Genomic DNA, 81,397 nt, shown 5'->3' on the forward strand with positions numbered 1-81,397 from the left:
TATGGGTCAGTCGGCAGCCGCAGCTTCGGCTTTGGCATTTCCATTGGTGGGCGGCGCGCAGCCCAAGACCGTGAAAGTGGGTGTGTTGCACCCCGTCACCGGCGCGCTGGCGTACTCGGGTCAGCAATGCCGCGAAGGCGTGATGATGGCCATTGAAGACATCAACAAAGCCGGTGGCATCAAGTCGCTGGGCGGTGCCAAGATCGAAGCCCTGTTGGGTGACGCACAGTCCACCCCACAAGCGGGTGCGGCGGAAGTTGAAAAAATGAACGAAGCGGGTGTGAGCGCCATCGTCGGTGCGTTTGCCTCGGCCATTTGCTTGGCCACCACCCAAGCCGCCGCCAAGTACAACCTGCCCCACGTGGTGGACGTCGGTGTGGCCGATCAAATCGTCGAGCGTGGTTTGAAAAACACCTTCCGCTTTGGCCCTGGCTACAAGAAGTGCGCCGAAGTGGCCGTGGCCAACTTGCACGTGCTCAACACCGCAGCGGGCAAGCCTGCACGCACCGTGATGATCATCCACGAAGAGTCCTTGTTTGGCACCGGCACCGCCAACTTGCTGGCACGCGAGCTGCCCGGTTATGGCTACGAGGTCAAAGAAATCGTCAAGCACGCCAACCCCACGCGCGACTTCAACAACATTGTGTTGCGCATGAAGCAGGTCAACCCTGACATCGTGATTCCCGCCAACTACTACAACGAGTACGCCTTGTTGGTGCGCACCATGCAACAGCAAAAAGTCACGCCCAAAGCGATTTACTCGGTCTTGGGTGGCGCGGCATCGAGCTACAAATTCGTCAAAGAATTCCCCGATGCGGCCAACGGCATCATCGACTGCAACCATTGGTTCAACCCACGCGACAAGCGTTCGTTGGAACTCAAAAAGCGCGTCGAAGCCAAGGGTCTGTTCTTCAGCTACGAAGTGTTCATGGCCTACACGGCGATGCGCTTGTTGGCCGATGCGATTGAGCACGCCAAGTCCACCGACCGCGCCGCCATCATCGATGCCTTGAACAAGAGCACCTTCTCTGACCACATCATGCCCTACGGCACCACCCAGTTTGTCAACGGCCAAAACATGGGTGCTCAGCCTTTGATGACCCAAGTGGTCAAGGGCGACATCAAGGTGATCATTCCTCGCGAGTACCGCGAAGTGGAACCCATCTTCCCCTTGAAAGCCTAAAACGCACTGCCAGAGCCACACGCCATGTTTGATCTGTCCATTTTGTTTGCCTCGGTGCTCAACGGCATCACCACGGGTGCTGTCTACGCGTTGATCGCGCTCGGTCTGACCCTGATCTATGGCGTGCTGCACATCATCAACTTCGCCCATGGGGCGTCGTTGATGGTGGCTTTGTACGGTGTGTATTTTTTAAAAGAACAACTCGGCATTGACCCTTACCTGGCTTTGCCCATCATGGTGCCCGCCATGTTTGCCTTGGGCTATGTGTTGCAGCGGGGTGTCATCAACCGTGCCAGCCATGGCAAAGACGAAAACATCTTGCTGGTCACCCTGGGCCTGTCCATCATTTTGGAAAACCTGGCTCTGCTGTTTTTCAAGTCCGACACCCGCAACATTGAAACTGCGTACACCCTGACCACGGTCACCATTGGCCCGGCCATGATTGCCTTGCCAAAGTTGGTGTCGTTTGTCGGTGCCCTGGTGGTGTCGGCGGTGTTGCTGGCGGTGATGCGCTACACCGACTTGGGTCGCGCTATCCGCGCCGTGGCCAAAGAAAAACACGGTGCCCGTTTGATGGGCATCGATGTGGACCACGTGTACGCCATGTGCTTTGGCATTGGCTTGGCCTGCTTGGGGGCGGCGGCTTGTTTCTTGTTGCCCGCCTATTACGTCAACCCCTTGGTGGGCAGCGGCTTTGTGCTGGTGGCGTTCACCATCGTGGTGTTGGGCGGCATGGGCAGTTTTGTCGGTGCCTTGGTGGGTGGCTTGCTGATTGGTGTGGTTGAGTCCATCGGTGGTTTGTACCTGGGCGAGTCGCTCGGGCAGGTCGGCATTTTTGCCATCTTCATTGCGGTGCTGTTGTTCCGTCCGCAAGGTTTGTTTGGAGCGCGCGCATGAAAGATGTCCGTGCCATTGCGCTGTTTGTGTTGCTGGTGGGCAGCATTCCTTTTGTCACCGATTCAGGGGTGGTGCTCAACTTTGTGATGATGGCCTTGTACGCCTGCTTGCTTGCGCAAGCCTGGAACGTGCTGGGTGGTTTTGGCGGCCAGTTCTCGTTTGGCCATGCGCTGTTTTTTGGCACCGGGGCGTATGTGCAAGTCATGGCCCAAGTGCATGGGGCTTGGAACCCTTGGCTCAGCTTGGCGCTGGCCATGGGCACCAGCGCTGCGGTGGGCTTATTTGTGGGCGCTTTGTCGTTTCGCTATGGCCTCAAGGGTTCGTACTTTGCGCTGGTCACCCTGGCGTTTGCCGAGGTGTTTCGCATCGTCGCGCTGTCGGTGCCATTCACCGGTGCAGGCGTGGGCTTGATGCTGCCCCTGCGTGAGTCGGTGGGCAATATGCAGTTTGCCTCGCGCGCTGGTTATGTGTGGCTGATTCTGGGCTTGGTGACGGTGGCCTTGTGCGTGACGGCGTGGTTGCGCCACTCACGCTTTGGCGCTTACCTGCAAGCCGTGCGCGACAACGAAGACGCCGCACGCGCCATTGGCGTCAACCCCTTCTTGGTCAAGCTCTGGGCCACCGTGTTGTCGGGGGCGTTGATGGGCGCAGGCGGCGCGTTTTATGTGCAGGTGTTTCAGTACATAGACCCCGGCTTGGCCTTTGGTCCGCACACCTCGGTGGAGGCCCTGGTGGGTGCCATCGTGGGCGGCATGGGCACGCTGTGGGGCCCGGTGGTGGGCGCCTTGGCCTTGCATGTGTTGGCCGATGTGACGCGCAATTTGTTTGGTCAGTTGCCCGGCATCAACATGGTGGTCTACGGCTGCGTGCTGGTGTTGATCGTGATGTTCTTGCCACGCGGTGTAGGCGGCATTGGCCAGCGTTGGTTCAAGCGCCAAGACAGCGCGTCACAGACGAAGGAGGGCGCATGAGCTTGTTGGAAGTCAGCCACGTGTCGCGCGCCTTTGGGGGTTTGCGCGCTGTGCAAGATGTGAGCCTGCAAGTGCCTGTAGGCAGTTTGACCGCCTTGATTGGTCCCAACGGCGCGGGCAAGACCACGCTGTTCGCGTTGATGTCTGGCTTTTTGGTGCCCGACACGGGGCGCGTCACCTTTGACGGTGTGGACATCACCGGCCGTGCGCCGCACCTCAATGCGGCCTTGGGGTTGACGCGCACGTTTCAAATCGTGCAGCCCTTTGCCTCGCAAACCGTGCGTGAAAACATCGCCGTGGGCGCCCACCTGCAACACGCCAAGCGCAGCGATGCCTTGCATGCCGCCGAAGCCGTGGCCGAACGCGTGGGCTTGTACGCCCAACTCGACAAACCTGCCGGTGACCTGACCGTGGCGGGGCGCAAACGCTTGGAGTTGGCCCGTGCCTTGGCCACCCAACCCAAGCTCTTGTTGCTCGACGAGGTGCTGGCCGGTTTGAACCCGCAAGAAATTCAAGACATGTTGCCCGTGGTGCGCGGCCTGGTGGCCGGTGGTGTGACGGTGCTCATGATTGAGCACGTCATGCAAGCCGTGATGAACTTGGCCGAGCATGTGTGGGTGTTGGCCCAGGGCCAACTCATTGCCCAAGGCGCACCCACCGAGGTGACGCAAAACCCGCAGGTGATCGAGGCCTATCTGGGCCACGGCACGGCGGCGCGTTTGCGCAAAACACAGCAGGAGGCCGTATGAGCGATTTGCTCACCATTGAAGGCCTGCGCGCAGGCTATGGCGCGGTGGAGGTGTTGCGTGGGGTGGACCTGCACATGGCCCCGGGCGAACTGGTGGCTTTGCTCGGCAGCAATGGCGCAGGCAAAACCACCCTCAACTCGGTGGTCTCGGGCCTGGTGCCCACCTGGGCCGGTCGGGTGGTGTTTGACGGCCAAGACCTCACCGGTGCGCATTACCGCCGTGTGGTGCAAGCCGGCTTGATTCAGGTGCCCGAAGGCCGCAAGGTGTTCCCCAACCTCAGCGTGTTGGAAAACCTGGAGCTGGGGGCCTTCACCCGCGCCCGTGCGCGGCGTGCCGAAAACTTGCTGCGTGTGTTTGACACCTTCCCACGCCTGCGCGAACGCCAGTCGCAACTCGCGGGCACCATGAGCGGTGGCGAGCAACAAATGTTGGCCATCGGACGCGGCCTGATGGCCGAGCCCAAGTTGCTGATCTTGGACGAACCGTCGCTCGGCCTGTCGCCGCTGTTGGTGGAAGAAATGTTCGCCCTCATCGCGCAGCTGCGTGCGGGCGGTTTGGCCGTGCTGTTGGTGGAACAAAACGTGGGCCAGTCGCTGGAGATTGCCGACCGCGCCTATGTGATGGAGAACGGCAGCATCCGTTTCTCCGGCACCTCGGCAGAGCTGTTGGCCAGCGACACCCTGCGTCAAGCCTATTTGGGCGTGTGAGTTTGCCCATGTCTTGCCTTCGCTACTTACGTGTGGGGTGTCTGCTGGCTGGCTTGGCCGCCACTTGCGCGTGGGCGCAAAGTGTCAGCCCCACCGCCCCCGTGCGCATTTTGGTGGGCGCGCCTGCGGGTGGCAGCACCGACACCATGGCCCGTGCCGTGGCGCATGCCATGGGTCAGCAACTGGGCCGCACCGTGGTGGTGGAAAACCGTCCCGGTGCCGGTGGCAACTTGGCTGCCGAAGCCGTGGCCCGTGCCGCGCCCGATGGTCAAACCTTGCTGATGAGCTTCACCAGCCACGCCATCAATGCCTCGCTGTACCCGCGCTTGCCGTTCGACCCGGTGAAAGACTTCACACCGCTCACCATGGTGTCCACCTCGCCGTCGGTGTTGGTAGCGCACCCGTCTTTGCCTGCCAACAACGTGGCCGAGTTGGTGGCCTTGGCCAAAGCCAAGCCGGGCCAACTCAACTTCGCCATTGGGGCTTTGGGCTCGTCGCTGCATTTGGCGGGCGAGGCCTTCAAGCTCAAAGCCGGTGTCTTCATCGTCAACATCCCTTACCGTGGCACCGCACCTGCGGTGCAAGACGTGTTGGCCGGTCAGGTGGAGTTGATGTTTGCCGCGGTGGGCAATGTGCAACAACACCTGCGCGCGGGCAAGCTCAAAGCCTTGGGCGTGACCAGCCCACACCGCTTGGCCGCGCTGCCCGATGTGCCCGCCATTGCCGACACCTTGCCGGGCTTTGAGTCCAGCGCCTGGTTTGGTTTGTTCGGACCCGCCAAGATGCCGCCCGATCTGTTGCGCACCTGGAGCGACGCGGCACGTGCGGCGGTGCAAAGCCCGGACGTGCGCCGTCGCATCGAAGCCGAAGGTGCCACCGCCGTGGGCAACAGCCCGCAAGACTTTGCCCGCTTTGTGGTGGCCGACATCGCGCGCTGGCGCGAGGTGGTGAAGTTTTCTGGAGCCAAACCCGAATGACGCGCGTTTCTTCTTCTGCCCAGGCGCCCCAAACGCTGGCGCAAAAACTCATCGCCCGTGCCGCAGGCCGCGCGCAGGTGGCCGTGGGCGAGGTGGTGACTTGCCAGGTCGACCTGGCCATGTTCCACGACTCCTCAGGCCCACGTCGCTTGAAGCCCATGCTCGACGACTTGGGCGCCAAGATTTGGGACCCTGCCAAAGTGGTGCTGGTGATGGACCACTACGTGCCTGCGCAAGACGCCGATGCCCAACGCATTGTGCAAATCGCGCGCGACACCGCCCGCGAGTGGCGCTTGCCGAACGTGATTGACTCGGAGGGCATTTGCCACGTGGTGTTGCCCGAGCGCGGCCACTTGCGCCCCGGCATGTTGTGCGTGGGCGGCGATTCGCATTCGCCCACCGGCGGCGCCTTTGGCACCTACATGTTTGGCATTGGCGCGACCGAAATGCTGGGCGTGGTGGTGACCGGTGAAATTTGGGTGCAAGTGCCTCGCACCTTGCGCATGCTGTGGCGCGGCCAACTGGCGGCGGGCGTGTGCGCCAAAGACATGATGCTGCACATGATTGCGCGCTTTGGCATGAACGGCGGCCAATACCAAGCGGTGGAGTTTGCTGGCGAAGCCGTGATGCGCTTGGGCATGCAAGAGCGCATGACCCTCTCCAACATGAGCGCCGAGATGGGTGCGCAAGCCGGCCTGATTGCGGCGGACGACACCACTTGCGATTACCTGCGCAGCGTGGGTGTGCCTGAAGACGCGTTGCAACACGCGCACCAGTGGCACACCGATGCCGGTGCCGACTGCGAAGACTTTGCCTTTGACGCCAACAGCTTGAGCCCGCAAGTGGCGGCCCCCCACAGCCCAGCCAACACGCGCGCCGTGGGCGACTACGCCGATGTGGCGCTGGACGTGGCCTACATCGGGGCTTGCACCGGGGCCAAGCTTGAAGACTTGCGTGCCGCCGCCCAGGTGCTGCGCGGCCACCAAGTGGCGCAAGGCGTGCGTTTGCTGGTGGCGCCTGCCAGCGCCCGCGACCAAGCCCAGGCCGAGCGCGAAGGCGTCATGCAAGTGCTGCGCGATGCGGGTGCCCAGGTGCTGCCCAACAGCTGTGGTGCGTGTGCGGGCTATGGCGCGACCTTTGAAGAAGGGGCCACTGTCATTTCCAGCACGGCACGCAATTTCAAAGGACGCATGGGCCCAGCCAGCGTGCAGGTGTACCTGGCGTCGCCCTGGACGGTGGCGGCTTCGGCCTTGCGTGGGCGCATCAGCGATGTGCGGGAGCTGCTATGACGACGACATCACGTGTGTGGAAGCTCGGTGCCGATGTGGACACCGATGTGCTGGCCCCCGGCATCTACATGAAAAACGGCATCGAGGTGATTGCCCAGCACTGCCTCGAATCCCTGCGCCCCGACTTTGCCGCGGGCGTGCGCCCTGGCGATGTGCTGGTGGCCGGCCCCAACTTTGGCATTGGCTCCTCGCGTGAGCAAGCTGCGGGTGCGCTGGTGCACCTGGGCGTACGTGCGGTGGTGGCCCCGTCGTTCAGTGGTTTGTTTTTTCGCAACGCGTTCAACCTCGGGCTGCTCTTGCTGACCTGCGCCGAGGCCGAGCAGTTGCAAGAGGGCGATGCGGTCACGCTGGTGAGCGCAGGCGTGCAACGTGCCGATGGCAGCGTGTTGCCCTGCCAGCCAATTCCTGATTTTTTAATGGACATGGTCCATGCCGGAGGTTTGATGAATGTCTTGAAACAACGCAGCCAAGGAATACACCATGCGTGAACACACCGCTGCAACCACCCTCGACCCCGTCACGCTCGCCGTGCTCAAGGGGCGTTTGGAACAAATCGCCGATGAGATGGACGCCACGCTGTACCGCAGCGCGTTCAACCCCATCATTGCCGAGGCGCACGACGCCTGCCACGGCCTGTACGACGCCCAAAGTGGCGACACCTTGGTGCAAGGCAAATCGGGCTTGCCCGTGTTTGTGGGCGCCATGGCGTTTGCTGTGCGTGCGGCCGCACGGGTGGCGCAAGAGCGCGGCGGCATGGTCGACGGTGACACCTGGTTGTTCAACGACCCCTACGAAGGCGGCACCCATGCCAACGACTTCAAGCTGGTGCGCCCCTTCTTTCGCAACGGCCAGCTGTTTTGCTACTTGGCCTCTGCCGCGCACTGGCATGACGTGGGCGGTGCCGTGCCCGGCAACTACAACCCGGCGGCCACCGAGTGCTGGCAAGAGGCGGTGCAAATTCCGCCCGTGCGCATCGTGCGCCAAGGCCAGCTCGACGGCGATGTGCTGGCCATCTTGCGCGCCAACACGCGCTTGCCCGACAGCTTGTGGGGCGACTTGAACGGCCAACTCTCGGCGCTGGAGCTGGGTGTCAAACGCCTGGACGGACTGCTCGACGAATACGGCGACGCCGTGGTGCTGCAAGCCATGGGCGAGTTGCGCAAACGTGCCCTGGTGCTGATGCGCGCGCACATTCAAAACCTGCCCGATGGGCGCTACAGCTTTGAAGACGTGCTCGACAACGACGGCGTGAAAGACGAATTACTCACCATCGCCTTGGACATGACGGTCCAGGGCGACCGCATGACGCTGGATTTTTCGCGCACCTCGCCCCAGTGCGCAGGCCCGGTGAACATCTCGCGCGCTACTGCGGTGGCGGCTTGCTATGTGGCGCTCAAGCACGTGTTCCCGGATGTGCCGGCCAACGCCGGTGTGCTGGATGCGGTGGACTTTGTGTTGCCCGACGGCTTGGTGATCACCGCCGAGCGCCCACGCCCGGTGGGGGGCTACACCGAAACCATTTTGCGCATGATCGATGTGATCTTCAGCGCCACCGCCTTGGCCGACCCCAACCGTGCCGTGGCCCATGCCTACGGCACCATCAACGCCTTGTCCATTGCCGGGCACCGCACCGATGCCGCACGCAAAGGCCAGCGCTGGGTGATGTTCAGCTTCTTTGGCGGGGGCCATGGTGGCCACAGCACGGGGGACGGCCTGAGCCACAGCAACGCGCCCATCTCGACCGCCACCATTCCGCCACTGGAAATTTTGGAGGCCGCGTATCCGGTGCGTTTCACCGAATGGTCGCTGCGCGCCAACTCAGGCGGCGACGGCACACACCGCGGTGGCTTGGGCGCGGTGTACGAAATTGAGCTGCTCGAAGAAAGCGCCGAGGCCTTCATCTTCGGTGAGCGTGGCAAAGCGCCACCCAAGGGCATTGCAGGCGGCGGCAACGCTTTGCCCAACGTGTTTTCGTACCAGCACAACGGCCAGTGGTGCAAGCCACCCATGGTCTCCAAGATGCTTGGCATCCAACTCAAAAAAGGCGAGCGTGTGCGTCTGGAAACCCCTGGCGGCGGCGGCTGGGGCCCCGCTGCTGGGCGTGACGCTGCGGCGCGTGCACACGACTTAGCGCTGGGTTACGTCAGCGATTCGAACACCACTTCTTCAAAGGTCAAACCATGAGTACGCAACAGTCTGTCACCCCACACCTGGTGGTGGGTGTCGATGTGGGCGGTACGTTCACCGACTTGTTTGTGCTCGACGAGCGCGATGGCTCGGCCCGCATTGTCAAAGTGCCCTCGACCCGTGGCGAAGAAGCCCGTGGCTTCATGAACGGCGTGGTGCGCGTGAGCGAGGGCAATGCGCCCACCGCCACCGCCACCGCCAGTGGTTCAGCAGCCGGTGTGGCCTCGACCTTGGCCACCATCGTGCACGGCACCACCGTGGGCACCAACGCGCTGTTGGAGCGCAAGGTGGCCCGCACCGGCATCATCACCACACGCGGCTTTCGCGATGTGTTGGAAATGCGCCGCCGCGACCGACCCCAAACCTGGGGACTGCGCGGCAGCTTCACCCCCGTGGTGCCGCGTGACCTGCGCCTGGAAGTGGACGAACGCGTGTTGGCCGACGGCAGCTTGCACACGGCGGTGGACTTGGCCCAAGTGCGAGCCCAAACCCAAGCGCTGTTGGATGCGGGCTGCGAAGCGGTGTGCGTGTTTTTCATCAACGCCTATGCCAACCCCGTCAACGAACAACAGGCCGTGGCCGCTGTGCGTGCCATGTGGCCCAACCCCTATGTGACCTCGGCCAGCGAAGTGCTGCCCGAAATTCGCGAGTTCGAGCGCTGCTCCACCGCCACCTTGAACGCGGCCTTGCAGCCCGTGGTGGGCAGTTACTTGGCCAAGCTGGAAGACGACTTGCGCACCCAGGGCTTCAGCGGTGAGCTGTTGATTGTGCAAAGCAACGGCGGCGTGATGTCGCGCGAGACCGCGTGCGATGTGCCGGTGCGCACGGCCCTCTCGGGCCCCGCCGCAGGCGTGATTGCCTGTGCGGCGGTGGCGCGTGCCTCGGGCTATCCCAACGTGATCACGGGTGACATGGGTGGCACCTCGTTTGACGTGTCGCTGGTGGCCGAGGGCGAAGCCTCGTTGGCGGCGCAAACCTCGATTGAGTTTGGGCTGGTGGTGCGCTCGCCCATGATTCAAATTGAAACCATCGGTGCCGGTGGCGGCTCGATCGCGTCGGTCGACGCCAGTGGCATGTTGCAAGTGGGCCCCGAGTCGGCAGGCAGCATTCCGGGGCCGGTGTGCTACGGACGTGGCAACACGCGACCCACCGTGACCGACGCCAACGTGGTGTTGGGGCGCATTGCCGCAGACCGTCCTTTGGGCGGTGGCTTGTTGCAAGCGCTCGACGCCAAGGCCGCTGAGCTGGCCATTCAAACCCATGTGGCCACGCCCTTGGGGTTGGAGGTGTTGGCCGCTGCCGAAGCCATGCTCACGGTCGCCAACGCCAAGATGGCCGGTGCCATTCGCGTGGTGTCGATCGAGCGTGGCCACGACCCACGCCAGTTTGCCTACATGCCGTTTGGTGGCGGCGGTGCCTTGCATGTGTGCGCCATGATGCGCGAGGTGGGCGTGACCACCGGCATCGTGCCGCGTTACCCCGGCGTCACCTCGGCCTTGGGCTGCGTGATGGCCGACATGCGCCACGACGCTGTGCAGACCCTCAACAAGTCGCTGCTCGACTTGGACTTGGCGCAACTGAAATCGCGCTTGGCCGACTTGGCCGAGGCTTGCCAAAAACGCCTGGACTCCGCGGGCGTGCGCTTTGAGCGTGTGCAAGAAGTGGTGGCCTTGGACATGCTCTACATGGGCCAGACCCACACCTTGCAAGTCCCCTTGAACCCGGCCGACATCAGCCGCGAGAGCATTCAAGCTGCGTTTGAAAAAGCCTATGCGGCGTCGTTTGGCCGTGTGCTCACCGGCATGGCCATTCGTGTGATGAACCTGCGCTACGCCCGCATTGGCGTGCGTCCCAAGTTCGACCTGGCCGTGCTGGCCCCCAAGGGCGCGGGCAGCACCGCGTCGCTGGGCGTGCAGCGCGTGTACCACGCCGGCCAATGGTGGGACGCCCAGCGCTATGCGCGTTTGGACTTGCCCGTGGGCGCCCAAGTGGCCGGCCCGGCCATTCTGGAACAGACCGACACCACGGTGTGGCTGGAGCCCGGCTTCAGCGCCCGTGTGGACACGCTGGGCAACTTGTTGGTGGAAAGGAACGCCGCATGAGCCTGAGCCACAGCCCCGCCACAACACGCCGCATCGCGTTGGTGGTGGTGGATTTGCAAAACGACTTTCTGGCGCCCGAGGGCGCCTACGCACGCGGCAACACCGTGAGCCCCGAGGCCTTGTTGCTGCCCCAGCGTTTGGCGCCCGTGGCCGAGGCGGTCAAGCACCACCACGGTATGGTGGCCGCCAGCTTGTTCACCTTGTGGCCCGATGCCGAGGGGCAGCCCATGATCTCGCCACACCTGCTGGAGCGCCGCCCGTTTTTGCGTGCGGGTGACTTTGCGCCCGGCAGCTGGGGCCAAGCCAATGTGGCGGCCATTGCACCGTGGGTGGATGTGTCGGTGTGCAAGGTGGCGTATTCGGCCTTCTTCAACACCCAGCTCGACTGGGTGCTGCGCCGCGCGGGCGTGGACACGGTGGTGGTGTGCGGCATTGTCACCAACGGTGGCGTGGCCAGCACGGTGCGCGACGCCCACATGCGCGACTACCGCACCGTGGTGCTGAGTGACGGCTGTGCGACTTTTTCTGAGGCTGCGCACCAAGCCGCGCTGACCGACATGGCGTCGGTGGCCGAGGTGATGACCTGCGCCCAATTCTTGACCACGCTATGAGCCCCACGGTTGAACGTGTTGCCAGTTTTTCTGCGCCAGTGCACACGGCGGTGGCCATTGTGGGCGGCGGGGCCTGTGGCCTCACCGCTGCGCTGACCCTGAGCCAACTGGGCGTGGACTGTGTGGTGCTGGAGCGCGATGCTTTGCCCACCGGGTCGACCGCGTTGTCGTCGGGCTTTGTGCCCGCAGCGGCCACCCAGGCGCAGCAGGCGCAAGGCATCAGCGATTCGCCGGCGCTGTTTGCGCAAGACATTCAAGCCAAGGCCCATGGCCGTGCGTCACCGGTGCTGGTGGACGCCTACAGCCGCGCCATTGGCCCAGCCATGGACGCGCTGGCACACCACCACGGTGTGCCGTGGCAGGTGCTCGACACGTTTTTGTACCCCGGCCACAGCGTGCACCGCATGCATGCCGTGCCCGAAAAAACCGGCGCCGGTTTGATGATGCGTTTGCACAATGCCGCCGAAGCGGCAGGCGTGGTGGTGCTGACCGAAGCACAGGTGAGCACGCTGTATGTGAACCACGCCGACCAAGTGCTGGGCCTGGGCTTTGTGCGCCCTGACGGGCAACTGGAGCAACTCAGCTGCGACAGCGTGCTGCTGGCCTGCAACGGCTTTGGTGGCAACGCCGAGCTGGTGAGTACTTTGCTGCCCGAGATGCGCGATGCGCTGTATGCCGGCCACACGGGCAACGATGGCAGCGCCATCGCCTGGGGCCAACAAATGGGCGCGCAACTGGCCGACCTGGGTGGCTACCAAGGCCACGGCTCGTGGGCCGTGCCGCAAGGCGCTTTGATTTCGTGGGCGTTGATGATGGAAGGTGGGGTGCAAATCAACGCCTTGGGCGCGCGCTTTCATGACGAAACCCAGGGCTACTCTGAAGCGGCGGTGCATGTGCTGGCGCAACCGGGTGGCACCGCGTGGAATGTGTTCGACGACCGCTTGCTCGCTTTTGCCCAAGACTTCCCTGATTTTCGTGACGCACAAGCGGCGGGTGCGGTGCACACCTTGCCCGATGTGGCGGCGCTGGCGCAACACATCGGTTGCCCGGTAGACACCTTGCGCCACACCTTGGACGCCGTGCACGAGGGCCAAGACCCGGTCACAGGCCGCCACTTCAAGCGCAGCTTGGAGGCCCCCTTTCATGCCATCCGTGTGACCGGCGCTTTGTTCCATACGCAAGGTGGGCTCGACATCAATGCCCAATGCCAAGTGCTGCGCCCCGACGGCAGCGCCTTGCCCAACCTGCTGGCCGCAGGGGGCGCGGCGCGCGGTGTGTCGGGCGATGCGGTGTGGGGCTATTTGTCGGGCAATGGGTTGCTCAGCGCCATTGCGGGCGGCTTTATTGCGGCACAGACCGCTGCACATCAGGTGGCGCAGGCCACCGCACAAGATTGAGGGAGACACGCCGTGAATTTGAAACAACGTTTGAACCAGCCCGATGTGTTGCTGGCCCCCGGTGTGTACGACGCTTTCAGTGCCTTGATTGCTGAGCAAGCGGGCTTTGAGGCGCTGTACTTGTCGGGTGCCTCGGTGGCCTACACCTTGCTCGGTCGCTCTGACATTGGCTTGACCACGGCCAGCGAGGTGGCGCACACCTTGGCGCACATCACCGACCGCGTGCGCGTGCCCGTGATCGTGGATGCCGACACCGGCTTTGGCAACGCCTTGAACACGCAGCGCACCGTGCGCGAGTTTGAGCGTGCAGGCGCGGCCATGATTCAACTGGAAGACCAAACCTTCCCCAAGCGCTGCGGCCATTTGGATGGCAAAGGCGTGGTGCCCGTGGCCGAGATGGAAGGCAAGCTGCGCGCTGCGCTGGATGCACGGCATTCGTCAGACACCTTGATCTTGGCGCGCACCGATGCGGTGGCGGTGGAAGGCTTTGACGCTGCGCTGGAACGCGCCGAGCGCTACCTGGCGTGCGGCGTGGACGCCTTGTTCATCGAAGCCGTGCGCAGCCCCGAGCAAATGAACACCGCTTGCCAACAGTTTGCGCACCGCGTGCCCATGCTGGCCAACATGGTGGAGGGTGGCAAAACCCCGGTGCAAAGCGCCGATGTGTTGGGACAACGCGGCTACAAGATTGTGATTTTTCCGGGCGGCACCGCACGCGCGGTGGCACATACCCTGCAAGGCTATTACGCCAGCTTGCACCAACACCAAACCACCCTGCCGTGGCAACACCAGATGCTCGACTTTGACGGCCTGAACGCGGTGATTGGCACGCCTGAGTTGCTGGCGCAGGGCAAGCGTTACGAGTGAGTGGGGCTGATGCAATCGCCAGATTGCATGCCCGACTCAGTGGGTCAACAGGTCATCGTCTTGCAGGCTGGGTCGCCATTGTCCGCGCGACTCTCGCACCACAATTTTCTGTTTCACTAGACGCTCGACGGTCTTGATACGTTCAACAGCTTTGGCGATGGGCTCATGGCCTTGAGCTTGCGCGGTGTACAGAAGCCGAACCAGCTTGTCTGCCCACAGCGGCACTTTGCTGGTTTTCTCCCAACGCGCCACGGATTGCCCGTCAATGCCCATTAACTTGCCCAAGGCAGGTTGCGATAGCAACATACCAGCGCTTCGGATGTAGCGAAACTCCGCGCCAGTGACGGGTGACGCTTTGCGGGTCAAGGCCATGCAGATGGAACGGGTCAGGCCATCCAAGTTGTGAAAAGACACGCCTTCACCGTAAGCGGTCTTCTTGATTTCATAGCCGTTGGCCAGCCACACGTTGCGCAGCCCGCCGTCTGTGTAGTGGTACATATCAGTCCTTTTTGACGTCCATCACGGTCACGATGACCAAATCTGTTGCTGGGTACTCCACGTACACAACAACTGCTACTTGCATACCTGCAACAAACCGTTGTATTCGGCACAGCAGCCCCGGATGCTTTATGTCTGGCTCAGGTGGTAGCGCAAAGCTACCCATTCGCAGCACTTCAAGAACCATCGGATCATTGATATACCGCTCACGCATGCGTTTACGCGCATGCGTGGTGAAGATCACATGGGTTGAGTCTTTGGCAGACTGCCGAATGTGGCGTTCAAGTTGACGATCAGAGGGAGTTCCCAAGATTTCGACCTATCATTTTGATAGGTCATATTTTGCCACATGAGGCAAGTGTTGCCAGTAAGTCAGTTGGTTAGTTCACGAACAAAAGAACTAGCGCCTACCTTGCGACAGGCAAATGGAGAGGTGGTCAAAAATGCGATGCCGTCTTTGATGGCTTGCACCGCTTTGTCCGCAATGTTGAGGTCGCCCGTTGCACTGTTCAATTCACGTTGCAGCGCGAAGTCAAACAGTTGCTCCAAATCTTCTGCTACCGCTTTGCTGAACAAAACTCGGTAAGTTATCCGCCGCGCCGCGCCTTGATTTTTTTGGCATTTACCAGCTTGGCTTCGAGTTCGAGCCGAAAGTCAGGGGCAACACGGATGGGTGGAAGTGTGGCTGTTTTCATGCGTTGATTGTGTTGCAAATGCTATGCAAGTTCAGCCATTCAAAACACGCTGTGGGCATCACGCTGCGCTGAAGCCGCAACTCACCTGCCCCAGCACACCAAAATCCATCGACACCGTGTCTTGCGGTTCGAACTCAAGCGGAACCAGGCATGTGCCGGTGGTCACGGTTTGGCCTGCTGCCAAGGTGATACCCAATGTGGACAGTTCGTTGGCGAGCCAGGTGAGTGCGATGCGCTGGTCGCCCAGCACGTTGGCACCGATGCCCTCGCGCTCAAGCCGTTGCCCCACCTTGCCGACGACGCGGTGCGACGCCAAGTCGAGTTGTCGCCACAGGTCTGGCGCTTGAGGGCCGAGCACAAATTGGTGGCCGCAGGCGTTGTCGGCAATCAGCTGCGCAGCGCCCACCGTGGCGAAGTCGGTATAGCGGGAGTCGGGCACCTCGATGGCCAGGTACAGCGCTGACACCGCATCGAGCACTTCGCCAAGTGCATAGGGCGTTGCACGCGGCGGCAGATCGTGCCCCATGCGAAAAGCAAACTCGGCTTCTGCCACGCGCATGCGGTTGGCGCCGAAGGGCAGTGTGTCGCCATTTGCGTAAACCATCTCGGCCAGCAGGCGGCCTGCAATGGGCCCGTCGATGCCAATGTGTTGTTGACCGGCTGTGCTGGTGGCGGCGATCTTCCAGCCAAACAAGGGTTGCGGGCTGAGCGCTTCGAGTTGCGCTTGTATGGCATAGCCTTGCGCGCGTTCGGTGGGGCGCAGGGCCGGTGGCAAGGCTGCCAAGGTGGTGCCTTCTTGCCAGTGTTGTACGAGCAGTTTGTTGGCCGCTTTTGTTGAGGTGGTGTTCACGGGGGCTCCTGGTTTTGTTGGCGGGGAGTTTATGTGTGGGGGAGGGAATGCTGGGTAACGGTTTGTATTGTGAGGGGGTGTTACCTACCCAATTAGGTTGGTGAGTCGACTATGGTTGAAGAATAGTGTGCAGCGGTTGTGGTCTTCGACTTATGCTGTTTGAGCGACAGCTATCGGCCAGGAGCGGTCGTAGATCAGCGTCTGCTTTGTTGTGGGTAACCCTGTTCCGCTTTGCAATGATGTCCGTTGTATTCAAACGCTCGGTGCTGCAAGAGTTGGAGGAGGTCGGTGTTCGCGTAGGTTATGAACAAGCGTAGAACGCAACAATAAACTAGGGGAGAACATGCAAGATTGCGAATATGTCGATGCAGCTTTGCCTGTGCGGCAAGGCGACGTATTAAAGCGAGTACGTGGGGACGGGCACATAACATTGGCTATCGTCGTTACCGCCGACTGTGACATCGCCAACGAAAAGTTTGGTGACGCAGGTCTGGCGTGTGTCCAGCTAGGCCCTCTGGCCGATTACGTCCTCGGCGAGCACGCGCGGAACTTGGCGCGGGTGCAGATGAAGAAGCGTTTTGAGAAGGCTGCCCAATGGGTTAACGAGCGCTGGTGTCTGAAGGACCCAGGAAACGTCGCCCTATCCGAGGAACGCGTGCAAGCATGGATCTTGGCATCTAAGCCCGAAGAGATTGAGGCTGAGCTGAACTTGTCTGTCGATGGTGAGAAGAGTTTCATCAAGCGAGAAAGTGCGGCGCTACAGGCGGCACAAAGCTTCATTGACGCCCCGACAGATCGCTACTCAGCAATCGACGCCTTGTGCGTCCTGCAGGCACAATCAACCACCAGAAGCACACAATTTAAAACGGTGCTTGGAGCGCTAAGTCCCAAAAAACTCCCGTTTGACCTCTTCTATGTCTCCTGCGTCCCAGGTGAGCCAGGTTTAGGATTCGTTGCGAAACTGCAAGCGTTAACTTTCATTCCATTCAATCGCAGCTTCACATCAATGGATGACGCGAAAGATTTTGAAAACAGTTTCGTACGTGTTGGCCGCCTCGGCCCAACCTTTCGCCACGCTCTGGCCCAACAGTTCGGCATGCTCTTCGCAAGGATAGGAATGCCCAAGGCATACGAACAAGATCGTGACGCTGCTTTCGAAATAATCGCCGATCAGATCAAAGCAGAAATGGGAGAACAGAAATGACAAACGCGATTGCTATTGACTCGTCGGCACTGGACCGGCTTCAGGCCGGTTTTGACTTTGATCTCGACTGGTTTACAACGTGGTCAGAAGATTCGCTTCCGGAGGGAGTGGCTCGTGTAGAGGTCGGCGATACCATCTATTTTCTTGGTCCAAAGGCAGACGCCGACTCGAATCTACTGGTCATCGAGATCAAGAAGAAAGGCCTATTTGACGCGCTTGCACCAAAGCACAGGCCAGAGGCGTTCCTCCGTCTGGTTCGATTTGGTCGATCCGAGTCGAAATCCGGGCGGCATCCACTGCCAATTTCCTGGTCACCGTATCACGCAGAGAGCTTGGTCTCGTTTCGCTCCAATAGCGGCGCATCCGGAGAGCATGCGCGCATAGAGGCTGATTTGAATCCACATGGCACTAAGCACGCGTTTGCTTATGACATCAGCCGCGAGAAGCGCGACTTGTATCGCGCGGAGATCGATTACAACGCATTCGACGCTGCGGTCGCCGGGCTGGACGACGCGGTAATTGCGATGCTGTCGAGACTACCAACGCCAGTACGTGGCGACGACACCAGGGTCGAGCTTCCCGAACTGGCAAATCGAGTGACGCTTGGACGCAGCCTTGATGCTTGGCTGGATGGCCTGCTGACGCAGCGGCAGCTTGATTTCGTGAAGGTGTCGTTGACAAAGAGCTTGCGATTGGTGGGAGCGGCTGGTACCGGCAAGACGCTCTCGCTTGTAGTGAAATGTGTAAGCGAGCTTAGGAAGCACATGAATGGCACGGAAGGTTATCGCTCGTTGTTCCTAACGCACAGCCAGGCGACGGTTGAGTTGATTACTCAGGCAATCGCATCTATGGATCACGAGGGCATCATGGCCAGATCCAAAGCATCGTACTTGAAGATTTGCACGCTGCAGGAACTCGCCAACGAGGCGATGAAGTACGACCTTGACGGCCTTGAACCGCTGTCCTCTGATGGCCTGGAGGGACGTGCCCTGCAGTTGGAGGCGATCGAAGCAGAGATCGAGCACGTCCAGCGCAGCGACTGGGTTACTGCCAAGTCGAGATGCAGCGAAGGGTTCTGCAAAGGGATGTCGAGCATCCGCGGCACGCCAGCATTCCGAACGTTCGCGAGGGAGGTTGCGAACGAGATCGCGTGCGTTCTCGAGGCGGATGGCGTGCGCCAGTCTGCGCAGCGGCGAGAGCGCTATCTCAACGAGCCCAGGAAGGCATGGATGATGTACTTGCCAGACATCGAGGATCGGCGGGTTATCCTCATGATCTACGACCGCTTCCGTACCTTCTTGAAGGGGGTGGGGGTTCTTGGCGCTGATCAAATGATTGCCGACTACCTAGGGTTCCTCGATAGCAATCGGTGGGACAACATCAGGCACCGAGAGGGATTCGACACAGTCTTTGTCGATGAACTTCACCTGTTCAATCGACAGGAGCGGATGACGCTGCATCACCTAATGCGCGACGACTCTAAGGCACCTGTTGTGATCATGGCCTACGATAGCAAGCAGAGCGTTCGCGACACGTTCAATGGCTTGAACGACGTCTCCGGCGGGGTGGCCGGGCTGTCGCGCGACATGCGACTCGGCGAGACCGAGAGATTCGAACTGACCGAGGGCTTCCGGTATACGCCGGAGATCGCACGGGTTTTAGAATGGATTGATCAAGGTTTTCCAGCAGCGGGCATCTCAGAAGAGCTCGGATTTGACTGGCGACCGATTGGCCTGGGAAGCATGAAGCAAAGCGGTGAGAGGCCCATCTTGGTTCGGGCGAAGAGCACCTTGGACATTTGGAACTGTGTCTTCCCTCGTGCTCGCGACAGGGCTAAATCGCTACAGAAGGGAAAGCGCGTGGCGGTGCTGTGCGCCAGTGAAGCGCTCTTCAAAAGATATTCAGAGGCTGGCGAATACCGCGACTGGTTCCTGCCGATTTCCGACAGGGAGCAGTTGTCAGGGCTTCGCCACGCTGGAAAGCGCTTCGTCTTCAGCATGCCAGACTTCGTTGCGGGTGTTCAATTCGATACGGTCTACCTCATCGAGGTGAACGACGGCGAGGTTGAGGAGGGTCCCTACTCGACAGGCAGCCTGCGCCGATTCGTTTCAACGGTCTACTTAGGAGCAAGCCGAGCAGAGCAGGTCTTGGAGATCTACTCATCTGAGGAGCGGGGCGGTGCGTCGCGTGTTCTCCGACATGCTATCAATAACGGCGCATTGGACGTGATCGATATTGGCGATCTGCAGTGAGCGATCCACGATGGCCACAGACATCCAGGTCTAGTTCTGCGATCCGCAAAGCCCTTGGCAACGCGGCAGCAACGAGAACACGAATGGACTGCTTAGACAGTACCTGCCCAAGGGCGTGAATCTGTCCGGCTACTCGCAACTTCAGCTCAATGCGATTGCACGATAATTAAATAAGAGACTAGGCAAAACACTCGGCTTCCATACACCAGCTGAGATGTTCAGCGAATGTGTTGCACTGACCGGTTGAATCCGCCGCCTAAAACCGTCACGAGATGTGCAAACCTAAAGCTCAGTGATCAGCCAATGACTTTTCAATCGGTGTATGCACTCACAGAGCAACCGTGACAAATGAGAAAACTTACTTCCGTTGCGACGCCTTGATGTAAACATCATGATGGTCTCGTCGCCCGACAGAGATCACGATCACCACCAAGCGTTGGTCAATCACTTCGTAGACCAAGCGGTAGCCCACATCATGCAGTTTGATTTTGTAGGTGTTGTGCAGTTCACCACGCAATTGGGCAGAGGGCACATGGGGGCTGGCAAGCCGTTTGGCCAATTGTTTTTGAAACAGCGTGCGAATTGAGCCATCCAGTTTGCGCCACTCTTTCCAGGCACTGACATGAAACTCAAGGCTATAGGTCTTCAAGTTTCACCTTGACCGTTTTACCGCCAGAGCGGGCTTTGACAATTTTGGTCAACTCTGCGTCTTCAAGCCGCTCCATCATGTCTTCATAAGCCACAGCAGAAATCAAATAAGCCGTGGGCTTGTTGTGATTGAGAACAGCCACAGGTGACTGTTCAGCCACGTCAATGACCCCGCTTGGGTTACGACGTAAGTCGGTCATGCTGACGGTGTTACGAGCGAAGATGGCTTGAGTGATAGACATGGTATTAAGTGCTTTATTTAGTGTATTTTTACGTGCTTTTCTACAAAAGTCAATCAAACCGTTTTATGCGCCAACGCCTGCGCCGCAATAGCCTCCCGCTGCTCGGGTGTCAGGCGCTTGAGGTTGTTGACTTGCATCACCATGCGTGGGTTTTTGGCCAAGGTGTCGGCGTGGCGCATCAAGAAGTCCCAGTACAGGGTGGTGATGGGGCAGGCCCGTGCGCCGGTGGACTGTGCGGGGTCGTAGCGGCAACCCTGGCAGTGGTTGCTCATGCGTTGAATGTATTTGCCGCTGGCGGCGTAGGGTTTGCTGGCCATGAGGCCCCCGTCGGCAAACTGGCTCATGCCCAAGGTGTTGGGCAGTTCTACCCACTCCACGGCGTCCACGTACACACCCAAGTACCAGGCGTGCACGGCTTGCGGTTTCACGCCCAGCAGCAAGGCGTACAAGCCGGTCACCATGAGGCGTTGGATGTGGTGGGCGTAGCCATGCTGCAAGGTCTGGCCAATGGCGTCGCGCAGGCACGCCATGTCGGTGTCGCCCGTCCAATAAAACGCGGGCAGCTCGGCCTGTGCGTTGAGCGTGTTGCGCTCTAAGTACTCGGGCATGTGCGTCCAGTAAATGCCGCGCACATATTCGCGCCACCCCAAGATTTGGCGAACAAACCCTTCTACCGCTGGCAGAGGTGCCAGGCCTTGTGTGTAGGCGTCTACAGCCGCTTGCACCACTTCGCGTGGGTTGAGCAGCTTGAGGTTGAGTGCGCACGACAGATGCGAGTGGTAAAGCCACACTTCGCCCTCCCACATGGCGTCTTGGTATTGCCCAAAGAGCGGCAGGCGTTGCGTGATGAAGCCTTGCAGGGCCAGCAGCGCATCGTCGCGGGTGACGGGCCAGCCAAAGCTGCTCAGGTGGCCGGGGTGGTGTGCGAGTTGGGAGTTGACCAAGGCCATCACGTCTTGGGTGATGGTGTCTGGTGCAAAGCGCTGGGGGGCGGGGATGGGCGGTGGACCTTGTTTGCCAAATGAGGCGCGGTTGTCGGCATCGAAGTTCCACTGCCCGCCCACGGGTTTGCCGTCGACCATCAAGATGCCGGTTTTTTGGCGCAGGGCGCGGTACCAGTATTCAAGCCGCAGTTGTTTGCGGCCTTTGGCGTGTTCGGCAAATTCGCGCACGGTGCTGAAGAAGTGCAGGTCGTCACGCAGTTGCAAGGGCAGCGCGTGCGCGCGTGCCACGGCGCGCAAGTCTTGCAGCACACGCCAGTCGCCGGGGGCGGTGAGCACCAGGGCTTGGGGGCGCAGTTGTTCAATGGCGCGGTTCAAAGCATCGGCCAAGGTGCTGGGTGCGTCAGGCGTATCGAGCGCGGTGTAGTGCAGTGGCCAGCCTTGCGCACGCAGGGTCTGCGCGAAGTGGCGCATGGCGCTCAAGAAGACGGTGGTGCGTTGCTTGGACGAGGGGATGTGGGTGGACTCTTGCATCGCCTCGGCCATCCACACTGCGTCGCAGCTCGGGTCGAAGTCGTGCAGGGCGGTGGCGTCGAGGTTGAGCTGGTCGCCCAGCACGATCACCAAATGGCGCAGCGCAGTGTGGCTCATGGGGCGGTCTTCTTTTGGGCGCGACAGGCGTCAGAGCAGTACAGCACGTGTTCCCAGTTTTTGGCCCAGGCCTTGCGCCAGGTCATGGGCCGTTGACACACCGCGCACAGCTTGCTGGGCAGGGATTGTTTGTTGCCTTTGAAGCTGTGTGGCGCAGACATTCACTCGCCCGGGATGTGGTTTTGATGCAGGCGCACCACGCTGGAGGCGCGTTTGCGAAAGCGGATGTTGAGCATCTCCACCATCAGCGAGAACGCCATGGCGAAGTAGATGTAGCCCTTGGGCACGTGGTGACCAAAGCCTTCGGCCACCAGCACCACACCGACGACGACCAAGAAGGTGAGGGCGAGCATTTTGATGGATGGGTGGCGCGACACAAACTGGCCGATGGCGCTGGCGAACAGCATCATCAAACCGACCGACGCCACAACTGCGGCAATCATGATGGCCACTTCATCGACCATGCCCACGGCGGTGATGATGGAGTCGAGCGAAAACACCAAGTCGATCACCATGATTTGCAGCACCACGCTGGTCAGGGTGGCTTTGACGTTACTGTTCATGTGGTCTTCTTCGCCCTCTAAGGACTGATGAATTTCGCCGGTGCTTTTCCAGATCAAGAACAAGCCACCGAGGATCAAGATGATGTCGCGCCCGGAGATGGGGTGACCGAAGATGTTGAACAGGGGTTCGACCAAGCCGACGATCCAGGCCAGCACCAGCAGCAAACCAATGCGCATGAACATGGCCATGAACAGGCCAATGCGTCGCGCCACTTCTTGTTTGGCGCGTGGCAGTTTGTCGACCAGGATGGAAATGAAGATGATGTTGTCTATGCCCAGCACCAGCTCTAACAGGGTGAGGGTGGCGAATGCGATCCACGCTTGTGGGTCGGTTAAAAGTTCCATGTGTGTCTCCTTTGCGTCAGGATAACCAAGGCGGAAAGAACTTGAACACTGTGCGGGAAACACCATGCAAACAGCCCCTGACCTTGCGGTGCAGGGGCTGGCTTGTCGCGGGGTTGCGCAGGGGCGCTCAAGCGCGTGGCGTGCCTGCTGATGCGGCGGCCAGCGCCGTCATGTTGACAATGCGCCGCACGGTGGACGACGGGGTGAGGATGTGGGCCGATTTGGCTGCCCCCAGCAAAATAGGCCCGACGGTAACGCCTTGTCCGCCTGTGATTTTGAGCACGTTGAACAAGATGTTGGCCGCGTCGAGGTTGGGGCAAATCAGCAGGTTGGCTTCGCCTTGCAGCGAGGTTTCTATCAGGCTGCTGCGTCGCACGCTGTCAGACAACGCGGCATCGCCTTGCAGTTCGCCATCGCACTCCACATCAGGGGCCATGCGTGCAAACAGGTCGCGGGCCACGCGCATTTTGTGCGCGGAGGCTTTGGCCGATGAGCCGTAGTTGCTATGCGATAAGAAGGCCACTTTGGGCGGCAAGCCAAAGCGGCGCACTTCTTCAGCGGCCATGACGGCGATGTTGGCCAGCAGCTCGGCATCGGGGTCTTCGTTGACGTAGGTGTCGGCAATGAACAGGGTGCGGTCCGCCAGCATCAAGGCGTTCAAGGTGGCAAAGCCGGGTGCGCCACGTTGGGTGCCAATGATGTCATTCACATGCTTGAGGTGCGCATCAAACTGCCCCACCAAGCCGCACAGCATGGCATCGGCGTCGCCCAAGTGCATGGCCAAGGCACCAATCAAGGTGTTGGAGCGGCGCACCGCTGCTTTGGCGGTGTCGGGGGTGATGCCTCGGCGGCCCATGAGGCGGTGGTAGGTCTCCCAATATTGACGGAAGCGGGCGTCGCTCTCGGGGTTGATGACTTCCACGTCGTGTCCCACTTTGAGGCGCAAGCCTGCTTTGGCAATGCGTGCCTCAATCACGGCGGGGCGGCCAATCAGAATGGGGTGGGCCAGCTTGTCTTCGATGGCCAACTGGGCGGCGCGCAACACACGCTCGTCTTCACCTTCGGCGTAGATGACGCGCTTGGCGTTGGAGGCCTGGGCCGCGTTGAAGACGGGGCGCATGATCATGCCGGTTTGGTAAACAAAGCGTGACAGGCTTTGTTTGTAGGCTTCGTAGTCGGCGATGGGGCGCGCTGCCACGCCTGATGCTTCTGCGGCTCTGGCCACGGCGGGTGCAATGCGCAAGATCAGGCGTGAGTCGAACGGGGTGGGGATCAAATAGTCGGGGCCAAACACAAGCTCTTTGCCTGCATAGGCGCTGGCCACTTCTTCGCTGATGTCGGCCTTGGCCAAGTCGGCGATTTCGCGCACGCAGGCCAGCTTCATGGCTTCGGTGATCTTGGTCGCGCCGCAGTCGAGCGCACCCCGAAAGATGTAGGGGAAGCACAAGACGTTGTTGACCTGGTTGGGGTAGTCGGAGCGCCCGGTGGCGATGATGCAATCAGGCCGCACAGCCTTGGCCAGCTCGGGGCGAATTTCAGGCTCGGGGTTAGCCAGCGCCAAGATGATGGGTTGGCTGCCCATGGTTTTGACCATGTCTTGCGTCAACACCCCCGCCGCCGAGCAGCCCAAGAACACGTCGGCACCGTTGACCACGTCGGCCAGAGTGCGCAATGGGGAGGTTTGGGCAAAGCGGGCTTTGCTGTCGTCGTAACCACCGGGGCGTCCTTGGTAAATCAGCCCCTTGGAGTCGCACACAAAGATGTTGTGGCGCTGCACGCCCAAGCCCACCATCACGTCCAAACAGGCCAGTGCCGCGGCACCGGCACCCGAGACCGCAATGCGCACGTCTTCAATTTTTTTGTTGACCAATTCCAAGCCGTTGAGCAGGGCCGCTGCCGAGATGATGGCGGTGCCGTGCTGGTCGTCGTGGAAGACGGGAATGCTCATGCGTTCGCGCAGTTTTTGCTCGATGTAGAAGCACTCGGGGGCTTTGATGTCTTCGAGGTTGATGCCGCCCAGCGTGGGTTCGAGCGCGGCAATGATGTCGACCAATTTGTCGGGGTCGCGTTCGGCCAGTTCAATGTCGAACACGTCAATACCGGCGAATTTTTTGAAGAGGCAGCCTTTGCCCTCCATCACGGGCTTGCTGGCCAGGGGGCCAATGTCGCCCAGACCCAGCACAGCGGTGCCGTTGGTGATGACGCCCACCAGGTTGCCACGGGCGGTGAATTCTGAGGCCAGCGAAGGGTCGGCTTCAATGTCCAAACACGGGTAAGCCACACCGGGCGAATAGGCCAGTGACAGATCGCGCTGGTTGGACAGCGGCTTGGTGGGGGTGACGGAGATTTTTCCGCGAGTGGGGAGGCGGTGGTATTCGCGTGCGGCGTCGCGCAGGGCCAGTTCAGCGGGAGAGATGGATTTGGACAAGTGTGTCTCCTTGGATGTTGTGCATCAGAGATTACCTTCTTTCTCAAGCTGAAAACAAAAACGGCCCCCATTTCTGGGAGCCGTTTTGTGTTTTTTGGTGGCGCTTCACGGATTCGAACCGCGGACCTGTGGATTATGATTCCATCGCTCTAACCGACTGAGCTAAAGCGCCGAAGCCCGAAATTATAACGTGTTTTTGGTGCCTTACAGGCGCCTGTTGGGCGGCCTTCAGGTGGCCTTGAGTGCTTCGCCCAAGACCTTGCCCAGTTTGTCAAAGTAAGCATCCGCAGCCTGGGTCGGCACCAAGTATTTGGTGCGGCGGTTTTGGCCTTCAAACACTTGTCCAATCAAGCCCGCATCACGCAGGTCGTTGAGTTTGCGGTGGATGGTGGCTGGGCTGGCAAGCGTCGCTGTGTTCATGGCTTCAGACACGGTCAATGGACGGCCTTGAAGGTGCCGCAAGGCAATGGTCTCGAGCAGTCGCTTGGCGGTTTCATCCATTTCAGACAGCTGTTTGGTCGTGCCGGTCAGGGTGTTGGCCAGTGCCAAAAAACGTAAATAAACTTGTTTCATCGCTACCTCCTCATGATGAATTAGTACATGGTAATAAATTTCATCAAAACAAGATGCATTTTTCGTAAAGAACTGAAAAGCTGCGGGTTGTACCTGTCTCAAGCTTCTTTGAGCGCTTGCTGTATCAGCTGTCCCAGCTTGTGAAAGTACTGATCTGCTACCTGGGTTGGCACCAGGTATTTGGTGCGCCGATTGGCGCCTTCAAACATCGGAGCGATCAAACCAGACTCACGCAAGGCATCGAGTTTGCGGTGAATGGTGGCAGGGCTGGCAATAAATGCTGCCTCCATGGCTTCACTCACAGTGATGGCGTTGCCGCTAGCGTGGCGTATGGCGATCAGCTCTAGCAAGCGCCTTTGGGTTTCATCCATGGCACCTGGTGCCGCTGAACTGTCTAAAGCTTGAGTCAGGGCCAAGTACCGAAGGTAGACTTTTTTCACGCCTAGGTTGCTTATTAAATGGTTAGCCTTCTAAGTTAACAGTTTTACTCAAGCGTGACAAGAGAGCTGGAGAAAAATTCACAACCATCGGCTGTGCGGAGTACACGAATGGTTGCTGTAGAACTTCAACTGTAGTCAAAGGTATTGATTGAAGTTCTACGTTGCTTCAGTCCACCCGAGCTCCGGAGGTGCGAACCATGTGAGCCCACTGAGCCACTTCATTGCGCATGAAGAGACCAAATTCTTCAGGGGTGTCACCCACGGCTTCAGCCCCTTGGCCGGCCAACTGCTCGCGGATAGCTGGCAATTTCAAGAGCTTCACCACTTCGTTGTTCAAGCGCGTCACCACCTCGCGTGGCGTGCCTGCGGGCGCAAATAAGCCAGACCAGGCATAGGTGACAAAGCCTTTCACACCGGCTTCTTCTACGGTGGGTACGTCGGGCAGTTGCGCCACACGTTTTTTGCTCGACACCGCCAAGATCTTCACCTTGCCTGAGCGCACATGCGCAATGCCTGTGGGCATGTTGATGAACATCATGTTGACCTGTCCACCCAGCAAGTCGGCAATGGCAGGTGGACCACCTTTGTAGGGTACATGCACGGCTTCCATGCCGGTCATGTTTTTAAACAGCTCGGTCGACAAGTGGGTAGATGTGCCTTGACCGGTAGATGCGTATGACAGGTTGGCCGATTTGTTTTTGCCCAATGCGATCAACTCTTTGACGTTGTTGGCGGGCACGGAGGGGTTGACGATCAAGATGTTGGGCACAGTGCCCACCAGCACGATGGGTGCGAGGTCTTTGAGCGGGTCGTAGTTGAGCTTGCTGTAGAGCGAGGTGTTGATGGCTACGATTTCAGAGCCCATCAACAAGGTGTAGCCATCGGGTGTGGCTTTAGCTACAGCCTCGGTGGCGATGTTGCCGCCAGCGCCGGGACGGTTTTCAACCAGCACGGCTTGGCCCAGGGCTTCGGACAGCTTGGGTGCCAAGGTGCGCGCAAAGAAGTCGACCGTGCCACCCGCAGGGAAGGGCACCAACACTTTGATGGGTTTGTTCGGAAAACTTTGCGCCATGACAAGGCATGGGCAACACAAAACCAACGCCGCGATGCGGCGTAACCAGAGAGAACGCATGGAATTTCCTTAAATGGGTCAGGTGTTGGTGAAGTTGGCTTTGCGTTTGTTGACAAACGCATCCATGCCTTCTTTTTGGTCTTGGGTGGCAAACAGGGCGTGGAACAAGCGACGCTCGAACATCACACCATCAGCCAAGCCACTCTCAAACGCACGGTTGACCGACTCTTTGGCGGCCATGACGGCGAGTTGTGAGTAGTCGCAAATCATCAAGGCTGCGCCCAAGGTTTCTTCCATCAATTTTTCCAACGGCACGATGCGGCTGATCAAGCCCGCTTTTTCGGCTTCGTGCACGTCCATCATGCGGCCGGTCAACGCCAAGTCCATGGCCTTGGCTTTGCCAATGGCGCGTGGCAAGCGCTGTGTGCCGCCTGCACCGGGGATGATGCCCAGTTTGATTTCGGGCTGGCCAAACTTGGCGTTGTCGGCGGCGATGATGAAGTCGCACATCATGGCCAGCTCACAACCGCCGCCCAAGGCGAAGCCACTCACTGCGGCGATGACGGGCTTGCGGATGCTGCGGATGGTTTCCCAGTCGCGGGTGATGTAGTCGTCTTTGTACACATCGGCAAAGGTGTAGGTGGCCATGGCACCAATGTCTGCCCCTGCGGCAAACGCTTTTTCGCTGCCGGTGATGACCATGCAGCCAATGGCGGGGTCGGCATCAAAGGCTTTGAGGGCTTGGCCCAACTCCACCATCAACCCAGCGTTCAAGGCGTTGAGTTGTTTGGGACGGTTGAGGGTGATGACCCCCACTTTGTCGGCCTCTGTGTGGACGTTGATGAATTCGTAAGCCATGTGGGCGCTCCAAAAAAACAAAGAAGAAGAAAACCTGCTGTCCTAACTATAGCCAAGCCCACCAAGGGTAAACATTAACCAACCGATCGGTCGGTGAATGCTAAATTTCTTGCAGGAGACAACGCATGACAGCATCCACAGAGACATCGACCGTCTTGTATGAAGAACGCGGGCTAGTGGCCTTGGTCACACTCAACCGCCCGCAAGCCCTCAACAGTTTCACCCGCCAAATGCACCACGACTTGTGGGCTGCGTGTGACCGTGCCGAAGCCAACCCAACCATGCGTGCCATGGTGATCACAGGCGCTGGCAGGGGCTTTTGTGCAGGGGCTGATTTGTCGGAATTTGACTTTGCGCCCGGGCCTGACCTGATGGCACGCGCCAACCCCGGCCCGGTGATTGAGCAAGCCTTCAACCCCACCGCACGCAAGTTGCAAAACTTGCGCATGCCCACGGTGGCCGCCATCAACGGTGTGGCTGCGGGGGCTGGCGCATCGCTGGCGCTGTGTTGCGACATCGTGATTGCTGCACCCAATGCCAGCTTCATCCAGGCCTTCAGCAAGATTGGTTTGATTCCCGATGCGGGTGGCAGCTGGTGGTTGGTCGAGCGACTGGGCATGGCACGCGCCATGGCCTTGGCCATGACAGGCGACAAATTGGGCGCCGAGCAAGCCAAGGCCTGGGGCTTGATTTGGGACGTGGCCGAAGACAGCGTGGCCGCTGCCTGCGCCATGGCCGATAAGCTGGCTGTCATGCCGACCAAAGCCTTGGTGGCGACACGCCATTTGTTGCGTGATGCGGGCACGCGCACTTTCAGCGAACACCTGGATGCTGAGCGCGACGCACAAGCTGCGCTGGGCTGCACCCACGACTACATCGAAGGCGTGAGCGCCTTCTTAGAAAAACGCCCTGCGGTGTTCAAAGGCGAATGATGAGCACCGACGCGCACACCCTGGCCCAGCAAGTGGCCACCGCCATGTTTGCCGTGGACACCGCCACCAAAGACACCATGGGCATGGAAATTTTGACCTGTGAACCAGGCCGCGCCGTGTTGCGCATGCCGGTGCGCGAACTGCATTTGAACGGCCACCAAATTTGCCACGGTGGCTTCATCTTCACCCTGGCCGACTCCACCTTTGCCTTTGCTTGCAACAGCTATAACAAGGTGGCAGTGGCCGCAGGCTGCAGCATTGAATTTTTAAAGCCTGCCAAGTTGGGCGATGTGTTGACCTGCGAAGGCGTGGAGCAAACGCTGTCGGGTCGCCATGGCATTTACGACATGCGCGTGACCAACCAGCACGGCGAGACCATTGCCATGTTCCGTGGCAAAAGTGCCCAAATTCAAGGAACGGTGATCCCGCAATGAAATCTTCTGCATCTCTTGCCAAGCAGTTTCCGCTCGAGCCCATTGAAAAGGCCAGCACTGACGAACTGCGTGCTTTACAGCTCAAGCGTTTGCAAGCCACGCTGCATCAGGCGTATGCCAACTCACCTGCCTACCGCGCTAAGTTTGACGCGTCGGGCGTGCACCCGAGCGACTGCAAAAGCTTGGCCGACTTGGCCAAGTTTCCGTTCACCACCAAAGCAGACCTGCGCGACAACTACCCCTTTGGCATGCTGGCCGTGCCACGCGAGCAGTGTGTGCGCATTCATGCATCGAGCGGCACCACGGGCAAGCCCACAGTGGTGGCCTACACGCACAACGACATCGATGTGTGGTCCAACGTGGTGGCGCGCAGCATCCGTGCGGCGGGGGCGCGACCCGGTGACATGGTGCATGTGAGCTATGGCTACGGCTTGTTCACGGGGGGGCTCGGGGCGCACTATGGTGCCGAGCGTTTGGGGCTGACCGTGGTGCCGTTTGGTGGCGGTCAAACCGAGCGACAAGTGCAATTGATTCGCGACTTCAAACCCGACCTGATCATGGTGACACCGAGCTACATGCTGGCGATTGCCGATGAGTTTGAACGGCAGGGCTTGTCGGCTGCCGAGTCGAGTTTGCGCTTGGGTATTTTTGGTGCCGAACCGTGGACCAACGACATGCGTCGCGCCATTGAGCAACGCATGGGCATTGACGCGGTGGACATTTATGGACTCTCCGAAGTGATGGGCCCCGGCGTGGCCAGTGAGTGTGTGGAAACCAAAGACGGCCCCACCATTTGGGAAGACCATTTCTACCCCGAGATCATCCACCCTGAAACCGGTGAGCCTGTGGCCGATGGTGAGATGGGCGAGTTGGTGTTCACCAGCCTTACCAAAGAGGCGCTGCCCATCATCCGTTACCGCACGCGGGACCTGACGCGTTTGTTGCCTGGCACCGCGCGCAGCATGCGGCGCATGGAAAAAATCACGGGCCGCAGCGACGACATGATGATCGTGCGCGGTGTGAATGTGTTCCCCTCACAAATTGAAGAGTTCATTTTGAAGCGCACCGAGTTGGCCCCGCATTACCAGTGCGTGTTGACCCGCGAAGGCCCGATGGACAGCCTGAAAGTGGTGGTGGAAACACGCCCCGGCATAGACCCGCAAGGCCAGGCTGCACGCGCTGCGGCACAGCAGTTGCAGCACGATGTGAAGACCTTTGTGGGCACCAGCATTGCGGTGGACCTCAAGCCCGAAGGCGGCGTGGAACGCAGCCAGGGCAAGGCCAAGCGGGTGGTGGATTTGCGTGTGGTGACCTGAGACTGAAGGCTGTGTGCGTCAGTCCAGCCAGGCCTTGACCTTGGCTGCATCGAGCACGGCCAATCGCCAACTGCGTTGTGCTTTGACGGGTGGCAGAGTCAATGACAAACGCAACAGCTGGCGATCACGACTCACCAAGGCGGTGAGCTTTTTGGCACGGCCCGCATACAGCGGTAACTCGTCGAGCTTTTTTAAGCGCCAGGCGCTGGCAGTTTTGCCGCCGATTTCCACGCCCAACCACTCATCGCCTGGCGCAAAGCCTGCGGCGTGTGCGGCGCTGCCGCTGAGCACTTGCTTGATCTGGATGCTGTGGTCTTCGCTCACCCGCAACCCCAAGCGCTGCGCCAATTGCGCCGGGTCGTGGTGGACGGCCACACCGTGTGCGGTGAGCGCGTCTTCGAGCGGCAAGTCGCGTGTGCCATGCACCCAGGCTTTGATGTCACGGGCCCACGAACGGCCCGTGAGTTCATGCAGCACGGCCAACAGATCAGCCTCTTGCATGGGGCCACCTTGGCAACGCGCCCACAGGCCGCGCATCACATCGTCTAACGACACGCTGTGGTTTCTCACGCCGTGCTGGCGCAGGGCCAAGTCCAGGCACAGGGCAATCAACGCGCCCTTGGTGTAGTAGCTCACCGTCAGGTTGGGCGTGTTGGCGTCGGCGCGGTAGTACTTGGTCCACGCTTCAAAGCTCGACTGCGCCACGCTGTGCACCATGCGTCCCGGTGTTTGCAGCACTTGGTTGATGGTTTTGTTGAGCAGGCGCAGGTAGTGCGCGTCGTCAATCAGGCCAGCACGGCGCAGCAGTTTGTCGTCGTAGTAGCTGGTGAAGCCTTCAAAAAACCACAGCAGCTCGGTGTAGTTTTCTTGGGTGTAGTCGTAGCGCGCAAACTCTGCCGGGCGCAAGCGCTTGACGTTCCAGGTGTGAAAGTACTCGTGGCTGATCAGCCCCAACAAAGTGGTGTAACCGTCATTGGGTTTGTCGACTTTGGCTTTGAGTGCTTCGGTGAGCACAGGGGTGTCGCTCAGGCGTGGCAGATCGGCGCGTTGGCAAATCAAGGCGGTGGAGTTGCGGTGCTCCAAGCCTCCGTAGCCTTCGCCCACTGCGTTGAGCATGAACACATAGTGCGTGTATGGAATGTTGGCGCGCTGGTTGCCGTGCCAAAAGCGAATCGCAGCTTCGCAAATTTTTTGCGCATCGCGCAGCAAACGCTCGCCATCGAACGCAGGGGTGGCACCCGCCACCACAAAGCGGTGCGGCACACCGCAGGCCGTGAACTGGCCAGACCAGAATGCGCCCATCTCCACGGGACAGTCGGCCAGTTCGTCGTAGTCGGCAGCCACATAGCTGCCAAAGCCGCGCGGATTGACTGTCAAGGGCGTGAGACCCGTGGCCACTGCCCATGTGGGCAAGTCGGTGTGTGGCACCAGGGCCAACACATGGGGCTGGTCTTCACAACCTGCCACGCGCAAGCACAGGCTGGTGGCGTTGAAGAAGCCGCGTTGTGTGTCCAGCCACGCGGTGCGCACCGAGTTGTCGTGCGCGTGAACTTGGTAGTGCAGGGTGAGAGGCGTGTCTGCTGCGCAGTCGATTTGCCAACTGCATTTGTCCAATTGCTGCACCGCCACCGAGCGGTTGCCTTGGCGTGCCGTCAACGAGATGAGTTGTTTGGAAAACTCGCGCACCATGTAGCTGCCTGCAATCCACACCGGTAAGGCCACGCGCTGGTCGGCTGTGGGTTGCTCGATGTTGAGGGTCACGCCATACAGATGGGCATGCAGATCGGCCAACTCAATGCGGTAATGCACTTGCGGTGTGGTGATAGGCGCGGTGGTGTGGGTCGCACGTGTGGTCGCAGTGGTGCGAAGCGCCTTGTGTGTGGTGGTGCGCGTCATAGCGGTAGCAGCGGGCTCAGGTGGCCGCAGCGCCCAGCAGGCAGGCCAGCGTAGACACCACGGTCAAACGAAAACGCAAGGTCATCCAGTCGCGCAGGCCGGCCTCGGCCCAGGTTTTGCGGTCGACCAAATAACAGGCGATCAGCAACACGGCCAGCAGTGGCAGCCCGGCGTAGGCGGGCATCATCACGCCCACCCAAGCCACCAGCGAGGGCACCACGCCCCACACCATGTGCAGCTTGCGTGAGGGCGCGTTGTGACGCAGACCAATGCCCCAGTGGATGCCACCCAAGAAGGCGCAGATGACGGCGGCATACGACGTCAAGGCCATCGCCACCAAGGGGTGTGCTTCGGGTGTGACGATCCACATCAGCAGGGCCAGCGTGGCAAACGGAATCAAACCCGCATAGCCCAAGCGTTGGATCAACACGCCAGCGGCGCTGTCAGGGGTGATGGGTGTGTGTGCCATGGGTGCTTAGTTACTTGCTGGCGTCGGCCAAGAGTTTTTCAATTTGTTGGGTGTTGATGGCACCAGGCACGCGTGCGCCGTCTTGCGCCACCAGCGTGGGTGTGCCGGTGATCTTGAACTTGCGGCCAAACTCGACGTTGCGTGCAATGGCCGAAGTGTCGCAAGCCGCAGCATTGGCGATGCGGCCTTCGCCCATGACCTGAGCCCAAGCAGCGGCGGGGTCTTTGGCACACCAGACGTTGCGTGACTTGTCAGACGAGTCCTGACCCAGGATGGGGTAGAGGAACAGGTAGATGGTGACGTTGTCTACCTTGGCCAGGTCACGCTCGAAGCGTTTGCAAAAGCCACAGTTCGGGTCTTCAAACACCGCCAGCTTGCGCTTGCCATTGCCGCGCACGATCTGGATCGCGTCTTTGACAGGCAAGCTGGCAAAGTCGATGGCACCCAATTTGGCCTCGCGCTCTTCGGTCAAGTTGCGCCGACTCTTGGTGTCGATCAGGTTGCCCTGGATGAGGAAGTTGCCGTCGGCGTCGCTGTAGTAAATCTCGTTGCCGTTCAAGCGCACCTCGTACAAACCGGTCATGGGGGTGCGGCTGATTTCTTCGATCTTGGGTAACTGCGGAATGCGCTCGCTCAGGTTTTTGCGGATGGTGGCTTCATGCCCTTGGGCCCAGGCGGAGCTCGCCAAGACCCACAGGGCAGCTGCGAGGGTAAGGAAAGAGCGTGTACGTGTCATGGGGTGTCCAAGGTGAGGTGTCATTGCATGGCTTGCTGCATGGCCCAGCGCTTCAAGGGTGCCAGGCTGTCAAAGCCAGACATGCCCCAATTGCGCAAAGCCTGCACGCTGGCGTGTGGGTGGGCGAACAAGCGTTGCAAGCTGTCGCAAGCCACCCAGGTGGGCAGCATGTCGGCTTTGCGGGCACGCTCGTAGCGACGCAGCAAGTGACGGTCGCCCACGCTGCGCCAGTAGTCGGCACTCTCGCGGCTTTTGAGCACGTGGGCCAACGCAGCGGCATCGGCCAGTCCCAGGTTGAGCCCAAGGCCAGCCAGCGGGTGGATGTTGTGTGCGGCGTCTCCGGCCAAGACCCAAGCGCTGCCATCGGCAAAAGTGCCAATCCAACGCTCGGCACGCGCCAGTTGCAGCGGCCACATGGCGCGTTCGCTGGTGAGTTCGAGCTGTCCCAACACGCCGTGGCTGGCGTCTTGCAGGGCACTGGCAAAAGCGGGGGCGTCTAACGCCAGCATGGCGCTGGCACGTTCAGGTGGGAGCGACCACACCAGCGCCGCGCTGTCGCCTTGCGCGCCGCCCAGTGGCAGCAGGGCCAAAATTTCTAAACCGTGGCTGCCTTGGTGAAACCACTGCAAGGCCTGTTGGCGGTGGGGCACGCTGCCACGCACGCGTGCGGCTACGGCGTGTTGCTGGTAGGGTAGGGTTTCAAAGTTCACGCCCAGCTCATCGCGGGTGCTGCTGTGGCGGCCTTCGCACACCACGGTGAGTGCGGCAGGCGCAGGCGCCGTCAAACAGGCAATGTCGGACTGGTAGCGCACAGCCTCGGCCAATTGGGCCTCTAGGACGGGCACGTCCACAATCCAGCTCAAGCCTTCGGGCGTGGGGCTGGCAAAGTGCACAAAGCCTCCGTTGTCACCCCACACGCGCATGTCTTGCACGGCGGTGGCGTGTTGGGCATCTGGCCAGCAGCGCAGTTCGGTGAGCAAGTCGCGTGAAGCCTTGTTGAGTGAGTAGGCCCTCACGTCATCATTCGTTTTGGGGGCCGAGGTGACCAGGCCAACACGCAAGCGTTGGCGTGCCAACAGCAGCGCCAGGGTGCGCCCGACCATGCCGTCGCCACGAATACACACATCCAATTTTTGAGCCATGGGCGAATTGTAGGAGGGCGGCACAATGGCGCATGACCTTCACAGCAGCAACCCCACACAGCGACCAGCGCTGGGCTTTGATAGACCAACTCTGGGTCTTCCCTGTCAAATCGTGTGCCGGTATTTCGGTGCAGCAAGCCACCTTGACCGATACCGGACTCGACCTTGACCGTGCCTGGATGGTGGTCGATGCCCAAGGCCAGATGCTGACCCAACGCAGTGTGCCTCGCATGGCCTTGATCCAGCCCGAGTTGCGCCACGCCGAGCTGGTGTTGCGCGCCCCGGGCATGCTGGCCTTGCACTTGTCCATTGAGCGGGCCGAAGCACCCACCCAAGTGCAGGTTTGGAAAGACACCGTGCCTGCGTTTGAAATGGGCGCGTTGGCGGCGCAATGGTTCACCGATTTCTTGAACGTGGGGCCCTTGCGCCTGGTGCGCTTTGACCCAGAGCACTTTCGCTTAGCCAGCCGCGAGTGGACGAAAGATGTGGATGCGTTCAACCAATTCAGCGATGGTTTTCCGATCTTGGTGACCAGCACCGCGTCGTTGGATGAACTCAACGCGCGCTTGGGCCAACAAGGGCAGGCACCCGTGGACATGCGACGCTTTCGCGCCAACGTGGTGTTGCGGGGTGAGACCCCCGATGCCTGGCAAGCCCATGACGAAGACTGTGTGGGTGTGATGACCGTGACCACCGGCGGTGAAGCGGTACAACTCAAACCCGTCAAGCCCTGCCCGCGCTGCCCCATGCCCAATGTCAACCCTGACACGGCTGAGGTCAGCCCTGCTGTGAGCGACACCTTGCGGACTTACCGCCAAGACCCCCGTGTCAAGGGCGCGGTGACCTTTGGCATGAACGCCATTCCCCTGAGTGGTTTGGGCGAGGTGCTGCGTGTGGGGCAGCGGGTGTCAGCCGAATTTGCGTGACCTGTTGTTGAGGTCACGCTCAGCGCGCGCCCAAATCTTCAATCGCATCCATCACCATGCTGGTACCAACGGCAATCAACAAAATGTCACTGGCTGCACGCACGTATTTGTAGCCTGCAGGGGGTGTGCCCAAACGCACCTGCAATGCGGGGGGCACCGGATACAGCACCACGTCCGGGGGCAAAGACTGGCCAATCACCCAGCGTTTGGCTTGACCGGGCGGTAAACAGCCATTTCCCTTTTTGGCCAAACCGGGTGGGCATCGACCTTGCGTGATGGCGGGTCCGTACACGTCACGCACTGCTTGATGATGGCTGGGTTCGAAGTACGCGCCCAGCCGTGCTTGTCGAACCTCGCCTGCTTCGTCTGAGCCATGACCCTGTCTGGAGGTTTCTTGCTCGCGGCGATGCTTGCCTTGTCCTGCACCCTCCGGTCGATCGGCCCATGCGTCAGAGGCCAGCAGTGCGACACACAAGCCAGCAACAGTCCATGAGCGTTGCATGACGCCCATCGGGATGGCAAATAGGTGCGATGGGTGTGTTTGTTGCGTCATGCTGTGCTCTCGGTGGTAGAGGAAATTTAGGCGTCTGAACTGATTTCTGTCGCCACCCACGCACCTGATGAGCGGGTGGCTTTGACTTCAATGCTGACACCGTTGGCCAGTGTGATTCCTTGCATGCTGGTGCTGTTGTTGTACTGGAATGTGAGTCCATGCAAAACAAACGTCTGTGCGGTGGCGTCCAAAGCGCTGAGGGTTCCGTGAAACTCAAATGTGCGCGAAGCTTCCTCTGAGTTGCTTGGTGTTTCGACTTTGGTTGCGACCAAAATGCTGTTGTTGAGACTGCCTTTAATCTCAACCCTGACACCCAGCGCCAGACTACCACCTGCGATGCGAGCGTTGCTGGCATCGACCTGTATGCCATTGACGGTGAAGTTGGCATTGGATTGGTAAGCAGAAATGAACCCATGGATTTCAACGTCCTGTTCGTTGTCTGCATCCAGCAATGCCAGCGGCGATGTGAGCAAGCGAATGTGGGTGGCCAGCAGCCCTGGCGTCATCGTGACGCGCACAAACACGCCATCGGACCAACTGCTCGGAACCGATGTGTTGCTGTCCCAGCTGATTTGGCTTGATGGCTGTGCGGTGGTGCCGAGCTTGAAGGTTCGATTGACGGCACTGAAGTTGTTGACCACACCACTGAGTTTGTATTGCGTGGGCTGTGTGTTGGACACTTCCACATGCGTTGCTTGAAGGTGGCCCGTGGTTTGATCGACATAACCATGGACTTCCACAAAGTGCGAGGTGCTCAGTCCCGCCAGTTGTGTGGCGACGCCTTCAAATACCGTGCTGGTCAAGACATCGACTGTCAACCCAAGCATGTTGAAACTGCTGGCACTGACGCTGGAAACGGGACCTTGCCACTCACTGCCACAGCTGATTTTGGTGGCGGTGGCTGTTGCTGTGCCGTTGCTGGTCGTGGCCGCTGTGACGGCAGAGCCTTGAATTGAAACCACCATGCCTACTTTGAGTGACTGGCCAAAGCTGGTGCCATCGTCGCGTGAAATGACGGTGGCGTTGTCATCGTTGTAGCGAATACCGTTGACGATGATGGAGCCAAGGCCCGAAATTGTGCCGCTGGTGAAGGAGCCGGTGCCACCGCTGGACAGTCCAGCCACATCGGATCCACCGCCGCCGCAGCCCGTCAGATGAGCGACCGATCCGATCATGCCCAAGAGCAATGTTCGACGTGTGAATGTGGGGTTGGTTTGAATTGATTGCATTTGGAACGCTCCGTTCACTTGGAGGAATCTTCAGTGGATGGCATGGGTTTGGAGAGGGAATACAGACCAATCCGAATCGTTTGGTCTTGTGGACGTTGGGCTGCTTGGTCGGCATCCATCAAGGCTTGCAGTTGTGGACCCAGCGTGGTCATCAAGCTGCGCCACTGGGCACTGATCAGTGCCTTGGCTTCGTTCACTGACTCTGACGACAGTTCATCTGCCAACAGCGCTTGTTCGAAATGCTGATGACCATCGCCCAACACATTGGTCACGGCGGCCTCCAAGTGATCGCCCACATTGGTTCCCAGGAAACCAATCATTTGCGGCCAGTTGTCGTTGGGCACAAAAATATCTTCCAGCAACTCCACCATGTCTGTGGCCTTGTGATGGATCACCAAATTGAGCCGCACCATTTCAGCCAGCAAGGAGCGCGCGTGAACATCTTTGGTGACACTGGCGGCCAGCGCTTCAAAGCTAGGTGTCGGGCCTTGTCTAGGAATGCCCAGTGGCTTTTTAGCCTTGTCCACATATGCGGCTTGTGATGTCCAGTGCGTCAGCAAGTCGGTGGCGACGGACCGCGTGGCAGGCAGTTGCGGTGTGGGTATCTGCTGAATGCGCCCCACTTCGCGTCGCGTCAAACCAGTCATGGTGCTGATGCGGCTGGTCAAACGCTCTGGGTTGTCTCCTTCGCATGCTTGCTTGGCAGCTTCCACATAGGCGTGTCGTACCAGCTCTTCAATGGCTTGTATGGGCACACCTTTGGCTAAACACAGCGTTGCGAAGGGCTTCAACAAATGCCCTATCGCCGCAAGCAAGGCTTGTTGCTCTGTCTGTAAGGCGTCTGAGGTGGTCTTGTTCATGGCGTTGGTTCAGAAATTTGCGCCAGTATAAATGTGTAAAACACACATTTAATAAAAGTTGACTAAAAAACAGGTGATTGTTTGCTGCCTGGGTCAGGGTGTCGAACTGCGACAGGCGCTGTTTGAGGTCTTCCACCGAGCTCGATTGGCTGATTAGTACAATTCGCAGCAGTTTCCCCAAGCCAACACAACACAAAACCCTGTCTCCAACGGGTTTTGTCGGCTCGATACCTACCTGACACTGTTCTCTGTTTCATCGCTGGGTCAGGCACTCACACCATGCCTCTATGGGGGCCGATGGTGCCACTGGGGTCTTGATTTCTAAGGATATTTTTATGAGTTTGAAATGCGGCATCGTGGGCTTGCCCAACGTTGGCAAATCCACCCTGTTCAACGCCCTGACCAAAGCGGGCATTGCGGCTGAGAACTATCCGTTTTGCACCATCGAGCCCAATGTGGGCGTGGTGGAAGTGCCCGACCCACGCTTGCAGCAGTTGGCCCACATCATCACGCCTGAGCGCATCGTGCCGGCCATCGTGGAGTTTGTGGACATCGCAGGTTTGGTGGCCGGTGCCAGCACGGGCGAAGGCCTGGGCAACAAGTTCTTGGCGCACATCCGCGAGACCGATGCCACCATCAATGTGGTGCGTTGCTTTGAAGACGACAACGTGATTCACGTGGCGGGCAAGGTGGATCCGATTTCAGACATCGAGGTCATTCAGACCGAACTGTGTTTGGCCGATTTGTCTGCGGTGGAAAAAGCCCTGCACCGCGTGACCAAAACCGCCCGCTCGGGCGACAAAGAGTCGATCAAGCTGGTGGCGATTTTGGAGAAGTGCCAAGCCGCACTCAACGAGACCAAGCCTGTGCGCACCATTGACTTCAGCAAAGAAGAATTGCCCTTGCTGAAACAGTTTTTCTTGATCACTGCCAAGCCCGCCATGTTTGTGGCCAACGTGTCAGAAGATGGCTTTGAGAACAACCCTTTGCTCGACCGTTTGAAAGACTACGCCGCTGCACAAAACGCCCCAGTGGTGGCGATTTGCGCCAAGCTCGAAGCCGAGATGAGCGAGATGAGTGACGAAGACCGTCAGATGTTTTTGGAAGAACTGGGCCAAGACGAGCCCGGCTTGAACCGCTTGATTCGATCGGCCTACACCTTGTTGGGCTTGCAAACCTACTTCACGGCGGGTGTGAAAGAAGTGCGTGCTTGGACCATCCATGTGGGCGACACCGGCCCGCAAGCGGCGGGCGTGATTCACACCGACTTTGAGAAGGGCTATATCCGTGCCCAAACCATCGCGTTTGATGACTTCATTGCCTTCAAAGGCGAGCAAGGCGCCAAAGACGCGGGCAAGATGCGCGCCGAAGGCAAGGAATACGTGGTCAAAGATGGCGACGTGATGAACTTCTTGTTCAGTTCTTAAGCCGTCGCTGGATGGTGGCCCGCTAATCTTGAAAGACTTGGCTGAAAAAAATCAACCAAAGAAGCAACCGTACTGATCCGCTTCAATGATGGCTAGACACTTTTCGAGGTTCGGTGCTGAAGGGGCTGGCTGGTATGACTCCCATTTACGAGTCTGTCTGAACCAAAAAATTTTCCAAGAGTTACTTGACTTAAAGAACCGGAACTTTGCCACATGCGAGCGGGTTTTTTCTCCAGGTTGTCCCCTCCAACTGGGTCGGACCTCATAGATTGATACAGCCTGTCCGTCGACTTCGTAGTCGTAGTCGATTTCTCTTTTGAGGTGCGGGGGAACTTTACTTAGGCACCATTGGCCTACGACAGCGTCAATCTGACCCAGAGCATTTATATCGAGTGCCATAGTTATCGTTGCTGAAAAAGCTAAATGAATCGAATCGCAAGTTTATGCCGTCAGCCTACTGGTCATCACCGTAGGCATCCAACTTTTGGAATGCAGTTCAAAACACTACGCACCCATGTGGTGGAAGACAAGCCAGCGCCTGAGGCAACAGAGGATGAGTTGCAGGTATTGCGCGAATGTCTACGTTTTTCACGCGCTGTGTTTGCACGTTACTTGCGCATCAAGCCGCGCATGCTGGAGAACTGGGAGCAGCGGCGGGTTAAACCTAATACGCATACGGCTTTGCTCATTCGGCATGTCGAGAAATATCCAGATACGGTTGAGCGCTTGGCGGCGGTTTAGCAACCTATTGAGTTAGCCCCCTGAAAAACAGTCCCGTTGGTATTCCTTAAACTAACAACTAGGAATACGACTATGGATATGACTATGTCTTCAGCAAGGCCCAATCGGGTTGAGGTGGTCACAAGCGTTCAACGGCGAAGACGTTGGACACCAGAGCAAAAGCTTGCAATCGTCAAACAAACCAATGAGCCAGGCAGTTCTGTGTCACTGGTAGCTAGAGAACATGGACTGACTGCTGCACAGCTGTTTCAATGGCGCAAGGCCTACTTTGAAGGTTCACTAGTAGCCGTTGGTGCAAACGAAACCGTGGTACCGGCCTCTGAACTTCAAGAAGCCATGAAACGCATTAAACAACTTGAAGGTGCCTTGGGCCGCAAGACTTTGGAGAACGAGATTCTCAAGGAGGCTGTGGACTTCGCCAAAGCAAAAAAGTGGATTGCGCGATCGCCAGTATTGTCCGGGGACGAGCAGTGAGAGCTGCGTGTCAAGCCCTTGGCGTATCGCGCAGTCATGTGTTGGCAAAGAAAGATCGTGCACCTGATTGGGCAGACCACAGAAGGTCACCGCCAAAATCAGATGACGCCCAAGTTAAGCAAGCCATTGCTGATGTTGTGCAAAAGCGCGCCACGTATGGTTACCGAAGGGTTTGGGCGAGGCTCAGACTCGATGGTCATATTGGCATCAACCACAAGCGGGTGTATCGCGTGATGCGAGATGCTGGCTGGTTGTTGTTTAGACAGGGTCAAAAGCCGTTGGACACCAGGAAGCATGAAGGCAAAGTGGCCGTCAAGGAAAGCAACACACGTTGGTGTTCAGACGGTTTGGAACTATCTTGTGACAACGGTGAGCGCGTCAGAGTGGCGTTTGCGCTGGACTGCTGCGATCGCGAAGTCATGAGTTGGGTGGCCACAACCAAGGGCATTGATGCGGGATTGGTTGGTGACTTGATGATGCAAGCAGTGGAGCGTCGATTTGGCACAAGCGAGACGCCGATCAAGCCAATCGAATGGCTGACAGACAACGGCAGTTGTTACACGGCGGTTGAGACAAAGAGTTTTGCAAAGCTGCTGGGGCTAAAGCCGATCACGACACCTGTGACAAGTCCGCAAAGTAACGGCATGGCAGAGAGTTTTGTGAAGACGCTGAAAAGGGACTATGCCAAGTTGGCAAACAGACCTGACTCAAAGGCGGTAATGGCCCAATTGCAAGGTTGGTTCGATGACTACAATTCTTATCACCCGCACAGTGCGTTGGGCTATTTGCCACCGACCGTGTTCAGGGAAAAACGATCGGTAACTTGAATATACCGACGGTACTGGATTACAGGGTCAAGACCACTTATTGAATGACAGGTATTAAATTTCTTTGATGCCAAGATCTGCCAGATACGAATAAATAGGATCGTAATAAGAAGGATTACGGGTTGAATCGTCTAGATCCCCATGAGGGACGACGATCACCATTCCCTGTCGTGCACGCGTAAGCAATACGCGGTAGGCATTCTTTAAATACATCTGTCTGTGTGCGAGGTGAATCTTTTGCCATTTGCTTCCGACGAATGAGCGGTACTCCCAGTCCTCTTCACCATAGCGCAAGTCAGCATCCCAAACAACACAAGCCCAGTCAAGTTCTAGTCCTTGAACGTGAAATTCGGTAGCAACATCTTCAAGGTAGTAGGACGAGCGGATATCGTCTTTGTCGTCCAAGAACCAATGAATGGGGTCCATCGGAGACCTGACATCAATGGCATGTGGTTTCAAACGTTGCGCTTGTGAAGACACCACCATGCCAAACCGCTCTGTACCACGCGCTTTCTCTCGTAGCCAACGTTTAGCTTTGTTCAAGTCTCGTGTGATAACGATAGGGTAACGCGCTTGCACTTGTTGGAAAACAGCGCGTGCATTTTCATTCTGACGATCTAGGAGATGCTTCACAAAGGTTGAAACATGCTCAGCGCGAAATGAGCGCATGGAAACAGCAAGGTGCAGATCTTCATTGAAGTGGATGTTCTGCCTGTCTTTCAATATCTCAAGTGTGTCCTCGGCGCCATATTCAGAGTCTTGCAGATGTGGAGAAATATGAACTTCCCAGTCGGGATAATGATCATTGATCGCGCGCAGCCATTCACCAATGCCGGCCTCCCCCGTGTTGATTTCTTGACCGCCGCCCACAAGGCACACCACGACTGACCAGTCTGGGTGACGATCTAAGCATGAAATCAAAAAATCAGGCTCAGAACGGTTGAAGTCCGGTCGTCCCTTTTTCCTAGCCATGAATTGTGTGGTTTGTTCCAAGGTCCATGCGCGTTGTGCTTCGTCAAAAATAACCACATGGTCTACTGGCGGTTGTTCATCGGAGAGATAGGCATCGCGAAAATGATGCACGTTTTGGATAAATGCATCTACTGCTTTGCGCGCTTCACCTTTGCGAAGCTTTTGACCAATCACTTTCTTGCGAGCCACCTCGTCCCGGGTCAAAGCTTCTCTCAAAATAGAAACCAGAGGCCCATTGCCGGACAGGTAAACACTGTGCAAATCACTTCCAGCGTCCATATGCTTGGTAGCGACATCTAACCCAACCAATGTTTTTCCCGCGCCGGGAACGCCTGTTACAAAACAAATAGCTTTTTTACGATTGGCTTGAGCTTCAGTAATGAGATGACCAATTGCCACGGACGTTTTGGCCAAATTCTTTTCCCCAGCTTCGCTGCGCGACAGCTCGGCCACCGAATGGTTGCCGTAGAGCGCTGAAGCGGCTTCGATGATCGTGGGCGTAGGGCGGTAGCGTCCACTCTCCCATACCGATGCGTCAATTCCAACTCCTGTGCTAAGTTGTAAAACTGTGTTGATCGTGTCTTTTAAAAACTCAGGCGATGTGTTGATTGGCTCAAGAACGCCATCGTTGTGGTGGCTTACAGACACAACGCCATTCACGTTCCTGGTATTTGTCGCAACCAACAGCGGCGCGATCATGCAGTGGTGACTCGTTTCATGAAAGTTCTTCAGATCGAGTGCATAGTCCCACACTTGATCAATTGCAGAACGATTGAAAATACTTTCTCCGACTTTGAACTCGATCACAAAAATGACGTGATCGATCAAAGCTAAAACGTCAATGCGTTTGCCAAGTCGGGGAACAGAAAACTCAAAGAACACCCAACCTCTGCCAGTAAATGACAAAAGCTCGTGTTGAAGAATGGTGATTTGCGAGCGCCACGCATCTCGTTGCGTTGTTTCGATGGAGAAGCCACTATTTTCAGTAATGCGACCAAGCACTAAGTTGTGTTCCGAATGAACGAAGTCAGCAATGCTTGCCCCATAAAAGGCACGCGATAGTTTGGCTGGTGACGTGGTCAAGAAGATTACCTGATGGGTGCAAATGATCGTAAATGGGCGAATAAGGGAAAGGTTAGTTGTGACTTGTCCAGTCTTCCACCAATAGATCAGTGGCTTGAGCAAAAGCGCTGTCATTGCTAACCAATATTGCATTCAGATGCAACGCATGCGCCGCAATCTGCATATCCAGTGCAGCCAGGGGCGTGCCTTGGCTTTGCAGATGCGCGCGCAGTGTGCCGTAGGTTTGTGCCACGGCTTCGTCCCATGGCATTACTTCCACTCGACGCAAAAACTCGTCCACGGCCGCCTTCAGTGCCACAGCTTCAGGACGTTTTGCCAGACCAAACGCCAGCTCACCTGCCGTGATCGCTGATATGCACACCTGATGCATCGGAACAGCCAACAAGCGTTGCGTGACTTGCGGGTGGCGTTTGATGAGGTGACTGACCGTGTTGGTGTCTAACAAATAAAGCGCTGTCATACGTTGGCTCAATGCCCTAAGTTTTCTGGCACAGATGCAAATGGATCGCGCTCTGGTTTGTCGCTGTGGCCTTGTGTCAGCCGCTCAGCGGTGCTCAGGAAATCCTTTGGCACTTGGACGTTCTCTGTTGCTGCCAAAAAGCCGCTCCAATCCTTGGGTCGGCGCGAGAGGATGACATCCCCAGTCACTGGGTCTTTGCGAATGAAGACTTCGGGGGTGTCAAACCTGTAGGCGGCTGGCAGCCTTACCGCTTGACTGCGGCCATTGACGAAAAGTTTGGCGGTTTGGGACATGGTGGACCTCCATTGGAAATGGTAGATACCAAAGTATATGCTGGAAGCGTGTTTTTAGCCTACCGCCCAATGCTGTGGAAACACCCACAGCAGGCCAGCGGTCATCACCAGATAGCGAAAAAATTTGCCGACGGCCATGTAGCCCACGCACGGCCAAAACGGCAGTCGCAACCAGCCTGCTACCGCACACAGCGGGTCGCCCACACCGGGCACCCAACTCAGCAAGCAGGCTTTAGGACCCAGCTTTTGTAGCCAACGCAAGGCGCGTGCATCGTGACTGGATGCGCCGTCGTGCTTGAGCTTGTCGCGCACCTGGTGTGCGCCGTGCCCCATCCACCAACTGATGCAGCCGCCCACAGTGTTGCCTGCGGTGGCCACCAACACAGCCGGCCAAAACAAATCTGGATTGAGTTTGACCAGCCCAAACACCACGGGCTCTGAACCCATGGGCAACAAAGTGGCCGAGATCAAGCAGACCACAAACACCGTGCTCAAGCCGAATTCGGGCAAGGCCAAGGCGGCCAGCAAAGAGTGCATCCAAACTTCCATCGCACCAAGTGTATAGAGCCCTGCAAGCGGCAAAAACCCTGACAAAAATTGACGCCAAACTTTCAGTTGCTGAAATTTCAGGCAGATACAATCATGCCTCCTTTTTCGGCAAGTCCTCCCTTCCCCTCTCCCCCCCCCACATGCACATTGGCCCTTATCCATTGGCAAACAATCTGTTTGTCGCGCCGATGGCTGGCGTCACCGACCGGCCATTTCGCATGCTGTGCAAGCAGTTGGGTGCGGGCTATGCGGTGAGCGAGATGGTGACGTCTCGCAAAGATCTTTGGAAGACGCTCAAGACCTCACGTCGTGCCGACCACACGGGCGAGAGCGGGCCCATTGCCGTGCAAATTGCAGGCACCGACGCCGCCATGATGGCCGAGGCTGCCACCTACAACATCGAGCGCGGGGCGCAAATCATTGACATCAACATGGGCTGCCCGGCCAAGAAGGTGTGCAACAAATGGGCGGGTTCTGCGCTGATGCAAGACGAGCGGTTGGCGCTCTCGATCGTCGAGGCCGTGGTGGCGGCTGCCCAGCCCCATGGCGTGCCTGTGACTTTGAAGATGCGCACCGGTTGGTGCCAGCAACACAAGAACGCCGTCAACCTGGCACGTGCGGCCGAGGGCGCAGGTGTGCAAATGCTCACGGTGCACGGGCGCACCCGCGAGCAAGGCTACAAAGGCTTTGCAGAGTACGACACCATTGCCGCAGTCAAGCAAGCGGTACATATTCCGGTGGTCGCCAATGGCGACATTGACTCGCCCGAGAAGGCGCAAGAAGTTTTGAAACTCACCGGCGCGGATGCCTTGATGGTGGGGCGTGCCGCCCAAGGGCGTCCTTGGATATTTCGTGAAATCGCGCACTACCTGGCCACGGGCGAGTACTTGGCCCCGCCCTTGGTGGCCGAGGTGCGTCGGCTGCTGCTGGCGCATCTGGATGAGCATTACGCCCTGTACGGTGAATACACCGGCGTGCGCACAGCACGTAAACACATTGCCTGGTACCTGCGCAGTCTGCCGGGTGGTGAGGCGTTTCGCCAGCGCATGAACAGCTTGGAAGACAGTGCTTCCCAGCAACATGCTGTGGCCGATTTTTTGGACGATTTGGCCGAGCGTCATGAACGTTTGCCGCAAGCGATGACCGACTCTTTGCCCCTGTTAGAAAGCGTTGCATGAGCAAAAAACACATTGAAGAGGTGGTACGTGCCAGCCTCGAAACTTATTTCACAGACTTGCGTGGCACTGAGCCCGACAACCTGCACGACATGGTGGTGCGGGTGGTGGAAAAACCTTTGCTTGAAGTGGTGATGCACCACGCCGAGCACAACCAATCGCGTGCCGCTGAATGGCTGGGCCTGAACCGCAACACGCTGCGTAAAAAACTTCTCGATCACAAACTTCTCAAATAAGCCTTCTCATGCAAGCACTCATTTCCGTCTCAGACAAAACCGGCATCGTCGACCTCGCGCGTGCCTTGCACGATTTGGGCATTGGCCTGATCTCTACCGGTGGCACCGCCAAGTTGTTGGCCGAACAAGGCTTGCCTGTGACCGAGGTGGCAGAAGTCACCGGGTTCCCCGAAATGCTGGATGGCCGTGTCAAAACCCTGCACCCCAAAGTGCACGGCGGTTTGCTGGCACGCCGTGACACGCCCGAGCACATGGCGGCTTTGAAGGCACACCACATCGACACCATCGACTTGTTGGTGGTCAACCTGTACCCGTTTGAAGCCACCGTGGCCAAGCCCGGTTGCACGCTGGAAGATGCGATTGAAAACATCGACATCGGCGGGCCTGCCATGGTGCGCAGTGCCGCCAAGAACTGGAAAGATGTGGCCGTGTTGACCGACGCGTCGCAATACCCTGCGGTGCTGGCCGAGTTGAAAGCTTCGAAAAAGTTGTCAGACGCCACGCGCTTTGCCTTGTCTGTTGCTGCGTTCAACCGCATCAGCAACTACGACGGGGCCATTAGCAACTACCTCTCGAGCATCCAGTTCCAAGAAGGGGCCAGCGTGCCTGAGCGCAACGCATACCCCGCCCAAAGCAACAGCCAGTTCGTCAAGCTGCAAGACTTGCGCTACGGTGAGAACCCGCACCAAACCGCAGCCTTTTACCGTGACCTGCACCCTGCGGCGGGCTCTTTGGTCACGGCCAAACAACTGCAAGGCAAAGAGCTGAGCTACAACAACATCGCCGATGCCGATGCGGCGTGGGAATGCGTCAAGAGCTTTGACACGGGCACCAACGGCGACCCTTCACAGCTCGCGGCTTGCGTGATCGTCAAGCACGCCAACCCCTGCGGCGTGGCTGTTGGCAAAGATGCGCTAGAGGCCTATAGCAAGGCCTTCCAAACCGACCCCACCTCCGCGTTTGGCGGCATCATTGCCTTCAACCGTCCGTTGGACAAAGCAGCGGCTGAAGCCGTGAGCAAACAGTTTGTCGAAGTGCTCATGGCACCCGGCTACAGCGCCGAGGCCTTGGAGATTTTCAAAGCCAAGGCCAATGTGCGCGTGTTGGAAATCGCCTTGACAGGTACCGATGCAGGCCGCAACACGCAAGACATCAAACGCATTGGTTCAGGCTTGCTGATCCAAAGTGCCGATAACCACGAGCTGACCTTGAGTGACTTGAAGGTGGTGACAAAACTTCAGCCCACACCGCAGCAACTGCAAGACTTGCTGTTTGCCTGGAAGGTGGGCAAATACGTCAAGAGCAATGCCATCGTGTTCTGCGCCAACGGCATGACCATGGGCGTGGGCGCAGGCCAAATGAGCCGCCTTGACTCAGCCCGCATTGCCAGCATCAAAGCAGAGCACGCAGGCTTGTCGCTCAAGGGCACGGCCGTGGCGAGTGACGCTTTCTTCCCGTTCCGCGATGGCCTCGACGTGGTGGTGGATGCAGGAGCCACCTGCGTCATCCAGCCCGGTGGCTCCATGCGCGACCAAGAGGTGATTGACGCGGCCAACGAACGTGGCGTGGCCATGGTGTTCAGCGGCGTGCGCCACTTCCGCCATTGATCGCCGCCAGTGAGTTTTGAACCCCTCGGTCTGAACGCTACGCTGTGCCAAGCCACAGCGACACAGGGCTTTGACCAGCCCACACCCATCCAGGCCGAGGCCATCCCATGCGTGCTGCAAGGCCGCGATGTGTTGGCCCAAGCCCAAACAGGCTCTGGCAAAACATTGGCCTATGTGTTGCCCGTGTTGCAACTCCTCATGACCACCGCCGCGTCGCGTGATGAAGCGCCCCAAAAACGCATCACCCAAGTGTTGGTGCTGGTGCCCACACGCGAACTTGCCACGCAAGTCAGCGAGGTGCTGCGCGACATAGCGCGACCCCTCACACAGTCCATCAAAGTAGGCACGGTGTTTGGTGGGGTGTCCATCAACCCGCAAATGATGAGTTTGCGCAGCGGTGCTGATGTGGTGGTGGCCACCCCCGGACGTTTGCTTGATCTGGTGGACCACAACGCATTGCACTTGGGTCAAGTCAAGCATCTGGTGCTCGACGAAGCCGACCGCTTGCTCGATCTGGGCTTTGCAGACGAACTCCAACGCGTGTTGGCACTGCTGCCCTCCAAGCGACAAAACCTGTTGTTCTCTGCCACGTTTGCGCCCGACGTGCAAAGCTTGGCCGAGGCTTTGTTGCATCAGCCTGCGCGCATCACCATCGCCACTACCGAAGAACACGCGCCCGACATTGCGCAACGTGCCGTTGCCGTGGACGAGAAAAAACGCACGCCCTTGCTGCGTCACCTGATCAAAGAGCACAGCTGGAAACGCGTGCTGGTGTTTGTGGCCACCCGCTATGCCTGTGAGCATGTGGCCAACAAGCTCTACCAAGCGGGTGTGTTTGCCAGCGCGCTGCATGGCGAGATGAGCCAAGGCGCACGCCAAGAGGTGTTGGCTGAGTTCAAAGAAGAGCGCTGGGAGGTGCTGGTCACCACCGACTTGGCCTCACGCGGCATCGACATTGCCAACTTGCCCGTGGTGGTGAATTACGACTTGCCGCGCTCCGCTACCGACTACACCCACCGCATTGGCCGCACCGGCCGTGCCGGGGCCAGCGGCGTGGCGGTGAGTTTTGTCACCGCGTCATCGTTGGCGCATTGGCAGCTGATTCAAAAACGTGAGCGTATTCAACTGCCGCTCGAACACATCGAAGGTTTTGAACCCACCGATGCGCCTGTGCCCGTGCCTGTGTTGATCGATGGCAATGGGGGCATCAAAGGCAAGCGACCGAGCAAGAAAGACAAGCTCAGAGCCGCCGCCAAACAGGCTGGGCCTTCTGACGCCTGACGCAAGCGCGAAGAGCGCGCGGCGGCGCGTCAGTCGTTGTCTTCTTCGTGGGGTGTGTGGGGGGCCGCTTCATCGCCCACAGCGCGCGGCTTGCGCACCCCGTGTTTGGCCAAAATTTCCACATAGCACTGCGTGCCTTGGGCAAGGGCCACTTCGTCCATGCGCACGGTGATGTCGTTGAGATGCACCACCTCGGCGGTCTCTTGGGTGGCGCCAAACTTGCAATCGAAATCCCAAAAATCCACACCCTCGGGCAAGTCACGGCGACGCTCGCGTTTGATGTATTTGCGAATCTCGTGCTTGATGGCTTCCAGCAAGCGCTCAGGGTGCTTGCCTTCCACATGGAGTTGGAATGTTTTTTTCATGGGGGAACTTCTTGATAGACCGCACCTGTCACGCATGCGTGGTGCATGCGTGGGTGCTCACCGGTCACAGCCGGTTGGCTGTGTGTGGGTGCCCCTATTCTAGTTGGGGCGCCTCAGGGCCGTTTGAGCAGTCGCTCAGCGTTGAGGTGCTGAATCTCTTGCAGCACTTTGGGCTCCAGCCCCAGTTGCGTGAGCGCAGTGGCCTGGGTGTCCATCGCCACATAGGGGTAGTCGCTGCCGTACACCACCTGCGACGAGGGCACCAGCTTGAGCAAACTCGCCATGGATGAGGGGTGGGTGGCGTTGGCGGTGTCGTAGTAGAGGCGTTTGAGTTCGGCCTCGATGCCGTTGGGCGCCACATCGGCAATGTTTTTGGCATTGCGGTGGAAGAAGTTGATGCGCCCTGCCAGCATGGGGATGGTGCCGCCGCCGTGCGAGAACAACCACTGGATGTCGCGGAACTTCACAAAGCTGCCGCTCAACAGCAGGTTGACCACGGCACGTGTGGTGTCATGCGGCACCTCAATCACCGCAGGGAAAGTGCCTGTGTTCAAGCGCCCGCAGCAGTTGGCGGCCAAGGGGTGGAAATACACCAAGGCTTTGCGGCGGTTGAGTTCTTGAAAGATCGGCGCAAAGTCGGGGTGACCCGGCCATTTGTCGCCGTAGTTGGTTTGAATGCCCACGCCATCGGCTTTGAGCACGTCAAACACATAGGCAATTTCTTTCAGCGTGCTCTCCACGTCCACCATGGTGAGTGCGGCAAACAAACCAAAGCGACCTGGGAAATCCTTCACCATTTGAGCGCCGTAGTCGTTGACGGTGCGCACCATCTGGTTGATCTCAGCAAGCGGCAAATCAAACCACACGCCTGGGGTAGAGGCCATGGAGAGCATGGCTTTTTTCACGCCGGCTTTGTCCATGTCTGCCACCGCACCTTCGCGTGTCCATTTCTCTTGCTGGGAGAAGTGTGGGATGTTGCGTTTGTCTTCCCAGTCAAACCAGGCCTTTTGGTAGGCCGGAGGATAGAAGTGGTGGTGGGTGTCGATCAAGCCCATGCTGCTTTGCGCGGCCACAGGCGCACCGGCCAAACCCAAGGAGCCAAACAGCCCCAAGCCCCCTAGGCCTTTGAGCAATTGGCGGCGGTCAGCGGCGTGCGCGTTAGCGCTGTTGGGCTGGCAGGCCATGCACGACCAGGCAGCATGCGCGCAAGAAGTTTGAGGCTTGAACATGGGCAATCCTTTGTGTGGGTAAAACCAAAAAACTCAGGGAATCGCGTGGGTGATGAAGGCGTGTGGCACGGCTTCGCCCCATTGCGAGTTCAAGCCATCCTCGGCCGCATGGCTTTGCGTGGCGTAGCTGTTGTTGAGCACATCGCTGTCGGTCCAGTGCTCATGCACGCGACCCCAGGGGTCTTTCCAGTAGTCGTACACCTGGCTGCCCAACACGTGGCGGCCAATGCCCCATACGTGCTCGTATTTGTTGGCCTTCACCAAGTGCTGGTGACCCAGCATGATGTCGTCAATGTCTTGGGCTTCAAACGACAAATGGTTCAGGCCGGTGGTGGGGCCGTCGATCAACAAAAAGATGTGGTGGTCGACATAGGTTTCGCCTTTGTCCACTCGGTTGAACGAGGCAATGATGTTGTCTTTGCTGCCCGCATACACCTCGTCCGAGCAGACCAAGCCCAACACGTCGCGGTACCACTGAATTTTGGAATTGGCGTTCGGCGTCATCAGCACCGCGTGCGCCGCACGTTTGACATGCGACGGGCCAGCCGGCAAGCGCATCAATTTACCGGCGCGGTTGTATTTGTTATCGCCCGTGTTGAGGATGGCTTTGCGCACCGGCAGTGCGTCAAGTTGCTGCATGCCGCAGATCAACTCGATCTGATACCCCAAGGGGTCGGTGAGGCGCACGCGTTGGCCGCCGCCGGGTTCGTCCACATGCTCAATACCCGTCGCGCCAGAAATCTTGGTGAATTTCTTCAGCTCATCGATGTTGTCGACCAAAAAGGACAGGCCAATGAATTTGGAAGGCCCCAAGTGCGTCACATGCAAGTGGTGGTTAGGGTCGGTGCCCCGCATGTACAAAGCGTCTTTGGTGCGTTCAGCCCGGTGCAACCCAAAATTGGTCAGAAACTCTTCGGCCTGATCCAGGCTGGGGGACTGCAAGCGGCCAAAGGCCAGATCACTCACTTTGCCAAACGACATAGGAATCTCCTTCGTGGTTTATACGCTCTCACCCAAATACGCTTGACGGATATGGGGCTGGGTCATCAGATCTTGCGGGTCACCCGTGCTCACAATGCGCCCACCTTCGAGCACATAGGCCCGTTGTGCGACATTGAGAGCGAGGACGGCGTTTTGTTCGATCAACAAAATCGACACGCCACTGCGGTGGATGTCGGCAATGGCTTCAAACACCTGTTGCACCACAAGGGGTGACAAGCCCAGCGAGGGCTCGTCAATCAGCAGCAATTTGGGGTGTGCCATCAAGGCCCGGCCAAAGGCCACCATCTGTTGTTGGCCCCCTGACAGCGTGCCTGCCAGTTGTGTGCGGCGTTCCTTGAGGATGGGGAACATGTCATACACACGCGCCATGGTGTCGGCGCGCAAGGGACGTGCATAGGGACGGTAGCAGCCCATGTCGAGGTTTTCTTCCACCGTCATGCCGCCAAACAACAAACGGCCCTCGGGCACGATGGACACATCGCGGTTGCACATCTGGCTGGCGGTCAAGCCCGTCACGTCTTCGCCGCGAAACACCAGCTTGCCAGAGCGCACGGGTTGCAAGCGCATCACCGTGTTCATCAAGGTGGTTTTGCCTGCCCCGTTGGGGCCGACGATGGAGACCAGCTCGCCTTCGTTGACATGAAAGTCGACACCCCACAACGCAGGGGCATCGCCATACGACACGTGCAGTGCCTCGGCTTGCAGGATGGGTTGTGTCTCAAGCATGGGCAGTTCCCAGGTAAGCGTTCACCACAGCAGGCTGGACCATCACATCACGTGGCAGGCCATTGCCAATCACCTGACCTTGGTTGAGCACGATCAAGCGGTCGCACAACTCCACCACAGCGCGCATATTGTGTTCAATGAAGATGATGGTCGAGCCGCGTTCGCGGATCTCACGCACCAAGCTGATGGCATGGTTGATCTCAGACGGTGTCAAACCGGCCAGCACCTCGTCGAGCAACACCAAGCGGGGTGAGGACGACAACGCACGTGCCAGCTCCAAGAACTTGCGCTGGTGCAAATTGAGCTCAGACGGCAGCGCGCGTGCGCGGTCGGCGAGCCCCACAAATTCGAGCCAGTACATGGCTTGTGCCGCCGCCGCTTTGCGTGGCAACTGAGGCCCACCAAACATGCCGGCCAAGGTGGCGTTCTCTAGCACTGAGAGGTTGGCGAAGGGTCGCGGAATTTGGTAGGTGCGTGCAATGCCTGCGTGAGCGGCGCGGTACGAGGGCAAGGGGATCAGGTCTTCGCCTTGAAACACAATGCGACCTGCTTCGGGTTTGAACAAACCACTGATCACGTTGACCATGGTCGATTTGCCGGAACCATTGGGGCCCACCAAACCCAAAATCTCCCCGCGCTTGACCGTCAAACTCACATCGGACAAGGCATGGATGCCGCTGAACGATTTGCACACGCCTTCGATACGCAACAAGTCGTCCCCAGCGGCTCCGCGTACCTCAATCATCGAAGGGGCAACAGCAGCTGGCAGCGGTGCGGGTTTGCGCGCGCGTTTGAAGCGCTTCAAGATCTGCCCCAAGATGCCATCGGGCATGAACAAAATCACCACAATCAAAATCACACCAATGGCACCACGGCCCAAGATGGCGTAGTCGCCAGCGGTGAAGGCGTATAGCAATGCGGTGATGACCGTGGCCCCAACTGCCGGACCAAACCAGTGGCGAGAGCCACCCAACACGCTCATCAACACCACGTTCAGGGGCACCAAGATGTTGAACACTTCACCGGCGGTGACATACGACAAAAAGATGGCATGAATGCCCCCCGCCACACCAGCCAAAGCGCATGACAGGCCGAGTGCCAACAACTTGTAGCGCAGGGTGGGAATGCCCTGCACTTCGGCCACGTCTTCGTCGTCATGGATGGCAAACAAGCCCGAGCCCAGACGTGCATAAAACACATAGCAAGCGATCCACAGCGTGGCCATCATCAAGGCCAAAGCCAACAGGTAGAAGGTGGCAGAGGGTGAGGGTCCAATCTCAGGCACCGGCACTGCCGACAGATACACACCAGGTCCGCCGTCGATGGGGGTGTTCAAGATGATGGTGGCCAACACAAAGGTCACGGCCAGCGTGAGCAAGCCAAACAGCTCGCCGCGCAAGCGCCGCAACCTGAACACCACCGCGCCCAAGCCCACGCCAAACAGCGCAGGCACCAGTGCGGCAAACGGCAAGGTGTAGAGGAAGGGCCAATCGAGTTTGCCGCTCAACACCGCGGTGGTGTAGATGCCCAAACCAAAGAAGGCCCCATGGCCAAACGAAAAATAGCCCGAGTAGCCCGACAAAATATTCCATGAGGTGGCCAAGATCACCCAGTGAAAAATCAGGTACAGAAACGATTCATAAAACGCGGGCAGCTTGAGCAACGGCAAGGCCGCCAAACCCAAACCCACCAGCACAAAAGTCCAGATCAGCCGCTTGTTCATTCAAATCTTTCCGGGACGCAACAAGAGCACCAAGATCAACAACGAGAAAGACACCAAAGGTGCCCACGCGGGTGCCGTGATGGCCATGGTGGCGGCTTCCGACATGCCAATCACAATGCCTGCGACCAAGGGCCCCAAGGGGTTGCCCAAGCCGCCAATCATCACGGCAGAAAACACCACGCCAATCCATGCATAAATTTGCGAAGGGGCCAAGGTGTAGCTCAAAGCCAAACACGCGCCCGCCACACCCGCAAAGGCCGATGCTGCACCAGACAGCAGCAAGGCCAGCATGGGTTCGTTGACGCCAAAGGCAGCGGCCATCTTGGGGTTCTCCGACATGGCACGCATCGCCTTGCCCACCGAGGTGTAGCGCAGCACTGCCCAGGTGGCCAAAGCCAGGGCGACCGAGATCAACAAGGTCAACAATTCAGGCAGGGGGATGTACATCACACCGACCTTGAACTTGATGTCTGCGTAATGCGACTCCAGCTTGCGGTAGTCGGCGGTCCACAGCCACTGAATCACGCTCTCAATCACCACCGTGATGCCAAAGGTCACCAACAGGGAGTTAAAGGGCGTGACCTTGAAGCGTGCAAACACCCAGTGCATGGCCATGCCGACCACAAAGAACCCCGGTGCCACGATGACCAAGGTCACCAAGGGGTCGATGCCAAAGCTCACCGAGAGTTGGTACGTCAGGTAAGCCCCAAAGAACGACAAGGCAAAGTGTGCGAGGTTGATTTGCTTGAGCATGCCCCAGGACAAGCTCAAGCCCAACCCTAACAAACCGTACAAACCGCCGATGAACAGGCCGGACAGCAGAGACTGTCCGAGTAACTCAAAACTAGGAAACTGCATTCAGGGTTCAAGCCTCAAGGAGCCAGCATCTTGACGCCGGGCTTGGCATAGGCCTTGGGCCACACCACGACCCATTCGCCGTTTTGCACTTGTTTGATCTTGCTCACGTCGTCGCCATAGTTGTTCACACCGTCAAAGCGCATCGGGCCTTCAATGGTGTTGACGGTGTTCTTTTTGAGCCAGATGGCCAAGGTACGGTCATCCAAGCTCTTGGTGGCTGTCACCGCTGCTTCGAGCACTTGCCAGGCTGCAAACGAGGCAGCGGCTTGAGTGTCGACAAAGGTGTCGGGCAAACCTGCTTTGGCAGCGCGTTCGTTGAAGATCTTCGCGAACTCTGCGGCCCCAGTGTTGCTGGTCATCGGTGCGTGTTGTTCAAAGATGGTCATGGCCAATGCGTTCTTGGCATCGGGTGTTTTCAGCATCGGGCCGGGTGAGGGCAGGAAGTGGAACATCTGTGGTGCGGGGTAGTCGATCTTCTTCATCGCATCCAGCAGCAACACGCCTTCCAGCGCAATCACGCCACCCCAAATGAAGTCGGGCTTGGCTTCTTTCAAACGGCTGGCAATGGCGCCGAAGTCACGGTTGCCAAAATCCCATTCGAGGTAGAGCACTTCGGTGAGGCCACGCTTCTTGGCGATTTCACGTGCGCCCACCGACATGAAGTGCACCGAAGGAAACTTCGATGTCACGATGGCAATCGTCTTGGGTGGCTTGGGGCCAGCGGCCAGCGCATCGAACACCAGGTTGGGACCCGTGGTGGCGGGGTCCACGCCCGTGGCCCAAGTGGGGAACTGCATGTCGTACTTGGCCAAGCTTGGAATACCAAACGTGTGGTGAATCAAAATTTTGTTGTAGCGCTGCGCCACACCCATGGCCGACAAAATGTTGGCGGTGGCATAAGGGCCAATCAACAAGTCGGCTTTATCGACCGTGACGATTTGTTCGTACAAGGTACGTGCCAGGTCGGGTTTGGATTGGTCATCCTTGAGGACCCATTCCACGGGACGACCGAGCAAACCATTCTTTTTATTGAGTTGCTCAATGTAGATCTCGCCCACCAGCTTGTGCACCATGGCCGTGGCCGACAAGGGACCGGTCAAGGCCAGTGTGCCGCCCACCTTGATGGGAGGGCCCGATGGTGCGGCTTGCGCAGGAGCGCTCAGCAATTGCAGGCCCAGCAGCAGGCTGAGCGTGGTGGTCAACAGCGAGGCGAGTGGTTGGATGGCAAATTTTTTCATCGGTACTCCATGGCTTAAGTGCTGTGCAATGTATGCCATGAAGTGGTCACTGACCATCCGCGTAAACCTTAGCTTATCTGTGTCGCCAAGGTGCCAAGACGATGTCCGTCTCAGCGTGTGACGGACCCCAATCGTTGGAAGACTGCCGCTGCAGCGGCTACCGTTTCTGCAATATCAGCCTGCGTGTGGGCGGCACTCACGAAGCCCGCTTCGTACAACGCGGGTGCGATGTAGACACCACGGTCCAGCAAACCATGGAACAGCTGGTTGAACCGTGGGCTGTCGCTGGTCATCACCTTGGCGTAGTTCTGGGGCAACTCGGGCAACAAGAAGAAGCCAAACATGCCGCCTTCGCAGTCGGCGCTGAAGGGAACGCCGGCTTGTGCGGCAGCAGCGCTCAAGCCATCAACCAAGCTGCGCGTGCGCGCACTCAATGCATCCCAGAAACCAGGTTTAGAAATTTCTTTCAGCGTGGCCAAACCGCAGGCCGTGGCCACGGGGTTGCCACTCAAGGTGCCCGCTTGGTATACCGGACCGGTGGGGGCGAGTTGCTCCATGATGGCACGTGGCCCACCAAACGCAGCCAGCGGCATGCCCCCGCCGATGACCTTGCCCAACACCGTGATGTCGGGCTTGAAGCCAGGAATGCTTTTGGCGTAAACGCTTTGGGCGCTGCCCAAGGCCACGCGAAAACCGGTCATCACTTCGTCAAACACCAACAGTGCGCCGTACTGGGTGCATAGCTCGCGGCAACGCTGCATGAAAGGCACCGAGGCGCGCACAAAATTCATGTTGCCAGCGATGGGCTCGATCATCAAACACGCCAACTCTTTGCCATGCAAGGCAAACGCTTCTTCCAATTGCGGGATGTTGTTGTACTCCAGCACCAAGGTGTGCTGCACCACCTCGGGTGGCACACCGGCGCTGGTGGGGTTGCCAAAGGTGGCCAGGCCCGAACCCGCTTTGACCAGCAAGGCATCGGCATGGCCGTGGTAGCAGCCTTCGAACTTGATGATCTTGCTGCGGCCGGTGGCGCCACGCGCCAGACGCAAGGCACTCATGCCCGCTTCGGTGCCCGAGCTGACCAAGCGCACCATCTCCATCGACGGCACTTGCGCGAGGATGGCTTCGGCCAACTCAATCTCACGCTCGGTGGGCGCGCCAAACGAGAAACCATCCAACGCTGCTTTTTGCACCGCTTCCAGAACCACAGGGTTGCCGTGACCCAAGATCATGGGGCCCCAAGAGCCGATGTAGTCGATGTATTTTTTGCCGTTGGCATCCCAGAAATACGCGCCTTGTGCGCGCTGCACAAAACGGGGTGTGCCGCCCACGGCACGGAATGCGCGCACAGGCGAGTTCACACCACCGGGAATCACACGGGCAGCACGGTCAAACAATTCTTGGTTGCGATCAGTCATGGTCAATCTTGCTTTCAATGTTTGGTTTCAAAGCGTGGCAGCGAGAAATCTTCTGCCGTGGCGGGGCGTTCTTCACCGTCGTCGTTGTCTTCGTCGTCGACCTCGGCCCAAAACAAACGGTCTGGTAACACATGGCCCATGCCAGGTCGAAAACCACTGTTGAGGCTTTGGTCAAGAAAGTGCAGGGCTTCGTGGGTGGCCGCTTCCAGGTCGGTGCCTGTGGCCAGCAACGCCGCCAAGGTGATGCTCAAGGTGTCACCGGCACCGGCGAACACTGCGTCAAAGCGTTCAAAGCGTTCGCTCACCATCACGGTGTGTGCCGTGGCCAACGCGTTCTCCACTTGCTGGTCGGGGTGGTTGATGCCGGTCACCAACACATAGGGCACGCCCATGTCGGCTGCGGCGCGCGCCAAGTCACGCGGGCCGGGGCTGCGTGTTTGGTCCCAGTCGGGCAGCAGCCAGCGCCACAAGGTGTTGTGGTTGCCCACCAGCACCGTGGTCTGCGGCAGGATGAGTTCACGAAATGCGTCTAAGTAAGCGTCGATGTGTTCGTCTTCCCACCACGACAAATTAGGCATGTAGGCCACCACGGGGACTTCGGCGTAGTCGGTGGTGATTTCGGCAATGGCGCTCAGGTTTTCCGGGTTGCCACAAAAGCCCACCTTGATGACTTGCACGCTCACATCTTCGAGCACGCTGCGTGCTTGCTCGGTCACGGCCTCCTCGTCAAAGGCGATGTGGTCAAAAATTTCAGCCGTGTCACGCATGTAGGCACCGGTGACTACGGGCAGTGCGTGTGCCCCCACGGAGGCACTGGCCAAAACGTCGGCACTCAGGCCGCCCGCACCACAGGGGTCGTTGGCGTTGAACACCAACACACAAGGTGGGGCACTGGCGACTTCGTCGGAGAGCGTGACGTCGTGGGAGAGGGGGGTGTTTTCTGGCGTCATGGGGCGTCGATACAATGCATTTCATTCTATGCGTTGACGAAAGAAATGCTGTGTCGAAAACTTGGATGTGTCTGATTTGTGGCTGGATTTACGACGAAGAGGCTGGTGCGCCTGACCATGGCATCGCCCCCGGCACGCCATGGGAGCAAGTGCCCATGAATTGGACGTGTCCCGAGTGCGGTGCGCGCAAAGAAGACTTTGAAATGGTCCAGTTTTAAGAGGTTTTATGCAAGTGCGCGCAGCCTTTGAGCGTCACTTGCTGGCTTTGTTGCGTCGTCGCCCTGCCATTGACTTGCCAGCCGTCTACCAACTGGAGCAGTTGTGCAAGCAACAGCTCAGCAGCGAAGCGCTGGCGGACTGGCGCACATTCTGGTCCTTGGCCATTCATTTTTTCACCGCCTTGCGTGTTGCGCCAGGGCGTGAATTCACGGAATCAGAAGCCTGTGCGGCCAACCAAGTGTTGAGTGGCGTGCTGTTGCGCGGGCAGTTTGATGCCCACGACGCGCCGAGCGCCGATGACTTGCAAGTCATCAGTCATTTGTTGTTTCTAGAACAAGCCGACATCATCTCGCAGCGCTTGGTGCACGACTTGCATCATTGGTCGCAAACGCCAGACGCCGACATGCCGCATGACGTGCAAGCCGATGCGCAACACATGGCGCAACTGGCGCGTGATGTGTCTTTGAATGGCGTGCACCAAGTGGCCGACACGCTGGCCATGCAACTGGCACGCTTGCGCACACAACGCGTGGTGGCCGATATTCATGCCAGTGTGCAAGGGGCACAAGAAGTCAGCCGTCTGTTGCAGCAATTTGCTGTTGGCAATGTGCGTGCCCCCCAGGAAAACGTACTAGCAGCCCTGCGCGGCGATTAGATTCACAGCATGCTTTGGTAGCGTTGAACCATGGCCTCTTGGCTTTCCGCAGGCTCGTCCAAGCCCGCTTGGTCTTTGATCATCTGGCCCATGGTGGGTAAGACAGAGCGTTCTACCTGGCTGCTGGTCTGCCATAACTTGGCACGCATCATGGCTTTGGCGCAGTGCAAATAAGCCTCACGCACCGTCACCTCAACCACAGCTTTCGGTGCACGTGCTTCGTGAGAAAACTTGGCCAGCAAAGCCGGTGATGTGCTGACCGTGGCGTGGCCATTGACGCGCAAAGTTTCGTCCACACCCGGAATCAAAAACAGCAAACCAATTTGCCCGGTGGCAATGATGTTCTCCAGCGTGTCGAGCCGGTTGTTGCCCGAGGCATCGGGCAGCCACAGCGTGGTGTCGTTGCCGACCTTCACAAAACCCGGCGCACCGCCGCGTGGCGAGGCATCCATGTGCTGCGTGGCACTGCTGCTGGAGACCACCACAAACGGTGACAGGGCAATGAAGCGCTGGATGTGTGCGTCCAGGTGTGCGAGTTGTTTTTTCACGGCCCGTTCACCGGGTTGCGCATACACACGGCGCAAGGCGTCGATAGATTGGATCTTCATTTTTCTTTTTTCACCACGGCATAGCGTTGCAGGGTCAAGGCGCGCGCCTCGGCATGGTCGACGATGGGGGCGGGGTAGTCCTTGCCCAATTGAAAACCTGCGGCTTGCAGCTCCATGGGTTTGGCCAGCCAGGGCGCGTGAATCGCTGCTGTGGAGAGCTTCGCCAAGGCCGGCACGTAGCGGCGAATGAATTTGCCCTCGGGGTCAAACTTCTCACTTTGGCTGATGGGGTTGAAGATGCGAAAGTACGGTTGCGCATCGCAGCCGCTGGAGCTGGCCCATTGCCAGCCGCCATTGTTGGCGGCCAAGTCAAAGTCGTTCAGGTGTTGCGCAAAGTAGCGCTCGCCCCAGCGCCAGTCAATCCCTAAATCTTTCACCAAAAAACTCGCCACCACCATGCGCAGTCGGTTGTGCATGTAGCCGGTTTGGTTGATCTGTGCCATGGCCGCATCCACCAGCGGGTAGCCGGTGCGGCCTTCGCACCAAGCCGCAAACAGCTCTTTGGCGTGCTTGTTGTGCTCCCACTTGATGGCGTCGTACTCGGGCTTGAACGACGCGTTCACCACCCGGGGGTGGTGGTGCAAGATCTGGTGGTAAAAATCGCGCCAAATCAGCTCCGACAACCAAACCTCTGCCCCCTTGGAGCCCGCCAGCATGCGCTGGTAACCCGTGGACGCGAGCTGACGGATGGACACCGTGCCAAAACGCAAGTGCACGCCCAGGTAGCTGGGGCCTTTGACGGCTGGAAAGTTGCGCGTCTCGTCGTAACGGTCCATGCGGTCAAAAAAATCTTCAAACAAGGCTAGGCCGCCGGGGCTGCCGGTGGGCACATGCAGACTGCTCAGATTGGTGGGCTCAAAGCCCAGCTCGGCCAGTGTGGGAACGGGCACCTGGTAGGCCTTGGGTCTGGGGGCCAAGGCCTTGACGTACTTGCCCACCGGGTAAGAGCGCAAATAAAAGTCGTTGACTTTTTGCAGCCAGGCGTTTTTGTACGGCGTGAACACGCCATAGGGCTTGCCCATTTGGGTGAGCACCTCGCTGCGCTCGAAAATCACATGGTCTTTGTAGGTCTGAAAACCAATGCCGGCATTGGCCAAGGCACCGCGCACCTTGGCGTCGCGCACCAATGCGTCAGGCTCGTCGTCGTGGTTGGCAAACACCTCTTGCACGCCCAGGGTTTGGGCCAATTGCGGGACGTCGTCCACAGCCACGGCGTGGCGCACGATCAAGCCGGCTTTGGCGTCTCCCGCCACAGCGCGCAGTTCTGCGTCCAAGGTCACCAGCGACTCGCGGATGAACTCCACCCGTCGATCAAGACGAGGCAAGCTGTCCAAAATGGCACGGTCAAACACAAACACACAGTGCACTTGGCGGCAGCTTTTGAGCGCGTGGTACAGCGCTGCGTTGTCGTAGGCGCGCAGGTCGCGGCGAAACCACATCAGCCCCGCAGGGACATGCGAGGTGTGGCGTGAGGAGCTTGGCATGTTCACCCTTAAAATTGGTCCATGACTGCCGATTCTGCCCCCATCAACCTGACGCATCACTTTTTGATCGCTATGCCAGGGCTGGAGGACGCCACATTCGCCAAAAGTGTGGTCTATTTGTGCGAACACAGCGAACGTGGCGCACTGGGCCTCGTGATCAACAAGGCCAGCGACTTGAGCATGCAGGGTCTGTTTGAAAAAGTTGACTTGCCCCTGCTGCGTGCCGACTTGTTAGGGGCACCCGTGTTGCAAGGTGGCCCGGTCCACACCGAACGTGGGTTTGTGTTGCACGAGGCCATGGTGGCGGCTCCCCAAGAGACCGAACAAGCCGCTGTGGCGGCCATTCAAACCGACGCGCCGCCAGACTCGATTTATGCCTCGACCATGGTCATCCCCGGTGGTTTGGAGATGACCACTTCCAAAGACGTGCTCGAAGCCTTGTCCACCGGCGCGGGCCCACGACGTGTGCTGATTTCTCTGGGCTACTCCGCTTGGGGCCAAGGTCAGTTGGAGTCTGAGCTGGCCGAGAACAGCTGGCTCACGGTCGGGGCCGATATGTCGGTGATTTTTGACACGCCGCTGGAGCAGCGCTACGAACGAGCCATGGGTTTGTTGGGCCTGGCGTCTTGGATGTTGTCTTCCGAGATCGGCCACGCATGAGCAGCCTGCCCGCGCGCGACGTGCCTGCCAACCTGCAGTCTTTTTTGGCGTTTGACTTTGGCGTCAAACGCACCGGCGTGGCCTATGGCAGCCGATTCTTGCGCGAAGCTCAACCCCATGCCACGGTCAACGCCGAAGGCAATGCACGCTGGCCCCTGATTACCCAACGCATTGCCGAGTGGCAGCCCGACGCCTTGGTGGTGGGCGTACCGTTTCACCCCGATGGTGCCGCGCACGACAACACTGCCAAAGCGCGTCAATTTGCACGCCAGTTGCATGGCCGTTTCCAGTTGCCCGTGTTTGAGGTGGACGAGCGCTACAGCACCACCGAGGCCTTGAGCCAAGGGGCCAAAGACGCCGATGCCGCATCCGCTTGCATCATCTTGAACCAATTTTTTCGAGAGCTTGCCCCATGAACGGAAACCTACTTTTAGATGCTGAGAGCTTGTATGTCGAGCTGCTCAAAGGCGTGCGCAGCTTGCTCACGCCTGGCACCCGTTTGGTGGGCATCACCTCTGGCGGCGCCTGGCTGGCGGCGCGTTTGCAAAAAGACCTGGGCTTAGAGGGCGAGGCGGGCAGCATCTCGTCGGCCATGCACCGTGACGACTTTGCCCAGCGCGGCCTGGCCGACGGCGGTCAAACCAAGTTGCCCTTTGAAATCAACGGCGCGCACCTGATCGTGCTCGACGATGTGCTCTACACCGGACGCACCATCCGTGCGGTGCTCAACGAGTTGTTTGATTACGGTCGCCCCGCCAGCGTCAAGTTGGCGGTATTGGTGGACCGTGGTGGCCGCGAGTTGCCGGTGCAGGCCGACTTTGCAGCGGCGCGCGTGGCCTTACCCGCCAGCCAATCGCTGGCCTTGGCCAAAACTGAAGCTGGCGAATTTAATTTTTCTGTGAAAGCTTGAGCCGCGACATGCTCTACAAACGCAACCCCCAACTCAACAAAAACGGCGAGCTGATTCATTTGCTCTCCACCGAAGGCTTGTCGCGTGACATCCTCACGCACATCCTCGACACGGCGGCCAACTTTGTGTCGGTCAACGACCGTGAGGTCAAAAAAGTGCCGCTGCTGCGCGGCAAAAGCGTGTTCAACCTGTTCTTTGAAAACAGCACCCGCACCCGCACCACCTTTGAGATCGCTGCCAAGCGCTTGTCGGCGGACGTGTTCAACCTGGACATCGCACGCTCTTCGGCCAGCAAAGGCGAGTCCTTGCTCGACACCATTGCCAACCTGAGCGCCATGGCCGCCGACATTTTTGTGGTGCGCCACAGCGAGTCGGGCGCGCCCTACCTGATTGCCGAACACGTGGCACCGCATGTGCATGTGGTCAACGCCGGTGACGGACGTCATGCCCACCCGACCCAAGGTCTATTGGACATGTACACCATCCGGCACTACAAAAAAGACTTCACCAACCTCACCGTGGCCATCGTGGGCGACGTGCTGCACTCGCGTGTCGCGCGCTCCGACATCCACGCACTCACCACCCTGGGCTGTGCCGAGGTGCGGGTGGTCGGCCCCAAGACCTTGGTGCCGGGCGACTTGGCGCAAATGGGCGTCAAGGTGTTCAACAACCTCGAAGACGGCATCCGTGGCTGCGATGTGGTGATCACCTTGCGCTTGCAAAACGAACGCATGAGCGGCGCCTTGCTGCCTTCCAGCCAAGAATATTTCAAAGCCTTTGGCCTCACGCCAGAGAAACTCCAACTGGCCAAACCCGACGCCATCGTCATGCACCCAGGCCCGATCAACCGCGGCGTCGAGATCGACTCGGCGGTGGTCGACGGCCCGCAAAGCGTGATCTTGTCGCAAGTGACGTTTGGCATTGCCGTGCGCATGGCGGTCATGTCCATCGTGGCGGGGAATGAAGCATGAACATCCTGATTCAACACGGTCGCGTGATCGACCCAGCCTCTGGCCTCGACCAAACCGCTGATGTGGCGGTGGCGGGCGGCCGCATCGTGGCCATCGTCCAAGCGGGCGAGTCCTTGCCTGTAGGCTTCTCCCCCGAGCAACGCATCGACGCCACAGGCTGCATCGTGGCGCCTGGCTTGGTGGATTTACAAGTGCGCTTGCGCGAGCCTGGCTATGAGCACGAGGGCATGCTCGACTCCGAACTCAACGCTGCCGTGGCTGGTGGTGTGACCAGCTTGGTCTGCCCACCCGACACCGACCCGGTGCTCGACGAGCCCGGCTTGGTGGAAATGCTCACCTTCCGTGCTGACAAACTGCACCGTGCCCGTGTGTTCCCGCTTGGCGCTTTGACCCGTGGCCTGCAAGGCGATGTGTTGACCGAGATGGTCGAACTCACGCAAGCCGGTTGCGTGGGATTCAGCCAGGCCGAGGTGGCCCTGGCCAATACCCAGGTGCTGCAACGCGCACTGCAATATGCCGCCACGTATGGCTACACCGTCTGGTTGCGGCCTCAAGAATTGCATTTGGGCAAAGGCGTGGCCGCCAGTGGCGCACTGGCCACCCGTCTGGGCTTGAGTGGCGTGCCGGTGGCGGCTGAAACCATTGCCTTGCACACCATCTTTGCCCTCATGCGTGCCACCAAAGCGCGCGTGCACCTGTGTCGCATCTCCAGTGCCGAAGGCGTTGAGCTGGTGCGTGCGGCGAAGCTGGAAGGCTTGCGCGTGACCGCAGACGTCAGCATCAACTCCTTGCATCTGACCGACCATGACATGGGTTACTTTGACAGCCGCGCCCGTGTGACGCCCCCGCTGCGTCAGCAACGTGACCGCGATGCTTTGCGTGCCGCCTTGGCTGACGGCACCCTGGATGCCCTGGTGTCTGACCACACCCCCGTGGACGTGGATGCCAAAGCCTTGCCCTTTGCCGAAGCTGAGCCCGGCGCCACGGGGCTGGAGTTGTTGTTGAGCCTGGCTCTCAAGTGGGCGCAAGACTCAGGCGTGAGCCTGCTGCGCGCTCTGGATGTGCTCACGGCACAACCCGCCCGCGTGCTGGGTGACAGTGTGGTGGGCCATCCCAGCTTGGGGCAGTTGCGGGTGGGTGGCGTGGCCGATGTGGTGGTGTTTGACCCCGAGGCGCAGTGGCGCGTCACGCCCGACGCACTGCGTAGCCAAGGCAAGCACACCCCGTTTGCGTTTGACATGAGCGGCATGGCCTTGCCTGCCCGCGTCAAAGCCACCTTGGTGGATGGGCGCATCGCCTACCAGGTCTGATCTGGCCCGACCATGCGTGCCTTGCAAGCGCTGTACAAATTTGCACGCGTGCTGGGTTGGGTGGTTTATGGCTACTGGCGTGTGCGCACTGTTTTCCCCAAACTCAGTGACACACAACAAGCTCGCGCCGTCGAGGTGTGGGCTCGCGGCATGTTGGCCATCATGGGCATTGAGGTACGTGTCAAAGGCCATCCAAGCCCGGGCCCAGTGTTGATGGCGGCCAACCACATCTCGTGGTTGGACATCTTGGTCATGCATGCTGCTTGTCATTGCCGATTTGTGGCCAAGTCGGAAATTCGCAACTGGCCCCTGTTGGGGGTACTCACCACCGGCGGTGGCTCGCTCTACATTGAACGTTCCTCCAGCCGGGACGCCATGCGCTTGGTGCACCACATGGCCGATGCCTTGCGCCAAGGCGATGTGCTGGCCGTGTTTCCAGAGGGCGGCACGGGCGACGGCGTCACCCTGTTGCCCTTTCACGCCAACTTGCTGCAAGCCGCCATTTCTGCCCAGGTGCCTGTGCAACCGGTGGCTTTGCAGTTTGTCGAAGCGGCGACCCACCAGCGTAGCCTGGCACCGTGTTACCACGCGCACGACACCTTGATCAGTTCGTTGTGGCGCACCTTGTGTGCGCCGCCTTTGTTGGCTGTGGTGCACTACGGCAGCACACAAAACACGCGGGATCGCCACCGGCGCGATTGCGCGCAAGACGTGCAAACGGCTGTCGCCGATTTGTTGAAGTGATATCCTCTGCGCCCATGGCCACTTCCAAGTCTTCACCATCCGCTGTCAAAGCCAAATCGGCGAAAAAAGTGTTGCCTCTGGCCAAAGTGAAAGCCAAAGCCAAACCTGCGGCGAAGGCCATGCCTCAAGCCACCGATGCTTTGACCGATGACGATGCGGTGTTCAACATGGCCGCCGAAACCTTTCGCGTCATGTCGGCACCCATGCGCTTGAAGATCATCAGCAGCTTGTGCAACCAAGAAAAAAATGTGGGTCAGCTGCTGGAAGAAATCGACACCACCCAGCCCAATATGTCACAGCACCTGAACACCTTGTTCAAGGCCAAAATCTTGGGCCGTCGCCGTGAAGGGGTGCAGATTTACTACCGCATCATCAACGAAAGCGTTGTCACGGTATGCCGTGCGGTGTGTATGCAAATCGCCATCGACGATGTGACGATTTAAGACGCTGGGTCTTCCTTGAGAGATTTCAGCCAACGACGATGACGCTTGATCAGGACTCTAGCAGCCTCCAACTCACCAGGTAGTGCTATTGCTGTATGTACGACTCTATCAATGATGTCTAGATCAAGAAGTCCAATTCTCAATCCAGCCTTGATCCACCTCACATCGCGTTCTTCGCCGCGTATATATTTAGAAACGGCAACATCATTCGGATTGACGAAGAAAGCGTTGATTTCCCCAACCTTCAGGGAACGACGGTAAGCTTGGTGATACGGCATCTAAATAATAGCCCTCTTCAATTTCAAAAATGGACCCTTGGCCAAGATTTGGATGCAACTCGCTGGTTCGGCCTGGGTCGTGTTTGATATAGAGGTCTACATCAATGGATCGGATCATTGCTGGTGGTGGGTTCTTTGTAGCGCCAAGAATAGCCAAAGACCCAACGATCACGTAATCCGTGTGACCACTTCGAGCTCGCGCTTGGATCAACAAGCGTTCAATTTCATCAAGCCCCATTTTTAGTCTCAGAAATGAGGAATGAGAAGGGAGTGTTTTGCATCAACCCTAGAGCGTGTTTTGAATTGGGGTCAAGTATCAAAGATTTGAATTTATCAGTGGATTGCGAAGACAAAACCGCGGTCCAATGTCGGATGAAGTAACTGCTACAAAGTTTTCTTGTTTCCCACAGTCTGATTCTCTCTTGTGCTTTTCGCAGCAACTCTTGTCTGCGCTCACTTTCTAAGAGTTCACACACTTTGGCGTGGAAGTCACGTAACGCAAGATCTTGCGCTTGCTTTTGGCGTCGTGCTTCAAGGTGTGTGTTGATGTCCATAAGAATCCTGAGCTGTCATGCTAACTGGGAGAGCTTCAATTGCCAATTTCAGTGCCCTAACGCAGATACTTAGATGAGAACGTCAAGGCTTCAAATACACATAGCCTTCTTTGGCTTGCAGTCGGGCCACTTCGGCCACACCTGAGGGCACGATTTTGGCTTCCATCAACACTTTGGAGGCGTCGATTTTGCGAACCTCCAAGGTGTTGTTACAAACCCGAAACTGCACACCTTTGCTCGCCAGGTCTCCCACCACACCGCTGAACTCGCGGCCTTTGCTGTCTTTGGCACCTTCGAGCAAAAAGTCAATGCCAGGACCGTGGGTGACCACTGTGATTTGCGCCGTGGCGTCGGCGTTGAGGTGGTTGCGCACATTGTTCAAGATGGCGGCTGTGGTTTCGATGCCGGTGTTGACGTGGTAGACCACTTTGACCGCTTGGGCCATGGTCAAGGTGCTGGCAGACACCAGCAGCACAGCGGTGATGAGCGTTTTGAGGTGTTGTAAAAATTTCATGGTTGTCTCACATTCACATTAAAGAGTCGGCCCAAATATTCTGGGCCCAGTTCAAAGCGTACAGGCCTTCGAGTTCGCTGGGTGCGGGCGAAAGGCCGCCGGAGCCGGGCACAGTTTTGTAGGTGTTTTCTTTGCTGTCGTATTGGTGCATTGAAGCCACGTGTACTGCCACCTTGTCGTCCACAAAGCTGTAGCAGGTGTTGCTCAAGAACGGCGCTGGGTTGACCGCCATGTCTGATAGTTGCGCCACAACAGCCGCTGCTGCAACCTTGCCGTGCGAGTTGGCCATGTGGCCAGACTTGGGCATCAGTGGCGCAATCATGATGGAGTCGCCAATGATGTGGATGTCTTTGGCCTGTGTCGATTCAAAGGTCAAAAAGTTCACGCCACACCAGCGGCCATTGGCATTGGCCAAATGCGTTTGCACCGCAATGCTGCCTGCGCGCATGTTGGGCAATACATTGAGCACGTCGGCTTTGAGGTCGTTTTGAATTTCAAACTGCAAGGTGCGGTTCTTGGCGTCCACCCCAATGACTTTTTGTTGCGGCACGTACTCGAGAATGCCTTTGTAGTTATCGGCCCAGAATTTTTTGAACAACGGCCCTTTAGAGGTGACGTCTTGGTTGGCATCCAAGATCAACACCTTCGATTTAGGTTTGTGCTGCTTGAAATAATGCGCCACTTGACTGGCGCGCTCATACGGGCCGGGTGGGCAACGGTAGGGTGCTTCTGGCACGCTGATGGCAAACACACCGCCATCGGGCATGGCTTCGAGTTGCTTGCGCAAGGCCAGTGTTTCGGGGCCTGCTTTCCAGGCGTGCAAGATTTGCCCCGACGCATTGGCGGCTTGCAGACCTTCGATGCTGTTGAACATCAGCTCGATGCCGGGCGACATGATGAGCTTGTCGTAGCGGATGCTGGGGCCGCTGGCCAGGATGACGGTCTTTTTCTCGGGGTCAACGCGGCTCACGTAATCGCGCACCACGTTGACACCATGGTTGCCTGAGAGCTTGTCATAAGGCGTGGTGATATCGGCCATGGTTTTGCTGCCACCAATGACCAGGTTGGAGATGGGGCACGACACAAATGCGGCATCGGGCTCGACCATCACCACATCGATTTTGTAGTTGGAGAGCAAGCGCACGTACTTGGCCGCAGTGGCACCGCCGTAGCCGCCACCAATGACCACCACACGGGCTTTTTCAGGAACGCGTCCTGTGCTGGCACAACCTGACAAATGGGCCAAGCTGCCCAGTGAACCGAGTGCCAAAGAGGCTTGAACAAAGCTGCGACGTTTCATGTGAGGCTCCTGAATCAGCGTGGCACGGCAGCGTAGTAGCTGGCGATGGTGTTGACTTGTGCATCGGTCAGCCCTTTGCTGAGCTGATGCATCACCGTGGCAGGGCGGGTGCCTTCTTTGAACGCTTTCAATTGCAACACCATGTAGTCCTTGGGCATGCCTGCCAGTGAGGGAATCTTGGAGCCTTCCACGGTCTTGCCTTCGGTGCCATGGCAGTTGGCACACATGGCCACCGTGGCGCGGGTATGCAGGGTTTCAGCAGATGGTTGCGCCTGGGCTGCGGCACTCAAGCCGCCAGCCAATAAGCAGGCGATCCAGCGTGCCATGGTGTGGGCAGAAGGTGTTGTCATGTCGACCTCGGTTGGAGCAAGTTGAATCAGTCAGTTCGCGTACTTTAACGGCTCAAGGCTGAACCAGCATCGGGGCTGAACGCGGTGGTGCATCCAGCCATCGGTCCATGAGGCCTGCGCCCATCCACATGCCGGCCAACGCCAGCCAAGCGGTGAGGGCAAAGATGGCGCCACCCGTCACACCCGCACCCACCGCGCAGCCTCCGGCCAGCATGGCACCAAAGCCCATCAGCACGGCACCGCCAATGTAGCGGCGCATGCTGTAGCCGTCTTTGAAACCTTCCAGCGTCAGCTCACGGCCCCACCAAGCCGAGACAAACGCCCCCAAGAACACGCCAGGCAGCAAACCAAAATCGAAATTCAAACCCGGCGGGTTGGGTGCAATCACCCGCATCAACCAATCGGCCGAAGGCCCGCTGAAGGTGATGCCTTGCAAGGGCACCACCTCAAACGAGGCGTGTGCCACTTGAAATGACCACCACCACGCCAGCGCCACACTCAAGCCGGTGCCAATGCCGCCCAGCCACATCCAAGTCCGTTGTGTGGTGCGTGTGGTGAAGTACAGCGCGGCCAGCAGCCACAGCACACCAATCCACAATCCCGTGGTGTGGGTCCAGCCCAGCAAGGCCAACACGTCGCGGCTGGGCCCTGCGTCCACGGTCCACATCGCACTCAGGCGTTCACGCCAGGGGGACAGTGCGCCTGAGAGCGATGACTGTGCCGTCACCGCAAAAATCAAACCCGACAAGAGAGCCCGCAAATTGCCAGTGGCCGACAGCACCAGCAAACGGCTGGCGCAACCTCGTGTCATCACCATGCCTGCGCCAAACAACAACCCACCTATCAACGCGCCCGACAAGCTGCCACGTGTGGCCAGTTGGCGGGCGCTGGACACATCCAGTGCGCCCACCACGATCAGTGATTGAATGGCAATCACTGCTGTGGCAAAGGTCAACAACCACACAGACAGCTTCTCGCCGAATTGGCGGTGCCAAAACTCAATCACCGCCGCACGCAAACAAAAGCGTGAGCGTTGCGCAAAGAAACCGAACAAGCAGCCCACCACACCGCCGCCCATTGCCAGCACCACGCTTTCACCGTAGGTGTCGTTGAGAAAGGTAAAGTTCATTTAATTTAGTCCGCGCTTATATTTGCGCTATGCTAAGTCCAACCAGAGGCGATGCTTTTGATCCGCATCAAAGTTGAATACCTCGAGGTCTGAGGAGAATGAAGACATGAAAACCTTGTTGCATCGTTTGCTGTGGATGACCTGCCTGGCGCTGGGTCTAGGTGCCAGTGCTTGGGCCGCAGATGCCTCGCTAGACAAGCCGCAGTCCAAGCCCTGGATGCAAGCGCGTCGCGTGGTACCGAACGTGTATTACGTCCAAGGTGTGTCGGAGATGGGGTCCTCGGCCAACCAGAACTTCATCTCCAACGCGGGCTTTGTCGTGACACCCCAAGGCGTGGTGGTGATTGATGCTTTGGGCTCGCCCGAGTTGGCGCGACGCTTGGTGGCTGAAATTGCCAAGGTCACACGCCAGCCGATCCACACCGTCATCGTCACGCACTACCACGCCGACCATATTTACGGCTTGCAAGTGTTCAAAGACTTAGGCGCACGCATCGTGGCACACGAGGCGGCGCGTGATTACCTCACCTCGGACACTGCACAACTGCGTCTGCAAGCGTCCCGGCAAGACCTGTGGCCGTGGGTCGACGAGAAAACACGACTCGTGCCAGCGGATGAATGGCTGCATGGCCCGCAAGAATTGGTGGTGGGTGGTGTGCATCTGCGGGTGCAGCCCGTGGGCCCCTCGCACACGGCAGAAGACCTGGTAGTCTATTTGCCAAAGCAAAAAGTCTTGTTTGCGGGGGACTTGGTTTTTCGCAACCGCATCCCCTACGTGGGCCAGGCCGACAGCCAGCACTGGATGGACGCGATCAGCAGCTTGCAAAAGTTCGACACCCGCTGGATGGTGCCTGGGCATGGGCCCATCTCGCAAGATCCCCAAGCCGACATGCGCTTGACGCTGGATTATTTGCACTACCTGCGCGACAGCATGGCCCGTGCCGCACGTGACATGGAACCCTTTGATGAAGCCTATCAAAACACCGACTGGCGCCGGTTTGAGAAAATACCGCTTTTCAAATCCGCCAATCGCATGAACGCCTACAACACCTACCTGCTCATGGAGCACGAGGCCAAGTGACCCAAGCCCACACGCGCCTCATCACACGTCGCCAAACCTTGCACCACTTGGCTTGGGGCTTGGGTGCTTGGGCCTTGAGCACGGGCGTGGTGCAGGCGGCAGAAACCAGTTTGCCTGTCACCGCATCGCTGCCCGAGTCTTTGCAACAGGCCTTGCAGCGCAAGCAGCCCTTGGTGGTCATGGTCAGCTTGCACGGTTGCCCGTTTTGCAAGGTGGTGCGCGAGAACTACCTCATGCCTTTGCAACGCGAAGGTTTGCCTGTGGTGCAACTCAACATGCGCAGCACGCAAGCCATCACCGACTTGGATGGCAGCGCACAAACCCAAGAGGCCTTGATTCGCAAATGGGGCGTGCAGCTCGCGCCCACCGTGTTGTTCTTTGGACCTCAAGGCAAGGAAGTTGCGAGCCGACTCAAGGGCGCTTATTTGGCCGACTTTTACGGTGCGTACCTCGACGAACAATTGGCCCAGGCGCGTCAGGCCACGGCACGCCCATGATCTCCATTCAAACTAAATCGCTCTGGCGTTCTTGAGGAACAACACGATGTACAAACTTTGGTTGATTGTGCTGGCTGGGGTGTTGGGGATGGGCGCTGCATTTGCACAACAGCACCCGATGTTTCAAGACGCCGATGTCGCCTTGGGTGAAAAACTCATCGCCGACAACAAATGCGAGGCGTGCCACATCCGGCGTGTGGCGGGTGACGGCAGCGCCATCTACAACCCCAAAGGCCGCATCAACTCGCCGGGGGCTTTGCGCGGCATGGTGGAGTACTGCAACACCGAGCTGAACTTGGGCTTTTTCCCCGAAGACACCCACGCGGTGGCGGCAGCGCTGAACCTGCGCCATTACAAATTTCGTTGATCATCCGCAGGGCTAGGCGTAAACCCTGCGTTCTTTAAATCATGAATAGCTTATATTAGTAGTTGTTAATGTATTGATTGTCTGAAAGGACTGTCTGTGACGCAATCTGTGGATTTGGCATCAGGGCGCATCCAAAAAGCCCCTGAGAATTTTTTAAGCCGTGACGGCATACGCACGGTGTTGACCGAGAGTAAAAACGGCCGTCGCAACTTCATTCGCAGTGCATTTGCTGCGGCTGCGGCAGGTGCGGTCACGCCACTGGCCCTGGCGCAAGGCAACCCGGTGCCCAGCGAGGGCGGGGACCCGAACATCTTGAACCTACCGGCACACAGCACAGGTTTGGGCCAAGGCGTGGCCACCGATGGCTATGGCAAGCCCTCGCAATTCGAAACCAATGTGCAACGCCGCCAAAGCCCGGGCTTGACGCAAACCACCCAGGCCTCGGTGTCGTTCGCGCCCTTGCAATCGTTGTTTGGCATCGTCACGCCCAGTGGTCTGCATTTTGAGCGCCACCATCAGGGTTGGTGGGACATCGACCCCTCCAAGCACCGTTTCATGGTCAACGGCATGGTCAAGTCGGCCAAGGTGTTCACCATGGACGAGATCATGCGTTTGCCCTCGGTCTCGCGTTTTCACTTCATTGAATGCGGTGCCAACACCGCGGTGGAGTGGGGCAATGTGGCGGTGCCCACCGTGCAATACACCCATGGCATGTTGTCGTGCAGCGAATTCACAGGGGTACCACTCATCACCTTGCTGGAGATCGCGGGTGCCGATTTGAAGAACGGCAAGTTTGTGTTGGCCGAAGGCGCAGATGGGTCATCCATGACGCGCACCATTCCCATGAGCCTCATCACCTCGGGCGAAGTGCTCGTGGCCTACGGCCAAAACGGCGAAATGTTGCGCCCCGAAAACGGCTACCCCTTGCGTTTGGTGGTGCCGGGTGTGCAGGGCGTGAGTTGGGTGAAGTACCTGCGCCGTGTGGAAGTGGGCGACATGCCGTATGTCGCCAAAGACGAGGCCGTGCATTACATGGACCTCATGCCCAATGGCCAGCACCGCCAGTACACCAACATCCAAGAATGCAAGAGCGTGGTGACCACCCCTTCCGGTGGTCAGGTGCTGCTCGACCAAGGCTTCTACAACATCACCGGCCTAGCCTGGTCGGGCCGCGGCAAGATTCAAAAAGTCGATGTCTCGGTGGACGGTGGGCGCAACTGGCGTACAGCCCGTTTGGAAACGCCGGTGCTCAGCAAAGCTCTCACGCGTTTCAACATCGACTGGGTGTGGGACGGTAAACCGGCCATCATCCAAAGCCGCGCCACCGACGAGACTGGTTTTGTGCAGCCCACCTACAAGCATTTGCGTGCGGCCCGTGGTACGCGCTCGATTTATCACAACAACGCCATTCAATCGTGGTTGGTGCAAGAAAACGGCGAGGTGAAAAATGTCCAAGTTTCTTAAAGCGATCGGACATACCGCCACTGCCGTCACCCTGCTGTGTGTGGCGGGTGTGGCTTCGGCGCAAAGCACCGCCTACCCGCATGTGGGACGCAATGCCACGCCCAAAGAAGTGGCCGCGTGGGACATCGATGTGCGCCCCGATTTCAAAGGCCTGCCCGCAGGTTCGGGTTCGGTTGAAAAAGGCCAAGACGTCTGGGAGGCCAAGTGCGCCCAATGCCACGGTGTGTTTGGCGAGTCCAACGAAGTGTTCAGCCCTCTGGTGGGTGGCACCACGGCCGAAGATGTCAAGACCGGCCATGTGGCCAACCTGATGCGCCCTGACTTTCCCGGTCGCACCACGATGATGAAAGTGGCCACGGTCTCGACCTTGTGGGACTACATCTACCGTGCCATGCCCTGGACCAGCCCCAAATCACTCAAACCCGACGAGGTGTATGCCGTCACGGCCTACTTGCTGAATCTGGCCTACGTGGTGCCCGACAACTTCACTTTGTCCAACACCAACATCGCGGATGTGCAGCAACGCATGCCCAACCGCAACGGCATGACCACGCAACATGCCTTGTGGCCCGGCCAAGAGTTCAGAGGCGCAACCAAGCCCGACACCGCCAACGTGGCCTGCATGAAAGACTGCATTCCCGAAGCCAAGGTGGCCTCCATGTTGCCCGACTATGCGCGCAATGCCCACGGCAATTTGGCCGATCAAAACCGCAGCATTGGCCAGCAAAAAGGGGCGGACACCTCACGCCCTGAGAGCAAGGCCATGACCAGTGCCAGCAGCCCGGCAGCGTCCAACTCGGCAGTCAAACCCGCGGCTAAAGTCGCAGATCCCGCACTCGCCTTGCTGCAAAAAAACAATTGCCTGGCTTGCCATGCACACGATCGCAAAGTGGTGGGACCGAGCTTGAATGACATTGCTAAAAAGCATTCAGGCAAGGTCGACTACTTGACGGCAAAAATCAAATCTGGCGGATCCGGCGTCTGGGGCAGCATTCCCATGCCTGCCCAATCAGCCCCCGATGGGGACATCAAGACCATCGCCAACTGGCTCGCAGCCGGTGCGGCAAAATAAACCCAAACCTAATCAGGAGAAGTTCATGCAAACTCGTCGCGAGACCCTCAAGCACAGCGCTGCTGTGGCTGGCCTCTTGGCCTCTACAGGCCTGTTCCCCCATTACGCACAAGCGTTTGAAAAAGCGGCCTTTGACGCCAAGTCGGTTGCCGAAGCTGTCAAAGCCATGGGTGGCGCAGCCCCCGTTGAGAGCAAAGACGTGACCATCACTGGTCCCGACATTGCCGAGAACGGTGCCGTGGTGCCCTTGGGCGTCAGCACCTCGCTGCCCAATGTGAAGCGTGTCTTGTTGTTGGTCGAAAAAAACCCGTCCACGTTGGTGGCCATGTTCAACATGTCGCCTGACATTGAGCCCAGCTTCTCCACCCGCTCCAAGATGGGCCAATCCTCGGACGTCTACGCCGTGGCCATCACCAACGACGGCAAAGCCTTCTTTGCCAAGAAAGAAGTCAAAGTCACCCTCGGCGGCTGCGGCGGCTGATTCACACAGAATTTAGGAGAACACACATGGCAGATCCAATGCGCATTCGCGCCCAAGCATCCGGCGGCAACGCCACCATCCGCGTGCTCATGAGCCACGAAATGGAATCCGGTCAACGCAAAGACGGCAATGGCAAAACCATTCCCGCCTGGCACATCCAAGACGTCAGCGCCAGCCTCAATGGCAAGCCTGTGATGACCGCCGAGTGGGGCCCCGCAGTGTCCAAGAATCCGTTCTTGCAGTTCACCATCAAAGGTGCCAAGGCCGGTGACAAAGTGGCCATCACCTGGAAAGACAACAAGGGCGATAGCCGCACCGACGAAGCCACCGTGTCTTGATACATCACACAACAACAACGAGGAGACAGCCATGACCCACCCCTTCGGTGTGAACGGCAGCATCAAGTGGGCACTGGCGGCCAGTCTGCTGGTGTTGACAGGCTCTGCCATGGCACAAAAGTCATCGGCCGACAGCATTGCCGAGTACCGTGCCATGCTGCAAGACGGCAACCCCGCCGATTTGTTTGAAGCCAAAGGCGAAGATCTGTGGAAGCAAAAACGTGGCCCTAAAAACGCCTCGCTCGAACAATGCGATTTGGGCAAAGGCCCAGGCGTGGTCAAAGGCGCTTGGGTCGAGTTGCCACGCTACTTTGCCGACACCGGCCGGGTGCAAGACCTGGAGTCACGTTTGCTCACCTGCATGCAAACTTTGCAGGGCTTCAACGCCGAGACCATTGCCAAAACACCGTTTGGCAAAGACGAGCAAAACAACGTCACCGCCATCGCCACCTGGATTTCTGCCGAGTCCAAAGGCATGACGTTCAATCTGTCGCAAAGCCACGTCGAAGAACGCAAGATGTACGAAGTGGGCAAGCGCCTGTTCTTCATGCGCGGCGGTTCACACGACTTTGCCTGTGCCACCTGCCACTCGCAAGACGACAAGCGTATCCGTTTGCAAGATTTGCCCAACCTCACCAAACAACCCGGTGCTGGCAATGGCTTTGGGGCTTGGCCCGCTTACCGTGTGTCCAACGGACAGATGTGGGGCATGCAGCTTCGTTTGAACGACTGCTACCGCCAGCAACGCTTTCCCTACCCCCTGTTTGGCAGCGAAGCCACCATTGCCCTGGGCGTCTTCATGGGCGTCAACGGCAAAGGCGGTGAAGCCACTGCACCTGCCATCAAGCGATAAGGACACGTCATGAACCGCACATACGCTCTCATCGGTGCCGCTGTGGCCACGGCCTTGCTCACCGCATGCACCACCTCCATGCCGACCAGCGCCGAGTTAGACAAACTCACGCAAGACATCATGGCCCGTTCCTTCCGCGCCGAAGGCCAAGCCAAACTCGATCGCTTGAGTCCTGACGAAGACAACCGCTTGTGCGCCGAGTCTGACCAGACGGGTGTGGCCTTGGACCCCAAGGTGGCCCAAGCCATTGAAGCGCGCAACTTGGCCACTATCCAGCCGCCCACGGATGGCAAATTTTTGGGAGACTGGAAACAAGGCGAAGCCATTGCACAAAGTGGCGCTGGCAAAACTTGGACCGACAAAGAAGGCTCTGTGAATGGGGGCAATTGCTACAACTGCCACCAGATCAGCAAGGAAGAGTTGTCTTACGGCACCCTGGGCCCCAGCCTTTACAACTACGGCAAGATCCGTGGCGTGGTCAACCCGGGCAGTGCCGAGTCCAAACCCATTGTGGAATACACCTGGGGCAAATTGCAAAATGCACGCGCCTACAACGCTTGCTCCAACATGCCACGCTTTGGCCACAAAGGCATCTTGACCGAGGCGCAAATCAAACACGTCATGGCCTTGTTGCTCGACCCCGCGTCACCCATCAACAAGTAAGCTTTGAGCACCCGCAGCACGCGCAAATCGGCTGCGGGTTTTTTCTTGATTATTTATAAGTAGTTGCTGATATGAACCTCACCAAACGCGAATTCATGCAGGTCTTGGGCGCTGGCAGCATGGCGGGCCTCAACATGCAGGCCTTTGCCCAAGCCGACGCAGGACGCGCGGCCGATGGCCTGTACAACATTCCTCAATTTGGCCAGGTTTCTTTTCTGCACATGACCGACTGCCACGCGCAGCTCAAACCGATTTACTTTCGCGAGCCCAGTGTCAACTTAGGGGTGGGCAGCATGAAGGGGCAACTGCCGCATTTGGTGGGCGAACATTTGCTCAAGACAGCGGGCGTGCGTCCCGGCAGTGCCGAGGCCTATGGCATGAGCTACCTCCACTTTGAAACCGCCGCACGTCGCTACGGCAAAGTGGGCGGCTTTGCCCATTTGGCCACCTTGGTCAAACGTCTCAAAGCCACGCGTCCTGGTGCGTTGCTGCTCGATGGGGGCGACACCTGGCAGGGCAGTGCCACGTCGCTGTGGACAAAAGGCCAGGACATGGTCGACGCTTGCAAATTGCTGGGCGTGGACGTGATGACGGGCCACTGGGAATTCACCTACGGCATGGAACGCGTGCAAGAAATTGTCGAGAAAGACTTTGCGGGCAAGGTCGACTTTGTGGCGCAAAACATCAAGACCCAAGACTTTGGCGATCCGGTGTTCAAGCCCTATGCGATGCGGGAAATGAATGGTGTGCCGTGCGCCATCATCGGCCAAGCCTTTCCCTACACCCCGATTGCCAACCCACGTTACATGGTGGCCGACTGGGCCTTTGGCATCCAAGACGAGAACATGCAAAAGATGGTCGACGAAGCCCGTGCCAAAGGTGCGCAGGTGGTGGTGGTGCTGTCGCACAACGGCATGGACGTGGACTTGAAAATGGCCAGCCGCGTGAGCGGCATCGACGCCATTCTGGGTGGTCACACCCACGACGGCATGCCCGTGGCCACCTTGGTCGCCAACAAAGGCGGCAAGACCATCGTCACCAATGCGGGCTCGAATGGCAAGTTTTTGGGGGTCCTGGACTTGGAGGTCAAAAACAAACACGTCACCGACTTCCGCTACAAGCTGTTGCCCGTGTTTGCCAACATGCTGCCCGCCGACCCCGAGATGGACGCACTCATCACCCGCGTGCGTGCGCCTTATGAGGCCAAGCTCAACGAAAAATTGGCCATCACCGAAGGCACGCTGTACCGCCGTGGCAACTTCAACGGCACGGGCGACCAACTGTTGCTGGACGCCTTGATGGACGTGCAAGGTGCCGACATTGCGTTCTCACCGGGCTTTCGTTGGGGCACCTCGCTGTTGCCAGGCCAAGCCATCACGCGTGAATGGTTGATGGACATGACCGCCACCACCTACTCGTATGCCACCGTGACCGAAATGACGGGCGAGACCTTGAAGACCATCTTGGAAGACGTGTGTGACAACCTCTTCAACCCTGACCCCTATTACCAGCAAGGTGGCGACATGGTGCGCGTCGGCGGGCTGGAATATGTGTGCCGACCCACCGCAGGCATGGGCCAGCGCATTCACAACATGCGCCTCAAAGGCAAAGCCATTGAGGCCAACAAAAAATACAAAGTGGCGGGCTGGGCCCCCGTGGCCGAAGAAGCCAAGAGCCAAAACCTGAAAATGGTTTGGGACGTGGCCGAGCAGTGGCTCAAAGCGCGTGGCGGCAAGGTGAGTCCACGCAAGCTCAACACACCCACCCTGGAAGGGGTGTTGCCCAATCCTGGGGTGGCGCTTTAAGAGCGTGGCTACGGAGTATCAAGCGCCTGAAGTGAAGAATGCCAAGGCGTTCGTGGGCGTGCTGCTTTGTTTACAGCCGAACAGTTAGTACTTGATTGTCAACTTGTGCAATGTTTCCGGTGATCACTCTTTGCCCGAGTTTTTCATTGGTGCCGACAATCGATTTTCTAATAACAATCAATGAATTTCTAAACTCGATGGACTCTATCCATCCCTCTTTGATAAAAGAGGGAGTTTTACCTAGAGGGAAAAAAGTTCTTAAGTAGACGTCGATGCTAAGTTCACTGTTCCAGAACTGAACATTGATCACATCCACGATTTTTTTAAAAAAATTGTAGGCACTGAATTCATTCAGGATGCCCCCGCCCCAGTGACTCGAATAAAGGGTGTGCGTATCTTCTATGACGTAAATCCCACCAGGCTTTAATAAATCAAAGTACCTTATGAAGCTATTCAAAATGTCATTTGACTGGTGAGAGCCGTCATCAATTATCAGATCAAACTTATCGCAAATACTTTTTATACGATTCATGGTGCTTTGCTGATTGGCATCGCCAACGATGACGTGGACTCGTGGATCGTCGTACTGAAGTACGCTGCACCGTTGATCGATATCGCAGCCAATCAAGCATTGGGCATATGTGAAAAAAGTTTTCCAAGTTTCTAATGAGCCCCCGTTTTGAACGCCTATTTCTAATAAGCTTATTTTTTTTGTACGATATTTTTCAAAAAGCGCGTCGTAAACGGGCAGGTAAGACGCCCACTTATCGCTGACTTTTCCGGTTTTCTCTGCATGAATTTTTGCAATGGTGGAGGGGATCATCGTGCTGCCTTTTGATTGTTATTTTGATGGTAAATGTATAGCGTATACGGTAATCCCCCCGTAAAACCCTCGTTGTCTGAATTCCCCATTGCTGACATCCAGCTCAATGGTTTGTTTAGTTTGGCACTAATGCTTGCACTAAGTACTGCCAAAGGGGTAGTCTATGGAGCTGGGGGCCGTCTTCATTCAAGTTGTTGATCGGTCCATGAGATCAGTCAAAACCTTATGAGGAATTCAGCATGTCCAACGAAGCCAAGTGCCCATTCGTCGGAGGCGCACGCACGCACGCCGGGGCTGGTGCCCCGAGCAACGCCAACTGGTGGCCGCATCAGCTGAACTTGAAAATCTTGCACCAACACTCGGCACTGTCTGGTCTTGACCCTGTAATCCAGTACCGTCGGTATATTCAAGTTACCGATTGTTTTTCCCTGAACACGGTCGGTGGCAAATATCCCAACGCACTGTGCGGGTGATAAGAATTGTAGTCATCGAACCAA

90 protein-coding genes, 1 tRNA gene and 1 pseudogene (1 of these 92 cut by a window edge) are annotated in these 81,397 nt (G+C 58.3%); 46 read left to right on the forward strand and 46 right to left on the reverse strand.

Annotated elements, in window-relative coordinates; translation table 11 throughout:
- The 13 genes in view from B9Z41_RS04615 to B9Z41_RS04675 are tightly spaced (at most 24 nt apart) and all read left to right on the forward strand, a layout consistent with a single transcriptional unit that may run on beyond the window.
- Positions 1–1,183 carry the 3' portion of an ABC transporter substrate-binding protein gene (locus tag B9Z41_RS04615; RefSeq protein WP_100145533.1) on the forward strand. The gene continues 20 nt to the left of window position 1, outside the view, so 1,183 of the gene's 1,203 nt are visible here — the last part of the coding sequence; its start codon lies off the left edge, out of view; the stop codon is at positions 1,181–1,183.
- A 24-nt stretch (positions 1,184–1,207) separates the two neighbouring features.
- On the forward strand, positions 1,208–2,080 hold the full coding sequence (locus B9Z41_RS04620) for a branched-chain amino acid ABC transporter permease (protein WP_100145535.1): 873 nt from the start codon (positions 1,208–1,210) through the stop codon (positions 2,078–2,080).
- The gene (locus B9Z41_RS04625; protein WP_100145537.1) at positions 2,077–3,051 is read left to right on the forward strand and encodes a branched-chain amino acid ABC transporter permease; all 975 of its coding nucleotides are present in this window, start codon (positions 2,077–2,079) and stop codon (positions 3,049–3,051) included. The genes B9Z41_RS04620 and B9Z41_RS04625 overlap by 4 nt, the downstream gene beginning before the upstream one ends.
- Positions 3,048–3,800, forward strand: a complete 753-nt coding sequence (locus B9Z41_RS04630) for an ABC transporter ATP-binding protein (RefSeq protein WP_100145539.1) — start codon at positions 3,048–3,050, stop codon at positions 3,798–3,800. The genes B9Z41_RS04625 and B9Z41_RS04630 overlap by 4 nt, the downstream gene beginning before the upstream one ends.
- Positions 3,797–4,507, forward strand: a complete 711-nt coding sequence (locus B9Z41_RS04635; protein ID WP_100145541.1) for an ABC transporter ATP-binding protein — start codon at positions 3,797–3,799, stop codon at positions 4,505–4,507. Before B9Z41_RS04630 ends, B9Z41_RS04635 begins: the two co-directional genes overlap by 4 nt.
- An 8-nt stretch (positions 4,508–4,515) precedes the next feature.
- Positions 4,516–5,484 carry a tripartite tricarboxylate transporter substrate binding protein gene (locus tag B9Z41_RS04640; protein ID WP_100145543.1) on the forward strand — a complete coding sequence of 323 codons (969 nt, stop codon included), beginning with the start codon at positions 4,516–4,518 and terminating at the stop codon, positions 5,482–5,484.
- The gene (locus B9Z41_RS04645) at positions 5,481–6,773 is read left to right on the forward strand and encodes a 3-isopropylmalate dehydratase large subunit (RefSeq protein WP_100145545.1); all 1,293 of its coding nucleotides are present in this window, start codon (positions 5,481–5,483) and stop codon (positions 6,771–6,773) included. Before B9Z41_RS04640 ends, B9Z41_RS04645 begins: the two co-directional genes overlap by 4 nt.
- Positions 6,770–7,261, forward strand: coding sequence for a 3-isopropylmalate dehydratase (locus tag B9Z41_RS04650; protein ID WP_100145547.1), 492 nt, complete (start codon positions 6,770–6,772; stop codon positions 7,259–7,261). The genes B9Z41_RS04645 and B9Z41_RS04650 overlap by 4 nt, the downstream gene beginning before the upstream one ends.
- The gene (locus tag B9Z41_RS04655; RefSeq protein WP_100145549.1) at positions 7,254–8,957 is read left to right on the forward strand and encodes a hydantoinase B/oxoprolinase family protein; all 1,704 of its coding nucleotides are present in this window, start codon (positions 7,254–7,256) and stop codon (positions 8,955–8,957) included. Before B9Z41_RS04650 ends, B9Z41_RS04655 begins: the two co-directional genes overlap by 8 nt.
- Positions 8,954–11,062, forward strand: coding sequence for a hydantoinase/oxoprolinase family protein (locus tag B9Z41_RS04660; protein ID WP_100145551.1), 2,109 nt, complete (start codon positions 8,954–8,956; stop codon positions 11,060–11,062). Before B9Z41_RS04655 ends, B9Z41_RS04660 begins: the two co-directional genes overlap by 4 nt.
- Positions 11,059–11,673, forward strand: coding sequence for a cysteine hydrolase family protein (locus B9Z41_RS04665; protein WP_100145553.1), 615 nt, complete (start codon positions 11,059–11,061; stop codon positions 11,671–11,673). Before B9Z41_RS04660 ends, B9Z41_RS04665 begins: the two co-directional genes overlap by 4 nt.
- Complete coding sequence (locus B9Z41_RS04670) at positions 11,670–13,070, forward strand: FAD-dependent oxidoreductase (RefSeq protein ID WP_100145555.1); 1,401 nt, start codon at positions 11,670–11,672, stop codon at positions 13,068–13,070. The genes B9Z41_RS04665 and B9Z41_RS04670 overlap by 4 nt, the downstream gene beginning before the upstream one ends.
- Positions 13,071–13,082: 12 nt before the next feature.
- On the forward strand, positions 13,083–13,937 hold the full coding sequence (locus tag B9Z41_RS04675; protein WP_100145557.1) for an oxaloacetate decarboxylase: 855 nt from the start codon (positions 13,083–13,085) through the stop codon (positions 13,935–13,937).
- Between the two features lie 36 nt (positions 13,938–13,973).
- On the opposite strand, the gene B9Z41_RS04680 is transcribed toward B9Z41_RS04675, so the two are convergent.
- The 4 genes from B9Z41_RS04680 to B9Z41_RS04695 form a co-directional block, all read right to left on the reverse strand.
- On the reverse strand, positions 13,974–14,435 hold the full coding sequence (locus tag B9Z41_RS04680) for a DNA-binding transcriptional regulator (RefSeq protein ID WP_100145559.1): 462 nt from the start codon (positions 14,433–14,435) through the stop codon (positions 13,974–13,976).
- Position 14,436: 1 nt separating this feature from the next.
- On the reverse strand, positions 14,437–14,745 hold the full coding sequence (locus B9Z41_RS04685; protein ID WP_143474152.1) for a DUF4258 domain-containing protein: 309 nt from the start codon (positions 14,743–14,745) through the stop codon (positions 14,437–14,439).
- A 62-nt stretch (positions 14,746–14,807) separates the two neighbouring features.
- Positions 14,808–14,984: a hypothetical protein gene (locus B9Z41_RS17030; RefSeq protein ID WP_158236139.1), complete on the reverse strand. Its 177-nt coding sequence runs from the start codon at positions 14,982–14,984 to the stop codon at positions 14,808–14,810.
- A 204-nt stretch (positions 14,985–15,188) separates the two neighbouring features.
- Complete coding sequence (locus B9Z41_RS04695) at positions 15,189–15,980, reverse strand: 2-keto-4-pentenoate hydratase (protein WP_100145565.1); 792 nt, start codon at positions 15,978–15,980, stop codon at positions 15,189–15,191.
- A 343-nt stretch (positions 15,981–16,323) separates the two neighbouring features.
- Between B9Z41_RS04695 and B9Z41_RS04700 the strand changes: the two genes are divergently transcribed.
- From B9Z41_RS04700 to B9Z41_RS04710, 3 genes and pseudogenes are all read left to right on the forward strand, one after another.
- A complete protein-coding gene (locus tag B9Z41_RS04700; RefSeq protein ID WP_143474153.1) occupies positions 16,324–17,184 on the forward strand; it encodes a hypothetical protein in 861 nt (286 codons plus the stop codon).
- Positions 17,181–19,436 (forward strand): UvrD-helicase domain-containing protein, encoded by a 2,256-nt coding sequence (locus tag B9Z41_RS04705; RefSeq protein ID WP_100145569.1) that lies wholly within the window; start codon positions 17,181–17,183, stop codon positions 19,434–19,436. Before B9Z41_RS04700 ends, B9Z41_RS04705 begins: the two co-directional genes overlap by 4 nt.
- Before the next feature lie 34 nt (positions 19,437–19,470).
- Positions 19,471–19,683: pseudogene (locus tag B9Z41_RS04710) on the forward strand (transposase); the annotation flags it as partial.
- Positions 19,684–19,794: 111 nt separating this feature from the next.
- On the opposite strand, the gene B9Z41_RS04715 reads toward B9Z41_RS04710, so the two are convergent.
- From B9Z41_RS04715 to B9Z41_RS04765, 11 genes are all read right to left on the reverse strand, one after another.
- Entirely contained in the window at positions 19,795–20,085 is a 291-nt protein-coding gene (locus tag B9Z41_RS04715; protein WP_100145571.1) for a type II toxin-antitoxin system RelE/ParE family toxin, read from the reverse strand.
- A complete protein-coding gene (locus B9Z41_RS04720; RefSeq protein WP_100145573.1) occupies positions 20,072–20,326 on the reverse strand; it encodes a type II toxin-antitoxin system prevent-host-death family antitoxin in 255 nt (84 codons plus the stop codon). The genes B9Z41_RS04715 and B9Z41_RS04720 overlap by 14 nt, the downstream gene beginning before the upstream one ends.
- Positions 20,327–20,379: 53 nt before the next feature.
- Complete coding sequence (locus B9Z41_RS04725) at positions 20,380–21,918, reverse strand: cryptochrome/photolyase family protein (protein WP_100145575.1); 1,539 nt, start codon at positions 21,916–21,918, stop codon at positions 20,380–20,382.
- The gene (locus B9Z41_RS04730; RefSeq protein ID WP_100145577.1) at positions 21,915–22,079 is read right to left on the reverse strand and encodes a DUF2256 domain-containing protein; all 165 of its coding nucleotides are present in this window, start codon (positions 22,077–22,079) and stop codon (positions 21,915–21,917) included. The genes B9Z41_RS04725 and B9Z41_RS04730 overlap by 4 nt, the downstream gene beginning before the upstream one ends.
- A complete protein-coding gene (locus B9Z41_RS04735) occupies positions 22,080–22,826 on the reverse strand; it encodes a TerC family protein (RefSeq protein WP_100145579.1) in 747 nt (248 codons plus the stop codon).
- A gap of 127 nt (positions 22,827–22,953) precedes the next feature.
- Positions 22,954–25,254: an NADP-dependent malic enzyme gene (locus B9Z41_RS04740; protein ID WP_100145580.1), complete on the reverse strand. Its 2,301-nt coding sequence runs from the start codon at positions 25,252–25,254 to the stop codon at positions 22,954–22,956.
- A 95-nt stretch (positions 25,255–25,349) separates the two neighbouring features.
- A tRNA-Met gene (locus tag B9Z41_RS04745) sits at positions 25,350–25,426 on the reverse strand.
- A 56-nt stretch (positions 25,427–25,482) separates the two neighbouring features.
- Complete coding sequence (locus tag B9Z41_RS04750; RefSeq protein WP_100145582.1) at positions 25,483–25,827, reverse strand: hypothetical protein; 345 nt, start codon at positions 25,825–25,827, stop codon at positions 25,483–25,485.
- Between the two features lie 98 nt (positions 25,828–25,925).
- Positions 25,926–26,198 (reverse strand): hypothetical protein, encoded by a 273-nt coding sequence (locus B9Z41_RS04755; protein WP_100145584.1) that lies wholly within the window; start codon positions 26,196–26,198, stop codon positions 25,926–25,928.
- Between the two features lie 235 nt (positions 26,199–26,433).
- Positions 26,434–27,399, reverse strand: a complete 966-nt coding sequence (locus B9Z41_RS04760; RefSeq protein WP_100145586.1) for a tripartite tricarboxylate transporter substrate binding protein — start codon at positions 27,397–27,399, stop codon at positions 26,434–26,436.
- An 18-nt stretch (positions 27,400–27,417) separates the two neighbouring features.
- The gene (locus tag B9Z41_RS04765; protein WP_100145588.1) at positions 27,418–28,197 is read right to left on the reverse strand and encodes an enoyl-CoA hydratase; all 780 of its coding nucleotides are present in this window, start codon (positions 28,195–28,197) and stop codon (positions 27,418–27,420) included.
- Positions 28,198–28,322: 125 nt separating this feature from the next.
- Here B9Z41_RS04765 and B9Z41_RS04770 point away from each other — a divergent pair, with 125 nt between their 5' ends.
- From B9Z41_RS04770 to paaK, 3 genes are read left to right on the forward strand one after another with little or no spacing between them, the layout of a single operon-like run.
- Positions 28,323–29,129 carry an enoyl-CoA hydratase-related protein gene (locus B9Z41_RS04770; RefSeq protein ID WP_100145590.1) on the forward strand — a complete coding sequence of 269 codons (807 nt, stop codon included), beginning with the start codon at positions 28,323–28,325 and terminating at the stop codon, positions 29,127–29,129.
- Positions 29,129–29,563, forward strand: a complete 435-nt coding sequence (gene paaI / locus B9Z41_RS04775; RefSeq protein WP_100145806.1) for a hydroxyphenylacetyl-CoA thioesterase PaaI — start codon at positions 29,129–29,131, stop codon at positions 29,561–29,563. Before B9Z41_RS04770 ends, paaI begins: the two co-directional genes overlap by 1 nt.
- Positions 29,560–30,879, forward strand: a complete 1,320-nt coding sequence (paaK, locus tag B9Z41_RS04780) for a phenylacetate--CoA ligase PaaK (RefSeq protein WP_100145592.1) — start codon at positions 29,560–29,562, stop codon at positions 30,877–30,879. Before paaI ends, paaK begins: the two co-directional genes overlap by 4 nt.
- 18 nt (positions 30,880–30,897) lie before the next feature.
- Here paaK and B9Z41_RS04785 read toward each other — a convergent pair whose 3' ends face one another.
- The 4 genes from B9Z41_RS04785 to B9Z41_RS04800 are packed head-to-tail and all read right to left on the reverse strand — an operon-like array spanning position 30,898 to position 35,122.
- Positions 30,898–32,775, reverse strand: a complete 1,878-nt coding sequence (locus B9Z41_RS04785) for a M61 family metallopeptidase (RefSeq protein ID WP_100145594.1) — start codon at positions 32,773–32,775, stop codon at positions 30,898–30,900.
- A 16-nt stretch (positions 32,776–32,791) separates the two neighbouring features.
- Entirely contained in the window at positions 32,792–33,244 is a 453-nt protein-coding gene (locus B9Z41_RS04790; RefSeq protein ID WP_100145596.1) for a DUF3429 domain-containing protein, read from the reverse strand.
- 10 nt (positions 33,245–33,254) lie between these two features.
- Positions 33,255–33,980 (reverse strand): DsbC family protein, encoded by a 726-nt coding sequence (locus B9Z41_RS04795; RefSeq protein ID WP_100145808.1) that lies wholly within the window; start codon positions 33,978–33,980, stop codon positions 33,255–33,257.
- 20 nt (positions 33,981–34,000) lie between these two features.
- Entirely contained in the window at positions 34,001–35,122 is a 1,122-nt protein-coding gene (locus B9Z41_RS04800; RefSeq protein ID WP_100145598.1) for an FAD-dependent monooxygenase, read from the reverse strand.
- 32 nt (positions 35,123–35,154) lie between these two features.
- On the opposite strand from B9Z41_RS04800, the gene B9Z41_RS04805 reads away from it, so the two are divergent.
- The gene (locus tag B9Z41_RS04805) at positions 35,155–36,048 is read left to right on the forward strand and encodes an MOSC domain-containing protein (RefSeq protein WP_100145600.1); all 894 of its coding nucleotides are present in this window, start codon (positions 35,155–35,157) and stop codon (positions 36,046–36,048) included.
- Positions 36,049–36,067: 19 nt separating this feature from the next.
- Here the strand turns inward: B9Z41_RS04805 and B9Z41_RS04810 are convergent, their stop codons facing one another.
- From B9Z41_RS04810 to B9Z41_RS04820, 3 genes are read right to left on the reverse strand one after another with little or no spacing between them, the layout of a single operon-like run.
- The gene (locus tag B9Z41_RS04810; protein WP_233202515.1) at positions 36,068–36,601 is read right to left on the reverse strand and encodes a DUF1236 domain-containing protein; all 534 of its coding nucleotides are present in this window, start codon (positions 36,599–36,601) and stop codon (positions 36,068–36,070) included.
- Between the two features lie 26 nt (positions 36,602–36,627).
- Positions 36,628–37,830, reverse strand: a complete 1,203-nt coding sequence (locus B9Z41_RS04815; protein ID WP_100145602.1) for a DUF5666 domain-containing protein — start codon at positions 37,828–37,830, stop codon at positions 36,628–36,630.
- Positions 37,831–37,844: 14 nt separating this feature from the next.
- Positions 37,845–38,690, reverse strand: coding sequence for a DUF6502 family protein (locus B9Z41_RS04820; RefSeq protein ID WP_100145604.1), 846 nt, complete (start codon positions 38,688–38,690; stop codon positions 37,845–37,847).
- Between the two features lie 335 nt (positions 38,691–39,025).
- On the opposite strand from B9Z41_RS04820, the gene ychF reads away from it, so the two are divergent.
- On the forward strand, positions 39,026–40,117 hold the full coding sequence (gene ychF, locus B9Z41_RS04825; RefSeq protein ID WP_100145606.1) for a redox-regulated ATPase YchF: 1,092 nt from the start codon (positions 39,026–39,028) through the stop codon (positions 40,115–40,117).
- 51 nt (positions 40,118–40,168) lie between these two features.
- Here ychF and B9Z41_RS17305 read toward each other — a convergent pair whose 3' ends face one another.
- Complete coding sequence (locus tag B9Z41_RS17305; RefSeq protein WP_100145608.1) at positions 40,169–40,516, reverse strand: DUF3024 domain-containing protein; 348 nt, start codon at positions 40,514–40,516, stop codon at positions 40,169–40,171.
- Between the two features lie 90 nt (positions 40,517–40,606).
- On the opposite strand from B9Z41_RS17305, the gene B9Z41_RS04835 reads away from it, so the two are divergent.
- Together B9Z41_RS04835 and B9Z41_RS04840 are read left to right on the forward strand one after the other, a co-directional pair.
- Positions 40,607–40,858 carry a DNA-binding transcriptional regulator gene (locus B9Z41_RS04835; RefSeq protein ID WP_100145610.1) on the forward strand — a complete coding sequence of 84 codons (252 nt, stop codon included), beginning with the start codon at positions 40,607–40,609 and terminating at the stop codon, positions 40,856–40,858.
- A 72-nt stretch (positions 40,859–40,930) separates the two neighbouring features.
- Positions 40,931–42,159 (forward strand): IS3 family transposase gene (locus B9Z41_RS04840; protein WP_369823285.1). Its coding sequence is split into 2 segments (ribosomal slippage): positions 40,931–41,276 and positions 41,276–42,159, totalling 1,230 coding nucleotides; the frame shifts between segments, so codons are not numbered across the junction.
- 54 nt (positions 42,160–42,213) lie between these two features.
- Here B9Z41_RS04840 and B9Z41_RS04845 read toward each other — a convergent pair.
- The 4 genes from B9Z41_RS04845 to B9Z41_RS04860 are packed head-to-tail and all read right to left on the reverse strand — an operon-like array spanning position 42,214 to position 45,516.
- Complete coding sequence (locus B9Z41_RS04845; protein WP_233202517.1) at positions 42,214–44,214, reverse strand: DUF2075 domain-containing protein; 2,001 nt, start codon at positions 44,212–44,214, stop codon at positions 42,214–42,216.
- Between the two features lie 52 nt (positions 44,215–44,266).
- Entirely contained in the window at positions 44,267–44,674 is a 408-nt protein-coding gene (locus B9Z41_RS04850; protein ID WP_100145614.1) for a type II toxin-antitoxin system VapC family toxin, read from the reverse strand.
- Positions 44,675–44,682: 8 nt separating this feature from the next.
- Positions 44,683–44,967 (reverse strand): antitoxin, encoded by a 285-nt coding sequence (locus B9Z41_RS04855; RefSeq protein ID WP_100145616.1) that lies wholly within the window; start codon positions 44,965–44,967, stop codon positions 44,683–44,685.
- A gap of 54 nt (positions 44,968–45,021) precedes the next feature.
- Complete coding sequence (locus tag B9Z41_RS04860; protein WP_100145618.1) at positions 45,022–45,516, reverse strand: YqaA family protein; 495 nt, start codon at positions 45,514–45,516, stop codon at positions 45,022–45,024.
- A gap of 140 nt (positions 45,517–45,656) precedes the next feature.
- Between B9Z41_RS04860 and dusB the strand changes: the two genes are divergently transcribed.
- The 4 genes from dusB to B9Z41_RS04880 are packed head-to-tail and all read left to right on the forward strand — an operon-like array spanning position 45,657 to position 49,815.
- Entirely contained in the window at positions 45,657–46,694 is a 1,038-nt protein-coding gene (dusB, locus tag B9Z41_RS04865; protein ID WP_100145620.1) for a tRNA dihydrouridine synthase DusB, read from the forward strand.
- Positions 46,691–46,927 (forward strand): helix-turn-helix domain-containing protein, encoded by a 237-nt coding sequence (locus tag B9Z41_RS04870; RefSeq protein ID WP_100145622.1) that lies wholly within the window; start codon positions 46,691–46,693, stop codon positions 46,925–46,927. The genes dusB and B9Z41_RS04870 overlap by 4 nt, the downstream gene beginning before the upstream one ends.
- Positions 46,928–46,935: 8 nt before the next feature.
- Positions 46,936–48,534 (forward strand): bifunctional phosphoribosylaminoimidazolecarboxamide formyltransferase/IMP cyclohydrolase, encoded by a 1,599-nt coding sequence (gene purH / locus B9Z41_RS04875; RefSeq protein WP_100145624.1) that lies wholly within the window; start codon positions 46,936–46,938, stop codon positions 48,532–48,534.
- Between the two features lie 9 nt (positions 48,535–48,543).
- Positions 48,544–49,815, forward strand: coding sequence for a DEAD/DEAH box helicase (locus B9Z41_RS04880; protein WP_100145626.1), 1,272 nt, complete (start codon positions 48,544–48,546; stop codon positions 49,813–49,815).
- A gap of 29 nt (positions 49,816–49,844) precedes the next feature.
- Here B9Z41_RS04880 and B9Z41_RS04885 read toward each other — a convergent pair whose 3' ends face one another.
- The 9 genes from B9Z41_RS04885 to B9Z41_RS04925 form a co-directional block, all read right to left on the reverse strand.
- Complete coding sequence (locus B9Z41_RS04885) at positions 49,845–50,180, reverse strand: DUF6172 family protein (protein WP_100145628.1); 336 nt, start codon at positions 50,178–50,180, stop codon at positions 49,845–49,847.
- Between the two features lie 113 nt (positions 50,181–50,293).
- The gene (locus B9Z41_RS04890) at positions 50,294–51,409 is read right to left on the reverse strand and encodes an amidohydrolase family protein (protein ID WP_199172935.1); all 1,116 of its coding nucleotides are present in this window, start codon (positions 51,407–51,409) and stop codon (positions 50,294–50,296) included.
- A 33-nt stretch (positions 51,410–51,442) separates the two neighbouring features.
- Entirely contained in the window at positions 51,443–52,390 is a 948-nt protein-coding gene (locus tag B9Z41_RS04895) for a VOC family protein (protein ID WP_100145630.1), read from the reverse strand.
- 18 nt (positions 52,391–52,408) lie between these two features.
- Positions 52,409–53,137, reverse strand: a complete 729-nt coding sequence (locus B9Z41_RS04900) for an ABC transporter ATP-binding protein (RefSeq protein WP_199172936.1) — start codon at positions 53,135–53,137, stop codon at positions 52,409–52,411.
- The gene (locus tag B9Z41_RS04905) at positions 53,130–54,860 is read right to left on the reverse strand and encodes an ATP-binding cassette domain-containing protein (protein ID WP_100145632.1); all 1,731 of its coding nucleotides are present in this window, start codon (positions 54,858–54,860) and stop codon (positions 53,130–53,132) included. Before B9Z41_RS04905 ends, B9Z41_RS04900 begins: the two co-directional genes overlap by 8 nt.
- Positions 54,861–55,718 carry a branched-chain amino acid ABC transporter permease gene (locus B9Z41_RS04910; protein ID WP_100145714.1) on the reverse strand — a complete coding sequence of 286 codons (858 nt, stop codon included), beginning with the start codon at positions 55,716–55,718 and terminating at the stop codon, positions 54,861–54,863.
- Positions 55,719–55,732: 14 nt separating this feature from the next.
- Positions 55,733–56,956 (reverse strand): amino acid ABC transporter substrate-binding protein, encoded by a 1,224-nt coding sequence (locus B9Z41_RS04915; protein ID WP_100145716.1) that lies wholly within the window; start codon positions 56,954–56,956, stop codon positions 55,733–55,735.
- A gap of 110 nt (positions 56,957–57,066) precedes the next feature.
- Positions 57,067–58,377: a glutamate-1-semialdehyde 2,1-aminomutase gene (gene hemL, locus B9Z41_RS04920; protein WP_100145718.1), complete on the reverse strand. Its 1,311-nt coding sequence runs from the start codon at positions 58,375–58,377 to the stop codon at positions 57,067–57,069.
- A gap of 14 nt (positions 58,378–58,391) precedes the next feature.
- On the reverse strand, positions 58,392–59,327 hold the full coding sequence (locus B9Z41_RS04925) for a bifunctional hydroxymethylpyrimidine kinase/phosphomethylpyrimidine kinase (RefSeq protein ID WP_100145720.1): 936 nt from the start codon (positions 59,325–59,327) through the stop codon (positions 58,392–58,394).
- 65 nt (positions 59,328–59,392) lie between these two features.
- Between B9Z41_RS04925 and B9Z41_RS04930 the strand changes: the two genes are divergently transcribed.
- Both B9Z41_RS04930 and B9Z41_RS04935 read left to right on the forward strand, forming a co-directional pair.
- On the forward strand, positions 59,393–59,545 hold the full coding sequence (locus B9Z41_RS04930) for a rubredoxin (protein ID WP_233202528.1): 153 nt from the start codon (positions 59,393–59,395) through the stop codon (positions 59,543–59,545).
- Positions 59,546–59,553: 8 nt separating this feature from the next.
- Positions 59,554–60,201, forward strand: a complete 648-nt coding sequence (locus B9Z41_RS04935) for a hypothetical protein (protein WP_100145724.1) — start codon at positions 59,554–59,556, stop codon at positions 60,199–60,201.
- A gap of 2 nt (positions 60,202–60,203) precedes the next feature.
- Here the strand turns inward: B9Z41_RS04935 and B9Z41_RS04940 are convergent, their stop codons facing one another.
- Both B9Z41_RS04940 and B9Z41_RS04945 read right to left on the reverse strand, forming a co-directional pair.
- Positions 60,204–60,809 carry a pyridoxamine 5'-phosphate oxidase family protein gene (locus B9Z41_RS04940; protein WP_100145726.1) on the reverse strand — a complete coding sequence of 202 codons (606 nt, stop codon included), beginning with the start codon at positions 60,807–60,809 and terminating at the stop codon, positions 60,204–60,206.
- Positions 60,806–62,293, reverse strand: a complete 1,488-nt coding sequence (locus B9Z41_RS04945; protein ID WP_100145728.1) for a deoxyribodipyrimidine photo-lyase — start codon at positions 62,291–62,293, stop codon at positions 60,806–60,808. Before B9Z41_RS04945 ends, B9Z41_RS04940 begins: the two co-directional genes overlap by 4 nt.
- A 21-nt stretch (positions 62,294–62,314) precedes the next feature.
- On the opposite strand from B9Z41_RS04945, the gene B9Z41_RS04950 reads away from it, so the two are divergent.
- From B9Z41_RS04950 to B9Z41_RS04980, 7 genes are all read left to right on the forward strand, one after another.
- The gene (locus B9Z41_RS04950; RefSeq protein WP_100145730.1) at positions 62,315–62,953 is read left to right on the forward strand and encodes a YqgE/AlgH family protein; all 639 of its coding nucleotides are present in this window, start codon (positions 62,315–62,317) and stop codon (positions 62,951–62,953) included.
- Positions 62,950–63,369: a Holliday junction resolvase RuvX gene (gene ruvX / locus B9Z41_RS04955; protein WP_100145732.1), complete on the forward strand. Its 420-nt coding sequence runs from the start codon at positions 62,950–62,952 to the stop codon at positions 63,367–63,369. Before B9Z41_RS04950 ends, ruvX begins: the two co-directional genes overlap by 4 nt.
- Complete coding sequence (gene pyrR / locus B9Z41_RS04960; RefSeq protein ID WP_100145734.1) at positions 63,366–63,863, forward strand: bifunctional pyr operon transcriptional regulator/uracil phosphoribosyltransferase PyrR; 498 nt, start codon at positions 63,366–63,368, stop codon at positions 63,861–63,863. The genes ruvX and pyrR overlap by 4 nt, the downstream gene beginning before the upstream one ends.
- An 8-nt stretch (positions 63,864–63,871) precedes the next feature.
- Positions 63,872–64,834: an aspartate carbamoyltransferase catalytic subunit gene (locus tag B9Z41_RS04965; RefSeq protein ID WP_100145816.1), complete on the forward strand. Its 963-nt coding sequence runs from the start codon at positions 63,872–63,874 to the stop codon at positions 64,832–64,834.
- On the forward strand, positions 64,831–66,144 hold the full coding sequence (locus B9Z41_RS04970; RefSeq protein WP_100145736.1) for a dihydroorotase: 1,314 nt from the start codon (positions 64,831–64,833) through the stop codon (positions 66,142–66,144). Before B9Z41_RS04965 ends, B9Z41_RS04970 begins: the two co-directional genes overlap by 4 nt.
- 12 nt (positions 66,145–66,156) lie before the next feature.
- Complete coding sequence (locus B9Z41_RS04975; protein WP_100145738.1) at positions 66,157–66,888, forward strand: 1-acyl-sn-glycerol-3-phosphate acyltransferase; 732 nt, start codon at positions 66,157–66,159, stop codon at positions 66,886–66,888.
- A gap of 119 nt (positions 66,889–67,007) precedes the next feature.
- On the forward strand, positions 67,008–67,331 hold the full coding sequence (locus B9Z41_RS04980; RefSeq protein WP_100145818.1) for a metalloregulator ArsR/SmtB family transcription factor: 324 nt from the start codon (positions 67,008–67,010) through the stop codon (positions 67,329–67,331).
- Here the strand turns inward: B9Z41_RS04980 and B9Z41_RS17310 are convergent.
- From B9Z41_RS17310 to B9Z41_RS05005, 6 genes are all read right to left on the reverse strand, one after another.
- Entirely contained in the window at positions 67,328–67,609 is a 282-nt protein-coding gene (locus B9Z41_RS17310) for a DUF6036 family nucleotidyltransferase (RefSeq protein ID WP_100145740.1), read from the reverse strand. The two genes, B9Z41_RS04980 and B9Z41_RS17310, sit on opposite strands and share 4 nt — an antisense overlap.
- Positions 67,536–67,847, reverse strand: coding sequence for a DUF6036 family nucleotidyltransferase (locus tag B9Z41_RS16895; protein WP_143474154.1), 312 nt, complete (start codon positions 67,845–67,847; stop codon positions 67,536–67,538). Before B9Z41_RS16895 ends, B9Z41_RS17310 begins: the two co-directional genes overlap by 74 nt.
- Before the next feature lie 398 nt (positions 67,848–68,245).
- On the reverse strand, positions 68,246–68,608 hold the full coding sequence (locus tag B9Z41_RS04990; protein ID WP_233202530.1) for a DsrE family protein: 363 nt from the start codon (positions 68,606–68,608) through the stop codon (positions 68,246–68,248).
- A gap of 82 nt (positions 68,609–68,690) precedes the next feature.
- Positions 68,691–69,977 carry an NAD(P)/FAD-dependent oxidoreductase gene (locus tag B9Z41_RS04995; protein WP_100145744.1) on the reverse strand — a complete coding sequence of 429 codons (1,287 nt, stop codon included), beginning with the start codon at positions 69,975–69,977 and terminating at the stop codon, positions 68,691–68,693.
- Between the two features lie 14 nt (positions 69,978–69,991).
- Positions 69,992–70,327, reverse strand: coding sequence for a c-type cytochrome (locus tag B9Z41_RS05000; protein WP_233202519.1), 336 nt, complete (start codon positions 70,325–70,327; stop codon positions 69,992–69,994).
- Between the two features lie 52 nt (positions 70,328–70,379).
- On the reverse strand, positions 70,380–71,456 hold the full coding sequence (locus B9Z41_RS05005) for a YeeE/YedE family protein (RefSeq protein WP_100145746.1): 1,077 nt from the start codon (positions 71,454–71,456) through the stop codon (positions 70,380–70,382).
- Between the two features lie 106 nt (positions 71,457–71,562).
- Here B9Z41_RS05005 and B9Z41_RS05010 point away from each other — a divergent pair, with 106 nt between their 5' ends.
- The 10 genes from B9Z41_RS05010 to soxB all read left to right on the forward strand — a co-directional run bounded on the left by B9Z41_RS05010 (position 71,563) and on the right by soxB (position 80,077).
- Complete coding sequence (locus B9Z41_RS05010; RefSeq protein ID WP_369823287.1) at positions 71,563–72,537, forward strand: MBL fold metallo-hydrolase; 975 nt, start codon at positions 71,563–71,565, stop codon at positions 72,535–72,537.
- A complete protein-coding gene (locus tag B9Z41_RS17210) occupies positions 72,534–73,034 on the forward strand; it encodes a thioredoxin fold domain-containing protein (RefSeq protein WP_233202520.1) in 501 nt (166 codons plus the stop codon). Before B9Z41_RS05010 ends, B9Z41_RS17210 begins: the two co-directional genes overlap by 4 nt.
- 46 nt (positions 73,035–73,080) lie before the next feature.
- Complete coding sequence (locus tag B9Z41_RS05020; protein WP_100145748.1) at positions 73,081–73,401, forward strand: hypothetical protein; 321 nt, start codon at positions 73,081–73,083, stop codon at positions 73,399–73,401.
- Between the two features lie 96 nt (positions 73,402–73,497).
- Positions 73,498–74,865, forward strand: a complete 1,368-nt coding sequence (gene soxC / locus B9Z41_RS05025) for a sulfite dehydrogenase (protein ID WP_233202521.1) — start codon at positions 73,498–73,500, stop codon at positions 74,863–74,865.
- Positions 74,849–75,937: a c-type cytochrome gene (locus B9Z41_RS05030; RefSeq protein ID WP_100145750.1), complete on the forward strand. Its 1,089-nt coding sequence runs from the start codon at positions 74,849–74,851 to the stop codon at positions 75,935–75,937. The genes soxC and B9Z41_RS05030 overlap by 17 nt, the downstream gene beginning before the upstream one ends.
- A 25-nt stretch (positions 75,938–75,962) precedes the next feature.
- Positions 75,963–76,418: a thiosulfate oxidation carrier protein SoxY gene (gene soxY, locus B9Z41_RS05035; protein ID WP_100145752.1), complete on the forward strand. Its 456-nt coding sequence runs from the start codon at positions 75,963–75,965 to the stop codon at positions 76,416–76,418.
- Between the two features lie 26 nt (positions 76,419–76,444).
- Complete coding sequence (soxZ, locus tag B9Z41_RS05040; RefSeq protein ID WP_100145754.1) at positions 76,445–76,756, forward strand: thiosulfate oxidation carrier complex protein SoxZ; 312 nt, start codon at positions 76,445–76,447, stop codon at positions 76,754–76,756.
- 109 nt (positions 76,757–76,865) lie between these two features.
- Positions 76,866–77,609, forward strand: a complete 744-nt coding sequence (soxA, locus tag B9Z41_RS05045; RefSeq protein WP_100145828.1) for a sulfur oxidation c-type cytochrome SoxA — start codon at positions 76,866–76,868, stop codon at positions 77,607–77,609.
- Positions 77,610–77,618: 9 nt separating this feature from the next.
- Positions 77,619–78,272, forward strand: a complete 654-nt coding sequence (gene soxX / locus B9Z41_RS05050; RefSeq protein ID WP_100145756.1) for a sulfur oxidation c-type cytochrome SoxX — start codon at positions 77,619–77,621, stop codon at positions 78,270–78,272.
- 71 nt (positions 78,273–78,343) lie between these two features.
- Positions 78,344–80,077, forward strand: a complete 1,734-nt coding sequence (gene soxB, locus B9Z41_RS05055; RefSeq protein WP_100145758.1) for a thiosulfohydrolase SoxB — start codon at positions 78,344–78,346, stop codon at positions 80,075–80,077.
- Between the two features lie 70 nt (positions 80,078–80,147).
- On the opposite strand, the gene B9Z41_RS05060 is transcribed toward soxB, so the two are convergent.
- A complete protein-coding gene (locus B9Z41_RS05060) occupies positions 80,148–80,900 on the reverse strand; it encodes a class I SAM-dependent methyltransferase (protein ID WP_100145760.1) in 753 nt (250 codons plus the stop codon).
- A gap of 406 nt (positions 80,901–81,306) precedes the next feature.
- Positions 81,307–81,397: integrase core domain-containing protein (locus tag B9Z41_RS17315; protein ID WP_143474155.1), on the reverse strand; the 91-nt coding region annotated here is incomplete at its 5' end.

This window comes from Limnohabitans sp. JirII-31, assembly GCF_002778315.1.
In the GTDB taxonomy this organism is placed as follows: domain Bacteria; phylum Pseudomonadota; class Gammaproteobacteria; order Burkholderiales; family Burkholderiaceae_C; genus Limnohabitans.

Bases quoted from the DNA above. Each gene is read 5' to 3' on its own strand.
- B9Z41_RS04620 (WP_100145535.1), top strand. From the start codon at position 1,208: ATGTTTGATCTGTCCATTTTGTTTGCCTCGGTGCTCAACGGCATCACC.
- B9Z41_RS04625 (WP_100145537.1), top strand. From the start codon at position 2,077: ATGAAAGATGTCCGTGCCATTGCGCTGTTTGTGTTGCTGGTGGGCAGC.
- B9Z41_RS04630 (WP_100145539.1), top strand. From the start codon at position 3,048: ATGAGCTTGTTGGAAGTCAGCCACGTGTCGCGCGCCTTTGGGGGTTTG.
- B9Z41_RS04635 (WP_100145541.1), top strand. From the start codon at position 3,797: ATGAGCGATTTGCTCACCATTGAAGGCCTGCGCGCAGGCTATGGCGCG.
- B9Z41_RS04640 (WP_100145543.1), top strand. From the start codon at position 4,516: ATGTCTTGCCTTCGCTACTTACGTGTGGGGTGTCTGCTGGCTGGCTTG.
- B9Z41_RS04645 (WP_100145545.1), top strand. From the start codon at position 5,481: ATGACGCGCGTTTCTTCTTCTGCCCAGGCGCCCCAAACGCTGGCGCAA.
- B9Z41_RS04650 (WP_100145547.1), top strand. From the start codon at position 6,770: ATGACGACGACATCACGTGTGTGGAAGCTCGGTGCCGATGTGGACACC.
- B9Z41_RS04655 (WP_100145549.1), top strand. From the start codon at position 7,254: ATGCGTGAACACACCGCTGCAACCACCCTCGACCCCGTCACGCTCGCC.
- B9Z41_RS04660 (WP_100145551.1), top strand. From the start codon at position 8,954: ATGAGTACGCAACAGTCTGTCACCCCACACCTGGTGGTGGGTGTCGAT.
- B9Z41_RS04665 (WP_100145553.1), top strand. From the start codon at position 11,059: ATGAGCCTGAGCCACAGCCCCGCCACAACACGCCGCATCGCGTTGGTG.
- B9Z41_RS04670 (WP_100145555.1), top strand. From the start codon at position 11,670: ATGAGCCCCACGGTTGAACGTGTTGCCAGTTTTTCTGCGCCAGTGCAC.
- B9Z41_RS04680 (WP_100145559.1), bottom strand. From the start codon at position 14,435: ATGTACCACTACACAGACGGCGGGCTGCGCAACGTGTGGCTGGCCAAC.
- B9Z41_RS04700 (WP_143474153.1), top strand. From the start codon at position 16,324: ATGCAAGATTGCGAATATGTCGATGCAGCTTTGCCTGTGCGGCAAGGC.
- B9Z41_RS04705 (WP_100145569.1), top strand. From the start codon at position 17,181: ATGACAAACGCGATTGCTATTGACTCGTCGGCACTGGACCGGCTTCAG.
- B9Z41_RS04720 (WP_100145573.1), bottom strand. From the start codon at position 20,326: ATGTCTATCACTCAAGCCATCTTCGCTCGTAACACCGTCAGCATGACC.
- B9Z41_RS04725 (WP_100145575.1), bottom strand. From the start codon at position 21,918: ATGAGCCACACTGCGCTGCGCCATTTGGTGATCGTGCTGGGCGACCAG.
- B9Z41_RS04730 (WP_100145577.1), bottom strand. From the start codon at position 22,079: ATGTCTGCGCCACACAGCTTCAAAGGCAACAAACAATCCCTGCCCAGC.
- B9Z41_RS04735 (WP_100145579.1), bottom strand. From the start codon at position 22,826: ATGGAACTTTTAACCGACCCACAAGCGTGGATCGCATTCGCCACCCTC.
- B9Z41_RS04750 (WP_100145582.1), bottom strand. From the start codon at position 25,827: ATGAAACAAGTTTATTTACGTTTTTTGGCACTGGCCAACACCCTGACC.
- B9Z41_RS04755 (WP_100145584.1), bottom strand. From the start codon at position 26,198: ATGGATGAAACCCAAAGGCGCTTGCTAGAGCTGATCGCCATACGCCAC.
- B9Z41_RS04760 (WP_100145586.1), bottom strand. From the start codon at position 27,399: ATGCGTTCTCTCTGGTTACGCCGCATCGCGGCGTTGGTTTTGTGTTGC.
- B9Z41_RS04765 (WP_100145588.1), bottom strand. From the start codon at position 28,197: ATGGCTTACGAATTCATCAACGTCCACACAGAGGCCGACAAAGTGGGG.
- B9Z41_RS04770 (WP_100145590.1), top strand. From the start codon at position 28,323: ATGACAGCATCCACAGAGACATCGACCGTCTTGTATGAAGAACGCGGG.
- paaI (WP_100145806.1), top strand. From the start codon at position 29,129: ATGAGCACCGACGCGCACACCCTGGCCCAGCAAGTGGCCACCGCCATG.
- paaK (WP_100145592.1), top strand. From the start codon at position 29,560: ATGAAATCTTCTGCATCTCTTGCCAAGCAGTTTCCGCTCGAGCCCATT.
- B9Z41_RS04785 (WP_100145594.1), bottom strand. From the start codon at position 32,775: ATGACGCGCACCACCACACACAAGGCGCTTCGCACCACTGCGACCACA.
- B9Z41_RS04790 (WP_100145596.1), bottom strand. From the start codon at position 33,244: ATGGCACACACACCCATCACCCCTGACAGCGCCGCTGGCGTGTTGATC.
- B9Z41_RS04795 (WP_100145808.1), bottom strand. From the start codon at position 33,980: ATGACACGTACACGCTCTTTCCTTACCCTCGCAGCTGCCCTGTGGGTC.
- B9Z41_RS04800 (WP_100145598.1), bottom strand. From the start codon at position 35,122: ATGGCTCAAAAATTGGATGTGTGTATTCGTGGCGACGGCATGGTCGGG.
- B9Z41_RS04805 (WP_100145600.1), top strand. From the start codon at position 35,155: ATGACCTTCACAGCAGCAACCCCACACAGCGACCAGCGCTGGGCTTTG.
- B9Z41_RS04810 (WP_233202515.1), bottom strand. From the start codon at position 36,601: ATGACGCAACAAACACACCCATCGCACCTATTTGCCATCCCGATGGGC.
- B9Z41_RS04815 (WP_100145602.1), bottom strand. From the start codon at position 37,830: ATGCAATCAATTCAAACCAACCCCACATTCACACGTCGAACATTGCTC.
- B9Z41_RS04820 (WP_100145604.1), bottom strand. From the start codon at position 38,690: ATGAACAAGACCACCTCAGACGCCTTACAGACAGAGCAACAAGCCTTG.
- ychF (WP_100145606.1), top strand. From the start codon at position 39,026: ATGAGTTTGAAATGCGGCATCGTGGGCTTGCCCAACGTTGGCAAATCC.
- B9Z41_RS17305 (WP_100145608.1), bottom strand. From the start codon at position 40,516: ATGGCACTCGATATAAATGCTCTGGGTCAGATTGACGCTGTCGTAGGC.
- B9Z41_RS04835 (WP_100145610.1), top strand. From the start codon at position 40,607: ATGCAGTTCAAAACACTACGCACCCATGTGGTGGAAGACAAGCCAGCG.
- B9Z41_RS04850 (WP_100145614.1), bottom strand. From the start codon at position 44,674: ATGACAGCGCTTTATTTGTTAGACACCAACACGGTCAGTCACCTCATC.
- B9Z41_RS04855 (WP_100145616.1), bottom strand. From the start codon at position 44,967: ATGTCCCAAACCGCCAAACTTTTCGTCAATGGCCGCAGTCAAGCGGTA.
- B9Z41_RS04860 (WP_100145618.1), bottom strand. From the start codon at position 45,516: ATGGAAGTTTGGATGCACTCTTTGCTGGCCGCCTTGGCCTTGCCCGAA.
- dusB (WP_100145620.1), top strand. From the start codon at position 45,657: ATGCACATTGGCCCTTATCCATTGGCAAACAATCTGTTTGTCGCGCCG.
- B9Z41_RS04870 (WP_100145622.1), top strand. From the start codon at position 46,691: ATGAGCAAAAAACACATTGAAGAGGTGGTACGTGCCAGCCTCGAAACT.
- purH (WP_100145624.1), top strand. From the start codon at position 46,936: ATGCAAGCACTCATTTCCGTCTCAGACAAAACCGGCATCGTCGACCTC.
- B9Z41_RS04885 (WP_100145628.1), bottom strand. From the start codon at position 50,180: ATGAAAAAAACATTCCAACTCCATGTGGAAGGCAAGCACCCTGAGCGC.
- B9Z41_RS04890 (WP_199172935.1), bottom strand. From the start codon at position 51,409: ATGTTCAAGCCTCAAACTTCTTGCGCGCATGCTGCCTGGTCGTGCATG.
- B9Z41_RS04895 (WP_100145630.1), bottom strand. From the start codon at position 52,390: ATGTCGTTTGGCAAAGTGAGTGATCTGGCCTTTGGCCGCTTGCAGTCC.
- B9Z41_RS04900 (WP_199172936.1), bottom strand. From the start codon at position 53,137: ATGCTTGAGACACAACCCATCCTGCAAGCCGAGGCACTGCACGTGTCG.
- B9Z41_RS04905 (WP_100145632.1), bottom strand. From the start codon at position 54,860: ATGAACAAGCGGCTGATCTGGACTTTTGTGCTGGTGGGTTTGGGTTTG.
- B9Z41_RS04910 (WP_100145714.1), bottom strand. From the start codon at position 55,718: ATGCAGTTTCCTAGTTTTGAGTTACTCGGACAGTCTCTGCTGTCCGGC.
- B9Z41_RS04915 (WP_100145716.1), bottom strand. From the start codon at position 56,956: ATGAAAAAATTTGCCATCCAACCACTCGCCTCGCTGTTGACCACCACG.
- hemL (WP_100145718.1), bottom strand. From the start codon at position 58,377: ATGACTGATCGCAACCAAGAATTGTTTGACCGTGCTGCCCGTGTGATT.
- B9Z41_RS04925 (WP_100145720.1), bottom strand. From the start codon at position 59,327: ATGACGCCAGAAAACACCCCCCTCTCCCACGACGTCACGCTCTCCGAC.
- B9Z41_RS04930 (WP_233202528.1), top strand. From the start codon at position 59,393: ATGTGTCTGATTTGTGGCTGGATTTACGACGAAGAGGCTGGTGCGCCT.
- B9Z41_RS04935 (WP_100145724.1), top strand. From the start codon at position 59,554: ATGCAAGTGCGCGCAGCCTTTGAGCGTCACTTGCTGGCTTTGTTGCGT.
- B9Z41_RS04940 (WP_100145726.1), bottom strand. From the start codon at position 60,809: ATGAAGATCCAATCTATCGACGCCTTGCGCCGTGTGTATGCGCAACCC.
- B9Z41_RS04945 (WP_100145728.1), bottom strand. From the start codon at position 62,293: ATGCCAAGCTCCTCACGCCACACCTCGCATGTCCCTGCGGGGCTGATG.
- B9Z41_RS04950 (WP_100145730.1), top strand. From the start codon at position 62,315: ATGACTGCCGATTCTGCCCCCATCAACCTGACGCATCACTTTTTGATC.
- ruvX (WP_100145732.1), top strand. From the start codon at position 62,950: ATGAGCAGCCTGCCCGCGCGCGACGTGCCTGCCAACCTGCAGTCTTTT.
- pyrR (WP_100145734.1), top strand. From the start codon at position 63,366: ATGAACGGAAACCTACTTTTAGATGCTGAGAGCTTGTATGTCGAGCTG.
- B9Z41_RS04965 (WP_100145816.1), top strand. From the start codon at position 63,872: ATGCTCTACAAACGCAACCCCCAACTCAACAAAAACGGCGAGCTGATT.
- B9Z41_RS04970 (WP_100145736.1), top strand. From the start codon at position 64,831: ATGAACATCCTGATTCAACACGGTCGCGTGATCGACCCAGCCTCTGGC.
- B9Z41_RS04975 (WP_100145738.1), top strand. From the start codon at position 66,157: ATGCGTGCCTTGCAAGCGCTGTACAAATTTGCACGCGTGCTGGGTTGG.
- B9Z41_RS04980 (WP_100145818.1), top strand. From the start codon at position 67,008: ATGCCTCAAGCCACCGATGCTTTGACCGATGACGATGCGGTGTTCAAC.
- B9Z41_RS17310 (WP_100145740.1), bottom strand. From the start codon at position 67,609: ATGCCGTATCACCAAGCTTACCGTCGTTCCCTGAAGGTTGGGGAAATC.
- B9Z41_RS16895 (WP_143474154.1), bottom strand. From the start codon at position 67,847: ATGGGGCTTGATGAAATTGAACGCTTGTTGATCCAAGCGCGAGCTCGA.
- B9Z41_RS04990 (WP_233202530.1), bottom strand. From the start codon at position 68,608: ATGGCCCAAGCGGTCAAAGTGGTCTACCACGTCAACACCGGCATCGAA.
- B9Z41_RS04995 (WP_100145744.1), bottom strand. From the start codon at position 69,977: ATGAAACGTCGCAGCTTTGTTCAAGCCTCTTTGGCACTCGGTTCACTG.
- B9Z41_RS05000 (WP_233202519.1), bottom strand. From the start codon at position 70,327: ATGACAACACCTTCTGCCCACACCATGGCACGCTGGATCGCCTGCTTA.
- B9Z41_RS05005 (WP_100145746.1), bottom strand. From the start codon at position 71,456: ATGAACTTTACCTTTCTCAACGACACCTACGGTGAAAGCGTGGTGCTG.
- B9Z41_RS05010 (WP_369823287.1), top strand. From the start codon at position 71,563: ATGAAAACCTTGTTGCATCGTTTGCTGTGGATGACCTGCCTGGCGCTG.
- B9Z41_RS05020 (WP_100145748.1), top strand. From the start codon at position 73,081: ATGTACAAACTTTGGTTGATTGTGCTGGCTGGGGTGTTGGGGATGGGC.
- B9Z41_RS05030 (WP_100145750.1), top strand. From the start codon at position 74,849: ATGTCCAAGTTTCTTAAAGCGATCGGACATACCGCCACTGCCGTCACC.
- soxY (WP_100145752.1), top strand. From the start codon at position 75,963: ATGCAAACTCGTCGCGAGACCCTCAAGCACAGCGCTGCTGTGGCTGGC.
- soxZ (WP_100145754.1), top strand. From the start codon at position 76,445: ATGGCAGATCCAATGCGCATTCGCGCCCAAGCATCCGGCGGCAACGCC.
- soxA (WP_100145828.1), top strand. From the start codon at position 76,866: ATGGCACAAAAGTCATCGGCCGACAGCATTGCCGAGTACCGTGCCATG.
- soxX (WP_100145756.1), top strand. From the start codon at position 77,619: ATGAACCGCACATACGCTCTCATCGGTGCCGCTGTGGCCACGGCCTTG.
- soxB (WP_100145758.1), top strand. From the start codon at position 78,344: ATGAACCTCACCAAACGCGAATTCATGCAGGTCTTGGGCGCTGGCAGC.
- B9Z41_RS05060 (WP_100145760.1), bottom strand. From the start codon at position 80,900: ATGATCCCCTCCACCATTGCAAAAATTCATGCAGAGAAAACCGGAAAA.